General features: G+C 55.1%; 96 protein-coding genes and 4 tRNA genes (2 of these 100 cut by a window edge). 33 read left to right on the top strand and 67 right to left on the bottom strand.

Annotated features, from left to right (window positions below; genetic code table 11):
- Together AL01_RS01015 and AL01_RS01010 are read right to left on the bottom strand one after the other, a co-directional pair.
- Nucleotides 1-1,549 carry the 5' portion of a hypothetical protein gene (locus AL01_RS01015; RefSeq protein WP_077395413.1) on the bottom strand. Its footprint begins 341 nt before the window's first position, so the window shows 1,549 of its 1,890 coding nt (coding positions 1-1,549); it begins with the start codon at nucleotides 1,547-1,549; its stop codon lies off the left edge, out of view.
- Nucleotides 1,550-1,553: 4 nt separating this feature from the next.
- Complete coding sequence (locus AL01_RS01010) at nucleotides 1,554-2,504, bottom strand: mitochondrial fission ELM1 family protein (protein WP_077395412.1); 951 nt, start codon at nucleotides 2,502-2,504, stop codon at nucleotides 1,554-1,556.
- 68 nt (nucleotides 2,505-2,572) lie between these two features.
- Here AL01_RS01010 and AL01_RS01005 point away from each other — a divergent pair, with 68 nt between their 5' ends.
- Entirely contained in the window at nucleotides 2,573-3,730 is a 1,158-nt protein-coding gene (locus AL01_RS01005) for a DEAD/DEAH box helicase (RefSeq protein WP_077395411.1), read from the top strand.
- A gap of 59 nt (nucleotides 3,731-3,789) precedes the next feature.
- On the opposite strand, the gene glyA is transcribed toward AL01_RS01005, so the two are convergent.
- Nucleotides 3,790-5,085 (bottom strand): serine hydroxymethyltransferase, encoded by a 1,296-nt coding sequence (glyA, locus tag AL01_RS01000; protein ID WP_077395410.1) that lies wholly within the window; start codon nucleotides 5,083-5,085, stop codon nucleotides 3,790-3,792.
- 110 nt (nucleotides 5,086-5,195) lie between these two features.
- Between glyA and AL01_RS00995 the strand changes: the two genes are divergently transcribed.
- From AL01_RS00995 to AL01_RS00975, 5 genes are all read left to right on the top strand, one after another.
- Nucleotides 5,196-6,644, top strand: coding sequence for an APC family permease (locus AL01_RS00995; RefSeq protein ID WP_077395409.1), 1,449 nt, complete (start codon nucleotides 5,196-5,198; stop codon nucleotides 6,642-6,644).
- A gap of 131 nt (nucleotides 6,645-6,775) precedes the next feature.
- Entirely contained in the window at nucleotides 6,776-8,218 is a 1,443-nt protein-coding gene (locus AL01_RS00990) for an APC family permease (protein WP_077395408.1), read from the top strand.
- A 50-nt stretch (nucleotides 8,219-8,268) separates the two neighbouring features.
- A complete protein-coding gene (locus AL01_RS00985) occupies nucleotides 8,269-9,711 on the top strand; it encodes an amino acid permease (protein WP_077395407.1) in 1,443 nt (480 codons plus the stop codon).
- A gap of 92 nt (nucleotides 9,712-9,803) precedes the next feature.
- On the top strand, nucleotides 9,804-10,799 hold the full coding sequence (gene hemB / locus AL01_RS00980; RefSeq protein ID WP_077395406.1) for a porphobilinogen synthase: 996 nt from the start codon (nucleotides 9,804-9,806) through the stop codon (nucleotides 10,797-10,799).
- Nucleotides 10,789-11,190 (top strand): YraN family protein, encoded by a 402-nt coding sequence (locus AL01_RS00975; protein WP_241502641.1) that lies wholly within the window; start codon nucleotides 10,789-10,791, stop codon nucleotides 11,188-11,190. The genes hemB and AL01_RS00975 overlap by 11 nt, the downstream gene beginning before the upstream one ends.
- A 76-nt stretch (nucleotides 11,191-11,266) precedes the next feature.
- Here the strand turns inward: AL01_RS00975 and AL01_RS00970 are convergent, their stop codons facing one another.
- From AL01_RS00970 to purB, 9 genes are all read right to left on the bottom strand, one after another.
- Nucleotides 11,267-11,584 (bottom strand): hypothetical protein, encoded by a 318-nt coding sequence (locus tag AL01_RS00970; RefSeq protein WP_077395405.1) that lies wholly within the window; start codon nucleotides 11,582-11,584, stop codon nucleotides 11,267-11,269.
- A 154-nt stretch (nucleotides 11,585-11,738) separates the two neighbouring features.
- Entirely contained in the window at nucleotides 11,739-12,074 is a 336-nt protein-coding gene (grxD, locus tag AL01_RS00965; RefSeq protein ID WP_077395404.1) for a Grx4 family monothiol glutaredoxin, read from the bottom strand.
- An 18-nt stretch (nucleotides 12,075-12,092) separates the two neighbouring features.
- Nucleotides 12,093-12,320 carry a BolA/IbaG family iron-sulfur metabolism protein gene (locus AL01_RS00960; protein ID WP_077395850.1) on the bottom strand — a complete coding sequence of 76 codons (228 nt, stop codon included), beginning with the start codon at nucleotides 12,318-12,320 and terminating at the stop codon, nucleotides 12,093-12,095.
- A 30-nt stretch (nucleotides 12,321-12,350) separates the two neighbouring features.
- Nucleotides 12,351-14,594: a phosphoribosylformylglycinamidine synthase subunit PurL gene (gene purL, locus AL01_RS00955; protein WP_077395403.1), complete on the bottom strand. Its 2,244-nt coding sequence runs from the start codon at nucleotides 14,592-14,594 to the stop codon at nucleotides 12,351-12,353.
- Nucleotides 14,594-15,292, bottom strand: coding sequence for a phosphoribosylformylglycinamidine synthase subunit PurQ (gene purQ / locus AL01_RS00950; protein ID WP_077395402.1), 699 nt, complete (start codon nucleotides 15,290-15,292; stop codon nucleotides 14,594-14,596). The genes purL and purQ overlap by 1 nt, the downstream gene beginning before the upstream one ends.
- Complete coding sequence (locus tag AL01_RS09455) at nucleotides 15,293-16,063, bottom strand: Rap1a/Tai family immunity protein (protein ID WP_241502640.1); 771 nt, start codon at nucleotides 16,061-16,063, stop codon at nucleotides 15,293-15,295.
- The gene (gene purS, locus AL01_RS00940) at nucleotides 16,060-16,302 is read right to left on the bottom strand and encodes a phosphoribosylformylglycinamidine synthase subunit PurS (protein ID WP_077395401.1); all 243 of its coding nucleotides are present in this window, start codon (nucleotides 16,300-16,302) and stop codon (nucleotides 16,060-16,062) included. The genes AL01_RS09455 and purS overlap by 4 nt, the downstream gene beginning before the upstream one ends.
- Entirely contained in the window at nucleotides 16,302-17,063 is a 762-nt protein-coding gene (gene purC / locus AL01_RS00935) for a phosphoribosylaminoimidazolesuccinocarboxamide synthase (protein WP_077395400.1), read from the bottom strand. Before purC ends, purS begins: the two co-directional genes overlap by 1 nt.
- A 107-nt stretch (nucleotides 17,064-17,170) precedes the next feature.
- Complete coding sequence (gene purB, locus AL01_RS00930) at nucleotides 17,171-18,502, bottom strand: adenylosuccinate lyase (protein WP_077395399.1); 1,332 nt, start codon at nucleotides 18,500-18,502, stop codon at nucleotides 17,171-17,173.
- Nucleotides 18,503-18,726: 224 nt separating this feature from the next.
- Here purB and AL01_RS00925 point away from each other — a divergent pair, with 224 nt between their 5' ends.
- Together AL01_RS00925 and AL01_RS00920 are read left to right on the top strand one after the other, a co-directional pair.
- Nucleotides 18,727-19,365: a TerC family protein gene (locus AL01_RS00925; RefSeq protein ID WP_158075906.1), complete on the top strand. Its 639-nt coding sequence runs from the start codon at nucleotides 18,727-18,729 to the stop codon at nucleotides 19,363-19,365.
- Nucleotides 19,337-21,307: a lytic transglycosylase domain-containing protein gene (locus AL01_RS00920; protein ID WP_077395397.1), complete on the top strand. Its 1,971-nt coding sequence runs from the start codon at nucleotides 19,337-19,339 to the stop codon at nucleotides 21,305-21,307. The genes AL01_RS00925 and AL01_RS00920 overlap by 29 nt, the downstream gene beginning before the upstream one ends.
- A gap of 71 nt (nucleotides 21,308-21,378) precedes the next feature.
- On the opposite strand, the gene AL01_RS00915 is transcribed toward AL01_RS00920, so the two are convergent.
- The 12 genes from AL01_RS00915 to AL01_RS00860 form a co-directional block, all read right to left on the bottom strand.
- Entirely contained in the window at nucleotides 21,379-21,666 is a 288-nt protein-coding gene (locus AL01_RS00915; protein WP_143280628.1) for a hypothetical protein, read from the bottom strand.
- 156 nt (nucleotides 21,667-21,822) lie between these two features.
- Nucleotides 21,823-22,275 (bottom strand): type II toxin-antitoxin system RatA family toxin, encoded by a 453-nt coding sequence (locus tag AL01_RS00910; RefSeq protein WP_077395395.1) that lies wholly within the window; start codon nucleotides 22,273-22,275, stop codon nucleotides 21,823-21,825.
- Complete coding sequence (gene lipA / locus AL01_RS00905; RefSeq protein WP_077395394.1) at nucleotides 22,275-23,255, bottom strand: lipoyl synthase; 981 nt, start codon at nucleotides 23,253-23,255, stop codon at nucleotides 22,275-22,277. The genes AL01_RS00910 and lipA overlap by 1 nt, the downstream gene beginning before the upstream one ends.
- 3 nt (nucleotides 23,256-23,258) lie before the next feature.
- Nucleotides 23,259-24,665 (bottom strand): dihydrolipoyl dehydrogenase, encoded by a 1,407-nt coding sequence (lpdA, locus tag AL01_RS00900; RefSeq protein WP_077395393.1) that lies wholly within the window; start codon nucleotides 24,663-24,665, stop codon nucleotides 23,259-23,261.
- Between the two features lie 2 nt (nucleotides 24,666-24,667).
- Entirely contained in the window at nucleotides 24,668-25,918 is a 1,251-nt protein-coding gene (locus AL01_RS00895) for a pyruvate dehydrogenase complex dihydrolipoamide acetyltransferase (protein WP_077395392.1), read from the bottom strand.
- Between the two features lie 5 nt (nucleotides 25,919-25,923).
- The gene (locus AL01_RS00890; RefSeq protein ID WP_077395391.1) at nucleotides 25,924-27,297 is read right to left on the bottom strand and encodes a pyruvate dehydrogenase complex E1 component subunit beta; all 1,374 of its coding nucleotides are present in this window, start codon (nucleotides 27,295-27,297) and stop codon (nucleotides 25,924-25,926) included.
- 3 nt (nucleotides 27,298-27,300) lie between these two features.
- Nucleotides 27,301-28,305 (bottom strand): pyruvate dehydrogenase (acetyl-transferring) E1 component subunit alpha, encoded by a 1,005-nt coding sequence (pdhA, locus tag AL01_RS00885; RefSeq protein WP_077395390.1) that lies wholly within the window; start codon nucleotides 28,303-28,305, stop codon nucleotides 27,301-27,303.
- A gap of 116 nt (nucleotides 28,306-28,421) precedes the next feature.
- Nucleotides 28,422-29,369 carry an indole-3-glycerol phosphate synthase TrpC gene (gene trpC / locus AL01_RS00880; protein WP_143280627.1) on the bottom strand — a complete coding sequence of 316 codons (948 nt, stop codon included), beginning with the start codon at nucleotides 29,367-29,369 and terminating at the stop codon, nucleotides 28,422-28,424.
- 48 nt (nucleotides 29,370-29,417) lie between these two features.
- Entirely contained in the window at nucleotides 29,418-30,491 is a 1,074-nt protein-coding gene (gene trpD / locus AL01_RS00875) for an anthranilate phosphoribosyltransferase (RefSeq protein ID WP_077395388.1), read from the bottom strand.
- On the bottom strand, nucleotides 30,491-31,090 hold the full coding sequence (locus tag AL01_RS00870; protein ID WP_077395387.1) for an anthranilate synthase component II: 600 nt from the start codon (nucleotides 31,088-31,090) through the stop codon (nucleotides 30,491-30,493). Before AL01_RS00870 ends, trpD begins: the two co-directional genes overlap by 1 nt.
- Nucleotides 31,087-32,601 carry an anthranilate synthase component I gene (gene trpE / locus AL01_RS00865; protein ID WP_077395386.1) on the bottom strand — a complete coding sequence of 505 codons (1,515 nt, stop codon included), beginning with the start codon at nucleotides 32,599-32,601 and terminating at the stop codon, nucleotides 31,087-31,089. Before trpE ends, AL01_RS00870 begins: the two co-directional genes overlap by 4 nt.
- The gene (locus AL01_RS00860; RefSeq protein WP_077395385.1) at nucleotides 32,598-34,565 is read right to left on the bottom strand and encodes a peptidylprolyl isomerase; all 1,968 of its coding nucleotides are present in this window, start codon (nucleotides 34,563-34,565) and stop codon (nucleotides 32,598-32,600) included. The genes trpE and AL01_RS00860 overlap by 4 nt, the downstream gene beginning before the upstream one ends.
- 158 nt (nucleotides 34,566-34,723) lie before the next feature.
- Between AL01_RS00860 and tpiA the strand changes: the two genes are divergently transcribed.
- The 4 genes from tpiA (at nucleotide 34,724) to kdsA (ending at nucleotide 38,404) form a co-directional block, all read left to right on the top strand.
- On the top strand, nucleotides 34,724-35,518 hold the full coding sequence (gene tpiA / locus AL01_RS00855; protein ID WP_077395384.1) for a triose-phosphate isomerase: 795 nt from the start codon (nucleotides 34,724-34,726) through the stop codon (nucleotides 35,516-35,518).
- 18 nt (nucleotides 35,519-35,536) lie between these two features.
- The gene (gene secG / locus AL01_RS00850) at nucleotides 35,537-35,866 is read left to right on the top strand and encodes a preprotein translocase subunit SecG (RefSeq protein WP_077395383.1); all 330 of its coding nucleotides are present in this window, start codon (nucleotides 35,537-35,539) and stop codon (nucleotides 35,864-35,866) included.
- Nucleotides 35,867-35,939: 73 nt separating this feature from the next.
- Complete coding sequence (locus tag AL01_RS00845) at nucleotides 35,940-37,583, top strand: CTP synthase (protein ID WP_077395382.1); 1,644 nt, start codon at nucleotides 35,940-35,942, stop codon at nucleotides 37,581-37,583.
- Nucleotides 37,580-38,404: a 3-deoxy-8-phosphooctulonate synthase gene (kdsA, locus tag AL01_RS00840; protein WP_077395381.1), complete on the top strand. Its 825-nt coding sequence runs from the start codon at nucleotides 37,580-37,582 to the stop codon at nucleotides 38,402-38,404. The genes AL01_RS00845 and kdsA overlap by 4 nt, the downstream gene beginning before the upstream one ends.
- A gap of 19 nt (nucleotides 38,405-38,423) precedes the next feature.
- Here kdsA and AL01_RS00835 read toward each other — a convergent pair whose 3' ends face one another.
- A complete protein-coding gene (locus AL01_RS00835) occupies nucleotides 38,424-38,906 on the bottom strand; it encodes a DUF3429 domain-containing protein (RefSeq protein WP_077395380.1) in 483 nt (160 codons plus the stop codon).
- A gap of 113 nt (nucleotides 38,907-39,019) precedes the next feature.
- Between AL01_RS00835 and eno the strand changes: the two genes are divergently transcribed.
- Both eno and AL01_RS00825 read left to right on the top strand, forming a co-directional pair.
- A complete protein-coding gene (gene eno / locus AL01_RS00830) occupies nucleotides 39,020-40,303 on the top strand; it encodes a phosphopyruvate hydratase (RefSeq protein WP_077395379.1) in 1,284 nt (427 codons plus the stop codon).
- A gap of 203 nt (nucleotides 40,304-40,506) precedes the next feature.
- The gene (locus AL01_RS00825) at nucleotides 40,507-40,830 is read left to right on the top strand and encodes an FtsB family cell division protein (RefSeq protein ID WP_077395378.1); all 324 of its coding nucleotides are present in this window, start codon (nucleotides 40,507-40,509) and stop codon (nucleotides 40,828-40,830) included.
- A 104-nt stretch (nucleotides 40,831-40,934) separates the two neighbouring features.
- Here the strand turns inward: AL01_RS00825 and rpmG are convergent, their stop codons facing one another.
- The 5 genes from rpmG to AL01_RS00800 form a co-directional block, all read right to left on the bottom strand.
- Complete coding sequence (gene rpmG / locus AL01_RS00820) at nucleotides 40,935-41,102, bottom strand: 50S ribosomal protein L33 (protein ID WP_043561310.1); 168 nt, start codon at nucleotides 41,100-41,102, stop codon at nucleotides 40,935-40,937.
- A gap of 171 nt (nucleotides 41,103-41,273) precedes the next feature.
- Nucleotides 41,274-42,512 (bottom strand): hypothetical protein, encoded by a 1,239-nt coding sequence (locus tag AL01_RS00815; protein ID WP_077395377.1) that lies wholly within the window; start codon nucleotides 42,510-42,512, stop codon nucleotides 41,274-41,276.
- A gap of 137 nt (nucleotides 42,513-42,649) precedes the next feature.
- Nucleotides 42,650-43,213, bottom strand: coding sequence for a CDP-diacylglycerol--glycerol-3-phosphate 3-phosphatidyltransferase (gene pgsA, locus AL01_RS00810; protein WP_077395376.1), 564 nt, complete (start codon nucleotides 43,211-43,213; stop codon nucleotides 42,650-42,652).
- Nucleotides 43,214-43,257: 44 nt separating this feature from the next.
- A complete protein-coding gene (gene uvrC / locus AL01_RS00805) occupies nucleotides 43,258-45,135 on the bottom strand; it encodes an excinuclease ABC subunit UvrC (RefSeq protein WP_077395375.1) in 1,878 nt (625 codons plus the stop codon).
- Nucleotides 45,136-45,441: 306 nt separating this feature from the next.
- On the bottom strand, nucleotides 45,442-46,470 hold the full coding sequence (locus AL01_RS00800) for a dipeptidase (RefSeq protein WP_077395374.1): 1,029 nt from the start codon (nucleotides 46,468-46,470) through the stop codon (nucleotides 45,442-45,444).
- A gap of 100 nt (nucleotides 46,471-46,570) precedes the next feature.
- Between AL01_RS00800 and AL01_RS00795 the strand changes: the two genes are divergently transcribed.
- Nucleotides 46,571-47,365, top strand: a complete 795-nt coding sequence (locus AL01_RS00795) for an exodeoxyribonuclease III (protein WP_077395373.1) — start codon at nucleotides 46,571-46,573, stop codon at nucleotides 47,363-47,365.
- A gap of 77 nt (nucleotides 47,366-47,442) precedes the next feature.
- Here AL01_RS00795 and AL01_RS00790 read toward each other — a convergent pair whose 3' ends face one another.
- From AL01_RS00790 to AL01_RS00755, 8 genes are all read right to left on the bottom strand, one after another.
- Nucleotides 47,443-48,147, bottom strand: coding sequence for a response regulator transcription factor (locus AL01_RS00790; RefSeq protein ID WP_077395372.1), 705 nt, complete (start codon nucleotides 48,145-48,147; stop codon nucleotides 47,443-47,445).
- Nucleotides 48,148-48,264: 117 nt separating this feature from the next.
- Nucleotides 48,265-50,118, bottom strand: coding sequence for a cation:proton antiporter (locus tag AL01_RS00785; protein WP_077395371.1), 1,854 nt, complete (start codon nucleotides 50,116-50,118; stop codon nucleotides 48,265-48,267).
- A 153-nt stretch (nucleotides 50,119-50,271) separates the two neighbouring features.
- Nucleotides 50,272-51,585 carry an RsmB/NOP family class I SAM-dependent RNA methyltransferase gene (locus AL01_RS00780; RefSeq protein WP_077395370.1) on the bottom strand — a complete coding sequence of 438 codons (1,314 nt, stop codon included), beginning with the start codon at nucleotides 51,583-51,585 and terminating at the stop codon, nucleotides 50,272-50,274.
- Between the two features lie 60 nt (nucleotides 51,586-51,645).
- The gene (gene guaB, locus AL01_RS00775; protein ID WP_077395846.1) at nucleotides 51,646-53,130 is read right to left on the bottom strand and encodes an IMP dehydrogenase; all 1,485 of its coding nucleotides are present in this window, start codon (nucleotides 53,128-53,130) and stop codon (nucleotides 51,646-51,648) included.
- A 147-nt stretch (nucleotides 53,131-53,277) separates the two neighbouring features.
- Nucleotides 53,278-54,666: an oxygen-independent coproporphyrinogen III oxidase gene (gene hemN / locus AL01_RS00770; RefSeq protein WP_077395369.1), complete on the bottom strand. Its 1,389-nt coding sequence runs from the start codon at nucleotides 54,664-54,666 to the stop codon at nucleotides 53,278-53,280.
- Between the two features lie 119 nt (nucleotides 54,667-54,785).
- A tRNA-Gln gene (locus AL01_RS00765) sits at nucleotides 54,786-54,859 on the bottom strand.
- Nucleotides 54,860-54,899: 40 nt separating this feature from the next.
- Nucleotides 54,900-54,973: transfer RNA gene (locus AL01_RS00760), tRNA-Gln, on the bottom strand.
- Between the two features lie 70 nt (nucleotides 54,974-55,043).
- Nucleotides 55,044-56,066 (bottom strand): DUF475 domain-containing protein, encoded by a 1,023-nt coding sequence (locus AL01_RS00755; RefSeq protein ID WP_158075905.1) that lies wholly within the window; start codon nucleotides 56,064-56,066, stop codon nucleotides 55,044-55,046.
- A 126-nt stretch (nucleotides 56,067-56,192) separates the two neighbouring features.
- On the opposite strand from AL01_RS00755, the gene AL01_RS00750 reads away from it, so the two are divergent.
- On the top strand, nucleotides 56,193-56,984 hold the full coding sequence (locus AL01_RS00750; RefSeq protein WP_077395367.1) for an RlmE family RNA methyltransferase: 792 nt from the start codon (nucleotides 56,193-56,195) through the stop codon (nucleotides 56,982-56,984).
- Nucleotides 56,974-57,837, top strand: a complete 864-nt coding sequence (locus AL01_RS00745; RefSeq protein ID WP_158075904.1) for a glycosyltransferase family 32 protein — start codon at nucleotides 56,974-56,976, stop codon at nucleotides 57,835-57,837. The genes AL01_RS00750 and AL01_RS00745 overlap by 11 nt, the downstream gene beginning before the upstream one ends.
- 8 nt (nucleotides 57,838-57,845) lie before the next feature.
- On the opposite strand, the gene AL01_RS00740 is transcribed toward AL01_RS00745, so the two are convergent.
- A complete protein-coding gene (locus AL01_RS00740; RefSeq protein ID WP_077395365.1) occupies nucleotides 57,846-58,304 on the bottom strand; it encodes an RrF2 family transcriptional regulator in 459 nt (152 codons plus the stop codon).
- A 220-nt stretch (nucleotides 58,305-58,524) separates the two neighbouring features.
- Between AL01_RS00740 and hmpA the strand changes: the two genes are divergently transcribed.
- Nucleotides 58,525-59,739, top strand: a complete 1,215-nt coding sequence (hmpA, locus tag AL01_RS00735; protein ID WP_077395364.1) for an NO-inducible flavohemoprotein — start codon at nucleotides 58,525-58,527, stop codon at nucleotides 59,737-59,739.
- Between the two features lie 87 nt (nucleotides 59,740-59,826).
- Here hmpA and mfd read toward each other — a convergent pair whose 3' ends face one another.
- The gene (mfd, locus tag AL01_RS00730) at nucleotides 59,827-63,321 is read right to left on the bottom strand and encodes a transcription-repair coupling factor (protein WP_077395363.1); all 3,495 of its coding nucleotides are present in this window, start codon (nucleotides 63,319-63,321) and stop codon (nucleotides 59,827-59,829) included.
- Nucleotides 63,322-63,435: 114 nt separating this feature from the next.
- Here mfd and recG point away from each other — a divergent pair, with 114 nt between their 5' ends.
- A complete protein-coding gene (gene recG, locus AL01_RS00725) occupies nucleotides 63,436-65,538 on the top strand; it encodes an ATP-dependent DNA helicase RecG (protein ID WP_077395362.1) in 2,103 nt (700 codons plus the stop codon).
- Between the two features lie 280 nt (nucleotides 65,539-65,818).
- Entirely contained in the window at nucleotides 65,819-66,514 is a 696-nt protein-coding gene (locus AL01_RS09495; protein ID WP_077395361.1) for a cold-shock protein, read from the top strand.
- An 87-nt stretch (nucleotides 66,515-66,601) separates the two neighbouring features.
- On the opposite strand, the gene smpB is transcribed toward AL01_RS09495, so the two are convergent.
- The 4 genes from smpB to AL01_RS00700 form a co-directional block, all read right to left on the bottom strand.
- Nucleotides 66,602-67,105 carry an SsrA-binding protein SmpB gene (smpB, locus tag AL01_RS00715; RefSeq protein ID WP_077395360.1) on the bottom strand — a complete coding sequence of 168 codons (504 nt, stop codon included), beginning with the start codon at nucleotides 67,103-67,105 and terminating at the stop codon, nucleotides 66,602-66,604.
- 11 nt (nucleotides 67,106-67,116) lie between these two features.
- Nucleotides 67,117-68,016, bottom strand: coding sequence for a 4-hydroxy-tetrahydrodipicolinate synthase (gene dapA, locus AL01_RS00710; protein ID WP_077395359.1), 900 nt, complete (start codon nucleotides 68,014-68,016; stop codon nucleotides 67,117-67,119).
- A 100-nt stretch (nucleotides 68,017-68,116) separates the two neighbouring features.
- On the bottom strand, nucleotides 68,117-68,956 hold the full coding sequence (locus AL01_RS00705; protein WP_077395358.1) for a prephenate dehydratase: 840 nt from the start codon (nucleotides 68,954-68,956) through the stop codon (nucleotides 68,117-68,119).
- The gene (locus AL01_RS00700) at nucleotides 68,947-69,696 is read right to left on the bottom strand and encodes a 3-deoxy-manno-octulosonate cytidylyltransferase (RefSeq protein ID WP_077395357.1); all 750 of its coding nucleotides are present in this window, start codon (nucleotides 69,694-69,696) and stop codon (nucleotides 68,947-68,949) included. Before AL01_RS00700 ends, AL01_RS00705 begins: the two co-directional genes overlap by 10 nt.
- Before the next feature lie 66 nt (nucleotides 69,697-69,762).
- Between AL01_RS00700 and AL01_RS00695 the strand changes: the two genes are divergently transcribed.
- The 3 genes from AL01_RS00695 (at nucleotide 69,763) to AL01_RS00685 (ending at nucleotide 73,496) form a co-directional block, all read left to right on the top strand.
- A complete protein-coding gene (locus tag AL01_RS00695) occupies nucleotides 69,763-70,557 on the top strand; it encodes an inositol monophosphatase family protein (RefSeq protein WP_077395356.1) in 795 nt (264 codons plus the stop codon).
- Nucleotides 70,558-70,639: 82 nt separating this feature from the next.
- Nucleotides 70,640-71,905, top strand: a complete 1,266-nt coding sequence (gene serA / locus AL01_RS00690) for a phosphoglycerate dehydrogenase (RefSeq protein ID WP_077395355.1) — start codon at nucleotides 70,640-70,642, stop codon at nucleotides 71,903-71,905.
- Nucleotides 71,906-71,999: 94 nt separating this feature from the next.
- Nucleotides 72,000-73,496 (top strand): YifB family Mg chelatase-like AAA ATPase, encoded by a 1,497-nt coding sequence (locus AL01_RS00685; RefSeq protein WP_077395354.1) that lies wholly within the window; start codon nucleotides 72,000-72,002, stop codon nucleotides 73,494-73,496.
- A gap of 2 nt (nucleotides 73,497-73,498) precedes the next feature.
- Here the strand turns inward: AL01_RS00685 and metC are convergent, their stop codons facing one another.
- Nucleotides 73,499-74,740, bottom strand: a complete 1,242-nt coding sequence (gene metC, locus AL01_RS00680; protein ID WP_241502639.1) for a cystathionine beta-lyase — start codon at nucleotides 74,738-74,740, stop codon at nucleotides 73,499-73,501.
- Between the two features lie 507 nt (nucleotides 74,741-75,247).
- On the opposite strand from metC, the gene AL01_RS00675 reads away from it, so the two are divergent.
- Nucleotides 75,248-75,919, top strand: a complete 672-nt coding sequence (locus AL01_RS00675; protein ID WP_077395353.1) for an endonuclease/exonuclease/phosphatase family protein — start codon at nucleotides 75,248-75,250, stop codon at nucleotides 75,917-75,919.
- Here AL01_RS00675 and AL01_RS00670 read toward each other — a convergent pair.
- The 12 genes from AL01_RS00670 to hpnA all read right to left on the bottom strand — a co-directional run bounded on the left by AL01_RS00670 (nucleotide 75,916) and on the right by hpnA (nucleotide 90,579).
- Nucleotides 75,916-77,337, bottom strand: a complete 1,422-nt coding sequence (locus tag AL01_RS00670) for a phospholipase D-like domain-containing protein (RefSeq protein ID WP_077395352.1) — start codon at nucleotides 77,335-77,337, stop codon at nucleotides 75,916-75,918. The genes AL01_RS00675 and AL01_RS00670 overlap by 4 nt on opposite strands.
- A gap of 86 nt (nucleotides 77,338-77,423) precedes the next feature.
- The gene (gene parC / locus AL01_RS00665; protein WP_077395351.1) at nucleotides 77,424-79,634 is read right to left on the bottom strand and encodes a DNA topoisomerase IV subunit A; all 2,211 of its coding nucleotides are present in this window, start codon (nucleotides 79,632-79,634) and stop codon (nucleotides 77,424-77,426) included.
- A gap of 40 nt (nucleotides 79,635-79,674) precedes the next feature.
- Nucleotides 79,675-80,445 carry a DNA repair protein RecO gene (recO, locus tag AL01_RS00660; RefSeq protein WP_077395350.1) on the bottom strand — a complete coding sequence of 257 codons (771 nt, stop codon included), beginning with the start codon at nucleotides 80,443-80,445 and terminating at the stop codon, nucleotides 79,675-79,677.
- 78 nt (nucleotides 80,446-80,523) lie between these two features.
- The gene (tsf, locus tag AL01_RS00655; RefSeq protein WP_077395349.1) at nucleotides 80,524-81,435 is read right to left on the bottom strand and encodes a translation elongation factor Ts; all 912 of its coding nucleotides are present in this window, start codon (nucleotides 81,433-81,435) and stop codon (nucleotides 80,524-80,526) included.
- Nucleotides 81,436-81,585: 150 nt separating this feature from the next.
- Nucleotides 81,586-82,353, bottom strand: coding sequence for a 30S ribosomal protein S2 (gene rpsB, locus AL01_RS00650; protein WP_077395348.1), 768 nt, complete (start codon nucleotides 82,351-82,353; stop codon nucleotides 81,586-81,588).
- A gap of 175 nt (nucleotides 82,354-82,528) precedes the next feature.
- On the bottom strand, nucleotides 82,529-83,167 hold the full coding sequence (locus AL01_RS00645; RefSeq protein WP_077395347.1) for a phosphorylase family protein: 639 nt from the start codon (nucleotides 83,165-83,167) through the stop codon (nucleotides 82,529-82,531).
- Nucleotides 83,167-85,140 carry a squalene--hopene cyclase gene (gene shc / locus AL01_RS00640; protein ID WP_077395346.1) on the bottom strand — a complete coding sequence of 658 codons (1,974 nt, stop codon included), beginning with the start codon at nucleotides 85,138-85,140 and terminating at the stop codon, nucleotides 83,167-83,169. Before shc ends, AL01_RS00645 begins: the two co-directional genes overlap by 1 nt.
- A 56-nt stretch (nucleotides 85,141-85,196) precedes the next feature.
- A complete protein-coding gene (gene hpnE / locus AL01_RS00635; RefSeq protein WP_077395345.1) occupies nucleotides 85,197-86,501 on the bottom strand; it encodes a hydroxysqualene dehydroxylase HpnE in 1,305 nt (434 codons plus the stop codon).
- Nucleotides 86,498-87,382 (bottom strand): presqualene diphosphate synthase HpnD, encoded by an 885-nt coding sequence (hpnD, locus tag AL01_RS00630; protein ID WP_077395344.1) that lies wholly within the window; start codon nucleotides 87,380-87,382, stop codon nucleotides 86,498-86,500. The genes hpnE and hpnD overlap by 4 nt, the downstream gene beginning before the upstream one ends.
- 122 nt (nucleotides 87,383-87,504) lie before the next feature.
- Complete coding sequence (gene hpnC, locus AL01_RS00625) at nucleotides 87,505-88,368, bottom strand: squalene synthase HpnC (protein ID WP_077395843.1); 864 nt, start codon at nucleotides 88,366-88,368, stop codon at nucleotides 87,505-87,507.
- A gap of 23 nt (nucleotides 88,369-88,391) precedes the next feature.
- Nucleotides 88,392-89,546 carry a glycosyltransferase gene (locus tag AL01_RS00620; RefSeq protein WP_077395343.1) on the bottom strand — a complete coding sequence of 385 codons (1,155 nt, stop codon included), beginning with the start codon at nucleotides 89,544-89,546 and terminating at the stop codon, nucleotides 88,392-88,394.
- Between the two features lie 25 nt (nucleotides 89,547-89,571).
- Nucleotides 89,572-90,579: a hopanoid-associated sugar epimerase gene (gene hpnA / locus AL01_RS00615; RefSeq protein WP_077395342.1), complete on the bottom strand. Its 1,008-nt coding sequence runs from the start codon at nucleotides 90,577-90,579 to the stop codon at nucleotides 89,572-89,574.
- Between the two features lie 119 nt (nucleotides 90,580-90,698).
- Between hpnA and AL01_RS00610 the strand changes: the two genes are divergently transcribed.
- Both AL01_RS00610 and AL01_RS00605 read left to right on the top strand, forming a co-directional pair.
- Nucleotides 90,699-91,724 carry a lysylphosphatidylglycerol synthase domain-containing protein gene (locus tag AL01_RS00610; RefSeq protein WP_241502638.1) on the top strand — a complete coding sequence of 342 codons (1,026 nt, stop codon included), beginning with the start codon at nucleotides 90,699-90,701 and terminating at the stop codon, nucleotides 91,722-91,724.
- Between the two features lie 45 nt (nucleotides 91,725-91,769).
- Entirely contained in the window at nucleotides 91,770-92,660 is an 891-nt protein-coding gene (locus tag AL01_RS00605; protein ID WP_077395341.1) for a prephenate dehydrogenase/arogenate dehydrogenase family protein, read from the top strand.
- Between the two features lie 126 nt (nucleotides 92,661-92,786).
- Here AL01_RS00605 and pyk read toward each other — a convergent pair whose 3' ends face one another.
- From pyk to guaA, 7 genes are all read right to left on the bottom strand, one after another.
- Nucleotides 92,787-94,151: a pyruvate kinase gene (gene pyk, locus AL01_RS00600; protein ID WP_077395340.1), complete on the bottom strand. Its 1,365-nt coding sequence runs from the start codon at nucleotides 94,149-94,151 to the stop codon at nucleotides 92,787-92,789.
- Between the two features lie 24 nt (nucleotides 94,152-94,175).
- Entirely contained in the window at nucleotides 94,176-95,018 is an 843-nt protein-coding gene (locus AL01_RS00595; protein WP_077395339.1) for an SH3 domain-containing protein, read from the bottom strand.
- A gap of 453 nt (nucleotides 95,019-95,471) precedes the next feature.
- The gene (locus AL01_RS00590) at nucleotides 95,472-96,395 is read right to left on the bottom strand and encodes a restriction endonuclease (RefSeq protein WP_077395338.1); all 924 of its coding nucleotides are present in this window, start codon (nucleotides 96,393-96,395) and stop codon (nucleotides 95,472-95,474) included.
- Between the two features lie 5 nt (nucleotides 96,396-96,400).
- Nucleotides 96,401-97,708 (bottom strand): restriction endonuclease subunit S, encoded by a 1,308-nt coding sequence (locus tag AL01_RS00585; RefSeq protein ID WP_077395337.1) that lies wholly within the window; start codon nucleotides 97,706-97,708, stop codon nucleotides 96,401-96,403.
- Complete coding sequence (locus AL01_RS00580; RefSeq protein WP_077395336.1) at nucleotides 97,705-99,171, bottom strand: class I SAM-dependent DNA methyltransferase; 1,467 nt, start codon at nucleotides 99,169-99,171, stop codon at nucleotides 97,705-97,707. Before AL01_RS00580 ends, AL01_RS00585 begins: the two co-directional genes overlap by 4 nt.
- Nucleotides 99,172-102,552: a type I restriction-modification system endonuclease gene (gene hsdR / locus AL01_RS00575; RefSeq protein WP_077395335.1), complete on the bottom strand. Its 3,381-nt coding sequence runs from the start codon at nucleotides 102,550-102,552 to the stop codon at nucleotides 99,172-99,174.
- Between the two features lie 155 nt (nucleotides 102,553-102,707).
- Entirely contained in the window at nucleotides 102,708-104,303 is a 1,596-nt protein-coding gene (gene guaA / locus AL01_RS00570) for a glutamine-hydrolyzing GMP synthase (RefSeq protein ID WP_077395841.1), read from the bottom strand.
- A gap of 162 nt (nucleotides 104,304-104,465) precedes the next feature.
- Between guaA and AL01_RS00565 the strand changes: the two genes are divergently transcribed.
- The 5 genes from AL01_RS00565 (at nucleotide 104,466) to AL01_RS00545 (ending at nucleotide 109,284) form a co-directional block, all read left to right on the top strand.
- Entirely contained in the window at nucleotides 104,466-104,843 is a 378-nt protein-coding gene (locus AL01_RS00565; RefSeq protein ID WP_077395840.1) for a hypothetical protein, read from the top strand.
- 100 nt (nucleotides 104,844-104,943) lie between these two features.
- Nucleotides 104,944-105,020: transfer RNA gene (locus AL01_RS00560), tRNA-Arg, on the top strand.
- A gap of 31 nt (nucleotides 105,021-105,051) precedes the next feature.
- Nucleotides 105,052-105,128, top strand: a tRNA-Arg gene (locus tag AL01_RS00555).
- A gap of 152 nt (nucleotides 105,129-105,280) precedes the next feature.
- Complete coding sequence (gene lysA, locus AL01_RS00550; protein ID WP_077395334.1) at nucleotides 105,281-106,606, top strand: diaminopimelate decarboxylase; 1,326 nt, start codon at nucleotides 105,281-105,283, stop codon at nucleotides 106,604-106,606.
- A 5-nt stretch (nucleotides 106,607-106,611) separates the two neighbouring features.
- On the top strand, nucleotides 106,612-109,284 hold the full coding sequence (locus AL01_RS00545; RefSeq protein WP_158075903.1) for a DUF4175 family protein: 2,673 nt from the start codon (nucleotides 106,612-106,614) through the stop codon (nucleotides 109,282-109,284).
- 116 nt (nucleotides 109,285-109,400) lie between these two features.
- Here the strand turns inward: AL01_RS00545 and AL01_RS00540 are convergent, their stop codons facing one another.
- The 3 genes from AL01_RS00540 to AL01_RS00530 all read right to left on the bottom strand — a co-directional run bounded on the left by AL01_RS00540 (nucleotide 109,401) and on the right by AL01_RS00530 (nucleotide 113,988).
- Nucleotides 109,401-110,912, bottom strand: coding sequence for a Ppx/GppA family phosphatase (locus tag AL01_RS00540; RefSeq protein WP_241502637.1), 1,512 nt, complete (start codon nucleotides 110,910-110,912; stop codon nucleotides 109,401-109,403).
- Nucleotides 110,913-110,914: 2 nt separating this feature from the next.
- A complete protein-coding gene (locus tag AL01_RS00535) occupies nucleotides 110,915-113,047 on the bottom strand; it encodes an RNA degradosome polyphosphate kinase (RefSeq protein ID WP_077395837.1) in 2,133 nt (710 codons plus the stop codon).
- Between the two features lie 236 nt (nucleotides 113,048-113,283).
- Nucleotides 113,284-113,988, bottom strand: coding sequence for a DnaA/Hda family protein (locus AL01_RS00530; protein ID WP_408735430.1), 705 nt, complete (start codon nucleotides 113,986-113,988; stop codon nucleotides 113,284-113,286).
- A 166-nt stretch (nucleotides 113,989-114,154) separates the two neighbouring features.
- Here AL01_RS00530 and purM point away from each other — a divergent pair, with 166 nt between their 5' ends.
- A complete protein-coding gene (purM, locus tag AL01_RS00525) occupies nucleotides 114,155-115,213 on the top strand; it encodes a phosphoribosylformylglycinamidine cyclo-ligase (protein WP_077395835.1) in 1,059 nt (352 codons plus the stop codon).
- Between the two features lie 8 nt (nucleotides 115,214-115,221).
- A protein-coding gene (gene purN, locus AL01_RS00520) for a phosphoribosylglycinamide formyltransferase (protein ID WP_077395331.1) crosses the window boundary here: on the top strand, nucleotides 115,222-115,343 show its start. Its footprint extends 463 nt past the window's final position; the window shows 122 of its 585 coding nt (coding positions 1-122); the start codon lies at nucleotides 115,222-115,224; its stop codon lies beyond the right edge, outside the window.

Raw genomic sequence — 115,343 nt, 5'->3', positions numbered from 1 at the left:
TGGTCGTCAAACCGGGCGGTGGCCCAGCGTAAGATTGCGGCTCATTTCGCCATGTCATCATGGTGTTGAAGATATGCCCGCCAAAACTTGTCTCTGCGGCATGATCTGTCTGGATATGCCGGTACCGCATCAAGGCATGGGGCCAACCATCTCCATCTCCACCGTCTCGGAAATCATACACTAGTTCCGCATGCCCCGGTTGATCCAGAAGCTCATGCAATGCAATGGCTCCCCTATGATTACGCGGCAAATTCCCTAGAAAATGACTACCACACTCCCGTCCTGATTCATCAAACAGATCAAGCCTCATCGGCATACTCGTAAGTGCCTCGGACATAGGATTGGGTTGTACAAAACTAGTGTAGGATGCCGGATCAGGTACCGGGAAAGGCAATACAAAACCACGCCCTAGCAACGGCGACATGCTACGAATAGCCGGGTCAGGCAGTAGATTGGCACGTTCTACATTCATATGTGCAATGCGGGTCCGCCCCCTCTGCACAACTTCATAACGTGGCCGCACCAGATGCCGCCCTGAACGAAGCTCCAACTGCGCCGGCCACTGTAGGGTCGGAAATAACGCCCCAACATCAACTGCAACGGTCTCATACGGTCCGACAGCCTGTTCCACCGCCCGATGATGGTCTTCCCCCATTGGGTTCAGCGTGATTGCCCCATCAGGAATGGCCGTACCGTGGCTATTCTGCACCCAGAGAAGCACCGTCTCCCCCTTATCCGGTGCAGGCAATGTTGCAAAACGCATGGAAGGCCACGCATTAGCATCATGCGTCACAGAGAGACTGGGGTCTCCATTCCGGCCAAAACTATCCAGAGCATATTTTACAACATCATGCCCCTTCGCCCCGATCACATGGATGAAAAGCTGTCCCGTAAAGTGCGGTAGACCGAACTCCTCCTTCACCTTACGACTATCGATGATCACGCCCCCATTGGGGTCTTCCACCTCTTGGTACCATTCCGCCATGATGTGACCAGAGCCATCAAACAATCGAAGCCAATAGCGGATCTCTGTTGCGCCGTAACTCGACCAATAATTCGCCGTAACCAATCTTGTGCTGAAATGCTCCGTCTCCCGGAAGAACGCAAAATTAGTCGCAAAATTGCATTTATCCAGATAAGGCCGCTGATATGGCAAAAAGTCATCCGGTAGCTTTGCTTCGCCCAACGTGTAAAGAGGCTTCCCCCCTAGAACACCCTCAAGACGGGCCCTCATTCTGGCATCATCAAATGAAAGAGCCAGTACGGCATCCACCTTGATCTCAGCCAGATGCACGATGGCTCTTTTCTGACCGCCCAATCCATCAGGCTGCCCGACCTGCTCGCTATCATGGGTCAGCATAACAGCCGGCTGGATAGCCGGATATAATCCATGGACTGTCTGCAGATAATTATCCGGGTCATAGACAGCAAGCGTCTTGCCCGTAAGCCTCTGCTCAAGTGCCTTCATCGCATCAACAGCCAAAGGATGGGACAGGGCCTTGTAAAGGACATTACCCCCCTGCGGGCCAAATGTCTCTATATCCAGCATAAGGTTATCCTTCCTGACTGAATTGGATACGATGATGTATTTCATCAGCCGCCAATGTAGTATCGTCAAGTCTTTCGCAGGGCATAAATGATATGTTCCTTAAAGAAGACTGAACACGTCCCGCTTTTTCAAGTATGGTTACGAAGCGTTCTATCCGGGATGACCGCCCCTTTAGAGGGAGAATACATACGGGCTTTTCCGTCGCCACCGCCTCTGACATCATGGAAACACTATCCTGCGTAACTGCCAGCACATCAGAACAAGCCAATACCCCCATATAGGGGTTTTCTCCTCCGTCCCCTTCCATCACGACAGCACCCAGAGGCGCCAAACGCTCTTGAAAAACAGCTAAAGCCCGACGGGACGTACGCCGGGAAGGTGTCAACACACAACGGGCATTCGTCAATCTCATGAAAGCAGCCAGTTCATCCGATAAAGCAACAGCTTCAGCTTCTTCCAACCTATAACGCCCATTCGAACCGCCAATCAGCACACCAAGAACCTGCTGCGCCCCTGCACGGATGCACTCTTGCCATTGCCCGACAGCTTGATCCAAACGGGCCGGTGTGGCGTCATGCATGGCCGTACGGACTGACAGCACATTCGGCCCTACAAGGCGGTCATGCTGACTAGCCACAACAAGGGCAAAGGGAGAGAGTTTTGCCCGTGGATGCTGTATCTGCACTACAGGCAATCCATAGTGTTTACCCAAAGCTGCCCCGGCAACAGCACCTTTCCCCCCCACACTAATGATGAGACGGGTTGAAGGGGCAAGGTTGAATGGGGCAAATAGACCCAGAGCATGCGGCCAAAAACGGACGGGCAAACGTGAGACCAATTTTTCCTTGTTAATAACAACAGGATGAAACGCCCACGAAAACCCCGCCCGCTCTGCCAAACCTCGCCCCTGCGACCTCATCCCGGCAAAATCTTCGGCTATGATGGCTGCGTGCATTCCTAATCTCCTCCGGGTATGGTCCCGTCCATCACACCAACATCCTTCTTCTGGCAAGACTGATCTTCATGACACAAACAGATTTCACGGACCTTGGCCTTTCCGGCCTACTTATTCAGGCTGCTCATAAAGCAGGCATGACAAGGCCAACGCCTATCCAGCAGCAAGGTATCCCTCCCCTTCTGGCAGGCCGTGACGTTCTTCTGCCCGGACAGACCGGCACAGGAAAAACTGCCGCCTTTGTCCTCCCTGCTCTCCAGAAGCTGGCCAGCCTCAAACAAGAAGAAACAGCCGATTCTATTCCTCGAGTTCTGATACTAGAACCTACCCGGGACCTCGCCATGCAGACAGCTAGCGTCTGCCGTCAACTTGGCCGCCAGCTTCCCCTCCGCACACGAGTGATCTGCGGTGGCGTGCCTCGTGAGCAGCAGGCCCTTTCTCTGGCGCAGGGAGCCGACATCATCGTTGCCACGCATGGGCGGCTTCTAGATTTTGTGGAAAAAGGCGAGCTGTCGCTAGAACATATCGTCTATCTAGTACTGGATGAAGCAGACCGCCTTCTTGATGAAGAATTTTCGGCCAGCATGACAGCTCTTGTGCCCTATATTGCTGACCGCCCCCAGACTATCTTCTGTTCGGCCACCTTGCCGGAGCCTGTCATGGCGTTAGCGAAACGGGTTACGAAAGACCCCGTTCGTGTCGAACCCGGTGAAGAGGAAGTCACGCCACGGCGCATCCGCCAGCAAGCCCTATTCATCACAGAATCACAGAAAGAACCGCTCCTTCTGACAGTACTAGAGCGGTCAAAGATACAGACTGGCTCCAAAACGGGCCGGGTCATCATTTTCACGAAAACGAAGCAGAAAGCCGATTCTGTTGCAAAGCTGCTAAGAAAAGCCGGGTATAAAGCTATCGCTCTTCACGGTGGCCAAACACAGGGCGACCGGAAGAAAACGCTTGAGCGTTATCAGACGCAGGCTAATTCCATTCTCGTGACAACGGACATTGCCGCCCGGGGCTTGGATATTGATGATATCCAGCTGGTCGTGAACATGGACCTACCACAGACGCCAGAACTCTACATTCACCGCATCGGCCGAACAGCCCGTGCAGGAAAACAGGGCCGGGCCGTTACCTTCGCTACGCTAGATGAACGGACCCGCCTGCGAGATATCGAAAAGCACATCCAATACCGTATCCGCATCATTACAGCGGAAACACTATAGGAATAGCTTTTCCGGGGTGGCATGACTGTTACGTCATGCCACCTCTGCTTCAGCCTTAATCAGGCAGAGGCACGATCATAGATCGGGAAGCGAGCGCACAGCTCCTTCACATCCTTGCGGATACGCTCGAAAGTAGCGTCATCATTCTCATCAGCGCTCAACACGGCATCAATCATGCGAGCCACCTGACGGAACTCTGCCTCACCGAAGCCACGGGCCGTAGCAGCCGGGCTACCCAGACGCACGCCGGAGGTCACGAACGGCTTTTCAGGATCGAACGGCACAGCATTCTTGTTAGCGGTAATGCCAGCACGCTCCATAAGGGCTTCGGCCTTCTTGCCGGTCACCTTCTTGGGGCGCAGGTCCACCAGCACGAGATGAGTATCCGTACCACCCGTCACGATGTCGAACCCACATTTCAGAAGCTCATCAGCCAGCGCACGGGCATTGGCCTGCACACGCTGCTGATACTCCTTGAACTCACCCTGCAGGGCCTCACCAAAGGCTACAGCCTTACCAGCGATGACGTGCATCAATGGGCCACCCTGAAGACCAGGGAACACCGCGGAGTTGATCTTCTTAGCAATATCCGCATCGTTGGTCATGATGATACCACCACGGGGGCCACGCAGCGTCTTATGTGTCGTGGAAGTCGTGATATCAGCATAAGGAACCGGGCTCGGATAAATACCGGCAGCCACCAGCCCGGCGAAATGGGCCATGTCCACCATCAGGTAAGCACCGACCTCATCAGCAATCTTGCGGAAACGGGGGAAGTCGATCACGCGGGGATAGGCAGAGCTACCAGCCACGATGATGCGAGGCTTATGCTCACGGGCCAGACGTTCCATCTCCTCATAGTCGAGCAGACCGTCTTCACCACGCACGCCGTACTGCACAGCATTGAACCACTTACCGGAATAGTTCGGGGCTGCACCATGGGTCAGGTGACCACCAGCGGCAAGGCTCATGCCAAGGATGGTATCACCCGGCTTTGCCAGTGCCATAAAGGCTGCCTGATTGGCATTGGCACCAGAATGCGGCTGAACATTGACGAATTCAGCACCGAAAAGCTTCTTCAGACGATCAATGGCAAGGTTCTCGACCTTGTCCACATCAACGCAGCCACCATAATAGCGGCGGCCCGGCAGACCCTCGGCGTATTTGTTGGTCAGGACGGAACCCTGAGCTTCCATTACGGCGAAGGACGCCATGTTCTCAGAAGCGATCAGCTCGATGCCATCCTGCTGACGTTCAAGCTCGGCATTCAGAATTGCACTGACCTCATGATCACGCTCTTTAAGAGCGGCATGAAAAAAAGAGTGCAGACCGGCCTGGTTGGTGCTTTTGGACATTGTCATCCATACTCCCCGCAAAAAAACTCTTTTCTTTCTATAGGCGCGAGAGCCAAGCGCGTCTATCGTTGCACGTTAATTACGTTTAAAAAATGCGAGAGTGTCCTTCAATGACCTTGCCCTTCTGGCAAACCAAACAAGTTCCCCCTCCAGAGAGCCAAAATAACGGGCTGAAACGTGTGTTCGGCCCGTGGCGTCTCATCGCCATGGGCGTTGGTGTTACCGTCGGGACAGGTCTTTTCTCCCTCACGGGTGTTGCCGCTGGCCAAAATGCAGGGCCAGCAGTGGTTATCTCCTTCCTCATCGCAGCCATTGCGGCCAGTTTTGCTGGGCTTTGCTATGCCGAGCTAGCCGGGATGCTGCCTGCCGGTGGCTCGGCCTATGCCTACGCTTATGCCGGACTTGGTGAGATTGTAGCGTGGATCATCGGCTGGGACCTGATCCTTGAATATACGGTCGGGGCCGCTGCCGTGGCTTCCAGCGCTTCAGGTTATATCGCTTCCCTCCTCAAGGGATGGAACATCATTATTGATCCACGATTACTCAACCCACCGGGAACCACCGTCACTATGCCAGATGGCCATACAGTGCAGGCATGGTGCAATGCTCCGGGGATGCTCCTCCTCTTCATCATCACCCTCATGCTGATGCGGGGGACCAACTTCTCCGTTCGTCTTAACTCATTGGTTGTGTTGATCAAGATTCTTGTCATTGCCGGCTTGATCATCGTCTGCACGCCTTTTGTTGATACCAGCCACTTCCACCCCTTCATCCCTGCTAATACGGGAGAATTCGGGCAGTTTGGTATCAGCGGGATCATGCGTGCCGCCGGGATGGCCTTCTTTGCCTACGTCGGTATTGATATTGTCTCCACAGCGGCGCAAGACACAAAAAATCCCCAGCGTAACATGCCGATTGGCATTCTGGGCAGCCTGCTGACCTGTGCCGTTATCTATGTCGTCTTTTCCACCATTCTTGTTGGCGTGGTGGACTATCACACCCTCGCCCATGACCCCAGCCCCGTTGCCACAGCCATGGACAAGATCAATATGCCTTGGATGGCGGTTCTGGTGAAAATCGGCATTACGTTTGGCTTTATCTCCGTCCTGTTTGGTTTGCTCATCGGACAAAGCCGCATTGCTATGAACATGGCTGAAGACGGGTTGCTTCCCTCCTTCATTGCCCGCCTTCATGAGGGTACCCGCACCCCATGGACGGCACACATCGTCACCGCCGTGGCTGCTGCTTTGCTGGCCGGCTGCGTCCCCATCGCTACTCTGGGAGAAATGACCTCCATTGGAACGCTACTAGCCTTCGTCATCGTCTCGGCTGGCGTTACGGCTCTACGTCTCCGGGCCCCGGATGCACCACGTAGTTTCCGTGTACCGGGTGGGCCGTTTGTGGTTCCCCTGCTGGGCATTATCTCCTGCGGCATCGTTATGGGGTCCATGAGCGGTCTAACATGGGTCCGCCTACTGGTCTGGTTGGTTCTAGGGTTCTGTGTCTATTTCGCTTATGGCATCAGAAAAAGCCGGTTACGCAATAACTCTATCAATTAGGGTAGAAATTTATAATATTATTCCATAGAAGAGGGCTCACTATAGATGTGATGCCCTCTTAGGGTGCCGCCTCTGTCTGAAATAACAACCAGAACAGATCAGAACCGACCTGACATGGAATCTTCTTCACCATGATGTCATCCCTCTGGCGCAAGAAAGCCATCACCTCCTCAACTTCTACCCAAACGGGGCTGAAACGCATTTTCGGCACATGGCAGCTTATTGCCATCGGTGTAGGCGTGACCATTGGGGCCGGTCTCTTCTCCCTTACAGGTGTGGCCTCCGGCCTCTATGCCGGTCCAGCCATTCCTCTTGCTTTCCTCATTGCTGCCATAGCCGCCAGCTTTGCTGGTCTCTGCTATGCTGAACTGGCTGGGATGATCCCTTCTGGAGGGTCGGCCTATTCCTACGCCTACGCTGCCTTAGGTGAGTTTGTAGCGTGGGTCATCGGCTGGGATCTGATCCTTGAATATACTGTTAGCACGGCTGCCGTGGCTTCCAGTTGGTCCGGTTATATGACCTCTTTCCTCAAGGATTGGGGCATCGTCATAGACCCGAGGCTATTACACCCGCCCATGACACTGGTAGAACTGCCTGACGGTCATATGGCCCATGCATGGTTTAATGCGCCTTGTCTGTTTATTCTCTGGCTCGTCACCACCATGCTGACACGGGGCACAAAAGAATCTTCCCGGATGAACGGCCTTATTGTCGGTATCAAGGTCTGCGTGCTGGTCGGTCTGGTCGTGGCTTGTCTTCCGCACATTCAGATGGCCCATTTCCACCCCTTCATCCCCCCCAATGAAGGTCATTACGGGGAGTTCGGTTTTAGTGGCGTCATGCGGGCGGCGGGAATGGCCTTTCTGGCCTATATCGGCTTCGATATCGTCTCTACGGCAGCTCACGATACAAAAAACCCTCAGCGATCGATGCCTATTGCCATTCTGGGCAGTCAGATCATCTGTGCCATCGTCTATGTTGTCGTGTCTGCCGTGTTGGTTGGCGTGGTGGATTATCACCATTTTGCGCATGATCCGAGCCCGGTTGCTACCGTCATGGATGTCGTCAATCTGCCGTGGCTCAGCTTGCTCATCAAAGGGGGTATCTGTCTGGGGTATGTCTCGGTCGTTTACGGCCTACTGATGGGGCAGAGCCGTATTCTAATGAGCATGTCTCAAGATGGCCTGCTACCTGCCTTTTTCCGCCGGATGCACCCCAAGAGCCACACGCCAGTCCCGAGCCATATGCTCAGCTTCCTTGCAAGCGGTCTACTGGCCTGCTGCCTGCCTATTGATATTCTGGCCAATATGGCCTCCATCGGCACACTAACGGCCTTCGTAATCGTCTGCGCAGGCGTCATTGCCCTGCGCTTCACAGCGCCCGATGCTCCCCGTACTTTCCGCCTGCCAGGTGGCCCTCTGCTTATTCCATCTTTGGGCATTATTTCTTGCGGCAGCGTCATGCTCTCCATGAGCCTCATCACATGGGGACGCCTAATTCTCTGGTTAGCCATTGGTGCCATCATTTATTTCACTTATAGCATACGGCACAGTCATCTCAGGGCGGACGACTGAACGGCGGCCCCCTTTTCCAGACGACACTGCAACATCGTGGAGCAAAGTGCATGAGACGGCCTTTCTGGCGTACCAAACCGATACAGACAGCAGCCTCTAATATGGGGCTGCACCGTGTACTGGGCCCTTGGCAACTAGTTGCCCTTGGAGTTGGTGTTACCGTTGGGGCAGGCCTGTTCTCCATGACAGGCGTTGCTGCTGGTCAGTATGCTGGTCCAGCTGTGACGCTCTCCTTCATAATCGCTGCCATTGCCTGCGCCTTTGCCGGTCTCTGCTATGCTGAGCTGGCAGGCATGATTCCCGAAGCAGGCTCTGCCTATACCTATGCTTATACCTCCATGGGGGAAGGCATTGCGTGGATCATAGGCTGGGACCTTATTCTAGAATATACTGTCAATGCCTCCACGGTAGCCTCCAGCTGGTCCGGCTATTTTGGAACTCTGCTGCATCAGATCGGCATCCCGCTTGATCCCCGCCTACTGGCTCCCACCGGGGCCTCTATCATGATGCCTGACGGACAATTTGTCCGCGCCTGGTTCAATGCCCCTGCCGTCTTTATCATCTTCGCTGTGACTGGACTGCTAATGTATGGCACCAGAGGGTCCAGCAAGATCAATATGGCGATCGTTGCGCTTAAGTTGCTGATCATTGGCAGCGTGACAGTCATCTGCCTACCACACATTAAGTCCGCTAACCTTCATCCCTTCATCCCCACCAATACGGGACAGTTTGGGGCCTTTGGGCCAAGTGGTGTCATGCGGGCCGCTGGCCTTATCTTCTTTGCCTATATCGGTTTTGACATCGTCTCCACTGCAGCACAGGACAGTCATAATCCTCAACGGAATATCCCGCTGAGTATTCTGGGAAGTCTGGTCCTTGCCGCCCTCATTTACGCCATCTTCTCATTCGTGATTGTTGGTGTGGTCAATTATCGGACGATGCTGCATGACCCGAACCCTGTAGCAACCGTTCTGCACAGCCTTCATATCCCGTGGTTCTCTGCCCTAATCACATTCGGTATTGCTCTGGGCTATATTTCTGTCATCTACGGGCTGCTCATGGGCCAGAGCCGTATTTGCCTTTCCATGGCCAAGGACGGCCTGTTGCCATCACTCTTTGAAAAACTGAATGAGCGCAGCAAAACCCCTTGGAGTTCGCACATTCTCACCGCCGTGGTTGCCAGCATTCTAGCTGCGTGCTTGCCTATCGATATTCTCGGCAAGATGACATCCATCGGGACATTGCTTGCCTTCATCATCGTCTGCTTCGGCGTGATGTTCCTGCGGTTGCGTCAACCCAATGCTGTACGCCGCTTCCGGACGCCCGGTGGTCCGTTCCTAGTGCCAATCCTTGGTATCCTGTCCTGCGGCACTGTCATGCTCGCCATGGACCTCATGACATGGGTCAGACTGGCCCTATGGCTGCTCATTGGTCTAGGGGTCTATGCTTGCTATGGCCTGCATCATAGCCGCCTGAAGCATAAACAGCACTAAGAAGCAGTTCCTATCTCGGAAAAGCCATCCTCTTTGTGAGGGTGGCTTTTTTAGTCTGGTCAGACGAAAGTTCAGAAGGCATCATGCCGAGCATGATGATGCATTCTTTCCCTCATACCCGCCTACGCCGTAATCGCCATGATGAGGCCACACGCCGCCTCGTCAGCGAAACACACTTACATGTCGATAACCTCATCTGGCCGATTTTTGTCTGTGAAGGCGAAAAACAGCGCCAGAAGGTAAAAGCCATGCCGGGTGTCGAGCGTGTTAGCCTCGACTTATTGGCAGAACATGTTCGTCCAGCGGTGGAACTCGGAATCCCCGCTGTCGCTCTCTTCCCTGTCACCCCGATGGAGATACGGGACGAGGTGGGCACAGAAGCCCTAAATCCCGATAACCTCATGTGCCGCGCAGCCCGGACCTTGAAAGCAGCCTACCCCGAGCTTGCTCTAGTTGGGGATGTGGCTCTGGACCCCTACACCTCCCATGGCCACGATGGGCTGATCCGGGATGGCCAGATTCTCAATGATGAATCTGTAGAGGTTCTTCGCCAACAGGCACTCAACCAAGCACGGGCTGGCATTGATATTATCGCTCCTTCCGACATGATGGATGGGCGCATCAAAGCTATTCGTTCAACATTAGATGAGAACGGCTATCAGACAACTCGCATCATGGCCTATGCTGCCAAATATGCGTCTGCCTTTTATGGGCCGTTCCGCAATGCTCTCGGGTCCGACGCCCTTCTCGGTGGGGACAAAAAAAGTTACCAAATGGACCCAGCCAACAGCGATGAGGCCCTCCGTGAAGTCGCCATGGACCTCGCTGAAGGAGCTGACATGGTTATGGTCAAACCCGGTATGCCCTATCTGGATATCATCCGCCGGGTACGTGACAATTTTGCGGCACCAACATTCGCTTATCAGGTGTCCGGTGAATATTCGATGATCATGGCGGCTATTGAAAATGGCTGGCTAGACCGTGAAAAGACCATTCTGGAAAGCCTGATGGCCTTCCGGCGTGCAGGATGCCACGGTATTCTCACCTACTTCGCTGTCGAAGCAGCCCGCCTCCTGCGTGCCCGCTAAGCAGTATCCTGCTGCCCCGCCTCTCCATCGTAAGAAGCGGGGCAGCTTGGCCTATCAATCAGGCAAAGATGCTGAAGAGTTGGCCGCAAATTTTCTAGCCAGACAAGGCTATAGCCCTCTAGCACGCAGATTGAAAACACCCTGCGGAGAAATTGATCTTCTTGTCGCCAATGATGAATGGCTGTTGGCTATTGAGGTTAAACAGCGCACAACCTTAACAGAAGCTCGATACGCTCTCTCCCCTCGCCAAAGCCAGCGTTTACTACGGGCTTTTTCCTTCATCATCGACACACGGCCAGACTGGCAACGACCCAACACTCGGCTGGACGTTCTCGTTGTCAATAAAACGGGAACTATCGAACAGATAGAAGACGCTCTTCGCCTGTACTGAGACACAGGCACAAAAAAACCACGAGTCTAATGCAGACCCGTGGGATTTTCTATTTCATTCTCACAAGGAGACGAGCTCACCCGCGGCGATGATGTGTATTCCGCCGATGCTTGCTAACCACGTGCCCACGGAAGGCCACAGTACGAACGGCAACACCCCGGTGATAATGCGAAGCAGCAAAGCGCATCGCTGCACCAGAATGTGTATGGGAGGCTGAACGATGAGCCACCGTTACATGATGAAAAGCTGACGGCGGAGCAATAAGAGCACTGAAGGTCAGTTTACTTGCTTCATGTTCCGTCAGAATACGATCCGCATGGGCTGCGGGAGCGGATGCTAACCCTGCACACCCCAGAAGCCCAAAAAGAACCCCTCCCTTAAGGGATTTCACCATGTCTTCAACCCTCCACCTTTTCCCATTGCCTCGTCACAACGGGAACAGCCCTCATCTTACAAATAGTCGTCAAGTCTAACCATAGAAGGACGGAGAAAGCAACGCCCGAACTCTAGGCCAACTTTTATTTAATGAGGACTATTCCCCTCCGAAATTAGCCTTCGTTCTTCAACAGGCCCTTTTCGGACAGCAGGCTCTCAAGCTCGCCACTCTGATACATATCAGTGACGATATCGCACCCGCCAATGAACTCACCCTTCACATAAAGCTGCGGGATCGTCGGCCACTGGGAGAAATCCTTGATTCCCTGACGCATTTCCGGGCTCTCAAGCACGTTCTCTGTCTCAAAATCCACACCTACATGGGTAAGAATCTGCACGACACGAGCGGAGAACCCACATTGCGGGAACTGCTTGTCACCCTTCATGAAGAGCATTACAGGGTTTTTGTCCACCAAAGACTGGATGGTCTGAAAAACAGCCTCGTTCATTTGATCATGTCCTCTCGATCAACCAGGGATGCGTGTCTTCACGGCCAAAGCGTGTAGCTCCGTCCCGACACGATCCCCGAAAGCCTCATAAACCAGCTTATGCTGTTTTACCCGTGGCACACCACGAAACGTTTCGCTGACGACCTCACAGGCGAAATGATCGCCATCACCTGCGAGGTCTTCAACCACAATCTCTGCATCAGGAAAAGCCGTACGAAGGGTCTTTTCAATCTCTTCTGCCGTCATCATGGTCGAAACCTCCCTATCTGCGTTTCCTCAGGATATTTCATCCAGATGCACGACCGAAGCAGCGTCTTCTTCTTGCCCAATAAAACGGGGGAAGAAAGAACCATGCTGCTGACGAAGATGCTGAACTGACACAGTCATGACACCATCAAGCGCCAACGCATCCCCGCCGATACGCCCCAGACGAGACACCGGCACACCAGCCACTTTCGCAGCCTTCATCACCGCATCAGCCTGCTTTGTGGCCAGCACATACCGAGCCTGATCTTCAGCAAACCAGTAAACATGTTCTGGCAGCCCGGCTGGACCCTTCTCTAGAACACATCCTGTATTGCCAGCCATGGCCATCTCGGCCACTGCAACAATCAAGCCGCCATCTGCCACATCGTGACAAGCCTCAACAGCACCATGCTGAATCTGCTCGCGCACAAAATCACCGTTCCGGCGTTCTACGGCAAAATCAACTGAAGGCGGAGCACCCTCCTCACGACCGAGGATCTCCTTCAGCCACATGGACTGACCGAGTTCCCCCTTCGTCTCACCAACAAGGAGAAGCTCACCATCCTGCGGCATCGCCAGACCAACGGCTTTCTGCACATCATCCAGAACACCCACACCACCAATCACGGGGGCCGGCTGGATAGCCGTTACTGAGCCATCATCACCACGGGTCTCGTTATACAGAGAGACGTTACCACTGACGACCGGGAAATCCAGCGCGCGACCTGCATCGCCAATACCTTTTACGGCTTCAACGAACTGAGTCATGATGCGCGGATTTTCCGGGCTGGCAAAGTTGAGGTTATCTGTCATGGCCAGAGGCTTGGCACCTGTAGCTGTCAGATTACGCCATACTTCCAGCACGGCCTGTGCACCACCAATGTAAGGGTCAGCCTGACCATAACGTGGCGTGCAGTCCGTTGTCATAGCGAGGCCACGATTTGTTCCCTCGACCCGGACAATAGCTGAATCAGCACCACCGGGGCGTTGTACGGTCTGCCCGCCAACACCGCTATCGTACTGGTTCCATATCCATGCACGAGATGCCCCATTGGCACCCGCCAGAAGGCGGCTCAGCCCCTTCTCGATACCACACGGATCGACCGGAGGAACCAGAGCAGGCTGACGCTCATACGGCACAGTCGGACGGTCATAAATGGGGGCTTCATCAGCCAGCGGACCAAGCGGAATGTCCGCCTCGACCGTCCCGTTATGCCGTACTGTAATCCGCCCGCTATCTGTCAGTTTACCGACAATAGCGAAATCCAGTTCCCACTTCTCGAAGATCTTGCGAGCCTCTTCTGTCCGGTCTGGACGAAGCACCATGAGCATACGCTCCTGGCTCTCCGAGAGCATCATTTCATAGGCGTGCATGTTGGCTTCACGCTGCGGGACGTGGTCAAGGTCCAGATCAATCCCGACGCCACCCTTGCTAGCCATTTCTACGGCGGATGAGGTCAGCCCGGCGGCACCCATATCCTGAATAGAAATCACCGCATCGGTTGCCATCAGCTCAAGGCAGGCTTCCAGCAGCAGCTTTTCGGTGAAGGGGTCTCCCACCTGCACAGTGGGCCGCTTGGAGCTAGATTCGGAATCGAACTCAGCCGAAGACATTGTCGCCCCGTGAATACCATCACGGCCCGTCTTGGAACCGACATAGACAACAGGGTTACCCACACCGGCAGCAGCCGAGAGGAAAATACGGTCCTGACGGGCAATCCCGACCGTCATCGCATTAACCAGCGGATTACAGTTGTAAGAAGAGTGGAAGTTCACCTCTCCACCAACGGTTGGCACACCCATGCAGTTGCCATATCCGCCAATCCCACGGACGACTCCATCCACAACACGCTTTGTGTCTTTATGGGCAGGGTCACCAAAACGCAGAGCGTTTAGGTTGGCGATGGGCCGGGCACCCATCGTGAATACATCGCGCAGGATGCCGCCTACACCTGTGGCTGCCCCCTGATAAGGTTCGATGAATGATGGGTGATTGTGGCTCTCCATCTTAAAGACGGCTGCCAGACCTTCCCCAATATCAATCACGCCAGCATTTTCACCCGGACCATGAATGACCCACGGTGCCTTGGTCGGCAGTGTCTTCAAATGAAGGCGAGATGACTTATAAGAACAATGCTCCGACCACATAACGGAGAAAATACCAAGCTCTGTCAGGCTTGGTGTCCGCCCCATGATGTTCAGAACGGTCTCGTATTCATCATCTTTCAGACCGAAAGAGCGTGCAAGCTCAATATCAACAGGTGCTGTTGTCATCAGCCCAGTGCCTCCATGATCCCAGTAAAGAGCGGTAGACCGTCCGTACCGCCGAGGATCTCTTCCGTCAGATTTTCAGGATGCGGCATCAGACCACAGACACGGCGATTCTCGCTTAAAACACCGGCAATAGAACGGGCACTGCCGTTCATGTTCACATGCTCGTCACTGTCTTTTACATGCCCCTCTGCCGTGCAGTAACGGAACGCAACACGCCCCTCACCTTCCAGACGATCCAGCATGTCAGGAGCGGCCGTATAGTTGCCATCCCCATGAGCCATAGGCGCACGGAAAACATCACCGTGCTTCCAACCGGATGTGAAAATACTGTCACGCCCTTCGACTTTGAGATGACAATCCTGCGACAGAAAACGCATACCCGCATTACGCAGGAGGGCTCCCGGCAACATCTGAGCTTCCGTCAAAATCTGGAAGCCGTTGCACACGCCGAGGACATACCCCCCCTTTTCCGCAAACCGACGTACGGCCTGCATAATGGGTGAGTGAGCCGCCATGGCCCCACTCCGCAGATAGTCACCAAAGCTGAAGCCACCCGGAAGAACGATCAGATCAAGCCCATCGACATTGTCCTGTTGATGCCAAAGCATCCGCGGGGCCTTGCCGGATACCACCCGGAAGGCCTGAGCCATGTCACGCTCCCGATTAGTACCCGGAAAAACGACGATACCTGTTTTCATTTACTGTTTACCGTCCCCTGACTGACCCACTGGTGCCGATACGATAGGCCGTATCGTGGAAGAACACGGATAATTGTCATGCAGAGCCCGGTAAATACCACGCCCAGCTGGCTCGCTCATGGCATCGTCATGACCTGCATACCAGCCAACAACCAGAGCCCGAAGCTGTGCCCCCCGAATCTCCTTCGGCACGCAGAAAGCCACCGGTGCATGAACACCCTCAACCGTGGAATAATTGCGGGCCCAGACTTCACTGTCCATTGTGCCGGCCAGATAACCGTCACAGGCTAGCAGACCACTATCATGCGTACACATGGAGACGAGACCACGCCCCGGCAGAGACGAAATATTCTGAGCCTCGGCACGCTGCTCAACATACATGCCAGCCATCCCTGTAGGGCAGGTATAGTTGTCATGAAGAGCCTGATAGACAGCACGGCCAGCAGGCTGGCTAGCTGAACTATCATGTCCGGCCAGCCAACCGACCACGACAGACCGCACCTGAATTCCCTTGATCCCCGCTGGGAGGCAGAAAGCCGTTGCAGGACGGGAGCCAACCAGAGCTCCGAAGCTCTGAGACCAAGCAGCACCATCTACCACACCGGCCAGATAGGCACCACAAGCCGCACGCTTGGACTCTTTGTGGCAGAGGCTGCTCAGGTCTTCACCTGAAAGGGCGGAAATACGCTGCGCATGAGCCGCTGTCCCTAAAAACACGCAGGCCACGCTAAAAAGCAGGGCAAACCCTGTTTGTCGAATAGGCTTCTTCATCCGGCTACCTCTACGTGGAAATCCTCGATAACCTCGTTCGCCAGAAGGGCACGGGCCATTTCAGCCCCCTTCACCTTGGCTTCTTCGGCATTATCGGCCTTCACCTGCAGATCCACAACACGGCTGATCCGCACATCAGCAGCTCCCTCGAAACCGAGAGAATGCAGTGCGTGTTCTACCGCTTTGCCCTGTGGGTCCAGCACACCATCCTTCAGAGAAACAAAAACCCTGATCTTCATTACACGCCCTCCGCAGCTACGTTCTCACCTTGTCCATGTTCCGGAAGAATACCAAGGCGACGAGCTACTTCCTGATAAGCCTCGCCTACCCCCCCCATATCCCGACGGAACCGGTCTTTGTCCATTTTCTCCTGTGTTCGGCTATCCCACAGGCGGCAATTGTCTGGCGAAATCTCATCAGCCAACACGATGCGCATTTCATCACCCTGCCAGAGACGGCCGAACTCCAGCTTGAAATCAACCAGCGTGATGCCAACACCCGTAAATAGACCACACAGAAAATCATTCACCCGTAGTGCGAGGCTCTGAATCTCCTCAAGCTCCTGCGGATGCGCCCAACCGAAGGTGGCGATGTGTTCTTCAGAAATTAGCGGGTCATTCAGCTCGTCATTCTTGTAGTAATATTCCACAAGAGTGCGGGGCAGACGCTCGCCTTCCGGCAGACCAAACCGTTTGGAAAGAGAGCCCGCCACGACATTACGGACCACGACCTCTAGCGGAATAATCTCCACTTCCCGCACCAGCTGCTCACGCATGTTCAGGCTACGGATGAAGTGCGTGGGGATACCCATCTCCCCCAAACGCTGCATCAGATATTCACTGATCCGGTTATTGAGGACACCCTTACCGGTAATAACGCCGCTCTTGGCCCCATTACCAGCCGTTGCATCATCCTTGAAGTACTGAACAACCGTTCCCGGTTCTGGTCCTTCAAAAATGATCTTGGCTTTTCCCTCATAAATCTGACGACGGCGAGCCATGTCATTTAATCCTTACTCGATGCACCTACAGGCTGTCCGGGTACCTTAGCACAGCTAAATACCCTTAGACGAGCCTGTGATCAGGCCGGAGGACCCGGCCACATTATTCAGCCGAAAACGCGGGTAAATATCTGGTCCACGGCACGAAGATGCCGTGCTGGGTCCAGTGCATCATCAAGCACGGCCTTTTCAACCCGCTGAGCCACTTCCGGGTCTGCTTCCAGATTTTCACGGAAGGTCCGGCCTTCTGGTGTGCCGAGTTTCGTCCATGTTGCCATGGCAGCACGCTGGACAATACGGTAGGCATCCTCACGGGAAATACCTGCACGGGCCAATACCAGAAGAACCTCGCCGGAATGGACCACACCACCCAGGCTTTCCACATTGGCGATCATCTGATCCGGATAAACTACCAGTTTCTCCATCATCCCGGAGAGACGGGCCAAAGCGAAGTCCAACGTAATTGTGCCATCCGGGCAGATGTTCCGTTCCACAGAAGAATGGCTGATGTCACGCTCATGCCAAAGGGCCACATTCTCCAATGCCGGGGTGACATAAGAACGGATTAGACGGGCCAAACCAGTCAGATTTTCGGAAAGCACCGGATTCCGCTTATGCGGCATGGCCGAGCTACCCTTCTGCCCCGCATGGAAGAACTCTTCAGCCTCACGCACTTCAGACCGCTGAAGATGACGAACTTCTGTTGCCAGCCGTTCAATCCCGCTAGCAATGACACCCAAAGCACAGAAGAATGCTGCGTGACGGTCCCGAGGAATCACCTGCGTGGAAACGGATTCTGCCTTCAGCCCCAGACGCTCGGCCACATATTCCTCAACCTCTGGTGCAATGTGGGCATATGTCCCCACGGCACCGGAAATCGCACAAACGGCAATTTCTTCACGTGCCACCTCAAGACGGCGGCGATTACGGGCGAACTCGGCATAATGCCCAGCCAGCTTCTGGCCGAAGCTCATCGGCTCGGCGTGAATCCCGTGGCTACGGCCGATGGTAACAGTCTGCTTATGCTCATAGGCACGCTTTTTCAGCGCAGCGAGGAGGATGTCCATATCCTCCAGTAGCAGATCGGTCGCCTGTGTCAGCTGTACGGCAAGGCACGTATCCAGAACATCAGAAGACGTCATGCCCATATGGACAAAACGGCTTTCCGGCCCGACTTTCTCTGCCAGCCATGTCAGGAAGGCGATGACATCGTGGCGGGTCTCGGCCTCGATCTCGTCAATGCGTGCCACATCGGCATCAGAAAACGCCGCCATGGCCTCATCACCCTTTGTGCGGATAATTTTGGCGGCTTCCTCCGGTATCTCCCCTCTACGGGCAAGGGCCTCACAGGCCAGAGCCTCAATCTCGAACCAGATGCGGTAACGATTGACCGGGGACCAGATGGCCGTCATCCGAGGACGGGAATAGCGGGGAACCATGACGTAACTCCTGCAGGAAAAGCAATCCTGCCCTGATTACCCCAAATACCCCCTCTTTGCCCAGAGCTAACGGGGAAAAGAGGCAGCTTTTGCAGGAGTAAGACACAGGATAGCTTTCACGATCCTCTACAGAAATGATCATTTTTCCACATCAGGAACCATTTCTGTCTATAATGGCGGATCGAACGATACAGGCCGGACACTGCAACACGATAAGTGCGATCATGTCTTTTTCCTATTTCATCCTAATGGTCTGTCTGACCATTCTCCTGAATCTAGCCCTCAGCGGCTACAATGTGGTCATTCTCAAAAAGATCATAGATAGCATCAGGCCAACCGGCACTGATGAGACGCTCCATTCTCAAGAAACGCAAACAGAGATACAGCACTACCGGCGACAAGCCCTGCTGTTTGGCACGGCTCTGGCTGCATTCCTCAGGATCGGGCTAACACTGATCCTGAGCGATCTTCTCGTCTTTTCCTATACCAAGGTTGTAGCTGGCATCCTGCTGCTATGGACGAGCTGGACCCTATACCGTGCTCTCACCACCTCCGCCCCAGAGGAGGCGAGCAGCCACTTAACCAGCCTAGCCGAGGCCATACCCAAGATTATCATTGCTGATCTGGCCCTCGGGCTGGACAATATTCTTGCCGTTGCCTGCGTCTCGATTCATCACCACACCATCCTCATTATCGGGCTGGTCATCTCCATCCTATTCATCACCGTTGGTGTCATACACACACCGACTCTCCTGCTTCGTATGCGTTGGCTTGGATGGGTGGGGCTTGTGATCATGATCGGCCTAAGCGTGCATCTTCTCTATCAGGGCTACCATGATATCCGCTTCCCCATTGCCAACTAACCCATCTGAGAGGTCTCGCTGGATTGCCGCCACCTTCCTAATGGCGGCCGCCCTATTCTGCCCAACCACAAGCGCATGGGGAGATAGTGCTAGATCGCTGGAAGATGAGCTTGGGGTAAGCACTACCAGTCATCCATCATCATCTTTGTCTCGACTCACTGAATGGAAAGCTTTGACAGCCCCAAACGGGGGGGCCTATCCGGCACAGCGTTATGCAGATTTTCTCCGCCAACAACCCGCTTGGCCTTTACAAAAACGCATCGAAAGTCGGTATGAACACGCCCTGCTGGCCGATAATTCAGCACAAACCCGGCAGAATCTATGTTCTGCTTTTCCTATAACACGCAGCGACCTTCTTACCGCCTGCGCTTCCTACCTTTCAAACCTTCCCTCACAGGTTAGGCGGCTCTGGCGAGAAGCGGATATGACTTCCGGGGAAACGGCCCTTTTTCTCTCCCGCTTTTCATCCTATCTCACTCCCGCTGATGATCTGAAACGCTACGAACGGCTAGAGCGTACAGGGCCAGTCTCGCTAGCCCGACAGCAGCTACAACGGACCCCTCCTGCCTTACGGCCTATTCTAACGGCACGGCTGGCTAATCGCTTTGCTACAGCAGAGGCAGATACTACCTTCCAGAACATCGCATCTAACAATGATGCCATGTTGCTTTATTACAGAGTGAAATATCTCCGCCTCCATGACCGTCTGGATGAAGCTACTCGGCTCTGGCAGCAGCCACCTCCCAAAACATCCACAGGCTACCTCTCCGTCCCTACAACGGTGCAATGGCAGGATGAACGGACAAGTTTTGTCCGTACCCTACTTCGTACAGACAGAAGCGATGCAGCACAGACGGGATTTGCCCTACTGAACGCTCTTCCCGCCTCAGAACAAACGCCAGATAGCCACCTCATGGCCGGGTACATTGCCCTCACTCTGCTACATACCCCGAATCAGGCCATTCCACATTTCCAAGCTTTGGCAGCAGAAACAGACTTAAACCATCGTGCCACCGGCCTCTATTGGCTCGCTCGCAGCGTGGAAAATCAGCACCCCGATCAAGCTACATCTCTTTACAAAAAAGCAGCAGCACTCCCGACAACCTTTTATGGGCAAATGGCCCTTGCACGGCGGGCACACACGGCGTTGCTATCAACCACTAACCGGGACATGCGTTTCCTTACACCATTCAAACAACAATTAGCGGCCCTTCCCCCCATACCAACCGGCAACAAACGCCTGCCGCGCCCTGATCTAGTGGACGCAGCAACACAGCTCCAACAAGCCGGTGATCGCAAAAATGCCACCCTGTTCCTGAGCTATCTTCTGGGAAGAACACAAAACGATAAAACGGTGCAACCTACCATTGCCCGACTGGCCGTTACACTTAGCCTACCCAAACCTTCTATTCTGGCGGCCCGGCAACTCGCACGACAGGGTATCGCCTTTTATCCGGGCGGCTATCCCTCACCCAGTGTCATATTCCCCACATCTTTACCCCGGAGTCTCATACCTGCTCTGATCCGTCAGGAAAGCAGCATGGACGAACAAGCCATCAGCCCCCGCCACGCATTGGGGCTTACCCAGCTTCTCCTCCCTACAGCCATACAGACAGCAAAGCATCACTCCCTCTCGTACCGTCTAACATCATCTGCCGACCTGCTAGACCCGAACATCAATACGGTACTTGGCAGCCTCTTTATGGAGGACCTCCATAATCGTTTTGGGCAGGTTCTCCCTTATACACTCGCCGCCTATAATGCCGGGCCAGGCCGTTCCAAACAGTGGCAGGAGCAAATGAACAGCCCCACTTCTCCTACCCTTGCTGACGAAGACAAGCTGTTACGCTGGATTCTGCTCATCCCCTATAAAGAGACGAGGCTCTACATCGAGCATATTGTGACGGATATGTCCCTTTATACCGTTCTTTTGGATCACTGACCTCCAAAACAGCATATAAAAAAAGCGGCCCCATAAGGGACCGCTTCTTCACTGCCAGAAACAGGTCTGGATCAGTTAGCCGGAGCTGCTTCCGGTGCCGGAGCAGCAGGCTGAGCCGGAGCTGCCGGGGCCGGGGTAGCCGGCTGGGACTTCTGCAGGGAAGATGCGTTCAGATCATCAGCAGCCTGCGGAGCCTTGCCGTCTTCCTTCTTCTGGCCGTGCTTCATGTTGCACTTCTTACCATGATGATGGTGGCCGTGATGATGAGCTGCACCTGTGTGAGCATCAGCAGCGAAAGCCGGAGCAGCAGCAGCCGTCAGGCCGATCAGAGCAATAGCAGAAAGGGAAAGCTTCTTCATAAAATCCTCCTCAATCATCCTTCCATGTGATGACGTGGACAGTGTAGGACGAATAATTCTTCAAGACAATCACACATCCATAAAAGAAATATTACATAAAAAACAGCTTCGTACGTATCCATCCCATCATCAGGCGATAAGAACGTTTTATGAGAGCTACCTACCTATTTCTCCCTTGGGCGGACCATAAATTTTCCCGGCACGTGTAATGAAGGCCTTCACCATCAGCCGAACACCCTCATTAAAAACCATGCCGATAGCATTCCTCAACAGACGGGACCGAAACTCAAAATCCACGAAGAAATCGACACGGCATCCCTGCCCTTCCGGCGTGAAGGTCCAAACATTCTTAAGATGTTTAAAAGGTCCACGCTCATAGCCCACAATAATACGATGAGGACGCTCCAACCGAACACGGCTAGTATAGCTCTCCCGGAAGGGACCAAACCCGATGGTCAGGTCCGCCAGTAGCTCATCTTCTGTCCGAGAGCGAACAACAGACCGTACACACCACGGCAGAAACTCGGGATATTTACCCACATCCGCAACGAGATCGAACAGCTGTTCGGCAGAATAAGGAATGACTCGCTGTTCAGCATGTGTCGGCATCAGTTCTGACCTTTTTCCAGACGGTGCGCCCGTGCCTCACGCAGTTCGGCAAAGTCCCTATCTGCATGGTAGGATGATCGAGTCAGAGGGGAAGAACTGACCTGAAGGAAACCCTTTGCACGAGCCATCGCCCCATATTCGGCAAACTCATCCGGCGTGACAAAGGACTTCACAGCCGCATGTTTAACCGTTGGCTGTAAATACTGACCCAGTGTCAGAAAATCGACATCCGCAATCCGGAAATCATCCATCACCTGTGCAACCTCCATCTTTTCTTCTCCCAGCCCCAGCATCATGCCAGACTTTGTGAAAATGGAAGGATCAAGTTTTTTGGCGTCATCAAGAAGACGGACAGACTGATAATAACGGGCTCCCGGGCGGATACCCGGATATAACCGGGGTACAGTCTCGATATTATGGTTGAAGACATCCGGCCGGGCTTCCACCACTACCTCCAACGCCCCCGGCTTCCGTAGGAAGTCAGGCGTCAGGATTTCAATAGTCGTCCCGGGAGAAGCGGCACGAACCGCCGCAATCACATCAGCGAAATGCTGCGCTCCACCATCGGGCAGGTCATCACGATCTACTGACGTGATGACCACATGTTTTAGCCCCAGTTTGGCAACAGCCTCGGCTACATGGGCAGGTTCGTCCGGGTCCAGCTTATTAGGTAGACCGGTCGTAACATTACAGAAGGCACAGGCCCTCGTGCATATCTCGCCCATGATCATCATGGTCGCATGGCGCTGGGACCAGCACTCCCCGATATTCGGGCAGGCTGCTTCCTCGCAGACGGTCGCCAGACCATGCTTGCGCATCAGCTCTCTTGTTTCATCATAGGCAGGATTATTGCCCGGTGCCTTCACCCGTATCCATGAAGGTTTCTTCTGAATCGGGTTATCCGGCCGATGGGCTTTTTCTGGATGCCGTATGGCCGCCATACGTTCCCGCTGATGGTTGATAACAATACGCTGAACCATGAATCAGATGTGCAGAGCACCCTCATAAGCTGCAAGGACAGCCTCATGCATCGTCTCGGAGATGGTCGGATGCGGGAAGACTGTTTCCATCAGCTCGGCATCGGTCAGTTCACCCGTACGAGCGATGACATAACCCTGAATCATCTCCGTGACTTCGGAGCCGATCATATGAGCACCAAGCAACTCACCTGTTTCAGCATCGAAGACCGTCTTCGTCATGCCTTCAGGCTCACCCATGGCAACAGCCTTACCATTGGCTAGGAAGGGGAAACGCCCGACACGGACCTTATAGCCCTCTGCCTTGGCCTTCTCTTCGCTTAGCCCCACAGATGCCACCTGCGGCCGGGCATAGATGCAGCCCGGAATATTACGAGCATGGAGAGGCTCCGGAGAGCGGCCACTGATCTTCTCGACACAGATCACGCCCTCATGGCTTGCCTTATGCGCCAGCCACGGCGGAGCCGCCACATCACCAATGGCATAGATACCCGGCTCACCGGTCCGACAGAACTCGTCCGTCTTGATATGGGAGCGGTCAACCTGAACCTTTGTCCCTTCAAGACCGAGGTCTTCCACATTACCGACAATACCAACGGCGCAGATCACACGATCTACCGTCAGCTCAACCTTGCCCTTGGCTGTCTCGATGGTGGTGGAAACCTCGTTAGCACCTTTCTTCAGCGGGCCAACTTTCGCACCTGTGTGGATGGTCATGCCACGCTTCTCAAAGGCTTTATGAGCCTGCGCGCTGATCTCGGCATCTTCTGTCATGAGGATGCGATCGGCCACTTCGGCGATCGTGACCTCACAACCCAGATCACGGTAAAAAGATGCAAACTCGATACCGATCGCACCGGAACCAATCACCAGCAGACGCTTAGGCAGCGTATCCGGCGTCATGGCTTCACGGGCACCCCAGATGAGCTTGCCATCCGTCTCCAGACCGGGGAGCTGACGCCCCCGTGCACCTGTTGCCAGAATGACATGAGGCGCACGAATCTGCCCCGTTTCCTTGCCATCCTTCGTGATAGAGACCTTGTGGGCCTCACCAGCACGACCGGCCAGCTTGCCACGGCCATCAAAAGTCTTGACCTTGGCCTTTTTCAGAAGATGAGCAACACCCTTACCCATTCTCTCCGCCACGCCACGAGAGCGCTTCACGATGGCAGCGAGATCAAAGGAAGGCTGACTAGCAGACAAGCCATACTCCTGAAGGTGGCCCAGCGTATGATACACCTCTGCAGAACGCAGTAGGGCCTTTGTGGGGATACACCCCCAGTTAAGGCACACACCGCCCATATGGGTGCTCTCTACCAGAGCCACATTCATACCAAGCTGGCTGGCCCGCAGGGCAGCCACATAGCCCCCCGGACCGCCACCGATCACAATAAGATCAAAAAGGTCAGACATGATCACAGCACCAGAGAGTAAGGGTTCTGAATGAGGTCACGCAGCACATTGAGCCACTGCGCGCCGAGAGCACCATCCACGGCACGATGATCCACCGAGAGCGTGGCCGTCATGACGGTTGCCACAGCCAGCTCTCCATCCCGCACCACAGGGCGTTTCTCGCCCGAAGCAACTGCCAGAATAGCAGCCTGCGGCGGATTGATGATGGCGGCAAAGTCCTTCACGCCGAACATGCCCATGTTAGAGATGGAGAATGTCCCGCCCTGATAATCCTCTGGGGAGAGCTTACCGTCACGAGCACGGGTTGCAAGGCTGCGGGCCTCCTGACTGATCTCCTTGAGGCTCTTACGGTCGGCCTGACGGATAACCGGTGTCACCAGCCCATCCGGTACAGAGACAGCCATGGAAATGTCCACATCCTCAAAATGCAGCATTTCGCTCTCAGTGAACTGGACGTTCAGACCCGGCAGTTTCTTCAGGGCCAGAGCCACAGCTTTGATCATCATGTCATTGACAGAGATCTTGCAGCCTTCAGCCTCCAGAGCCTTGTTCAGCTTGCTACGTAGAGCCAGCAGAGCATCAAGCTCGATATCAACCGACACATAGAAATGCGGAACCTGCGTTTTAGACTCCGTCAGGCGGCGGGCGATGACCTTCCGCATACCGGAATGCTTCACATGCTCGACATGACCCGCTGCCGGTACTGCGGCAGGAGCGGTGGAAGCAGCAGCAGGCTTCTGATCCTTTGCCTTGTCCACATCACGGCGCAGAATGCGACCATTAGGGCCTGTCCCAGTCAGGCTGGCAATATCGACCCCATGCTCTTTAGCAATGCGGCGAGCCAGCGGAGAAATGAAGATACGCTCACCTTTGCCTGCGTCAGCCGCAACAGACTTTTTGTCAGGATCGAAAGAAGAAATTTCGATCGGGGCCGGTTTTTCATCCTTGGCCTCGACTTTCTTCTCCGGCTCCGGTTTCGCCTCAGCGGCCGGAGCGGATGGGACATCCTCGCCCTCTTCCACCAAAATGGCGATCGGGGTCTTCACGGCCACATGGTCCGTCCCTTCCGGGATGAGGATTTTCCCAAGGATTCCCTCGTCCGCAGCTTCCACTTCCATGGTTGCCTTGTCGGTTTCAATCTCAGCGATCACATCGCCAGACTGGACCATGTCACCCTCTTTTTTAAGCCAGCGGGCGACCGTGCCTTCTGTCATGGTCGGAGACAGAGCCGGCATTAAGATATTGATTGCCATTGGTTTCAGTCTCCAAACTGCTTACGCACAGCTTCAACAATCCACTCCGGCTTGGGCAGAGCCAGCTTTTCCAGATTTGCTGCATAAGGGAGAGGAATATCCAGCCCACAGACACGAGCTGGCGGAGCATCCAGCCAGTCAAACGCCTGCTCGACTGCCACAGTGCAGATTTCGGACCCGATACCTGCGACCGGCCAGCCTTCTTCCACAGAAACGATGCGGCTTGTCTTCTTCACGCTTTTAATAATCGTTTCCGTATCCAACGGCCGCAGAGTCCGCAAGTTTATCACCTCAGCCTCGATACCCTGCTCGGCCAGCAGCTCGGCGGCCTCCAGAGCCACGCCAACCATGATGGAGAAAGCGACCAGCGTCACATCCTTACCTTCACGTTCGATCTTGGCCTTGCCAATCGGCAGGATGAAATCCTCATCCACCGGGCATGGGAACTTCTTGCCGTACAGAATTTCGTTTTCCAACACCACAACCGGGTTCGGATCACGGATGGCTGCACGCAGCAAGCCCTTGGCATCTGCTGCAGACCACGGGGCCACAACCTTCAGCCCCGGAATATGGGCGTACCAGCTACCGAAGCACTGGGAATGCTGTGCGCCGACACGAGCCGCTGCCCCATTGGGACCACGGAAAACGATCGGACAGGACATCTGACCACCGGACATATAACGTGTCTTGGCAGCCGAATTAATGATGTGATCCACAGCCTGAAGGGAGAAGTTCATGGTCATGAACTCGACGATCGGCTTCACTCCAGAAAGAGCCGCACCAACGGCCATACCCGTAAAGCCATGCTCCGTGATCGGCATGTCCATGACACGCTTATCACCGAACTCATCCAACAGACCCTGACTGACCTTGTAGGCACCCTGATACTGGGCGACTTCCTCGCCGAGCAGGAACACGTCCTCATCACGGCGCATCTCAGCAGCCATCGCATCACGCAGAGCTTCACGCACCGTGACCTCTGCCGTTTCACCCCATTCAGGTTCCACGATGTCGGTGGTGGCGCTGCTGGTAGGAGCCTGCGGTGCAGAGGCCGGAGCCGGAATATTCTTTTCTACCTTGGCGGTCGGCTCAGTCTTAGGGCCGAGGTCCAACGCATCCGCAGCGGAAGCGTCTTCACCTTCCTCCAGCAGAACAGCGATGGGTGTGTTCACCGCAACATGGTCTGTACCTTCGGTGATCAGAATGCGCCCCAGAACGCCTTCCTCAACGGCTTCCATCTCCATGGTTGCCTTATCGGTCTCAATCTCGGCAATGACCTCGCCGGGCTTGACCACATCACCTTCTTTCTTGACCCAGCGGGCCAACGTGCCCTCCTCCATAGTCGGAGAAAGAGCGGGCATGAGAATAGGAGAGGCCATGAGTTATTCCCCCACCAGAACGTCTGTCCAGAGCTCGGATGCATCGGGCTCGGGGCTAGTTTCTGCAAATTCGGCAGCATCCTTCACAGTGGCCTTCACATCCTGCTCCACTGTTTTGAAAAAGGATTCATCAATGCCGTGCTTGATCATTTCTGCTTTCAGCGTTTCAATCGGGTCACGGGTCCGGCGCATCTCGTCTACCTCTGAACGCTGACGGTATTTTGCCGGGTCGGACATGGAGTGACCACGGTAACGGTAGGTTTCCATCTCCAACAGGAACGGTCCCTTGCCAGAGCGGCAATGCTCCATTGCTTCCTTAGCGGCCTGATAGACAGCGGCAACATCCATACCGTCAACCTTGCGGGACGGAATCCCCCACGGAGCAGCATTTTTGGACAGGTCCTTGGAGGCAGAAGACCGCTCAATGGAGGTTCCCATGCCGTACCGGTTATTCTCAATCACATAGAGGCAGGGCAGTTTGTGCAGAGCAGCGAGATTGAAGCTCTCATAAACCTGCCCCTGATTGGAAGCACCCTCACCAAAATAGACGATGGAAACAGCACCATCATTCTTATAGGCACTTGTCAGGGCCAGCCCTGTGCCGATGGCCACCTGTGCGCCAACGATACCATGCCCGCCATAGAATTCCTGTTCTTTAGAGAACATATGCATGGAACCGCCCTTACCGTGGGAATAACCACCAGAACGGCCTGTCAGCTCAGCCATAACACCACGAGCGGTCATGCCAGCAACGAGCATTTGCCCATGATCACGGTATGACGTGATGGAGCGATCACCCTTCTTCATAGCAAGACCGATACCGGCCACAACAGCTTCCTGACCAATATACAGGTGGCAGAAGCCACCAATCAGCCCCATACCGTACAATTGGCCAGCTTTTTCTTCAAAACGGCGCACCAGCAGCATTTCTCTGTAGGCGCGTTCCATTTCTTCCCGTGATAGCGCCGGGCCATTCTGCCGGTTCGGCGCATCCGTCATAGAACCCATGACACTCTCCCGCGGTTCACAACTTTGCATAGGGCGGCCTTGTAACAACAGTCTTTGTTGAAAGCTAGCTGTCTAAAGACCCGCCACCCATTTTTTATACTAAATTAGTACTCTTTTCAGAAACCGAGTAGACGCCGGGCTGCCAGACCGGGATCTTCTTCCCGCAGCAGAGATTCCCCGACCAGAACAGCACTGCATCCAGCTTCGCCAACCTTGGTCAGGTCTTCTGTCGTGGCGATACCACTTTCCGACACCACGAGACGATCCGGCGGAACCTGCGGGGCAAGATCTAGCGTTGTCTGAATGTCAGTCTTCAGTGTTTTCAGATTGCGGTTGTTAATGCCGATCAAGAAGCTGTCATAAGCGAGTGCTCGGGTTAGCTCCTCCTCGTTATGCACTTCAATCAGCACGTCCATATCCAGCCCACGGGCAAGAGCGATCAGTTCGGCTGCCTCATCATCCTTCAGGGCTGCCATAATGAGCAGGATACAGTCCGCTCCAATCAGGCGGCTCTCATGCACCTGCCACGGATCAAGAATGAAGTCTTTCCGCAGAATCGGAAGGCTACACGCAGCCCGCACGGCCTGAAGGTCTTCCACACTTCCATGGAAGCAGGACCCTTCTGTCAGAACGGAGATACAGCTTGCTCCAGCATTCTGATAAGAACGGGCAATCTGAGCCGGATCATAATCAGGACGCAGAATACCTGCAGAGGGAGAGGCCTTCTTCACCTCTGCGATAAGGCCCACACGCCTATCAGCCGTAATATGCTGCAACGCCTGACCAAATCCACGGGTCGGCATGGAGACTTCTTTTGCCTTGGCGGCAATCTCCTTCAGCGGCATGACCTGCATGCGCTGTTCGACATCAAGGCGGGTCCTCGTGCAGATGCGCTCCAGCACATCACTACCGCTCTCCCCCCCTCCTGCTGCGGCAGGCGGGGTAGCCTCCGGCTGGGCTGTCTGCTGGGCATCATTATTTGCAGAGACATCAGAAGCCGGAACCTGTCCACCATCCTCTGCAGGGGCAAAAGCAGCCATCGACCGCTGTGGCGAAAAAATCATGATCGTCCTGAATCTTTACCTTGGAACATTAAGGAACGGTTCTAGCGTTCAGTTCTGAGCACTTACACCCGTTTGAGCCCGGATTAAAGCCTTCTGGGCCAACCCCTCATCGAGGGACCGGGCCGCTTCGGCAATATTACGCCGCAAAGCCGGGACGGAAAGACAGCCATTCTCAAGCAGCTTTCCCCGCCCGGCAACATGCAGACCAACAGCAGTATTCAGCAGGACTGTATCACGATAACAGCCTGTTTCTCCTGCAAAAAGAGCCTCCATACGTCGCGCATTACTGACGGGGTCTGCCCCCCTAAGAGCAGCGATCTCGTAATGGGGCAGACCTGCCATGTCCGGCGTCAGGTCAAATGAAACAACCTGTCCATTTTCCCACACCTCATTGTGTGTAGGCCCAGAAAGGGTCAGTTCATCAATTCCCCCTTCATCGGTATGGCCATGCACAACCCATGCAGAAACCGCCCCAAGCTCCCCGAGCACCTGCGCTACAGGGCGGCACCATGCTTCGGCAAACACACCAACAAGCTGACGCCGGACCCGTGCCGGGTTACAGAGTGGCCCCAGAAGGTTAAACAATGTCCGAAAGCCAAGCTGTTTCCGAACCGGAGCGGCAATCCGCATGGCTGGATGATGAAAGGGCGCCGCTAAGAAAGCGAGATGATCCTGCCTCAGGCGTTCTTCCTGCCGGGCGTGGTCAGCTTCGGCAGGAATACCCAGCGCTTCCAGAACATCGGTCGCCCCGGCCCGAGAAGACCAGGCCCGCCCTCCGTGCTTGGCAACAGGAACCCCCAAGCCAGCCAACACAAAGGCCGTGGCTGTGGACACATTCAGCGTCCCCAAACCATCGCCGCCTGTCCCGCAGACATCCACTGTATCTTCTGGCACGTTACGGAGAGCCTGCATATTCTGACGAACAGCCCGTACAGCCCCTGAAAGCTCTTCTGCCGTCTCCCCTCTCATCTGAAGGGCGGTCAGAAAGGCAGAGAGTTCTATCTCCGAGACCTCCCCCTGCATGATGAGCATGAAGGCGGCCTCAGCTTCGGAAACGCTCAGCTCCCGCCCGGCAGCGACCTTCTTGAGAAACGGCAGAAACTGCGTCTTCTGCACGCCCATCAGCTAGCAGCACCCTCTTTCTGCGGAAACACATTGGCCAGTCGCAGGAAGTTGGCCAGAAGCTCACGCCCGGAGTTGGATGCAATGCTCTCCGGATGGAACTGCACACCATGAATCGGGTACTCTCGATGACGAACACCCATGATGACGCCATCTTCCGTTTTCGCATTAACGATAAGTGAATCCGGGATACTGGCTGGGTCCAGCGTCAAGCTATGGTAACGCACCATATCTACCGGGTCCGGCAAGCCAGCAAAGACGCCGCTCCCATCGTGATGAATAGCATTAATCTTGCCATGCATGGGCACGGAGGCACGGACAACACGAGCACCGAAGACCTGCCCGATGGATTGATGCCCCAGACAGACCCCCAGAACAGGTACTTTCCCCGCTGCCTTTTCAATCAGCTCACAGCAGATACCTGCTTCATCAGGGGAACACGGACCGGGAGACAGAACGATGGCAGAGGGGTTCATTTCCAATGCACGGTCAGCGGTCAGCGCATCGTTTCGCTTAACGGCACATTCCACACCCAACGCACCGAAGTGGTGCACTAGGTTGAAGGTGAAACTGTCATAATTATCAATCAGCAGAATCATCTGACGATCTCCTCACATTCAGAGGTCATTGCTGTTCTTTCAGATGATGCGCCGGACGAAGATTTACACCCCCTCCCCGTGGAAACCCTCTGCTGACCGTTATGGATGGCCTGCTTAATGGCCGCTTCTGCCGCTGTAAAAAGTGCACGGGCCTTAGCTCTCGTCTCCTGATATTCGGCTTCAGGATCAGATTCAGCCACGACACCACAGCCAGCCTGCACATACATTTGGCCGTCCTTCAGGAGGGCCATGCGCAATCCGATGCAAGTATCCATCTCGCCATTAGCCCCAAAATAACCGACACACCCGGCATAAGGGCCACGCCGGGTTGGCTCCAGCTCGTCAATGATCTCCATGGTGCGTATCTTGGGCGCTCCCGTCAGCGTGCCCGCCGGGAAGGCTGCAGACAGAGCATCAAGAGCGCTGCACTCGGGCTTTACTTTCCCCGTCACGGTGGATGAGATGTGCATGACGTGGCTATAGCGCTCCACTACGAAACGATCCGGTACTTCCACCGTTCCCAGCTGAGAGACACGCCCAACATCGTTCCGCCCAAGGTCGATCAGCATGAGATGTTCGGCAAGTTCCTTGCCATCGGCCAAGAGTTCTTTTTCCAACGCCAGATCATGCTCACGATCCCGCCCACGGGGCCGGGTGCCTGCTAGTGGGCGGACTGTTACGATACCATCCCGCACGCGCACCAGAATTTCCGGTGATGAGCCTACCAGCGTAAATTCACCAAGTTCCATTAAGAACAAAAACGGTGCTGGATTGATGCGCCGCAGACTACGATAGAGAGCGAGCGAAGATAGCGGGAACGCTGTCGTAAAACGCTGGCTCGGCACAATCTGGAAGGCATCACCTGCGGCAATATAATCCTGCGCCGTTTTCACCTTCTGGAGGAAATCTGCATGAGTGATGTTAGAAACAGGTGCTTCCAGCTGCGTGCCTTCTGGCACTGTTTCTGCTGGGTCCTCCACGGGCTGGCGCAGAGCCGCCACAGCCTTATCCAAAAGGGCCTCACCCTCCTCCTCAGACATACCATCACGTAATGGCGTAGCAAGAATCAGCTCATCCCGCACAATATCGAACACAGCAAAAAGCCGAGGACGAATCATTACCCCTTCGGGGAGGTCCAAATCATTCGGTGGTGGGTTGGGAAGGTCTTCCATCTGCCGGACCATGTCATAGCCCAGCACGCCAAAGACCCCACCAATCATCGGAGGCATGCCCTCTGGCAGCTCCATCCGACTCTCATCAAGGAGTGTTTTTAGCGAGGTCAGCGGAGCCGCATCTTCTTTGCGGCCATCACGAAAGGCCTGACCATCCTTACACCGCCACACCGTATCCGGCAGCAGAGCAATAATGGAATAACGCCCTCGGGCTTCTCCTCCCTCCACACTCTCGAAAAAGAGACGGTACGGATCATCAGCCAGACGAGACAAACGAAGAAAAACGGAAAGTGGTGTCAGCAGGTCTCCTGCTTCTACCCTGTGTAAAATACTACTCACTGCTGGCCTAGCCTTCCTGAAATCATGCTGAGCACCCTCTCATTGACATCATTGAACAGGGTAGCGTTGAAGTGGCGTGGCGGTGCCACACGGGTATAGGACATACCCAACGTCTCCTGAAGGTCATTGCGATAGGCCCCTGCCATACGCGCTGCCTGCTGCTGACGGATGGCCTGAATCAAAGTCGGTGACTCCTCGTAATTACCCGTCACATTGACCAACCAGTACCCATCTCCTTCTTGCAGCATGGCCGTCTGTCCCTGTTTCTGCTCCAGAGCAGCCCGAAGAATGAGAGCCGGCACATCATTGCGCAACTGAAGACGGGAGAAATGCTCATCCTTCTGAAGCATGGCTTCCTCTTTCTGGCCAGCCAGAGCCTGACGCAGCCCCCCCTTCTTCGCCTGCTGATACAAAGCCGTTGCCCGCTGTTCCGTAACATGCTTCCGAGCATCGGCCAGCCATGCATCCTTCACGGCCTGCTGCACAGTCTCGTACGCCTCCTGCTTACCCGGTGTGATGTCATCCACCAACACAGCGAAAGCACTGCCATCCGGCTCTGTCACAACATGCGGAGGCTCATCCTTCTTCTGGCTGAAAACTTGCCCTATCAGAGCCTGACGCAGTGTCCCATCCCCCGGCAGAGGGGCTGGCTCGCCACCCGGCAGATTGCCATGGGCATCTAGGCTACCTTCCAGAGGGACGGCTCCGATATCCGCAGGAATCTTATCCAGCGTCACGGACCCGGCTACAGCTTCCTCGAACGCTCTCTGCCGGTCCTTCAACAGTGCGGTCGCCCGCTCATTCGTCAGGTCTTCCCGAATGCTGTCTTTTAGACTTTCAAAGCTAGCGTGCTTTGCTGGTTTGACGGACAGAACATGCACAACGCTCCAGCCTGCTGCTGTGCGGACGGGAGCAGACACATGGCCTTCCTGCGTATCAAAAGCCGCTTTGCCCAGAGCAGGATCCGGTAGGTCCGTCATACGGGCATCACTCAATGTAGCCGGAATGGCTTTAGGATACTGCTTCTGCAACTCTGCCCAAGACTGCCCCTTCTGCCATGCTGTGGCAATCCGTCCGGCCGTTGCTTCATCCGTTACAGCCAGAACCTCAACAGAGCGCAGTTCCGGACTATTATACCGGGTTGCCTCGGTGGGGTCCTGCATCTTCATTTTGTACGATGCCTGCAGGTCTTCATCAGAAATCTGGAGTGTTTTTGCTACACTCCCTGCCGTCATCACCACAATACGGGCATGACGATATTCAGGCTGACGGAACTGCCAAAGGTGATTCTGATAATAGCGTTTCAACTGCTCATCAGTCGGCTGAGAAGAGACCTCCCCCAAAGAGAAGGGCAGGCGCACCATATCCACCACCTGACCGTGCCCGACATAATTCGCCAGCCAGTCCAGCTCCTGCACTGGAGGCTGCACAGACTTACCAAAAGCAAACATGGTCGCACTGCCATACAGCATACGCCGTGTCTCTTCTGTCAGAGTCTGATGGCTGAGATTGTTGCTCTTGAGCACCTCTTCCATCTTCTTAGGATCGAACCTGCCGCTAGGGTCCTGAAAATCAGGCATAGCGAAAACGATTTTACGAATCGTCTCATCGCCCGGGTTAAGACCATTGCGTTTCCCGGCCAATTCCCCCTCATGCACAAGAATGAGGTTGCGCAGGGCGGCATGACCGATTTCCTGACGTCCCTCCGGGGTCTTCAAAAATTCAGCCGCACCACCATTCTGCTGAATGGCATAGGCAACCTGCCTCTGAATGGCTTTCTGAAACTCAAGAGGCGTAATCTTGCGGGATCCGATCTGCACCACGGTATCACCGCCCAGACCGGACATCCCACCGCCCATGCCGAAAAAAGTGCCTCCCAGCACGACAAAGGAAAGAAAAACCACAAAGGCGATCACCCGGCCGAGCCAGGAGTCAACCAGAAAATGACGCAGGGCAGTAATCATCGAAGACGCATATCACTTTACTGATGGCAGAATAGCATTAGCCGAGAAAACCCGCTAAGCTGCCCCAGCATAGAGATGCCGACACAGATTGACCAGCACGGCGTGTCCCTTCTCTGCCCATGTGCAGTGGATACATCGTGCCGACCGGGGAGAGCAGAATGAGCACCGTACCCAAATTTGTCATTGGGAACTGGAAAATGCAGGCTCGCCACGAGCACGGCCTCCAGCTCGCACGGGACATCGCCCACGCCATGCGGGACACACCGCCGCCATCGCACCTTCATACTATTATCTGCCCCCCCTTCACGCAGCTTGATGGTGTCCATCAGGCGTTGCGGGAGGTCTGTCTGCCGCATGAGCAACTGGCCATGGGGGCGCAAGACTGTTACCCAGCATCCTCCGGGCCCTTCACTGGGGATATTTCTGCCCCTATGATCCGTGACCTCGGGGCACGTTATGTCATTCTCGGCCATTCGGAACGACGCCAGAACCATGGCGAAACCGATGCCATCATCCGCCAAAAAGTTAAAGCAGCTACAGCAGCCGGAATTACGCCGATTGTCTGTATCGGCGAGCATCTGGCAGAGCGAAATGAAGGACGGGCAGCCAGCGTGCTTTCTACCCAAATTGAAGGCTCACTGACACGGGGCTTCCGTGGAATTCTGGCTTATGAGCCTGTCTGGGCCATTGGTAGCGGCATCACTCCTTCACAGGAGGAGCTTCAGAGAAAGCTACAGCTGATCCGTGCCCTGCTACCAATGAGGCTTATGACGGATGACATTCGTGTTCCGGTCCTGTATGGCGGGTCTGTAACTTCCGTTCAGGCTCCCTCCATCATGTCCATCGAGGCAGTGGACGGGGTGCTTGTCGGCAGTGCCAGCCTTGAGGCACAAAGCTTCTTGGACATCATTGGCGCTGCGGCTGAAGCAACTGCGCCTCAGCCTTCCCCATAACCTGTTGGACCTGACTGCATGACCACATTTCTGCTTATCCTCACTGTTCTGGTTGCCCTGGCCCTTATCGGCGTTATCCTGATCCAGCGTAGCGAAGGCGGTGGTCTCGGCGTTGGCAGCAGTCAGGGGCTAGGTTCCTTCATGTCCGGCCGTGGCACAGCAACCCTGCTGACCCGCAGTACGGCTGTGCTGGCTGCCATCTTCATGATTCTCTGCCTATGCCTGGCTGTTCTGAACCGTGGAGCCTCTAGCGGGGGTTCAGGCCGTGATATTCTGGCCCATCCGCCTGTCAATCAGCCTGCTGATGTGGCCACTCCTGCCGCCCCGCAGACACCACAGCATCCCTGATCCATTTTTCATGGGAAGCGGAGCGCATAATCTGCTTCCCCTTCCCCCCCTCTTCACTATATAAGGGCCTCCCATGACGCGCTTTGTTTTTGTGACGGGTGGGGTTGTATCCTCCCTCGGTAAAGGTATTGCTTCGGCAGCTCTGGCTGCCCTCCTCCAGGCCCGTGGGCATAAGGTCCGCATCAGGAAACTGGACCCTTATCTGAATGTTGATCCGGGCACGATGAGCCCTTATCAGCACGGTGAGGTGTTCATCACTGATGACGGCGCCGAGACCGATCTCGATCTCGGCCACTATGAACGATTCACGGGCGTGCACGCCCGTCGTTCTGACAACACCACGACAGGCCGTATCTATTCCAATGTGATCGCCCGGGAACGCCGTGGCGACTATCTTGGGGCTACTGTTCAGGTCATTCCGCACATCACGGATGCCATCAAGGAAGCTGTAGTTACAGATACGGACGGCTATGATTTCGTGCTGGTCGAAATTGGCGGCACGGTTGGTGATATTGAGAGCCTCCCCTTTCTGGAAGCCATCCGCCAGCTCCGTAACGATCTGGGCCATGAGAACACAATGTGTGTTCATCTCACCCTCCTGCCCTATATTCCTTCCGCTGGTGAACTGAAGACGAAGCCGACCCAACATTCTGTCAAAGAGCTCCAGAATGTCGGCCTCCAGCCGCAGATCCTTCTCTGCCGGTCAGACCGTCCCATCCCGCAGACGGAACGGCAAAAGATCGCCAGTTTCTGTAATGTCCGGCCTGAAGCTGTAATTGCTGCGCTGGATGTCGATACCATCTATGCCTGCCCCATCGCTTATCACGAGCAGGGCATGGACCGTGAGGTTCTCCGTTATTTCGGTCTCCCTCACGAGACAGCTCCCGACCTCTCCCGCTGGGAGAAGATTGTCCGTGGCGTGCGGGAACCGAAGGGTGAAGTCCGCATCGGCATTGTTGGGAAATACACAGCACTGCTGGACAGCTACAAATCCCTCGCCGAAGCTCTCCTGCATGGTGGCATCTCACAGGATGTCCGTGTCCATATGAACTGGATTGATGCGGAAGAACTGGAAGACCCAGCCAATCTTGATGAGCTACTACGCGGCATGGATGGTATTCTGGTACCCGGCGGCTTTGGTGAGCGTGGCTCCGAAGGGAAGATCAACGCCGTGCGTTATGCACGTGAGAACAAGATTCCCTTCCTTGGCATCTGTTTCGGTATGCAGATGGCTGTCATTGAATGTGCCCGCTCACTCGCTGGCCTGAAGAAAGCCTCTTCTACGGAGTTCGGCCCCACGGATGAGCCTCTGGTCGGCCTTATGACTGAATGGGCCCGCGGCACAGAGCTGCTGCGCCGCCGTGAAGGCGGAGACCTTGGCGGCACCATGCGTGTCGGTGCCTATCCGGCCAAACTTGTCGAAGGGTCTCGCGTTGCAGAGGTCTACGGCAAAACAGATATCCGTGAACGTCACCGTCACCGCTGGGAAGTCAACGTCCATTATCGTGAGGTTCTGGAAAAGACGTCCCTGCGCTTCTCCGGTATGTCGCCTGATGGTGTGCTGCCAGAAGTCGTGGAATATCCTGACCACCCGTGGTTCATTGGTGTGCAGTATCATCCAGAACTGCTCTCTAAGCCCTTCGATCCGCATCCGCTGTTCGTAGGCTTTGTTGGTGCTGCTAAAAAAGAGCACCTCTCACGGGAAGAGAATGTATGAATATCCCTCTCGGAAACTTCATCATCGGGCAAGATCAGCCTTTCCGGCTGATCGCTGGCCCGTGTCAGATTGAATCCCGAGACCATGCCTTCTTCATGGCAGAGGCCCTACACCGCCTCTGCCATGAGCTGGATATCCGGCTCATCTACAAAAGCAGCTTTGATAAAGCCAACCGTAGCTCGGTCCATGCTGCCCGTGGTGTTGGAATGGAGGAAGGGCTGAAAATCCTTTCCGATATTCGTACCCAATTCGGGATTCCTGTCCTGACGGATGTTCACGCCCCAGAACAATGCGCCCCCGCTGCTGAAGCCGTGGACGTCCTTCAGATTCCGGCCTTCCTCTGTCGGCAGACGGACTTATTGCTAGCCGCTGGGCAAACGGGACGGGCCATCAATGTCAAAAAAGGGCAGTTTCTAGCCCCTCAGGACATGCAGAATATTGTCGATAAGCTGAAATCCACTGGAAACGAACGCATCCTACTTTGCGAACGTGGTACATGCTTCGGCTACAATACGCTCATCAATGATATGCGAGCCCTGCCCATCATGGCACGGACCGGATATCCTGTTGTCTTTGATGCCACCCACTCCGTACAGCAGCCGGGTGGGCTCGGTACAGCAACCGGTGGACAGCGGGAGTTTGTCGCACCGCTAGCCCGTGCTGCCCTAGCAACGGGCGTCAGTGCCCTCTTTATCGAAACTCATCAAGAGCCGGATACAGCACCCAGCGATGGCCCAACCATGATCCCCCTCGCTGAAATGCGGGACCTGCTTGCGCCACTCAAAAAGATTGATCAATTGGTCAAATCAGAAGTCCTCTGAGTCGCCTCATTTCCCGGCTCTAAAACTGACCCTGTGGTGATAGCAGAGCAAGTAGAAAACCAATCACACATAACCCGGTGCTGACCGCCCTCATCATAAAATAACCGGGCGGCAGATCACCACAGCGGTTGGCGATTCGTTCCAGAGCAAAGATGCCTGCAAAACCGATCACTTCTAGCCCAAAGCCGATCCTCAGATTCCCCAACAATCCGACACAAAGGGCCAACCATCCCCACAAAAAGGCGAATGCCCCCAGAAGAAGGGCGCGTCCATCCCGCTGCCCCTCGCCCTTTGGCAGGATGATTGTAGGCTTACTAGCTAGCAACCCCCATTGGACAGCCCCATAGAAAGACAGCAGACATCCCCCATAGGTAAGTAGAATAAGGCTGAGGTGGGGTAATGATGTCAGCACTCCAGCCAGAAACAGCCAGCCCCCCACCAGAAAGGGGAAAACGCCGCCAAGCACAATAAGCATGGCAGCTGTGACAGGAAATTGTCGCATCGTAATTGACCTCAGGCGCGTATTTTGAGACTGAAATAGAGCGAAAGCGGATCCAGGCTATTATCTGATAATAGGCCGTTCAGGGTCCGCCGCATAGAGTCAGGAGAAGTCCCTTGAGCGCTATTGTTGATATTATTGCCCGCGAAATTCTGGACAGCCGTGGTAACCCGACTGTTGAGGTAGATGTTGAACTGGCCTCCGGTGTTACCGGTCGTGCTGCCGTTCCTTCCGGTGCCTCCACCGGTGCCCACGAAGCTGTAGAACTGCGTGATGGCGACAAAAAACGCTTCCACGGTAAGGGCGTCCTGAAGGCTGTCAACGCCGTGAACACGGAAATTGCCGACAAGCTGCGTGGCATGGAATCTGAAGATCAGATCGCCATTGACCAGGCCATGATCGACCTCGATGGTACACCGAACAAGGCCCGCCTTGGTGCCAACGCTATCCTTGGTGTCTCTCTCGCCGTGGCCCGCGCCACAGCTGAAGAGCTGGACCTGCCGCTGTACCGCTATGTTGGTGGCACATTTGCCCATGTTCTGCCTGTTCCGATGATGAACATCATCAACGGTGGTGAGCATGCTGACAACGCCATCGACTTCCAGGAATTCATGATCCAGCCGGTTGGTGCTTCTTCCGTTGCTGAAGCCATCCGTATGGGTTCTGAAATCTTCGCTTGTCTGAAGAAAGAGCTGCACAAGAACGGTCTGAACACCAACGTTGGTGATGAAGGCGGTTTCGCTCCTAACCTCAGCTCCACCGAGGAAGGCCTGAAGTATATCGAGAAGGCTGTTGCAGACGCTGGCTACAAGTTCGGTACGGACATCACGCTCGCTCTCGATTGTGCTTCCACCGAGTTCTACAAGAACGGCCGCTACGAGATGAAGGGCGAAGGCAAGAGCTTCAGCTCCAGCGAAATGGTCTCCTATCTGGAGAAGCTGACCAAAGACTTCCCGATTGTATCCATTGAGGATGGTCTGGCTGAAGATGACTGGGAAGGCTGGAAAGAGCTGACCGAGCGTCTCGGTGACCGCGTCCAGCTGGTCGGTGATGACCTCTTCGTCACCAATCCGGTCCGTCTGAAGGAAGGTATCGAAAAGGGCGTTGCCAACTCCCTGCTCGTGAAGGTGAACCAGATCGGCTCCCTGACAGAGACACTCCGTGCGGTGGAAATGGCTCAGCGAGCTGGCTACACCACTGTCATGAGCCACCGTTCTGGTGAAACAGAAGACAGCACCATCGCTGATCTCGCTGTCGCCGTGAACACAGGGCAGATCAAGACAGGCTCCCTGTCCCGTTCCGACCGTATGGCCAAGTACAACCAGCTGATCCGCATTGAGCAGCAGCTGGGCAAGAGCGCCGAGTATGCTGGTCGCAGCATCCTGAAATCCCGCAAGTAATTACGGGTGTAGGACCAGCCAGATAATGGCTGATCTGCCAACGGAAGGGGCCCCCGTCTGTTTCCAGATGGGGGCTTTTTTCATGCTCTCTTTCTAGATTTTATTGCTAGCCGACCAAACACATAACTTGCCTCTCCGACTGAACCGCTTATAAATGATAGTCCAATTCAACTGAATACCCATCATAACCGAGGAGCCACAGCATGATCGCTCTGCTACGGCGTGGAGTGGGTGCCGTATTTGCCCCGCTCCTCTTCCTGCTGCTGACAATCTATTTTGGCTGGAATGCGCTACATGGCAATCTTGGTATTGAGGCCTACCAGCGGCAAAAGAAACTCCAGCTCGAAGCCCAATCTGCCTTGTCAGATGCTCATAAAGAGCAGGACATATGGCGTCGACGCGTCACAGCCTTAAATGAAAAAGCCTTGGACCCGGATATGCTGGATGAGCGAAGCCGTATGATGCTCAACAGCAGCCGAAAGGGTGATCTGGTTATTCCCTATGGCGAGAAAAACTCTCTCTACTGAGGGAAGGCAACCTCCCCTTACTCCATGCTAATTCTGCCTAACCACGCATAAAAAAAAAAGCGGCCCAGAGGGCCGCCTTTCTTGTTCATCAGATAACCCGATGATTACTTGATCTTTGCCTCACGGAAGACAACGTGCTTACGCACGACCGGGTCATACTTGCGTACTTCCATCTTCCCTGTTGCCGTACGGGCATTCTTCTTCGTGACATAGAAATAACCCGTATCTGCAGAAGAAACGAGACGGATCATGATTACGTTTGTTTTGGCCATATTACCCTCGGACTGCTGCCGCATGATGGGACGCTGCTTCATCAGTGTCGGAGCAGCACATCCCCTATACCTGAGCCGGACAATGATACCTTGAGCCTTTCAGGTCAAGTCCTTTCCGACTCAGGATACCTCATTGAGGCAGATTATGTTCGTTTTCTCGCAAGACTAATCTCATTTATCCCAGTCAAACTGGTACACACCATCACTCTTATGAGCCCGTGCGGAACGTGCAGAGGCTTCAAGACCCAGCGCATCCACAAACTCACCATTACGTTTCCGGTGCGTATGATGCCGCTCCTTCTTTGCATGCGCCTCCACAGGCCGCTCAGATGTCTTGTGATGCCGCCCAGACACCGCCACAGCCTCATGGTCCCGAGCCTGCTGCTTATGATGCGATTTATGAATGTGAGCTGGCTCTGCCACAGGCTGAGCAGCATCAACAGCCATCCTGTCATATCTGTGCCGGGGCGCAGCTTCAGGCATGGCGGGTTGCTGCGGAGGCGGCTCGGCCACGACCGGTGCTTTAGGCGCAGGCGGTGGGATTACGACATGGGCCTCAGAGTGCGGCGGTACTGCCCTAACGGGCGGAGCCTCATGCACAGGGCGTTGCTGCACTTCATGCCGGACCTCAGCCTTCGGCTGGGGAGGTGGTACCTCCCTAACAGGTGGAACCTCACGCACGAGGCGTTGCGATTCTGGCTCTGGTAGCCTCTCAACCTTCGGCTGTGGATGAGGAGCCTCTGTGACAACCTGTTCCCTTGGGGGAGGCGGCGGCGGTACCGTCACCGGTGTTTTTTCAGTTTCTGCCTGAGCCTCCTGCGTCTGTTCATCAGAAGAACGAACATGCCCGAAGGTTCTAGCATTCTGATACAAAGCTGCCTTGCCCGCACTGACGATCTTAACACTACCATCAGGGGCAATAAGCGTATCGGTTCCATCGCCATTAGGAATGGTAACGACACCCTTATTTGCAGGCTCGATATAAGGAGGTGCATTATCCTTCACATGGGAGGGAATGGGCTGACCGATAGGCATTACATCCCGACCAGAACCATACCGCTTGCCAACATCCTCCCCGACACTCATGCCCTGCCCGTCATTCAACTGCTGGCGCAAGTCGGCATCAAGCTGCGGGCGGGCCTTCTGCCATTTTGCAACAAAATGAGCATCAGACCGGCTAACATCCTGAAGGCTGGGCACAGGCTCCGGCTGCCCCGGCCAGACATCGCCTTCTTCAGGCAGGAGAGGCATCGTACTGGTTGCCTTCGCCCCCTGAATGCGCTGCGCTGTCTCACTCCGAGCATCAGGCGTATTCGGATTACCAAACGGGTTGATCGTATTGTGCAGATGCCTGTCCAGCCCCGTACAACTGACCGAGAAACTGGTGCATCCCACCGCAAAGAAGGACATGACAGCGCCTGCCCTCTTTATTTTGCCTTCTCTGCTTTTCATTCCTCACCCTTTACAATCATCACAACCCGCCACCGAGAAAGCGTAACACGCCTTCCGCCATCATCTTCCAGAGCCGCCAGATACCTCACAGCATCCTACCTCCGTATTTGCGCTACGGTCGCTCTGAGATACTCCGTCCCCGTCAGGAGGGTCGGAATAACGGACAGCCAGAGCAACGCAGCCCCTATCACACCGAAACACCATGTTACGTCATGAAAAGAGCTAGAATCCCCCTGCCCCAAAATAAGAAACCCTATTGCCACCATCTGCACGCCTGTTTTCCATTTAGCCAGACGAGTGGAAGGGATCATTTCATTCCGGGAAGCCATATATTCCCGCAATCCGCTAATCATAATCTCCCGCAACATGATGAGAATAGCCGCATACAGCGAACAGAAGCGTAACCCGCCCATTCCTGCAAGGGCTAGAAGAAGCCCACCTACAAGAAGTTTATCTGCAATTGGGTCCATCATCCGGCCGAGATCAGACGTCAGCCCCTGCCTACGGGCAAGAGCGCCATCAAGATAGTCAGTCACACAGGCGCCCACATACAGCAGAAACGCCAGATCCGCCCATAGGCCGCCACCCGCCAGACACGCAATCAGCACTGGGATCACAAGTATACGGCACAGCGTGAGAAGGTTGGGAAGATTGATCACCTGATATCCCTAATGTGGAAAGCCATCCCCAACACAGTGCTCAGTCAGGGATTTTCGAGGACGTCACTCTGCTCTCTTACCCATTCTGGATGGAAATATCCATAAATGACCTGCGCCATTTCACGATTAATTCCCGGTACACGTTCCAGCTCTTCCAGAGCCGCCTGCCCAACCTGCCGAATAGAGCCAAAACGGGTCAGCAACGCCTTCTTGCGGGCAGGCCCAACACCCGGAATTTCATCAAGCCCAGAACGGGTCAATGCCCTAGAGCGTCCTGCCCTGTGTGTCGTGATGACAAAACGATGCACCTCATCCCGCAATCTCTGGAGGTAATACAGAACAGCATCATTGACCGGTAGCTGAAATGGCTCTTTCCCCTCTACAAAAAACCATTCCCGCCCTGCGTTGCGATCCACCCCTTTGGCAATACCAACGACCGGAATGGAGGACAGCCCCCGCTCGGCTAGAATCTCCCGCACGACTCGCACTTGCCCCTTACCACCATCAATCAGCAGAAGGTCCGGCCAGTTTTCACTCCCTGCATCATCAGGCGTCAACTGGGCAAAACGGCGAGTCATGACTTCCTTCATCATGCCGAAATCATCTCCCGGAGCCACTGGCCCACGAATGGAAAACTTTCTATAAGCCCGCTTCACAAAACCTTCTGGCCCGCCAACCACCATGGCCCCATAAGGAGCCTGCCCCATAAGATGGGAGTTATCGTAAACTTCAATGCGTTTCGGTGGTGCCAGTAAGTCGAACAAATCAGCAACTTTTTCCAACAGGACCGCCTGCCCGGCAGTTTCAGCCAAACGCCGTTCCAGAGCTTCACGAGCATTAAGAATGGCATGGTCCAACACCGCCTTCTTTTCGCCCCGCTGTGGCTGAAGCAGCTGCACCTTCTGCCCCCGTTGCAGGCTCAAAGCCTCAGTAAGCAAAGGCTGTTCAGAAGGTTCGCTATTCGTCATTATCTGCAAAGGAGGCTGCTTATCCTCGTAGAACTGAAGCAGAAATGCAGCCAGAACATCCTCAACTGATGCATCAGCCTCATGCCGAGGATAGAACGCCCTGTTCCCGTTATTACGTCCCCCACGGATGAAAAAGACCTGTATGCAGCTCTGCCCCGCTTGCTGCCAGAGTGCCACCACATCCGCTTCCTGAATACTAATAGGGTTTATCGCCCCTGAAGCCCGAAGATTAGCAAACCCTCGGATACGGTCCCGAATGAGTGCTGCCCGCTCAAAAGCCAATTCTTCGGAAGCCTTTTCCATCTCTACGGTCAAACGCTGTTGTAACTCCCGCCCGCCACCACCTAGGAATTCCCTCGTCTGCTCTACTAGTGCCTGATATTCCGATGGGCTGATACGGTCCACACAGGGGGCAGAACAGCGTTTGATCTGATGCAGCAGACAAGGTCGTGTGCGGGATTCGAAAACGCTATCCGTACACGTCCGCAACATGAAGGCCCGCTGGATGACCTGAATCGTCTGATCCACAGCACGAGATGATGCAAATGGCCCCCAATATGTCGCCCCTTTAACCGGCTTCCCTCGTTGGCGCATTAAGCGAGGGAAAGCATGATCGCCGCTCAACAGGAGCCACGGATAGCTCTTATCGTCCCGCAGAAGGATATTGAAGCGGGGCTTCATCCGCTTGATGTAGTTGGCCTCCAACAGCAACGCTTCGGCTTCGGTCCGGGTAACAACGATCTCCATATTGACGGTCAAAGACACCATGAGCCGCAAACGCTCCGGCAAGCGGGCAAGCTGCGTATAAGAGGTAACGCGCTTCTTCAGGTTCAGGGCCTTGCCGACATAAAGCACCTCGTCCTTTGCGCTCAACATCCGGTACACGCCGGGGCTGTCGGGAATCGTCTTTAGAGCCTTCCGAATCGCAGCGACGCCATGAGGTGTATCAGCCATTTTTCTTGGTTTTCCGCCAGTTTCTCGTGATTATGACAGTCCTTTTACACTCATCCACCATTCCTGTGGACAAAGCTGTGAATACTCCAAGGGTAAAAGCACACAGCATAGGGTTTCTCTTCTTTTTTCATAGATTGCCTATTTTTTAAGCAAAGAATGTAACCATCTGAAAAATAACGATTTGTGAAAGATTTTATCCCCTCCTGCCTCCCTTCCTTACCCCTTACCAGCCGAGTTGGCTGTCAATCCCGTTTATGAAAAAATTACTACGCAAAAAATACGCTAAATCCTTCTAAAAATGGGAAATCATGTTTGACATTCTAATGTTTTTTCTTCTGCTTTTTCCAAAAGCCTCAACATATTTCCCCCGCAGAGTGCCCGAATTTCACTCGCATCCAGCCCTGTCTGCTCTAATGCCTTGAGTAAATGGTGGGTCTCACTCGCATCCTGCCAGCCTTCTATACCGCCCCCGCCATCAAAGTCGGACGAAATCCCCACATGTTCGATACCGATCCTACGGGCGACATACAGCACATGCCCCACAAAGTCCTTCAGTGTACCGCCACCACCTCGCCGCAGAAACGGCCCCATAGCCGTGATCTGGATCAGACCACCACTTACCTTCAAGGCATCAAGCTGTCCGTCATCCAGATTGCGGGGATGATCACACAAAGCCCGCACGCAAGAATGGCTAGCAAAGACCGGCACTGTGGACGTCTCCACCGCCTGCATCATGGTCTTACGGGACGCATGAGACACATCGACCAACACGCCATGACGGTTCATCTCACCGATGACCTCCCGCCCCAAGGCCGACAACCCTCCATGGGCTTCTTCCGGCCCTTGTCGGACAACCGCTGAATCCGCCAACAGATTATGGCCGTTGTGGGTCAGGGTCATGTAACGCACACCGTACCTACGAGCGAGATGACCAATTCGGGCCGGGTCATCCGCCAGCGGGTACCCATTCTCCATGACTGGAACTAACGCCACTTTCCCGGCCTCCGCCGCCTGACGTACATCTCGTGCTGTTCGACATAGGGCGGCTCGACCGGATACATGCAACGCCACCATCTCCTCCATGGCTTCCAGCATGGCCCCAGCCCGCCGCCAGGCTGCTTCATGCCCGGCATCATCAAGAGCAGCCTGTGGAGTGTAAGCGGCCAGACAGGCTGCCCCTAGTCCCCCAGCCTCTGCCTTAGGAATGGTAAAACGGCGTTCTGCTTCCCTTAGGGCAATGTCCGCCTGATCCCGCTTCTGCCAACAGGGAAGACCTTCCTCTGTCTTTTCTTCCCACGGGATATCAATATGACTGTCGATCATTAAAACGGACATATGCAGGGTCTTTCCTTATCTATTCCCTTCAGATTGGCGCAGAACCTGTCAATCGCAAGATCTTCCTTGAAATTTCCGGCTCAAGAGGGGATCAGAAGACATGCGCCTTATTACATGGAATATCAATTCGCTCCGCCTCCGGCTGCCCTTGCTTCAACGCCTGATCGAAGAGCAGTCCCCTGATGTCATCTGCCTTCAGGAGACTAAGGTACCGGACCCGCTCTACCCACAAGATGCCTTGGCAGAACTGGGATTCCCTCATCAAATTTATCGTGGGATGAAGAGTTACAACGGGGTCACCATTCTCTCCCGCACGCCGCTAGAACCTGTTACCGACACGCCAGACTGGTGCGGTAAAACGGATTGCCGCCATGTGGCTGCAAATGTTCAGACAGATTCCGGCCCGGTGACCCTTCATAACTTCTATGTTCCTGCCGGGGGGGACATCCCCGACCCGCAAGAAAATCAGAAATTCGCCCATAAGCTCGCCTTCCTCGAGGAAGCAACGGACTGGTTCACGGACAACCCGCCCAAGCGGAGCATCTTAGTCGGCGATCTCAACATCGCCCCATTAGAACATGATGTCTGGAGCCACCGCCAGCTGCTAAAAATCGTCAGTCATACCCCACCGGAAACAACACGGTTGACCCATTGGCTCAATACCGGATTCGAAGACGCCATGCGGAAAGCGATTCCGGAACCTGAAAAACTCTTCACATGGTGGTCATACCGCAATCGGGATTGGAAAAAATCCAATAGAGGCCGCCGCCTAGATCATATCTGGACAACACCGGATATTCTGCCCAGCCTAAAGAGCATCAATGTTCTCAGCCCCGTTCGGGACTGGACCTCTCCCTCCGATCATGTCCCTGTTCTAATGGACATATCCCTCTAACCCGCTAAACGGGTTCGCAACAGAAAAAGGCTGGCAGCCTCCTTGTCAGCCTTTTTTGCCTATTCTCTTCCCAAAAATTAGAGGTCAGGATTGAGGCAGTAACCGCCACCTTCCGTCAACAAAATCCCGGCCCGCCCGTGATCAGGTTCGATCTTCTGACGAAGGCGGTATATATGCGTCTCCAGCGTGTGCGTAGTCACTGAGGCATGATAGCCCCAAACCTCATGCAGCAACACATCCCGCTCTACCGGCTGCCCACCAGCACGATAGAGATATTTCAGAATGGCCGTTTCCTTTTCTGTCAGATGAATACGCTGACCCTTTTTCTGGTCTAGCAACTGCTTTCTGGCCGGATGGAACACATAGGGGCCGATATCAAAAACGACATCCTCACTATTCTCGAACAGGCGCAGCTGTGCACGCAGGCGGGCCTTCAGCTCACCCATGCGGAATGGCTTGGCGACATAATCATTCGCCCCAGCATCCAGCCCACGAATCACATCATCCTCATCATGAGAGCCAGTCATCATGACGATGGGGATATGAATCCCCTTCTCCCGTAGTTCTGCACAGAAATCCCGCCCATCACCATCAGGCAGGTTCACATCCAGTAGAAGAATATCCGTTCGTCCACCCGAAGGGCGGTTTATCACCCCCCGTGCTGCGGCAAGAGTGGCGGCCTGTTCAACCCGGTACGCTCCATCTTCCCCCAGCTGTTCTGCTAGCAAAAGACGCAAGGCATCATCATCGTCAACAATCAGTATTGAGTGATGAGCATTCATGTTTCGAAAATCCCGTTCGTAGTGCCCTAAAATTCCCCCATACGCCCATGCAGACCGGACAGACAGGGGGCTGTCTTTCTAAAACGGCACTACACTACTCCGAACAGCAGCCGAGCACTATGTCCCTGCACGCAGTTCTGCTTCCTCTTTTTTTTCACCCGTCTCAACCTCACGGTTCTCCGGTGCTTTCATCGATACGACAATATCCCCCATAACCGGCATGGTCCATGCCCGATCTTCTGCCGAGCGAATGAAGATACCCGTCCCCCGGCGGATGATCAGCAGATCCAGCCGGTTCTCCTCTTTCCCAAACAGGTCTACCGTAGCATCCGTCACGCTCTGGCTGACAAAACGCCACCCACGGCTAAACAGCGTATCAAAGAAAGTATAGTTCCACCCCGGTTCCCCCAGCACCTTGCCACGGGCATCACGGGAGAGACCACGGTACAAGTCCAACCGGGCCACACCGGGGCTGACCTGATAGACCCGTTCTCGCCCCATATGCGGGGCCATATGGCCGCAAACCATACCATTATAAATGGCATCCCCTGTCGTAGCGACTAGATAATCAGCGGGGCGTTCCTCCAACGCTTCCTGCCCAGCGGCTGAAAGCAGTTCCGCCTTAAGGACCGGGACCCCACGGCGGGCAGCAGGCATAAGTTCCTGCGCCGTAGTATCCACCAACAGCACGGGCACTTTTTCATCATTCAGGCAAGCAGCCAGATCGGTTGACCATGCATTGCCGCCCAGAATGACCAAAGCAGGTTCGTTGGATAATGTCAGATGCAAGCGGCGAGCAAGCGGCCCGAGCGAAAAACCATGACAGATCATCGTCACGGCGATCACGCAGAACACGGCTGGCATGACAAGATCCGCCGAGGCATAGCCCGCCTCCGAGAGTTTGATACCAGCAGCACCAGCCACGGCCGCAGCCACAATCCCCCGGGGAGCAATCCACCCAACGAAAATCCGTTCCTGCCAGCTTATACTCGTCCCCAGCGTAGCCAGAAAAATGCAGAGCGGGCGAACCACAAACAATACAACGAGCGTCAACAACAGAATGGGGATGGACAATCTAGCCAATACGGCCCGGTGCAAATCAGCCGTCAGCAAGATAAACAGGACGGACACCATCAGGACGACAAGAGATTCCTTGGTCCGTTTTAGTTCGTTCAGGCCGGGAATATGCAGATTGGTCAGCATCATGCCGAACACAGTCACGGCAATCAGCCCAGCTCCCTCCATCGCCAACGTGCAGGCTTCGAAAATAATCAGAGCCAATGTGACCATGATGGGAACCTTCAAAAGTTCCGGCATCAGATCCCTCGTAAAGAGGTAACGCATCAAATAAGCGGGCAAAATCCCTGCTGCTACGGAGATCGCCCCCGCTACCAGCATGTCCGGCAAGGTATGGACGAAAAACAGCTGTTTGTGCAGGTCTACATGCAGAAGCATGATCTGCATCACCACAGCAGCCAGAATAGCCCCTACCGGGTCATTAACGATGGCTTCCCACCGCAGGAAAGCGGCCACACGGGGATGGAGCTTAGCACTCCGCAACAGAGGCAGAATGACTGTCGGCCCCGTTACCACAATGATAGCCCCGAAAAGGAAAGACGTTCCCCATTCCAGATGGGCGACATAATGAGCGGCCAGTGCCCCCAATATCCAGTTGATAGGCAGGGCCACCATTGTCAGGCGGGCCACGCCCTGCCCGGCCTCCCGTAACTGCCGGATATCCAGCACCATCCCGCCTTCAAAAACGATCAGGGCCACCAACATATTCACCAAGGGACGGAACGCATGGCCTAATACTTCTGAAGGATGGAGCCACCCCAGCACGGGGCCAAAAAGCAGCCCCATGGCAAAAAGCAGCACAATAGCCGGCAAGCGCAAACGCCACGCAACCCACTGCGCCAGCATTCCGGCCCCGAATGTCAGCACCACCCAAAAAAGAACGTCATAGGCCATAGGGAGTATATTTCCTCCAGTCAGACAGAACCACTCGCCCCTACAAGGCGGGCAGGAAGGGCACCATCAGATAGTAGTCATTTTAATGCCAGAGGCACAAACCTGCGTTACTACCAGACTACAAACTGGATAATCCGGCCCTTCTATGTAAGGTCAAACCGCCGCTGCCTTCTCCATAGTCGCCACGAAGAAGCCATCTGTTCCAAAACCATGCGGTGTCAGAGAGAAAAGGGCCTCATTACTCAGAGCTTCCGGCAAGAGGGCAGACCGTTTCTCAGCAGGCAGAAGGCTGTACTTCTCTTGTCTTTTCAGGAAGGATGCGATCTGTTTCTGGTTCTCGACACCCAACAAAGAGCAGGTCGCATAAACCAGCTTCCCACCCGGGCGGACGAGACGAGCTGCAATATCAAGAATGGCAGCCTGTTTGACACAAAGCTCCTTGATGTCCTCTTCCGTCAAACGCAAGCGGGCATCAGGATTACGCCGCCATGTTCCTGTGCCGGAACATGGTGCATCCACCAGAACCGTATCAAACTGACCTTCCCGCCGCTTTGCCCATTTGTCGCCTTCGCTCAACAGATGACGGGTCACATTATGCACACCCGCCCGGCGTAGGCGTTTTGTGGCACCATCCAACCGCACACGGGAGACATCGCAGGCTACGATCTGCCCCTTGTTTTCCATCGTCATAGCAAGGGCCAACGTCTTCCCAGCAGCACCGGCACAATAATCGAGCAGCCTCTGTCCCGGTTTGGCACCTACGGCAGCGGCAATCAGCTGACTGCCTTCATCCTGAATCTCTACGATCCCTTCCCGGAATAAGGCCGCCGCTGTGACAGGCTGACGCCCTTCCAAACGGATACCCCACGGGGAGAGAGTCGTCGGCTCACCATGGAACCCCTCCCGCTTGAGACGGCGCAGAGCTTCCTCCCGTGTAGCCTTGAGAAGATTCACCCGAAGGTCCAGCGAGGGAGCTCCCATAAGGGCACGCATTTCCTCTTCCAGACGGTCCCCGAAATCTTCTTCTAGGTAGGGATGTAGCCAATCGGGATATTCCAACCGGACTGGAAGAGACTGCTTTTCGCTGCTGATCTCCTGCCCTTCCAGAGCCTCCAGCATGACCATCTCACGGTCACTCAATGGAGCGGGCGCATAACGCTCACCATTAAACAGGGCCTGAATAGAAGAAAGAGGCTGCCCGACAAAATGCAGCATGGCTGCACAAAGCAGCCTCGGGGAAATATCTTCATCCCGATAGCGTAGGTCCGCCCGTAGATGCCAATGCAACCGCCGCCATGCCCGCAGAACATCCCACGCAAGAGTGGAAATAGCTCTACGATCTCCACCACCAATATAGCGGCGTTCACGGAAGAAATTGTTAGCTACGGCATCAGCCGGGCGGTGCGGTGCGTTCTGGATCGCACAAAGCAGATCAATCGCACCAGAAAGACGAGCAGCGGGGGTCATGGCCCCCGCCTACTCTGTTTCCTTCCATCAGGAAAGAAAAAAATTACCTTTTAAAGCCAATTAAAGCCGATAGTTCGGTGCTTCACGCGTGATAGTCACGTCATGCACGTGGCTTTCCCGCAAGCCTGCATTAGTGATTTTGCGGAAGCGAGCCCGGGCCTGAAGGTCTGTAATCGTAGCAGAGCCCGTATAGCCCATGCCTGCCCGCAGACCACCAACCAGCTGATGCACCACAGCAGCCATTGGCCCCTTATATGGCACCTGCCCTTCAATCCCTTCCGGCACCAGCTTCAGCGTATCCCGCACTTCACCTTGGAAGTAGCGATCTGCTGAACCACGGGCCATAGCGCCCATGGAGCCCATGCCACGATAAGCTTTGTAGGTCCGCCCCTGATACAGGAAGCTCTCACCGGGGCTTTCCTCACACCCTGCCAGCATGGAGCCTACCATCACGACATCAGCACCGGCACCAATGGCCTTGACGATGTCACCCGATGTCCGGATGCCACCATCAGCAATGGCTGGGATGTCCAGCTCATGACACGCAGCAGCTGTTTCCAGAACGGCGGAGAACTGCGGCACGCCGACACCGGCCACAACACGGGTCGTACAAATGGAGCCCGGACCAATGCCGATCTTCACGCAATCTGCACCGGACTTGATCAAGGCTCTGGCGGCTTCCGGTGTGGCCACGTTACCGGCAATCAGCTGCACATCGGCATATTTATCACGCAGGCGAGCCACGGTCTCCAATACACCACGGGAATGACCATGCGCTGTATCGACTACCAACACATCCACGCCTGCTTCAACAAGCGCAGCCCCACGGCGAAGACCATCCTCACCAACACCAATGGCTGCGGCGCACAGCAGGCGGCCTTCTGTATCCTTCACGGCCAGCGGATGGGTCGTGGCCTTGTCCATATCCTTGACGGTAATCAGGCCGATGCAGCGTTCTGCATCATCCACGACCAACAACTTCTCAATCCGATGATCATGCAACAGCTGGCGGGCCTGCTCGGCAGAGGCACCATGCTTGACCGTGACCAGCCCTTTATGCGTCATCAGGTCCCGCACACGAGTGCTTTTATCTTCGGTAAAACGCATGTCACGGTTGGTCAGAATACCAACCAGCTTGCCATCTTTCTCTACGACAGGAAGGCCAGAGATGCCATGACGAGCCATGATCTCATGCACATCGCTCAATGTCTGGTCTGGGCCCACCGTGACGGGGTTCACCACCATACCAGCTTCAAAACGCTTCACACGGCGGACCTGCTCGGCCTGCCCTTCCAGCGTCAGATTTTTATGAATGACGCCCATGCCGCCCTGCTGCGCCATGGAAATAGCCATTTCTTCTTCCGTCACCGTGTCCATAGCGGAAGAAAGCAGCGGAATATTCAGTTCCAGCTTGCGGGTAAGACGTGTCTTCGTGCTGACCTGACCGGGAAGAACAGATGATTCGACCGGTTCGATCAATACATCATCAAACGCCAGAGCATCACGCACACGGCTGTAAAGTTTATCGTTAAAAGAATCTGTCATGATGCCCACGCCCCCGATCGTGCGTCCTGTTCGATACAACTAGGTCAGCTTATCACCACTAAAAGGGTCATTAAGCTGTTGGCAGGGTCTCATAACGCACTATCTAGCCATAGGCAAAGGAAAACGGCCTACCATTGGTCATCATCCTCACAGAGATGAGGAAAAACGGGGCGTCGGCTTGCCATCTGCCGCTGCGGCCAGCTCTTTGCGCCGCATATCAAACACAGCCGCCAAATGACGCAGGAATGGCTTGCCCTTTTCTGTCAGGCTCACCCGGTTCCCTTCCCAATGAATCAACCCATCTTCCTCAAAAGAGGACAGAGCCGCCAATTCCTCAACAAACGCCTCATGCAGGCTCTGACCCTCCGGGATATAGGGCGTCAGGTCCACGGCGGAGAGACACATGATGGTCTCAATCACTTTCCCCCGCCAGCGGTCTTCTTCCGTACGGAAAACACCACGGGCTATGGGCAAGCCATCATGTTCTTCCAACGCCCGGATATAGGCCGCCGTGGAAGGAATGTTCTGATAGAATCCATCAGGCGTCATGGAGATGGCGGATGCGCCCATTCCTAACAGAACAGGCGATGAATCGATCGTGTACCCCTGAAAATTTCGATGCAGCGTACCCGCCTCATAGGCATGGGTCATGGCGTCACCGGGGTGGGCGTAATGGTCCAACCCAATGGGCTTATAGCCTTCCTCAACCAAAACCCGATCGATCATATCCGCTTGCTGCAACCGTTCCTCAGAAGAAGGTAGGGAATCCTGCGGGATAAGCTGCTGGCGTTTCTGCTTCCACGGCACATGAGCATAGCCAAAAACAGCCAGACGGTCCGGCCTCATCCCGGCAACACGACGGGCTGTATCCTGTACGCTCTCAACTGTCTGATAGGGCAGACCATAGATCAGGTCGATATTTACCCCATTCACCCCCGCCGCACGGGCCTGCTGCACACAGGCCAAAGTCTGCTCGTAAGACTGCACGCGCCCGCACGTTTCCTGCACGGTACGGTCGAGGTCTTGCACACCGAAACTGATGCGATTGAAGCCAAGCTCACCCAACAAGGGCAGCATACCTTCCGGCACATGCCGGGGGTCCATCTCCATGGCAACCTCGGCATCGTCAGCAAGTTGGAACTCTTCCCGGACAGCCGCCATTACCTTCCGCAGAGCCGATTCTGGCAAGGTTGTTGGTGTCCCCCCACCAAAATGAAGATGACGCACCACACGCCCTCGCCCGATCAACGCAACGAGACGGTGCATCTCTTTGAGAAGCAGCTCGCCATAGGCTGCCCGCCCCTCCTCCTGCCGCATCACCGCCGTGTTGCAAGCACAGAAACGGCACAGCTCATCACAAAACGGAACATGAAAATAGAGAGAAACAGACTGCCCAGCCGGCAAGGCCTTCAGCCAACCTGCCACATCTTGCGGTCCAATCGCCTCGGAAAAACTGACCGCCGTTGGGTAGCTTGTATAGCGTGGTAGGTTGCCGCCATAGCGGGCGATCAGATCAGAAGAAATTGTTGCAGCCACAGTTCCACCATATTCCGGCTCTGGTCAGGGATGGTCCTGCTTACAGCGATGTGCCCCGTCACGCAAATCAACGGCTACCCGACATGTAACGAAAGGATTTATCTTGTGCGGAAAAGAAATGGCTGGGAGACCTGGATTCGAACCAGGGCTGACCGGGTCAGAGCCGGTAGTTCTACCGCTAAACTATCTCCCAAGCGGTGGGGCTGTCCCCTTCTGCAAACTCACCATAAAAATGGCTGGGAGACCTGGATTCGAACCAGGGCTGACCGGGTCAGAGCCGGTAGTTCTACCGCTAAACTATCTCCCAAGCGGCGTTTGCTGGAGGGGTTCTAGCCTTATTCTCCTTACAGTGCAAGGGGTTAAGGAAAGTTTTTCCTTTATTTTACGGGGCGTCTCACCGCACTCGCCAGAAAAGCACCACCAATCAGCAAGATACCCACAAGCCCTGTCACCCATTCCGGCACTTCGACCAGCACACTGACCAACATCAGCAAGGAAAGAATGAAAATGGTATAAAATGCCCCATGCTCCACATAAACATACTCAGCCAGAGCATTGGTCTTCAGCATGGAGAGTGTCATGGAGCGGACGAACATCGCCCCCACACCAAGCCCCAGTGCAATGACGACCGGGTCTGTCGTGATCGCAAAGGCTGAAATGACACCATCAAATGAGAAGCTGGCATCAATAAATTCCAGATACAGGAACGTGAGCAGCCCGCCACCTGCCGCCATGCGGGAAGCCCCCGGCTCGCCAATCAGCCAAACCAGCGTTTCCTTTCCTAGAATATAAGCGGCTACACCACCACAGCCCCAAAAGAGGAATGCCATTGGGTCGTGTCCCGGCCCCATCAAGCGGCTCACCAGCATGAGAACAGCCAGCGTCACCCCAACTGGCAGGGCCGATACCCCACCCAGACGAGCCGCCGGACGCTCCAGCCATGAGAGCCAGTGATGGGTTTTGTCATCATCCAGAAAATAATTCAGCGCAATCAGAAGAAGGAAGGCCCCACCGAAGGCAGAGATCATATCCTTTGCACCGAGCATGATAGAGGCGTAACGCTGCGGCTCCATCACAGCCAAGCGGGCCGCCTGCCACGGTGACAAACCTGCCACCAGAGCCACCAGAAGAACGGGGAACAGAAACCGCATCCCCAATACGGAAATTGGCATCCCCCAGCTGATGTAACGCTTCTGCCAACGGGGCGACATGGTCTTGAGGATGCCATAATCAACAATGGCATTATCCATCGATTCAGCCGTTTCCATCAGGGCAAGAATGGCCACACCCTCTACCCCCATGAGGGCCCCATACAGGCTGGGCGTATGTCCGTACCCTAGAACGGCACCAACACATAGGGCCAAGGCGGCCAGAACGAAAGCGGCGTAAAACTGTCTCAAAAGCTGTCCTGTTCTTCTAAAGAGTGGCCTTCTGGCCCATGCTTTCATCACCCCTTACAAGCAAAAAGGGGCGGACAGCAACGGACAGGCTTTGCAGGGAGCCGGTAAGAGCTTATCTTTCCCTTTATGAGCCCAAAACATACGCCCCCTTCCTCCCGCCGTTCCAAAAGCGGCACGACAGCCCCCCGTATTCCCGGCAAGCCCCTGCGTCACTCCCGCACACCCGGCACACGGGATACAGCGGATGACGCCGCTACGTCACAGACTTTGCGGACACAGACCGTCAAACTCCGCAAAGCACGGGGACGTACACCCGCCCAACAACGCTGGCTGAATCGCCAGCTGAATGACCCCTATGTGTCAGCAGCCCGGCAACAAGGCTGGCGATCTCGGGCGGCCTTCAAACTGTTGGAAATGGATGACCGCTTTCACTTCATCAAGCCGGGCAGCCGGGTTGTGGACCTCGGGGCCGCACCGGGTGGCTGGGCACAGATTGCCGTCAAACGTGGAGCTGCCAAGGTAATTGGCGTGGACCTTCTACCCGTGGACCCCGTACCCGGTGCGGAAATTATCGAAGGCGACTTCATGGAGGTCGATATGCCAGAGCGGCTTCAAACCATGCTCGGCGGGCGGGCTGATCTTGTCATGTCCGACATGGCCCCCAATACAACCGGCCATGCTGCAACAGACCATATACGCATTATGGACCTTGCCGAAAATGCCCTTGATTTCGCCCTAAAAATCCTTGCCGAAGGTGGTGCCTTCATCGCCAAGGTCTTTCAGGGTGGTTCTGAAAAAAGCATGCTAGACCTGATGAAGCGTAACTTTGCGGTCGTCAAACATGTCAAGCCGCCTGCCTCCCGCAAAGAATCAAGTGAGCTGTACGTCATTGCCACAGGATTCCGTGGTGAGTCGTAATTTTTCCGACTACCCGACTCTATATGCTGACTTATTTAATGGCGCCCTGAATGGTGATCAGGGCGCCTGCTTCAACCTGCTACCACTGGGTATAGAGGAACGTCTTTTCCCCACTATGCCTCGCTGTGTTCCGCAAGATTTCCCTCGCACCATTCCCAAACATATCGTGCAATTTTGGGACAAACCTGTCCCACCGGGGGATGTCCGCATGGCGATGGAGAGCATCCAGCGGGATAACCCGGACTTCACCTACAATCTGGAATGTGATGAGACAGCCCGCGCCTTCATTCAGGCCCATTATGGTGCGGAGATCACAGCACTTTATGACGCCTGCCCTCATCCCGCCATGCGGTCGGACTTCTGGCGGCTTTGCTATCTGCACATAAAAGGTGGGGTTTATATTGATGCTGACGTCATTAGCCGAGCCCCGCTGACGAAGATCACCAAAGGAACACCCTTCAAGGCACTACTGTCCTATTCCATCGGGCAGCCATGGTGTCTTGATAATGATGTCCTCATCTGTGAGGCGGGCAATCCTCTGATGCAACACATCATGGAAACCATGTTCCAACGGGTCCAGCACATTCTAGAAACGGGATATTTTGAAAATATCTGGGTCTCGACCGGCCCGGGGGCCATGGTTGTTGGCACAATGCGTTGGATCGCTGGGATGCTCAAAGAACAAAACATCCCCTTCAATATGATCAACACCGCTCTATTCAACGCGGGACTCGCCTTCATACATCATCATCAGATTGAGCAGGTGCTAGATACATGCTCACGGTTTGCCTATCAGAGCACATGGGCTAACTGGCGGTCCCTCTTACAATGGCCTAACCGCCCGGCAGGCTGAGACCGCTGCTACGGCTCGCTACTCAGCTCCTGCACCGCCTGCATCAGTACCTTACGCTCATGCGGGGCCGTGACATCAGCCAGCGTGACCTCGTCCAGCACGTTCATAAAGGCAAAGCGAGCTTTCAGGAGGGTCTGTTTCAGGCGGCACCCTCCCACAAGAATACAGCCTGAAGCCTCCTCATCCTTCCGCATACAGCCGACAAGAGCGAGATCATCTTCTGTACAGCGGACGATGTCGCCAAGATAAATATCCTCCGAATTTTTCCCCAAACGAAGCCCGCCATTGCGCCCACGCAGCGTCTTGATGAAGCCATGACGCCCCAGCCGATGCACCACCTTAACCAGATGATTCTCCGAAATCCCATAAACACGGGCTATTTCCCCAATGGAAACAAGGCGGTCCTTCTGCGTTTCCAGATAGATCAGGGATCTAAAGGCATAATCGGTATAGAGGGTCAGACGCATTCCGGGAGCTTCCTTCCGGTCGTAACTCAAATGATCCGGCGTCACTCCGAACCAGCCTGTAAGACAGGCGGTATAACGGTAGCGGCTCCTCCTCCAAAACTAACAGAAAGATGACCATTGCCAACCAATTTCCTCACATCTTCTCCTCTAGCTTGACAGCATCGCCTACTGACCTATCATAAACATGTATTTTTTATACATGTTTTAGGAATGTTACCCAATGCCTGCTCCCCTCTCCCCGCAAACGCGCTCCATTGTCAAAGCTTGCATCCCCGCACTGGAGGCCCACGGCCTCGCCATCACGCAAGAAATGTACCGGCGGCTTCTAAGTGACGAGGCCATTCGTGATCTCTTCAACATTTCTCACCAGAAAAGCGGCGACCAACCCAAGGCTTTGGCGTTTGCCGTCCTCGCCTATGCACGCCATATTGACGACCCCACGCCACTAAAGGACATGATCGAGCGCATTGCCGAGAAACATGTTGGGCTGAACATTCTGCCAGAACATTATCCCTTTGTTGGCACGGCTCTCTTGGGGGCTATTGCTCACGTTCTGGGGGATCAGGCCACACCCGATATCATGGAGGCATGGAAAGAAGCCTACGGTTTTCTCGCTGATGTTCTAATCAACCGGGAGCAGCAGATTTACCATGCCCATACTGAAGAAAAAGGCGGCTGGACGGGATGGCGTCCCTTCCGCATTGCTAGCCGGTCAATGGAGACGGCTGATACCGCCTCCTTCACCCTCACCCCTGTGGATGGCCAACCCGTCATGAAACATCGGCCGGGCCAATATCTCAGCTTCCGGCTAGACATACCCGATGTTGGGTCAGAGCGGCGCAATTACAGCATTTCCTCCGCCCCGGCTGATAATCATTACCGCATCACCATCAAAAAGCATGAAGACGGTCTGGTTTCTCGCTGGTTCCATGATCATGCACAAGAGGGAGATATACTGGAAGTCTCTGCCCCGGCAGGTGATTTCTTCCTAAACCCTTCCTCCGAGAGACCTCTGTGCTTCATCTCCGCCGGTGCAGGCATCACCCCCATCATGTCCATGATGGAGACACTGACTGCATATAATGATCGCCGTTCCATCCATTTCATTCACGGCACACAATCCACACAGACGACAATCTTTGCCGATAAGATTTGCACTCTGGCGGCTAATGGCACCATCAAGGCAGACCTGTTCTATAGCCAGATGGACAGCCTCCCCCCGCAGATGAAAGGGGTGGCCCTCCATACCGGACGTATCTCACCATCTTGGCTGAAAACTCATGAGGACAAACAAGCAGATTTCTACATCTGCGGTCCAACAGAGTTCATGCTCAGCATGATCCACACACTGAAGGAACAGAATATTCCTATGGAGCGAATCCATTATGAAATGTTCGGATCCGCTGCTGACCCCTATCTTGTTACACAAGCCTAAAGACGGCTCACCCAAGAGAGTATCACACACATGGGGCGGCTTCATTATTGCCGCCCCATTTCTACGTCAGGTTTTAAACCGTGACCGTCAACCTGCGTCTGCCGGACGGACCTTGTCCAGAAGTTTGGTCAGGGAGGCCAGAATCTTCCTCGCCATGCTGATCCGCACGGCATTGGTCATTTCCCGCACCATAGCCAGCTTATGGTCAGGCCGTATCTTAACCCCGGCCTTCTCATTACGGGCAGCCCAGCGGATCAGACCATCCGGATTACCGAACTTATTCTTACGGAACTGGAGGACCATGCCTTTCGGCCCGGCCTCCAACCGTTCCACACCCGTCTCACGGCAAAGCTTCTTGATCATCACAACATCCAGAAGATTCTCTACCTCCTGCGGCAAGGGGCCGAAACGGTCCACTAGCTCGACCCGCATGGCATCCACATCAGCCTCATCCTTCAGGGCGGCAATACGGCGGTACAGGCCGAGACGGACGGGCAAGTCCTTCACATACTCCTCTGGCAGCAGCACCGGCAGGCCGAGAATGATGTTCGGCGTCCAGCCCGTATCTTCCTCCTCGCCCTCATTCCGCATCCGGCGCAAGTCCGTCACAGCGTCCTGAAGCATCTGCTGGTACAGCTCGATCCCCACCTCCTTGATGTGACCAGATTGCTCATCCCCCAGCAGATTCCCCGCCCCTCGTAGGTCAAGGTCATGAGAGGCCAGCGTGAAGCCCGCCCCGAGGGAATCAAGCGTCTGCATAATCTCCAGTCGTTTAACGGATGAGGCGGACAAAACATGCGTCTGTGGCCATGTCAGATAGGCATAACCCCGCTGCTTGGCCCGCCCCACACGGCCCCGCAACTGGTAAAGCTGCCCCAGGCCGAACATATCAGCCCGGTGGATGATGATCGTATTAACCCGGGGCATGTCCAGCCCACTCTCCACGATGTTAGTAGAGAGCAGGATATCGTATTTCCCTTCCGAGAACTCCGTCATCACCGTTTCCAGCTCGGTAGGGGTGAGGCGGCCGTGTGCCTCCGTGATGCGGGCATCGGGCACGATCTCCCGCAGCCGGTCGGCCATGTGCCGCATATCCGTCAGACGGGGTACCACACAGAAGACCTGCCCACCCCGGAAGCGTTCCCGCTGGATGGCCTCATGAATCATCACCCTATCAAAAGGCGTGATGAAAGTGCGCACGGACAAACGATCCGTTGGCGGGGTAGCGATCAGGCTCATTTCCCGCACTCCAGAAAGGGAGAGCTGAAGAGTCCGTGGTAGAGGCGTGGCAGACAGCGTCAGCACATGCACGTCTTCCCGCAGTGCCTTCAGCTTCTCCTTATGAGACACGCCGAAATGTTGTTCCTCATCAATGATGAGCATTCCCAACCGCTCGAAGGACACAGCTTTCGAGAGCAGCGCATGAGTACCGATGACAATGTCCACCGTTCCATCGGCCAGCCCTTCCCGTACCTTCGTGGCTTCCTTGGCCGTGACCATGCGGGAGAGTTGCTCCACCTTCACGGGTAGGCCCTCGAACCGCTTTTTAAAACCGATATAATGCTGCCGGGCCAACAAGGTCGTGGGAACCACAACCGCCACCTGCATCCCGGACATGGCCGCCACAAAAGCAGCCCGCAAGGCAACCTCTGTCTTACCAAAACCCACATCACCACAGACAAGCCGATCCATCGGCTTTCCGCTGCTCAGGTCCTCCAAAACGTCCGCAATAGCCCGCGACTGGTCTTCTGTCTCCATAAAGGGGAAACGGGCGCAGAATTCATCCCACATCCCTTCTGCGGGGGCCATGATCGGAGCTTCCTTCATGGCACGGGCCGCCGCTGTACGGATCAATTCTCCGGCCATTTCCCGCAGGCGAGTCTTCATCTTCGCCTTACGGGCCTGCCACGAGCTGCCACCCAGACGGTCCAGCTGTACGGTTCCCTGCTCGGAGCCAAAACGACTCAGCAGGTCAATATTTTCCACAGGCAGAAGGAGACGCTGCTCACCATCATACAGGATGGAAAGATAATCATGGGCCACACGCCCTTCCCGTACCGTCTCCAGCCCGACATAACGGCCGATGCCATATTCCTCATGCACGACGAGATCGCCTTCTGAAATCTCACCGATCTGCGTGATAAAATCATTGCCCTTGCGCCGACGCCGGGGCGGACGGGCCAGACGCTCCCCTAGCAAGTCCTGCTCGGACACAAAGGCCAGACGCTCCCCGGTAAAGCCCCGCTCCAGCCCCATAACGACAAGCCCGACAGCACCACGGCCCATGCCCGCCGCCTGCGCCCAGTCATCAAAACTTTCGCAGGGAATGTCATGATCCCGCAGTAAAGTGCTGATGCGCTCCCTAGAGCCATTACTCCAGGCCGTCAGATAGGTGCGCCGCCCCTGCTGCGCCCAGTCCTGCACATGGAGAGAAAACTGCTGGAAAACCCCTTCCCGTCCGGCACCGCCCATACTCGCAAAAACCGGCCCCGGCCTGTACCCAGCATCTACGCCCTCCGCACCATCAGGCTGAGCAAAAGGTGATAGTAGAACTGTGGGATGCCCCTGCAACATCCCATCCCAGCCATGACGGTTCAAATAAAGCCGATGCGGTGGCAGGGGCCGGTAGGGCAACTCTCCCTCATGCCCCGCAGCGCAACGGGCCTGATAATGATCGGCGATCATATCCAGCCGTGCCGTCAGAATTTCCGGCGTATCCCGTTCAAAACTCAGGGCCGCATCTGGCAGGTAGTCCAGCAGAGTTTCCATACGCTGGCCATCGCCATCATGGAACAGTGGCAGATAATGTTCTGCTCCGCTGGCCCTTCGCCCTTCCAAAAGCTGGCGGTAGAGAACATCCTCCATCGCCCCAACACCAAACACATCCCGCCAACCCGTCTGAAACCGGCTCAAGCTGGACTGATCCAGCGCATATTCCGACACAGGCGTCAGACTAAAGCCTGTCCGCTTATCCGTGGAACGCTGGGTAGCCGCATCAAAACTGCGGATATTGTCCACCTCATCACCGAACAAGTCCAACCGGACAGGCTCGCCTGCATCCGCAGGATAAAGATCAAAGATGCTGCCCCGCATAGCGAATTCGCCACGCTCCATCACCGTATCCACACGGCTATACCCACTGGCAACGAGCCGTTCTACCAATTTCGCTACATCCAGCGTATCGCCGACCTTCACATGAATAGTCTGTCCCGCAAAAGCTGCACGAGGGGGCACACGCTGCAGCATAGCGTGAACGGTCGTCAAGACGATGCGCCCCGTTTCTGGTCGTGGCTCGAGAAGATGGCTCAGCGTGGAAACACGTTCAGCCACGATGGAAGGATTAGGCGAAATACGATCATAAGGCAGGCAGTCCCACGCCGGGAAACGCAGGACAGAAACCTCCGGCACCAACCAGCCCAGCATGTCCGCCAGAGACGCAAGGGCGGCATCATCATGCGCCACATGCACCAGCGTCCCCTTATGTTCAGACAAACGCTGACGGAGCAGAAACGCCACCGCACCATCAGGCACCCCCCAGACTGTCGGACCAAAGGACGCAGTGACGGAACGATCGGCAGGCATCAGCGCAAGCTCTCCACTCGTGAAAAGGACATTTTTATTATTAGCCGGTTTTGCTACCCTATAGCTCTCCCTAAGCCCCCTGTCAGCCCAGAAGCCGCCACACCTCCCGATACCATGCCCCTAGCTCCTCCCTCTGCCCGGATCGCTCCCCTTCTGGCTCCTATAAGCAGTTTGCCGGGAATAGGGCCACGCCATGCCACGATGCTCAATAAAATCAGTGGTGGGAAACGAATTATCGACCTGCTCTTTACCCTGCCAGAGAAGCTAATTGACCGGCGCAGGCTCATGACCCTCGCCGAGGGAAAAACATTACTGGCGGGCGATATCCTAACAAGCCATGTTCATGTTGTTGGTGTCCGCCGCCCCACCCGTGCCTCCCAGCCAACTGTCCTGACCACTCGAGACAATACCGGCACACTGGAAATCACCTTCTTCCAAAAAGGGCGTCTTTTCCTGCCACCAGAGGGGACGGAAATCCTCGTCTCTGGCCGGGTGGGCCATTATCACGACCGGCTAACCCTTTCCCGCCCGGATCACATCATGGCTTGGGAGAAAAAAGACAGCTTCCCTTGGCTGGAACCGGTATGGCCACTAACGGCAGGTCTATTCCCTTCCACTGTAAGGCGGGCCATGCAGGCAGCATTAGCCTTGGTCCCTACTGATCTACCAGAATGGCTGGACCCGCCTCTTATAAAAAAACGAGGCTGGCCTAATTTCGTCACAGCACTGGGATTAATGCATTTTCCCGAAACTCTCCCTGCGGACCAAGACCCCACTCCCATTCTTGAACGTGCCCGTGCCCGGCTGGCAGCTGATGAAGTTCTAGCCGACCAGCTCTGCCTAGGACTGGCCCGGATGCAAGCTAAAACACGGACAGGCCGCTCGCTGAGGGGCGATGGCTCCTTACGTCACGCCTTGCTGGAGCGTTTCGGCCATAAACCAACCCCAGCGCAACATCGTGTCATGGCTGAAATCGCGACAGACATGGAACGTCCCGCCCCCATGATGCGCCTGCTGCAGGGCGATGTCGGAGCTGGGAAAACCCTTGTTGCCATGATGGCCATGCTTCAAGCCGTCGAAGCTGGAACACAGGCCGCCTTCATGGCCCCAACAGAAATCCTTGCCCAGCAACATGCCAGTACATTCGAGGCCCTGTGCCCCGTACCGTTCGTGTTTCTCAGCGGGTCTGTCAAAGGGAAAGCAAGACGGGTTGCACTGGCGAAGCTTGCCGATGGCCATGCAAAAATCGCCATCGGCACCCATGCGCTTTTTCAGGATGGCGTCACCTTTGCCGACCTTGGACTCGCCGTGATTGATGAGCAACACCGCTTCGGGGTGGAGCAGCGCATGAAACTGGCCAGCAAAGGCCCCTCTACGGACCTGCTCGTTATGACCGCCACTCCCATTCCCCGCACGCTCCAGCTTACGGAATGGGGAGAAATGGGAGTCAGCCGACTGGATAGCAAACCAGCCGGTCGCCAACCCATTCACACGACCGTGCATAATATGAACAAGCTGGATGATATTTTCGCCGGGATAAAACGGGCACTGGATCAAGGAAAACAAATATTCTGGGTCTGTCCCCTTATAGAAGAAAGCGAAACCCAGAGTGCCGCGGCGGCAGAAGAACGCTGGGCAGAGCTGACAAAGCGTTTCGGCCCTATCATTGGGCTAGCGCATGGCAAACAGGACATCGACACACGGCAAAACGCCCTAACGGCGTTTCAAAAAGGGCAAACCCGCCTGCTAGTCGCCACGACAGTCATTGAGGTCGGCGTGGATATTCCTAATGCCACCATCATGGTCATAGAGCAGGCTGAACGCTTTGGTCTCGCCCAGTTGCATCAGCTACGTGGCCGTGTCGGCCGGGGAGCGCAGAAGTCCTTCTGCCTGCTGTTACACAGTGAGGGCACCGGCTTCACAGCCCAGCGGCGGCTCCACCTCCTGCGAGATACGGAAGATGGCTTCCTTATTGCCGATGAAGATTTCCGCATCCGTGGCGGGGGTGACCTGACGGGGAACCGTCAATCCGGCATGCCCGGATTCCGTTTGGCGGATCCGACCCGCCTCTCCCTACTTCTGACAGCCATGCGGCAGGACAGTCAGCGTGAGCTTACCCGTGACCCAGAACTAACCAGTCCCAGAGGGCTGGCCCTTCAGGACCTTCTCCATATATTCGACCGGGCCATGCCCAGCAGGCTGCTTGTATCGGGCTAAACAACCCAAAAAATACATACAAATCGTTAATTACTATTAGTACAGCTACAAACTTACATTATCACTATCTACACAACCGACTTCCGAACAAATATTCCTTAGAATACAGCCTACAATAACGACGAAAAAAAATTATCATAATTTCATCTTTTTCCTTATGGCGTAATTGGAAAAACATGCTACCGTCAGAAATGGAACATGCAGGCATGTTTCAACATAAGACCCCGAGGGGGCAGGCCAACTGCTCCCTCCCTGATGACCCCAGTACGGGACGAGACCCTTGAGAAATAATAGATCCGACCGCAGCTCCTTTTCCTCTCGCCGCGGCGGCTTTGACCGCGATTTCATGACCCAGCCTTCTTACTTTGACGATCGCGGCAGTTACGATGCACCGCGCGGTGGTGGTAATTTTGGCGGTGGTGCACCCCGCCGTGGCGGTGGCCGTGGTGGCCCGCAGATCACCCCGACAGGCCCGGAGATTACCGGCACTGTTAAATGGTTCAACACAGAGCGTGGCTTCGGCTTCGTAGGGTTGAGCGATGGCAGTGGTGATGTGTTCCTCCATGCCAACACCATCAGCGCCCTCGGCCATGCCGAGCCTGCGCCGGGTACGACAGTTGTCGTCCGCGTTGGTCAGGGCCCCAAAGGCCGTCAGGTAGCCGAAGTGCTTTCTGTCGATGCCAGCACAGCTACAGCAGAAGCACCCCGTCGCCAGTCTGCTCCTATGCGTCAGGAACGTTTCCACGCCGCTCCGGACCTCTCCCAGGCTGAAGAAATGCGCGGGATCGTCAAGTGGTACAACACCACAAAGGGTTTCGGTTTCATCACGCCGGAGACTGGCGGCAAGGATGTGTTCGTTCACGCCTCCGCTCTGGAGCGTTCCGGCCTTCACGGCCTCTCTGACGGCCAGCCGGTCGGCATGAAGGTTGTTCAGGGGCATAAAGGCCCTGAGGCTGTACAGATTACTGCCGAATAAGATAACGGCATAAGCTGTTCAAAGAAAAACCCCACGTTCCTATGGAGCGTGGGGTTTTTCCATATTAGCCACCTTATTAGCGGGAAATCAGTAATCCCCTCGCCCTTTATTTCTCAGCAAACGGGCTTTATCTCGCTGCCAGTCACGGTCGGCGATAGCGTGCCGCTTATCTTCTTTCTTACGCCCCTTACCAAGACCAAGCGTTACCTTAGCCACACCACGGGCATTGAAGTGAATATCCAGCGGCACCAAAGATGCCCCTGCTTTGGTGATCTCCCCGATATATTTCGCCAACTGCTTACGGTGCAGCAAGAGTTTGCGAGGGGCCCGTGTATCAAACCGAGACAAAACGCCCCCTTGATATTCGGGAATATACGAGTTGATAAGCCACAGCTCACCATCCCGCTCAATAGCGTAAGCCTCACTCAAGGTCGCACGCCCCATGCGTAGGCTCTTGACCTCTGGTCCTTTGAGGACGAGCCCCGCCTCCACCGTTTCCAAAATGCTATAATTGAAGCGGGCTTTACGATTCTGTGCGGCAATGCCGTGCGAAATCAGCCCGCCTTTTGTCTTTTTCTTGCTGGCCGCCATGACGTTACGTCTTAACCCAGAAGGCCGAGTGCATGCAGGGCTGCATCCACACGCTTCTTTGTGGCTTCAGTAGGCTCCACCATAGGCAGACGAAGCGTTGATTCGCACAACCCAAGACGAGACATCGCATATTTAGCCGGGGCCGGACTGGTCTCGGCAAACAGGGCGTCATGCAGTGGCATCAATCTGTCCTGAAGAGCGATAGCCTCCTGCACCTTCCCCTCCTGCCACAGACGATGCATCTGCGAGCAGAGGTCAGGTACCACATTAGACGTCACGCTAATGCAACCATGCCCACCGGCTGCCAGAAAAGACAGAATCGTCCCATCTTCACCAGAAAGCTGATTGAACTCCGCCCCGGCTTCACGCCGTACGGCGATCGGGCGTGTCAGATTGGCCGTGGCATCCTTCGTTCCCACGATATTCGGATGCTTAGCCAGACGGCCCAGCGTCTCCGGGGTCAGGTCCACAACGGAGCGACCCGGAATACAATACAGCCAAAGCGGCAGTGGTGTCGCATCGGCCACCGTCATGAAATGGCGGTACAGCCCTTCCTGTGTCGGCTTGTTATAATAAGGAACAACCACCAGCAGAGCATCCGCACCCACCTTATGGGCGTGGCGAGCCATACCTACAGCCTCATGCGTGCTGTTGGACCCAGCACCAGCCATCACCAGAGCACGGCCAGCGGATACCTCTACACAATGCTCAATAACCCGGCCATGTTCCTCATGAGAAAGGGTCGGGCTTTCCCCTGTCGTGCCAGAAGGAATAAGACCTGTCGTACCCCCCTGAATCTGACGCTCAATCAGCCGGGTGGCGGCCTGCTCATCAAGCGTGCCATCCTTCTTCATGGGAGTGATTAAGGCGGTCAGTGAACCGTGGTAACGCTCATTAATAGTCCGTGCCATTTCTTTACTCTCCGCCCTCATCCCTGCGCGTCAATCTCATAGGTTGGCCTAACCAACCAATATCTAGCCATTATAGTGAGACCTCCTCTTTGGAGAAAGGTCACATATCATTCCGAAACGAACTCCGGGGGTACGTCCCCAGAACGTGATAACCTTGACTGACTTCAGCCAGTGCCAAAAGAGCATCCTGCACCCGCTGGTCATTCAACGCTCCTTCAATATCCATCAGGAAACGCGATGCCTCGAAGGAGCCTCCCAGCATATAGCTCTCAATCCGTGTCATGTTGACCCCATAGCGGGCAAAGCAGGTCAACACATCACACAACGCCCCCGGAACATGACGGACATGGACGATCAAAGTCGTCATCATAAGATGTCCTGTTTCAGGTTCCACGACCGCTTCGGGCGGTGCAACACGGTAAAAACGGGTCGTGTTATGGGCGGCATCCTCCACATTGCGGCGAAGAATCTCAAGCCCATTCAACTCTCCAGCGAGAGAGGAAGCAACGGCAGCATCTTCCTTGCGTCCCCAGCCTGCCACCAGCTCAGCAGCCCCTGCTGTGTCGAACTCCGTCACAGGCTCCAGATCATATGTTTCCAAAAGGCCCCGCACCTGTGCCATAGCAACAGGATGGGTATGGACACGCTTTACATCCTCAATCCGTGCCCCTTTCACCCCTAGCAAACAATGTTCCACCCGCTGGAAATGCTCCCCCACGATCTTTAGACCTGCTTCTGGCAGGAGAGCATGAATCTCCGCTACACGACCGGCAAGTGAGTTCTCACACGGCAGCAGGGCTTCATCTGCTAACCCATCCCGCACGGCTTCAATCGTCTCGGCAAAACTGCGGCAAGGCAATGTCTCCCAGCCCGGACGTGTCGCCCGGCAGGCAAGGTCAGAATAAGCCCCCGGCCGCCCTTGAAATGCAATTACTGGCATAATGCCTGCTCCCTGACACTCGCTCTGACCCGTGCAAGGTCCTCTGGCGTATCCACACCCAACGGGGCGGTTTCAATTCGAGCACAGCCGATCGTCATGCCAGCTTCTAGCGCACGAAGCTGCTCCAGCTTTTCCCGTACCTCCAACCCGGATGGCGGCAATGTGACAAACCGAGCTAGTGCCTCGCAACGCCACGCATAAACACCCACATGGTGCCAATACGCCCCCTCTCCCCACGGAATCACGGACCGAGAAAAATAGAGTGCCCTCGCCACATCCTCATCATTCCGAAAGGTGCACGCAACCTTCACGACCGAATCGGCATCCCGCTCCGCCAGGCTCTGCACTGGGGCTACTAAGGTCCCAATATCAAACTGCCCTTCTTCTAACGGGCGCAAGGCCTGCCGGAGGGTGGTCGGCTCCACAAGAGGAAGATCACCCTGAAGATTGATAACACAATCATACTGCCCCTGTGGGTCATAGGCTTTCAAAGCCGCCTGCACTCGGTCCGACCCGCTTGGCAAGGCGGGGTCTGTCAGAAGGGCTTCCACACCCGCCATACCCGCTACGGCCTTCCGGATTTCCTCATCGCCTGCGGCAACAAGAACAGGTCCCAGACCAGCCGCCACAGCCCGGCGGGCGACATGAACGACCATGGCCTCCCCATCAATCTCGGCCAAAGCCTTGCGTGGAAGTCGTGTGGAGGCAATTCTGGAGGGAATAACAATAATCGGTCGCATAACCTCCTGATTGCCGTGTGGACCCGCCTGCGTCAATCAGCCTATCAGGAAAAAGGCGTAATCCTCATGAGTCGGTCTAATCTTTCCTCCTACCTAGCCCTTGCCCAGCACTGCGCCGATGCAGCCCGGCGAGTCATCCTTCCCTACTTCCGCCAGTCCCTGACCATCATCTCCAAAGAAGATGATAGCCCCGTCACACGGGCTGACCGAGAAGCCGAATCAGCCATGCGGGCTATTCTAGAAGAACACACCCCCCATCATGCCATTCTAGGTGAAGAGGCCGGAGCTTCTGGTGCGCTAGGGAAAGACTGGCTCTGGGTGCTGGACCCCATAGACGGCACACGCTCCTTTGTCACCGGGCGGCCGAGCTTTACAACGCTAGTATCCCTTTTTCATGAAGGCCGCCCCGTATTGGGGTTGATCGACCAGCCTGTTACCAACGAACGCTGGCTCGGGCTAGCAGGAGAACCCAGCCGCTACATCGCCCCTCATCTACCCGGTACTATCGGCACCCGGCAGGATGTCCCCCTCAGGGAAGCAGAACTCTCCTGCACGGCACCAGAAATCTTTCGCCCTGTACAATTCCAACAATTCCAGAGGCTTCAGAAAAAAGTCCGCCGGACATCATGGGGTGGTGATGCCTATGCTTATGGATTGCTGGCCCTTGGCCAGATCGACCTTATCGCTGAAGATACGCTCAAACCGTGGGACTGGGGGCCGCTCTCGCCCATCATCACCGGGGCCGGTGGTAGCCTGACAGATTGGTCCGGTGCCCCCCTGACACTAGAAAGTGAAGGGGCCATTCTGGCCTGTGCCAATGCAACCCTGCGTGATGAGGCCATACAGGCCCTTTCCTCTTAACGATCTGTCCGTTACAGATAAATAACGATTCTTCATGCGGTCACATCTGCTGGCCCGGTTACCACGATGAGGTTACCTGAACATGCCCCTCTCCCTCGCCAAGAACAGAATCAAGATTCTTCTGCTGGAAGGCATTCATGACAGTGCTGTCAATTATCTGGAGCAGCAGGGCTATGCCTCTGTCACCCGTCTAAAAGGTGCACTGGAGGGTGATGCCCTTAAAGAAGCCCTTGATGGTGTCCACATAGTCGGCATCCGCAGCCGGACACAGCTTACAGCCGATATCATCAACTCCGCCAACCGCCTCATGGCCATTGGCTGCTTCTGCATCGGCACTAACCAGGTGGACCTCAAGGCTGCCCGGATGGCTGGTATTCCTGTCTTTAATGCGCCTTTCAGCAACACCCGTTCCGTGGCTGAGCTGGTCATGGGCGAGATCGTGATGCTGCTACGCCGCATCCCGTCCCGCTCCGATGCCTGCCACAAAGGTGGTTGGGAAAAATCTGCCAATAATGCATGGGAAGTCCGTGGCAAGACGGTCGGTATTGTCGGCTATGGCTCCATCGGGTCGCAGCTTTCCGTTCTGGCCGAATCCTTTGGGCTGCGGGTTCTCTATTACGATATCGCCCCCCGTCTTCCGCATGGTAACGCCATTGCCGTCAACTCTCTGGAAGAGCTGCTAGGTCAGTCCGATATCGTGACACTGCATGTTCCCGAGACCCCGGAAACACAGAACATGATCGGCGAAGCCGAAATCCGGGCCATGAAGCCGAACTCCATTCTGCTCAACAATGCCCGTGGCACCGTTGTGGACCTTGAGGCTCTGGCCCGTGCTCTGAAGGACGGCCATCTGATGGGTGCCGCTATTGATGTCTTCCCCGTGGAACCAAAGAGCAGCCAAGAACGCTTCACCACCCCGCTTCAAGGGCTGGAGAACGTGCTGTTGACCCCGCATATTGGTGGGTCCACGATGGAGGCTCAGGAGCGCATCGGCGTAGAAGTCGCCCAGAAGTTGGTCGATTATTCTGATGTCGGCTCCACTGTTGGGGCGGTTAATTTCCCGCAGGTTCAGCTGGGTGAACGCCCCGGCGGGATGCGCTTTATGCATGTCCATTCCAACCAGCCGGGCATCCTTGGCCAGATCAACGACATTTTCGCTAAAGCTGCCTGCAATCTGACAGCCCAGTTCCTTCAGACAGATGGTGAGCTTGGCTACGTCGTTACAGAAGCTGAAGCACAGGAAGGCCAGAACATCCCCGAGCTTGAAAAAAGCCTGCTGGAACAGCTGCGCAGCCTGAAGGGTACCCTGCGTGCCCGCTCTATCCGTCCCCTGCCGACCGAAGACTAACCCTCTACGGCTCTATTCGGTTTGCCTCTGACAACCGCCCGGCAGTTCCGCTGTCGGGCGGTTTCGCATCCGGCCCATAAGGATTCCCGACAGCATGGCCGCTCTCCCGCCTACTCTTGCCCGCATCCAGAGCTTCACCTTCTCCGGGATAGACGCCCTGCCTGTCATGGTAGAGGTTCAGATTTCTAGCGGCCTGCCCTCCTTTATCATTGTCGGGATGCCAGCCCGAGCTATTGCCGAATCACGGGAACGCGTCAGAGCTGCCCTTTCTGCCATGGGGCTGGCCCTGCCGCCCAAACGGATTCTCGTTAACCTCACACCGGCTGACCTTCCTAAAGAAGGGGCACATTTCGATCTCCCCATCGCCCTTGGTGTTCTAATTGCCATGGGCGTCATCCCTGCCGAGACCGTAGCCAATCTGGCAGCTCTGGGTGAAATCGCCCTCGATGGGACGATCAACCCCGTCAATGGTATTCTCTGCGCTGCCCTGACGGCTTCCACACAAGGACAGGGGCTGATCTGCCCCGCTTCGCAAGGAGCAGAAGCACGCTGGGGCCATCCTGATCTAGAGATTGTTGCCACGCCATCTCTCAAGGCCCTAATCGGCCATCTCCGCAAGGAGCAACCCCTACCCGCCGAACCACCACCCGCTCCTCAGCCGCCCGATTACGGCTCGGACCTGCGGGATGTAAAAGGCATGATGCAGGCTCGCCGTGTCTTGGAGATCGCCGCTGCGGGGCGTCACTCCCTGCTCATGTCCGGTCCGCCGGGGTCTGGTAAGTCCATGCTCGCCAGCCGCCTACCCAGTATCTTGCCCGACCTCACCGCTGCAGAAATACTAGAAACCAGCCGCATCCACAGCATCGGCGGGCTGCTGCCCGCTGGACAGCTCGTCAATCGGCCGCCTTACCGTGCCCCACATCATAATACGACTCTTCCCGCCTTAGTTGGTGGTGGCCCCAAGGCCATGCCCGGCGAGGTCAGTCTTGCCCATAATGGCGTGCTATTTCTGGATGAATTTCCCGAGTTCCCCCGCAACTGCCTCGAGGGATTGCGCCAACCTGTTGAATCAGGCGAGGTCACGATCTCCCGTGCGGCACGCCATACGCACTATCCCGCTCGCTTCCAGCTTGTAGCAGCTATGAACCCCTGTCGCTGCGGCTATGTTCACGATACCGAGCGAGCCTGCAATCGGGCACCCCGCTGCGCTCAGGACTACACGGCCCGCATCTCCGGCCCGATGTTAGACCGTATGGATCTATGCGTGCACATCCATTCTTTATCCCCGCTGGCTATCAGCCGTGCTCCTACAGGAGAAAGCAGCGCAGAAGTCCGGGCCAGAGTACAAGCCGCCTATGACCGGCAAATACAACGGCAGGGAGCCAGCAATGCCGTAATGCCTCCTGAAGGTTTCCACTTCGACCCCGATGCTCTGGCCCTTGCCGAACAAGCTGCCTTACGCATGAAGCTCTCTCATCGAGGCATCACACGTATGTTCCGTGTCGCCCGCACGATTGCCGATCTGGACGGCACGGAAACAGTACAGAAGCACCATGCGGCAGAAGCTCTCTCCTACCGCACTCCTCTCTGATCTCAGCGTTTCAGCCCATCCAGCCCACGGGTTAGATCAGCTTTCAGGTCTGCTACATTCTCTAACCCGACCTGAATACGAAAGGCCGCCCCCTGGGGCAGACCATCCTTATGGGTGCGGATCAGACCACCAGATGTAGGCAGGACGAGACTTTCATACCCGCCCCAACTGGCCCCAATGCTGAACAGATGCAGCCCATCAAGCATAGCAATCATCGCTTCCTGCGTAATTCCTGCATCTAGCTCCACACCGAAAAGGCCACTGGCATCGGTGAAATCACGCTTCCATATTTCATGGCCCGGACAACCGGGCAGAGCTGGATGCCGCACATGGGCTACTTCTGGCCTGCTTTTCAACCACAAGGCCAGCTCATAGGCAGAACGGGCCTGCTGAGAGAGACGGACTGCCATTGTCTTCAACCCTCGCAGGGTTAACCAACAATCGTCTGGAGCACCGCACGCCCCTAGCTCAATTGCCGTACGCCGTAGGGACTGCCAGTGCTCCTGCCGCTGAACCGTAATCGACCCCAGAATAACATCTGCATGACCGCTGGGATATTTTGTCAAGGCCTGAATGGACACATCCACCCCAGACGTAAAAGGCTGAAAAGCCCCAATACCCCATGTATTATCTAACAACACTCGTGCCCCTGCTCCATGAGCCAGCCTTGCAATCATGGGAATATCCTGAACCTCAAATGTATGGCTTCCCGGACTCTCCGCAAAGATCACAGCCGTATTGGGCCGAAGATGGGCCCTCAACGTAGCTTCATCAGCACGAGGTGGGTAGAAGCTCGTCTCCACCCCAAAACGGGCCAGTGTACCAAGTACGAAACGCCGGGTTGGACCATAGACCGAATCAGGTAAAAGCAGATGGTCGCCCCCTTTAAGAAAAGCCAGAAGGGCAACTGTACAGGCCGCCAAACCGGAATTGACAACCTGCGTATGGCTTCCCCCTTCCAAGGCCGCAATCACTTGCTCCAGTCTATGCTGAACGGGATTACCCATAGCCCCATAGACGAGCTGATGCTCATAAGCGTGCCCGCCCTGTGCTTCCATATCATCAACGGTTGGGAAGACGACCGTTGAACCACGCTCAACCGGCATGTTGACAAAACTGCCCCGTCTATCCGGCTGCTGCCGACCTGCATGTGTCAAAAAAGTCGCAAATTTCTGCCATCCTGCACCAATAACAGGCCCCATTGCTGACTCTTTACCCTTATTATCTTTGCGCATATTTTTCATACCCATCACTCCTACTGCATTACATTAACCATACTGACTAAAAATAACGATATGTAGATATTTGCTTAGGATATCCAAAAGTATCCATCCAGCACATTAGGTGCCTATCGCTGGATAGGGAAAACTTGGAAGAAATTTCCAATCAAAAATTTTCTGATGAGAGCAGAACGACTACCCTTTCTCATTTAGTGAGCTTCTAACACTCTTTTCTTTAAATCAGAGGCCGTCATGGTCTTATTCTCCAGAGAACATCATTTTATTACATGATATAAATTAATTTATAATATAGATTATTTTAAAAAATCAAAATATGATATTTATAGTCTTCTTTATTAATTTCAAAACTGCCTCATATTTATATATATATGATAAAGACCTACACACCCTTAATTCCCATCTCACCTTCAACCACGGCGTGCTTTTGCATCAGGATTATATATAATAGAATCCTTCTCTCGACCCGTACTGACAGGTCCTATCTCTTTTTCTCATCAGGTTCTTCCAATAATGTCGGCCCCGCTTTCATCACCTCCTCTTCCTCATAGTCTCCGGCTTGTAAGCTGGAACCTCTTCCATGAGGATGGCGCTACGCTGGAAGATATCCGCCTCCTCATGCGGGTTACAAAACCTGATATTCTACTCATGCAAGAATGTCGCCTGTTTACCAACCGGCTTCCCGAACTTGTGGGAGGGCATTTCAGCCGACTAGCATCGGAAGGGCGTGTGCATGGCACCGCCTGTTGGAGCCGCCATCCGTTCCTATCACCACCACGACTGCAAATGCTCCCCCCGGGGTTAGCCGCACATCGTTCTGCTCAGATTCTGGAGTTTGATACAGGGTTCGGGCCGTTCAGTCTCGCCAACGTCCACCTATCCCATGGCCCTATCCTCAACCGCCGCCAGCTGCGTCTCATCCGGCAAACCCTATCGGATCGAGCTATCATCATTGGAGATTTCAATCAGGTTGGCCCTGCCATGCTACGGGGCTTCGAGGATGTCGGCCCACGAGAACAAACCCACCGCATGTTGGACAAAGTCCCCCTCCGGCTGGATCGCTGCCTTGTCCGTGGTTTCTCGCTACTGGACAGACGGGTCTACCCCCGTTTCGGCTCCGATCACCGCCCCATTGCCGTTACGTTGCAACCGGAACTATCAGACAACGCCTCCCTTCTCGTTTAAAGATAAGGCAGGAAAAGACAACAGGCCGCATTCCGCAGTCGAACCGGCATTGACCATGAATCAATTTCCTCCAGCGTCAACTGCTGGTTGCAATGGCTCAGGATGAATTTTTCCAAATGTCCTGTTGTCTCTGCATCATGCAAGGTCATGTTGCATTCAAAATTGAGACGCAAGGAACGCCTATCCAGGTTAGCACTACCTACAAAGCTCCAAACCTGATCCACCGTCATCAACTTGGAGTGGTTAAAGGGCGGCTCTCCCAGCCAGACACGGCATCCCGCCTGCACTAGTTCTTTCAGGCAAGCATTACGGGCGTAATCCGTCACCGGATGGTTGCTATGCTGCGGCACAACAATATCCACCCGCACCCCCCGCAACGCTGCCAATCCGAGTTCCGTTGCGAAGCGGTTATCTGGAATGAAATAAGGCGTCATAAAGCAAACATGACTACGAGCCAGAATGACCGCTTGAAGAATAGTATATTCAATCTTCTCTACGTCCATATCTGGCCCTGAGGTCACAACACGGGCTGGGATGGTTCCCCCCGCCACAGGGACCGGAAAATAACGCTCTCCTTCCAGCGTCTCCCCTGTCGTAAAAACCCAGTCCCGCGCAAAGACTTCAGAAAGCTGCTGGACCACCGGGCCTTCTAGCCGAAAATGCGTATCCGCCACTGGGATGCGCCGCCCTCTGGGTCGATTGAGCAGATTTTCTGCCCCGATATTTAACCCACCCATGAAGCCTATTCGACCATCAACAACCAATATCTTGCGATGGTCCCGAAGGTTGATGAACGGCATCCGCCACGGCCAGAGAGAATGCATGAAACGGGCACAGGGTATGCTCTCACGCTTCAGCCTCTGGATGATCGGACTATAGAGATAACCACTCCCGATACCATCCACCAACACACGGACTTCAACCCCACGCTGTCTAGCCTCTACCAGAGCTGCCACAAACTGCTTGCCGATCTCATCATGTCGAAAAATATAGGAGCACAGCAGAATGGACCGCTCCGCCTGAGCAATGGCTTCCAGCATCTTTGGGTAAGCACGGTCACCGTCATGCAGACAATCTACACTGTTCCCCTTGAGTAGGGGTAGACCCGTCAATTCATCCAACATCTTAACCAGAGGTGCCATGAAGCTATCAGAAGCATCATGAGACCATGTCGCCAAGAAGGCGGTCTCCTCCGGGCTGACATCCTCTCGCAACTTCTGTGCCCGACGATGGACACGATTGATCCCTAAACAGAGATAAAGCAGCGACCCAAAATAGGGCATAACCCAACAAAAACCGATCCACCCCGCAGCGGCGGCCGTATCCCGTTTCGTCAGCAGGATATGGGCGGTGACAAGAAGGGAAAGACTGACATGCAGCATTCCTAACAGGAACGTCTGCCAAACAAGTGCTTCCATCTCCCCTCCTTCTCATACGACCATGCCAAACAGCCCACCACACCCTACCCGCTGGAAAGGATGGCAGGCTGCCCATACGCATAGCCTTATTTACGCAACATCCACTGCGGAGCGACCCGCCCGACTGCACCACGCCGCCCTTCCAGCTGGGCCAGATCATCAGGAGAACGGGATCGCTGCCCCTCCCGCCAGATGAGGCCATCTTCCAAACGGAAGAGACGTATCTGACTGATCGTTACACCCTCTCCCAACTTCTGGAGACTAACGCCACCGCCCTTGGCAACCTCGGCAACCTGTTCCAGCGGGAAGATAAGGGCTCGCTTAGCCGTTGTCAGACAGAGGACATGCGTCCCCTCCGCAGGCAGGACAAGCTGCACCTGCGCTCCATTACGCAGATTAAAGACCTGTCGCCCTGTCCGCTTTTCAGCCGCAAGGTTCCCAGCGGCAACCTGCATCCCCCGACCATCTGTGCTGGCCAGAAAATACCGTGCGTTATCATCACCAAAGGCAAAGAAAGCCACGACCTGATCGTCCTGCGCCAGATCAGCCAATGTCCGCACGGGCTGACCAAAACCGCGCCCACGGGGGAGGTCCGCTGCCTTTAATGTGAAAGCCCGGCCCCCAGCGGCCATCAGGCAGAGACGGTCGGTACTCTGACATTCCACATGATAGGCCAGACCATCCCCTTCCTTGAAGCGGTGGTTCTCCACATCATGCCCATGCCCCTTAACGGCACGGACCCAGCCTTCCTGCGAGAGCAGGACTGTCACCGGTTCACGTTCTACCGCCAGAGCGGCAGACGTATCGATGCTGGCCGGAGCCTCGCCCATAATCGTACGCCGCTGCCCATACGGGCCACCTTCGAACAGAGCCTGCATCTTCTGAAGGTCTTTGCCAATCCGGGTCCAGCGTCTCTTTTCGGACCCCAAAAGAGCTTCGAGTGATGCCTGCTCCTTGCCCAGTCCGTCCCACTCCTTGCGGATTTCCATTTCTTCCAGCCGCCGCAAGGAGCGCAGACGCATGTTCAGCACATAATCCGCCTGAAGCTCACTCAAGGAGAATGCCTTCATCAGGGCAGGCTTCGGCTCATCCTCTTCTCGGATGATGCGGATAACCTCATCAAGATTCAGATAGACCTTCAGAAAGCCTTCCAGAATCTCCAATCTTTTCAGAACGGCATCCAAACGGTGCTGCGTACGGCGGACCAAAACGTCATGAACATGCTCCAACCATGCCTTCAGTGCATCCTTGAGAGACAACACGCCGGGGATTTTCCCCTGACTGAGCACATTCATGTTCAAGCTGAACCGGCTCTCCAGCATAGTATGCTTAAAGAGCGTCTCCATGAGCACTTCCGGCTCGCAGCTACGGGTTCTAGGTTCCAGAACCAACCGGATATCCGTTGTACTTTCATCACGCACATCAGCCAGAAGAGGAAGTTTCTTCTCCTCCATCTTTTTGGCGATGTCTTCGATCAGCTTGCCCTTCTGCACCTGATACGGAATTTCCGAAACGATGATAGTCCAACTGCCGTTGCGACCTTTCTCGACCGCCCAACGTGCCCGGATACGAAAACTACCCCGCCCCATCTCATAAGCCTGAACGAGCGTCTGCCGGTCTTCCACCAACAGTCCACCTGTGGGAAAATCAGGCCCCGGCACAACATCCAGAAGCTCTTCCGTACTGCATTCCGGCTTCTCAATCAGTAAACGGGCAGCCTGATAAAGTTCGGCGGCATTATGGGGCGGAATGCTGGTCGCCATACCTACAGCGATACCAGCGGCCCCATTGGCTAGAAGATTAGGGAACAATCCCGGCAAAACGACCGGTTCCTGATCCTCATTGTCATAGGTCGGGCGGAAATCAACCGCATCATCGCTGATGCCTTCCAGCATGATACGGGCCGTGTCCGTCATACGGCTTTCGGTATACCGCATGGCAGCCGCACCATCGCCATCGATCGACCCGAAGTTGCCCTGCCCTTCCACCAGCGGATAGCGCACGGCAAAATCCTGCGCTAACCGCACCAATGCATCATAAACGGACGCATCACCATGAGGATGGAACTTACCAATAACATCACCCACCACACGGGCACACTTCTTGAAACCGGAACTCGGGTCCAGCTTCAATTGTTGCATGGCATAGAGCAAACGACGATGTACTGGTTTAAGGCCATCCCGCACATCCGGCAGAGACCGTGACGTGATGGTGGACATAGCATAGGCCAAATAACGCTCGCTAAGCGCCTCAGCCAGCCGTGTATCTTCAATATGCCCGGCGAGATCGCCCGTCATAAGGTCTCCTGATTCATAATCGCCTGTTAGTGGAGACAGGTTAGACACGCTCTTCCGCCTCCTGTCCAGAGGCCCCCTCCCCAGCCAGTCGATACAGTGTCGTCATCAGGCGATCCCGGGCCGCAGGCAGAGGGCGATGACAAGCAGCAAAAACAGCCCGTTGCAGAAAATGACCACTCAGCCGTGCCCCAGCCAGCCAATCAGCCGGAGTGCCTTCTTCTTCATCATTCAAAAGGCACGAAGGCAGAGGCAGCAGGCGGTCTTTCCACTCTCCGGCCCCCTCCTCGCTAACAGCACGCCCCGTTCGGGGTGATACATAAACCAGCCCCTCCCGCACCCCTGTAACAGCACATTGATCCAGCGTGAGGCCATAACCCAACTGTTCCAAAAGGAGCAGTTCCCAGCGCAGATAGAGGGCGACCGGTGGCTGAGGTGCAGAAACACTCACCACCCCCATGAAGTGAGCCAAAGATGCAAATAACACCTCCTGCGGCTCTCGTTCTGCCAAGGCCTCACTGCAGAGGCTACAAGCACAGCCCAACAAGGATAAAGCCAAAGGATGGTCCAACAGAAAAGAAGCCGTAGGCCGTACCAGCTCCGCCGTCATATAGCCCAACTGCTCTGGCAGACGGGCTTTCCATCGGGCCATGATCAGGCTTCCCTCCTGCCAGAGGGCCGATTGTCGGCGGGACTGCCCGCCCCGCACCAGCGCATGATAAACACCTCGCTGCCTTGTCAGCACACGGACTAGCAGGCTGCTGTCTCCATGAGGAGAGAGACGCAGGATGATGGCCGGTTCTTCCCACTCCATGACGATACCCTCAGAACAGAAAAAGGGCCTCCGTCATCATGACGGAGACCCTTCCTCTAGCAATAAACCGTTAATGGCTTATTTCTTCTGGCCAGAAGCCGCAGCCACTTCAGCAGCGAAGTCCGTCTCTGCCTTCTCGATGCCTTCACCCAGCTTGTAGCGGACGAAGCCAACCAGCTTAGCACCGGCCTTCTTAACAACTTCCTTCACGCGGCTCTCACCGTCATGCACCCAGACCTGCTCCAGCAGAACCACTTCTTCGTAGAACTTACGAATACGACCTTCCACCATCTTCTCGATAATGGCTTCCGGCTTACCAGAGCTGCGAGCCTGGTCTTCCAGCACCTTGCGCTCGTGAGCGACAGAGGCAGCGTCCACGCTGTCCACATCCAGAGCTGTCGGGCTGGTAGCAGCAACATGCATACCAATCTGACGGCCCAGTGTCAGCAGAGCCTCGCTCTCGGACGGAGCCTCAATAGCGGCCAGAACACCGATGCGACCAACGCCCGGACGCAGAGCACCATGAACGTAGCTGGCCACAACACCAGACGGCACGCTCAGCACGTCAACACGACGCAGGCTCATGTTCTCACCGATGGTAGCGACCAGATGGGTCAGCTCATCAGCAACGGTACGGCCAGACGGCATCTTGGCAGCCTTAACAGCCTCCAGATCACCACCGACCTGCAGAGCCACCTTAGCGATGTCTTCCACAGCCTGCTGGAAAGCCTCGTTACGAGCCACGAAGTCGGTCTCGGCATTGACCTCCACCATGGCAGCTTTCTTGCCATCAACGGCAACGCCTACCAGACCTTCAGCAGCCACACGACCAGACTTCTTAGCAGCCTGAGACAGACCCTTCTTACGCAGCCAGTCGATAGCAGCCTGCATGTCGCCATTGGCTTCTGTCAGGGCCTTTTTACAATCCATCATGCCTGCGCTTGTTGCATCACGCAGCTCACGCACCATTGCAGCGGTAACTTCTGCCATTCTCTATCATCCCCGATAAAACACCCATGCAGCCGGGAAATAATCCACGGCTGCATGAGCTTCATGTCACATATCCATCATCCGGCTCGACTTCACGAAAAAGCAGGCCGGATTTTCTGGCATGGCCACAAGGGCCATAGCTGGAGAGACTTATTCAGCCTTCTCTGCCACGACGGTTTCTTCAACCGGCAGCTCAGCAGCAGCGCCGATGTCCTGACCGGAGGCTGCCAGTTCAGCAGAGATACCATCCAGCACAGCGCCAGACACCAGATCACAGTAAGTAGCGATGGCACGAATAGCATCATCATTACCCGGGATCGGGAATGTAACACCCTTCGGGTCGGAGTTGCTGTCCAGCACGGCAATCACGGGGATGCCCAGCTTGTTAGCTTCTTCAACAGCCAGCTTTTCCTTGTTTGTGTCGATAACAAACAGCAGGTCCGGCAGGCCGCCCATGTCCTTGATCCCGCCGAGGGAGCGTTCCAGCTTCTCACGGTCACGGGTGATGTCGAGGACTTCCTTCTTGGTCAGACCAGTTGTGTCGCCAGCCAGCATTTCATCAATGCCACGCAGACGCTTGATGGAGCCCGTGATGGTCTTCCAGTTGGTCAGCATACCACCGAGCCAACGATGGTTCACATAGTACTGGCCGCAACGCTGAGCAGCATCAGCAACCAGATCAGCAGCAGAGCGCTTCGTACCAACAAACAGCACGCGACCACCGGAGGCCACGGTATCACGCACCTGCTTCAGGGCGCGATCCAGCAGCGGAACAGTCTGCTGAAGGTCAATGATATGAACCTGGTTACGAACACCGAACAGGTACGGTGCCATTGCCGGATTCCAACGACGTGTGTGATGGCCGAAGTGAACACCAGCTTCCAGCAGCTGACGCATCGTGAACTGTGGCATTGCCATAGTCTAAAACTCTCTTTCTCTGGTTTATCCTCCGCATGGCAACGCCCCTTAAGATACGGGACACCAGGCAATCCGGGCCATGCGTGCGAAATATACTCTCCACCCCATGTAGGGCTGAAAAATACCGCCTCTATCTAGAATAAGCTGGAACGAAACGCAAGTATCTCCCTGCCCTTCATCCCTGTGCGACGGGGAGGCCACGCAGAAACTGCGCCATAGCCTTATGGGCACGGGCGGCATCACGCCCAAGCCCTATCAAGGCGCCGATCTGAAACGGATGACGCAGAATAGACCCAAGCAGAGCCGGAACATGCACCCGCCCTTCCTTAAGCCCTTCCACAGCGGCAGGAGGCAGGTCCCTCCCTGCCTCATCACAGATCACGCGCACCACGGCAAAGGGCAAGCCCGAACGAGCCACAAGGCCGCTTTCCATATCCACGGCATGACACCCGGTACGAGAAAAAAGAGCCGCTTTTTCTGTAGCCGTTCCAATCATAACCGGACTATGCAAGATACCCTCACGCACTGCAGCTTGTGCTGCGCCAAAACGGGCACTCAGTGCTGGATCAGCCCTATAGTTTTCGCCATCAACCTGCACATACTCGGCTACCTGCACACTTCCCGGTGGCAGGGCTGCATCCAAAGCCCCAGAGCAGCCAAAGGACAGAAGTTCCGTCACGCCTGCTTCACGAAGAGATAGCAAGGCACGCCGTGCACCAACCTCACAAGCATGGCTCAGCGCAATCTTTGCCTCGGGGAAAAATTGCCTTGCTAGCCGTGCTTCCTGTTTCAGCCCTACCAGAATACCTAACATCAGAAGCCGAACTCTACCTGCCCTGAGTTACTACTGGACAGATTACGATACCGGGACAGTGCCATGAGCGGGAAGAACTGCTTGTACCCGTGATAGCGCAGATAAAAGACTTTGGGGAAGCCAACAGCATTATACGGTGCCTCGTGCCATTCGCCCTGCTCATCCTGCGCCTGCATGAGGTAAGCCATACCACGACGGACCGCCTCACTATCGTGACGACCAACCGCCATCAGCCCCAGCGTGGCCCAGGCCGTCTGAGTTGGTAGGCTCTCCTTGTAGACGCCCTGCGGTGCCCCCTCGTAACTGGCGCAGTCCTCGCCCCAGCCACCGTCATCATTCTGCACACTTTCCAGCCAAGCAACAGCCCGCTTCACCATCGGATCATCATGGCTGACACCAGCGATATTCAGCGCACAAAGCACAGACCATGTACCGTAAATATAGTTCGTGCCCCAACGCCCGAACCAGCTACCCGACTTCTCCTGCTCAGCACGGATATAATCCAGCCCTTTGCGGATCACACCCATATCCTCCGGATGCCCCAACTGAGACAGGAAAGAAATGCAACGGGCGGAAACATCCACCGTTGGCGGGTCCAGCAAGGCACCGTGATCAGAGAATGGAATGTGGTTCAGCACCTCAAGATTGTTATCAATATCAAAGGCACCCCAACCGCCATTGCTACTCTGCATCCCGATAATCCATTCCCGGGCACGCTCAATAGCTGTACGATTTTTCTCTGGATCAATCCGGTGCAACAACATGCCGACAACAGCAGTATCATCAACATCCGGATAGTAATCATTCTCGTACTGGAAGGCCCATCCACCCGGACGCAGGTTAGGCGCATTAATGGCCCAGTCGCCCTTAACATCCAGAATCTGACGGTCCCGAAGCCATGCTGCTGCCTTCTCCAAAGCTGCCTTTGTCTCGGCTGGCATCACGCCCTTAGCTCCTGTCGAAGCCTCCAACATGGCAAGACCTGACAGACCCGTATCCCAGACAGGCGACACACAAGGCTGGCAGTAAGCCTCATGTTCCTTCACCACCAGTAGTCCTTGCATGGCCTCCCATGCCTGAACAACCCGTGGATCATCATCCGGCACGCCAAGCGTGCGATACATCATGATGACATTAGCCATAGAGGGGTAGATAGCCCCCAGACCACCACCGCTCAGCCGTTTCTCGATGAAATCAACCGTAACACGGATGGCTTTCTCATGAACGGAATGGGGAATGAGCGGAACGAGTGGCCGTATGACTTTATCCAAACCGGCAAAAACCCGCCCCCAAACCGAACGATACGGGCCACGGATCCAATCCTTGATGGTAGCTGGCGGCTCTCTAAACAGCTCCTGCACGCGCACTCCACGAGGGTTCAGGGCAAGAGGTTTATACGCAGCTAGAATGAGGAGCGGCGCAATGACAGTCCGGGACCAATAAGACATATTCCAGACTGAAAAGAAGGCTTTGCGTGGCAGCAGCATCAGCTCCACCGGCATAACAGGCACGGCAGACCACGGCACTTCCCCGAACAGAGCCAACTGAATACGGGTGAAGACATTACTTCTCTCCGCCCCGCCATGATGAAGAATGGCGGCCCGGGCCTTGCGCATATGCGGGGCTTCCGGATCGTCCCCTATCATCTTTAGGGCGAAATAGGCTTTCACACTGGCAGAAAGGTCGAACCGGCCATCCGTATAAAGTGGCCACCCACCATGCTCACCCTGCGTCCGGCGCAGATAGACACCAATCTTCTGCTCCAGCTCCACATCGCTACAATCAAGGAAATGACGTAGCAGGACATATTCCGATGGAATGGTTGCATCGGCCTCCAGCTCAAAGACCCAATGACCGTCACTCTTCTGACGCTTTCCCAGAGCGGTATGAGATGCTTTGACAGCCTGCTCCACCACGGTGGCATCGATGTTATGACGGAACAACGTCTCGTTCACTGAACTCTCCTCCAACATCCTCGCACAGCAGGTCTTATGCCTGTCCAGCATGTGCGGAGACCATAAACCAGTTTTCAGGCGTGCGCCGCTCCAGCAGAAGCCGTGCGAAAACCAAGCGCTCCCACCGCTACCACTCCGGACTGGATAGCACCTTCAATCGTGGAAGGCAGGCCAGTATCTGTCCAGTCTCCGGCGAGAGCAAGATTGGCATAGGCAGTCTTTGCCCCAGGACGCCTTTTATCCTGTTCCGGGGTGGCTGCAAAGGTTGCCCGCTTTTCCCGGATCAGCCGAGCAACGGGCATCGCCTCAGGTAACGGCACTTCGATAAGCGGGTCCAGCGTCTGGCGCAATTCTGCCCAGATATGCGTCAACATATCCTCCTGCCCCCAATCAGCATAACGGTTGGCTGCACTAACCGTGACAGACAGAACCTCATCATGCAGGAAAACCCACTCTGCCACTCCACCGACCAGCCCGATAAAACCGGCCTGCTTCAAGGCACCACGGGGTTGTAGGGGCTGAGCCAAACGATAGTGAGCATTGGCGATACTCTCAAACTCGTCCGGCCCCTCCAGCCCCGGGAGAAGCCCAGCAGCCACTGGCGAAGGAACAGCCAGAATTACTGAATCCTCCGCCCCCAGCATCACGGGGCCGTTGGATGTCTCCAGTGCCGTCACACGTCCTGTGCCTTCATCAATCTGAAGGGCCGACACACGCGTGCTGGTCAGGACCTCTGCATGGAAACGCTCTAGATAGCGAAGGGCCGGCGTGACAAAACTCTCCGAAAGCCCGCTAGCGGCCATCCACGGGCAACAGGCATTGCCACCTTTGGCCAGCGTCCGCCGTACGATATTCCCCAAAAGACGGGCACTGCCTCTTTTTACATCCGTATTCAACCCAGAGACGGCCAACGGCTCCAACAGGCGGCGAGCAAATTGTCCCGGCAGAAGACAATCCGCTACGGAGGCTTGCTCATCAGCCTTCATCAGACGGAATAAAGCCCTTACATCCCCAAGACGCATCCCCGGAACACGGCTACCCCGCTGCAAAAGCCAGAACGGGATACGCCCCGGAGACAAGCGTAGCGTCCATGCCACATCCTCTTGCAGATCATACCACGGAAAGACAGGTGCCCCCGGCCCTTTCAGCGTATCCCGTGCACCCAGACGGTCGAGATAACGGAATGTGGCAGGATTAGCGGAAAGAAGCAGGTGGTTGCCATTATCAATGACCGTGTCCAACGCTTTGTCATGAAAGGAACGAGCCCGCCCACCGCAGGCGGGTCCGGCCTCATACACAGTCACCTGCGCCTGTGAAGCAAGATCCACAGCGGCGGACAGGCCCGCAAGCCCACCGCCAATGATATGCACATGGCTCACAATGTCACCCCAGCCGCTGCCAGCGCCATCGTCACTGCCTTACGGATAGAACAGACACGCAGCGGAGCCTCCGGATTGCGCCAACCACGACGGCAAAGCGCAGCCAGCGTAACCTTGTAAGAGGCAGCCATAATCCGGGCGGGGCGTACTGTCGCAGCCGGACACCGCTTCATCAATGCCGCAGCCCGGCGGAAATGATCTTTTGCTCGCCCTGCGAGAATACGGCACAACCCATCCAACCCGACAGCGTAAAGAGCCTCCGCAGGATCAGCGGGCACGCTGTATCGGCGCAAAAGTTCGGCGGGCAGATACAGCCGCCCACGGGCTGCATCTTCAGCAATATCACGCAGAATATTTGTCAACTGAAGGGCACGCCCCAGATGGTAGGCGATCTTATCCCCGTACTCTTCTGGCGTTCCAAAAATACGTACGGACAGCCTCCCAACAGCCGAGGCGGCACGGTCGCAGTAGAGGTCCAATGTCGCCTCATCCGGGGCCACAATCGGCTCGCCGCAATCCATCTGCATGCCATCGATAATGGCGATGAAATCTTCCTGCTTCAGGTCGAACTGCTTGATGGCCTCCAGCAGAACACGTTCTAATGCCGTGTCTGCCTGCCCCTCATAGAGGGCTGCAATGCGGCCCTTCCACTCCTCCAAGGCCGCAGCGGGATCATCGTGAGGAATATCACCATCAGCAATATCATCCACGACACGACAGAAGGCATAGACGGCAAACATACCATCCCGGCGCATGGGAGGAAGAATCTTCATCCCCCGCCCGAATGACGTGCCGGAACGGGTAACGATCTCCTCCACCTCTCTCAGGTCAGACGGGGCGCATGACAGACCTTGAGGCGTGTTGTGACGAGCAGAGACCATAACCTTCCTCATATTCCTTCTATGGCCGCAGCCAAAACCGTAAGTACAAGCCGCCGTATCGACGGCTTGCCCTCTTCTAGCGACAAAGTCTGCTGCGGCAAAGAGGCCGCATAAAACCTGTCTCAGCGCATATAACGCATGGCATAGCCCAATGCCCGGAGACCATCCAATTTGGTCAGCGCAACCCGCTCAGCTATCGGGTCCTGTCGATGCAGACGCTCCGTCAGACGGCGACAGAGTGCGACAATCACGGCGGCCTCCGACCGCATACGCCGATCCTTCACCAGAGCCGGAAGGCGGGCAGCCTCCTCATTCAGGGCATCAACGTAAGTAAGCATACGATCGAACACACGCCGCACACCCGGCTTACTCCGAGCCAAAATGAGGTCCTTCAGCCGGACATTCTCAGCCGCTAGCCATGGCAGGGGTATGTAACAGCGGTTCAGCGTCTTCAGATCACTGCTGACATCCTGCATATGATTGACAATCTGAAGTGCCGTACACAAGGCATCTGATGGACCGAATGTCTCCTCCCCTTCGCCATGCAGCATCAACAGGAAACGCCCTACCGGATTAGCAGAATACTGGCAGTAATGCAGAAGCTCCGACCAGTGCTCATACCGTGTTTTCTCCGCATCTATGATGAAGGCCGTTAGCAGGTCTCCCCCTAATGTCAGCGGCAGCCCTCGTTCCTGAAGCACCGTCCGGAGGATAACGGCACTCCACGCATCAGCCCGTCCAGCGGGCGGCTTCCGCTCGCCATACAGCACCTCGCGCAACGCCTTTAGGCGGTCCACCTTCTGCGTGGGAGACAGGCGCATATTATCCACCATATCATCCGCCACACGGGCAAACCTGTAATAGGCATGAACGGCAGGACGATGTTTAGCGGAGATTAAAAAAGACCCAACCGGGAAATTTTCATCCTTCATACCCTTGCTTGAGGAAACATCCTGCTTCCCCCAGAGATGAGCATCATCCTGCATAGTTGACCCACCAGACTGTGACATCATGATTCTGCTCCTTCATATGACCGCCCACGCCAGCTGACGCCTTTGCCCCGATAATAATTCACTGCGGAACCAATAGTTGCCATCATATAAAAAGCAGCCACTAGAGGCAGTGAAAGGACACGCCACCACGACAACCTAAACCAACGCAGGGTCGGGACGAACGTAATGCAGCTAAGAGCATATGCACAGCCACCCACGACACGGTTTTTCCCCCGGCCGAACAGAAGAAGGCGAGCTGGCAAAAGCCATATCAGAACCATTCCAGCCAAGGCTTTCAGAAGGTTCCAAGGCGAAAAATTAAGCTGAACATAAGCGTTGCGAGCAATCATATGCCATATTTCGCTCACGCTCTGATAGGTGCGGATGGACCATGCTTGTTCACTGCATCCAAGATAAAGCCGCCCCCCGGCACGCTTGACATAGGCACCCAACGTGCAGTCATCAATCAAGGCACCCTTGAGAGACTGTATCCCCCCAATTTTCTCCAACATATTGCGGTGGATAAGCACCGTTCCACCAGCTGCTCCAGCGGTCGAAGAGCGAGGATCAGCAACCTTTCGGAAGGGGTACAGCATCGCAAAAAAATACACAAAGGCCGGGACCAAAGCCTTTTCCCAGAAGCTGGCACAATTCAGCATGACCATTTCGGAAACCATGTCGAGTTTTTCGTGCTGTGCTCGCTCTACCAGAGTGGAGACATGGTCTTCCTGATGGATAATATCAGCATCAGTCAGCAGGACATAGCCATCCCGAGGAAGCTGTAGCAAGGCCTCTTCCTGCCCTTGCTTGACAGCCCAAAGCTTACCGCTCCACCCTTCTGGGTGAGGCTTCCCCGCAAGGACGGTCAGCCGTCCTGCCGGGTCTGGCAAGCGTCGGGCAATATCCCCGGTTCCATCGGTGCTTTCATCATCCACAAGAATGACATGATAAGCTCCCTGATAATCCTGCTCTAACAAGGACGATAGACAGGCCGTAACAGAGGCCGCTTCATCCCGGGCAGGCACAATCACGGTAACGGCTGGTAGAGCATTCTTCCGGTTGTCTGTTGTCGCTCCCCGTTTCAGCCAGGGACCTCCAACCCAGAACAAACCATGAAAAAAAGTCAGCCCCAACCAAGCTAACAGAGAAAACAACGCCGTTACAAAAGTCATTACCGTGTCAGCCTGCCGCCCCTACTTATGATGAAAAATGACCCCGCCCATGTTGACGGAACCATGCCACAGAATCAGCAACAGCCTGACGGGCGGCACGTGGCCGATAACCTAGGTCCTGCTCTGCCTTGGCAGAAGAAAAAAACATCAACTTTTTGGACATGTCCAGCATCTCCTTTGTGACACGTGGCTGAATACCAAAGGCCTTTGCCAACATTTCGGAGATATAAGCCACCGGATAAAGCCATGACTGCTTTAGCTGGATGCGAGGCGGGCGGCGATGGGCAAGCTCTGCAACCATGCGGAACAGGTCGCCCAGCATGAGGTTTTCACCACCCAAAATATATTTTTCACCAATTGTTCCTCGCTCGAAGGCAAGAACATGGCCTTCTGCCACGTCATCGACATGGACAATATTCAGCCCAGTTTCCACATAAGCAGGCATACGGCCTGTCGCACAATCCAGAATCATTTGTCCGGTGGGGGTCGGTTTGATATCCCGAGGGCCTACAGGCGTAGACGGATTCACAATAACAGCCGGCAGCCCCTCTTCCCGGACAAGGCGCAGAACCTCCTGCTCTGCCCGGTATTTGGACCGCTTATACGCCCCTACAATCTGAGCCTCTGTGACTGGAGACGATTCCGTAGCGGGAATACCGTCATGAGCTGTGGCCAAAGCCGCAACGGACGAACAATACACAATCCGCTTTACACCTGCCTTCATGGCAGCAAGCATCAGGTTTCGTGTTCCTTCGACATTGGCCCGCATCATCACTTCCGGGTCCGGCACCCAGAGGCGATAATCCGCAGCGACATGGAAAAGATACGTCACACCTTCCAGCGCCTTCGCCATGCTCTGAGGGTCTGCCAGATCACCAACAACGAACTCCACAGGCAGGTCAGCCACATTACGGCGGTCTGACGTCTGGCGGACCAGAAGACGCAGACGATGGCCACGCTCCAAAAGTGTGCGGGCAACAGCCGAGCCTACAAAACCGGTTGCTCCGGTAACCAGAGTGACATCCTCTGACATCTTCGTCCCTCCCTCGCTTCAAATAGCCTTCCTCTGCCGGATATAGGCCCCGTTATCATAACGGGTAAAGCCCCGAGAGATTGGACGTCAGCCACGGAGTAGCCTAGAAGGGCAGAAACATGGATTTCACGTTAATGGCGGCCACCTTGAAAAAAATACTTCCTTTTATCCTTTCACTGACAGGTGTCGTCCTTTTCTGTTTTCTGACCCTCCGCACCGGCATACATCCGATTCTTGCCTCACTTGCCAAGATCGGCCTCAACGGGTTCATCCTGCTGGTCATCAGCCAACTGGCTGTCAATATTCTCCTTGGTGTCGCTTGGAAAAGCAGTATTCCCAGCATCAGTTTCCTTCGCCTGACATTTTCACGGTTCGTCCGGGATGCTGCTGCGGCTTGTCTGCCTTTTTCCCAACTTGGTGGCATGCTCATCGGCATACGGGCCACCACAGCGGGTCATCCCCGCCATACAACGGATGGCCAGCCCATTAGCTGGACGGAAGGCGTAGCGGCCAACATTATTGACATCACAACGGAAGTTCTGGGCCAGCTTGCCTTCATCATCATCGCTCTGCTCTGCCTTGTCGGCCAGGCCGATGCCGGGCGTTTCATCTGGCCACTGACAGTCGGCATCACCCTGCTGAGCATCGGCATGGCTGGCTTCATATGGACCCAGCAGCGCAGCGGCAACGCCCTTCAGGCTCTGGCCCGTTTTCTCTCCAAACATATCTCTGCCGACTGGCATGATGCGCTGACCGATAACAGCGAACACTTCCAGACCTATATCGAAAGCCTCTGGGATCAACCGGCCCGTATCGGACTAGGTGCTGCGTTACATCTGCTAGGCTGGATCGGCAGTGCCTTGCTGACATGGCTTTCCCTCATCCTGCTAGGGGCGCACTGTTCTTTCCTCAATGCACTGGCGATTGAGGGAGCCGTCTGTGGTATCATGTCTGCTGGTTTTCTAGTGCCCGGTGCATTAGGAGTGCAAGAAGCGGGCTATGTAGCACTGGGGCACCTGTTTGGCATCAGTGCCGATATTTCCCTCAGCATTTCCCTGCTGCGGCGTGGACGGGATATCATCATCGGCGTTCCTGTCCTGCTGCTCTGGCAGTTCTACGAGTTCCGCCAACTACGCCGGGCCTGAATACCACCTCCCCTACGAACCTTACAGGATGAGACGACCCTTACCATGGCTGAAGCCCCTCTCTTCGATACCCTGACCATCGTTGGACCGGGGCTGATCGGCTCCTCCATTCTCCGCCGTGCCCGCCAGACCGGTACGCTGGCCCGCCATCTCATCGCTGCTGACTGCTCGCCGGATGTTCTGAAACGGGTAGCAGAATTAGACATTGCCGATGAGGTGACCACCTCCCTGACAGAGGCAGCGGCGAAGTCTGATGCCGTCATCCTCTGTATTCCAACAGGGGCCATCCGGCCGGTCGCCACCGAGATACTTCCCTTCATGAAGCCGGGAAGCATCCTTAGTGATGTAGCCTCCGTCCGCAGCACATTAGGGCCGGATATTAGTGCCCTCCTGCCAAACGGGGTTAGCTACGTCCCGGCACATCCCATGGCCGGAACAGAATATTCCGGCCCAGACGCTGGCTTCGCCACACTATTTGAAGACCGCTGGACCCTACTTGTTCCCCCGGAGGGAACCGCCCCTGAGGCCGTAAGTCTAATGGAACAATTCTGGCAACAGTGCGGTGCCAGAACCCGACAGATTACCGACCAATATCATGATCAAGTCTGCGCTATGGTCAGTCATCTGCCTCATCTGCTGGCCTTCACCATCTGCGACACGGCAGACCGACTTTCGGCTGATCTTCGTGGAGACGTGCTGGAATATGCCGCTTCGGGATTCCGGGATTTCACCCGTATCGCCGCATCCGACCCGACCATGTGGCGGGACATCTTCCTGACGAACAAAGATGTTCTACTCACCACATTCGAACGTTTCGAAAAAGAAGCCCACCTCATGGTCGAGGCCATCCGTAACGGAGATTCCGAGGCCATCACGGAGCGCATCCAACGAGGCCGCCGTATCCGGCAGAGCCTACTAGACAACCGGCAGGCCTGACCCACACCCCTTCATCCCCCATACAAAAGAAGCCCGGCAGGTGATCAATCTGCCGGGCTTCTTCTTTTTTCTCCCCTTCCCGGATGACCGAAGCCATCAGGGAAGCAAGAGACGCATCAGCAAGGATCAGGCCTTGACGATACGCAGGTTCTTGGAGCTGTCGAGCAGAACAACGTGCTCACCGTCCTTAGCGAATTCGCCAACGGCCTTCACGTCATCCTTGCTGGACACAACCTTCGGGAACACACCCCACACCACACACAGGCGGCGAGAAATGGTTTCGTTCGTCAGGGCAACGATCGGCTCATGCGGACGCTCACGGGAGACCAGAACGGCACTGCGGCCATTCTCTGTATGCACGGCCAGAGCAGACGCACGAGCATTGCGAGCTACATCAAATGCAGACTTGGCCTGTGCACCCTGGATTGTGTGCTCGGAAACCGGACGCATACGATCCATACGGGCACGCCATTCCGGGTCCTGCTCCACACGGGCAGTCACGCGGGCCATGGTTGCCACAGCTTCCGGACCGAAGGAGCCAGCAGCACTCTCGGCGGAGAGCATGACAGCATCGGCACCATCATAAACGGCATTGGCAACGTCAGAGACTTCTGCACGGGTAGCAACCGGGCTGCTGATCATGCTTTCCATCATCTGCGTTGCCACGATGACCGGGCGGCCCTGACGGCGAGCTTCAGTGATGGCACGCTTCTGAATGACCGGCACATCCTCAGCCGGCAGCTCAACACCGAGGTCACCACGGGCAACCATCAGCGCATCGGAGAGACGGATGATCTCATCGAGGCACTCAACAGCCTGCGGCTTCTCCAGCTTTGTGACAATCCATGCACGACCCTTGACGATGTCACGGGCTTCCTGAATGTCAGCCGGACGCTGCACGAAGGAAAGGGCGATCAGGTCCACACCGATGGAGAGGGCGAACTGAAGGTCCTTATGATCCTTCTCTGTCAGAGCCGGGATCGGCAGGGCAACGTCAGGAACGTTCACACCCTTACGCTCGGAGAGCTTACCGCCCACGAGAACTTCTGTCTCCAGAGCTTCTTTGTGCTTCTTGACGACACGCAGAGCCAGCTTACCGTCATCCAGCAGCAGGCGGTGGCCAACATCAACAGCCCCGATAATTTCCGGGTGCGGCAGGTTGACACGGTGAGCATCACCGGGGGTCTTATCCAGGTCCAGAGTGAACTTCTGACCAACCTTCAGCTGGACAGGACCATCCTTAAAGACACCAACACGCAGCTTCGGGCCCTGGAAGTCGGCCAGAACGGCCAGCGGGCGACCCAGCTTTGCTTCAGCTTCACGCACGGCCTTGTGACGAGCGGCGTGTTCATCATGAGCACCGTGGGAGAAGTTCAGGCGGAAGACATTCACGCCAATCTTGGCAAGATTAAGAATCTGCTCGGCGGTTTCTGATGCCGGCCCGAGGGTCGCAACAATCCGAGTGCGGCGATGATGGATGTTGGCTGTCATAACATTCCTCGACTTTTCATTTGTTCAGTCAGGCTGAATGATTTCACCGGGTTGCACCCCCCATAACAGGCGGCGTTCAATCCACCCGTCATAGCCCCTGACTGTGACATGACACCATGATGAGCCCTGTGGACAGGCCTTGATCTTCCCGATCGCACCCGGCTCTAGCAGGGCAACGATCGTTCGGTCCGGCTTATCCGAACTCATCAGAGGGACGTCATGATTCTGGCCCCGTGCCACCTCCCCCGCTGGCATATACGCCACAATGCGGGAATCAGCGTGACCCGTGGTCGAAACTTTAGACGCATCCCCATCATAGGACACGGAACCGGGTATGATAAAGGAACGGCTGCCATGCAATGTTACCTGATGTACCCAGCCCTTCTGGCCCTCTGGGTCTTCCACAAGACGCCAGACGCCAAATTCCCGCTCAATCATCACGGGGTAGCCACGACGATGATAGACCCAGTCTATCGGGTAGCGTTCACCCGGGCCACGCCGCATATAGACACGATCCGCCCGCATGGACGCATAACGTGGCAGTGGCAGCTTCGTCTCCGTACCGATATTCTCCGGCACTGATGGCTGCGCTGACTGAGCTGCCTTCGCCGCCCCGGCCGCCGCTGCGGCAGCCGCCGCTTTGTGCGCCATAGCCCGTTTATGCTGGGCGGATGCCTCATGCGCATGCCCGACAGCATGGTGCTTTTCGTGCTGTTTACCGTGATGATGGGAATGATGGGGTTTATGAGATGTACCCTGTTCCCCCGCTTTCGCCTTATGAGCAGGCACAGATGCCAGCAGGGTTACCACCACTGGCAAAACCCCCTGCACATACTGCTTACGGGAAAAAGGAACAGGTACTTTCATCCCCTTATCCCTGCCAAGGGATAGCCTTTTGAGCAAGCCGTATTCCCCCTCTTATGTTCAAAAAATACGCCCACAGACAGCAACCCTGCCCTGCCAGAAAAGCGTGACACATCTGCCAGATGGCTCAGCCCGCCCTATAAAGCCCAAGACACATTTACACCACAAGCAGAGACAACAATAAGGCCGGAACGAATCTCTGCCGTCCTCAAACCAGTAAAACGCCCGACTACACGCAGCCTCAACCCTCTTCATCCGACAAACCGGACAAGGTACCTTCCTTCAAGCCCTACCCATGAATATCGATTACGACCAGCAAGCAATTGAGACAATCGAAGCCTAAGAGATAGACCTAATGTGATCATACCAACTGTGCTAGTAACGGCCCGCAGCACATGCACTAACCACAAGTGGGGTCATCACGCCCACGAACAAGAAAGCGGCGGGTCGACTCTCTCAAGCGTCCGTAAAAAAATCTTCATCCAACCGCTTGAACTCAATCCGGCGCCAGACGCGGACCCCGACACCATGCTCGATCATTAACTCTGCTAACTCTTTCCCATCAATCAAGATGACACGTTGAGTAACACGCTGCGCACACTCCCGCGCAGGGCTGCTGAACGTGGACGTGGTTACAAACACACCCTTACTAGCCCCACGCTCAACTAGACTACCGATAAAGCCCTGCACGGCAGGGCGGCCAATCGTTGTCTCGGTATAACGCTTGGCCTGAACATAAACCCGGTCTAACCCCAGCCTATCCTCATCAATGACGCCGTCCACACCGCCATCACCAGAACGGCCCAGCTGGGTCGCCGCATTCCTGTGCGATCCGCCATAACCCATGGCAATTAGAAGATCGACAATCAACCGTTCAAAAAAAGCCGGACTGTTCTGCATGATACGTTCCAGCAATTCCGCACGCAGAGCAGCCTGCTCATCTTGATAAACTGCCTCAATTTGCTCCTCTGGCGTACCAATTCCGTCCGGTACGGACATAACATTTTCCTCAGATACAGGAGCTTCACTAACCGCCTTTGGTCCACTGTAAAAATCACGGAATTCCTGGGATGTCATCAGGTCATTCACGCCGATACGCACAGGTGCAGAGGCCAGCAGTTTCCGTCCCTTATCAGTTGCGACAAACCGCCCACGCCGTGGAGATGCAACAAGCCCAGCCTTAATTAGATAAAATTTCGCCCAATGAATGCGATTATTCAGCACCCTTTGCTGCCCACTGGGTAGCAACTTTTCACGCTCAGCAGAGCTAAGGCAAAGATCATCAGCAACACGCTCGGCTGCATCTGGAACACATTGTTCACCAATGGCTGCGAGCTGCAAAACTGGCAGCATCAACGTCTGATAATCAGGAATAGCCATCAAGGTCAGGCTTTCTTTCTACGTCCACGTTTGGGTTGGGGGGCGGCCGCACGCTCTGCCCGGATACGCTCCAGCAGGATGCTAGCGGGCTCATCGTTGGGGTCTTGTGGTACAAGCTCTCCCCTAAACGCCTTCGACAGCACCGCCTGATCAAGCTGCTCAACCAGTTTACTGACACTGGTGGTAGTGACAACAATGTGGTCAATCCAAGCGAAAGCGGATTTTATGCGACGAACAATTTCCTTCTGCTCTTCTACCGAAGGAAGCTCAAAATAAAACTCTGCCAATTTCTTAGCATTTATGTTAGCTTGATTAACACTACCAGTTTTTACTCTCCAACTATAAGCACGACCGTATGGAGAATTTAGACAGTATGACAAAAATTCAGGAAACAATTCTTCCTTGCACTGAATCTTAATGATATACCCAGCGTAAATCGCTTCCCGCCCTCCATCAAAACATGCAGTTTTCCCAACTAAGACAGGACTATTAGTTCTATTAAAGAGCACATCTCCTTTTTTTAATCTATACTTTTTAATTTCTATAGGATCATCAGTAAAAACCAATTTTTCCCAATCAAGCTCACCATCTTGGATATTTCCCATACGAAGAACTGGTACTCGTCCTTCTGGAAGAGATTTTGCTGACGAACCATAAGAAAATCTCTCAACTACGTCGCCCAATCGAACACCGCACGATACTGGCAATCCCCGAATCTTGCGCCACTTATCCGTTAGATGACCACTAAAAGCGGCAGACAGTACTGCCTCCTTGTATTTCTTAACAAGAAAAGAAATCCGATCGAGATGGTTGCGGGCGCGTCTAGATTTATCAGTGAGACTATTGATTTTCACTACAATTCGTTGCTGCTCGGGTAAAGGAGGAAGGAATAAACAAAACTTTGCAATATCCTTGTAATTAACTCTCGGTCTATCCCCCTTATTATGCACACTTACAAAATTTAAAAATGATTTTGTCATAATGTTAATGCGTATAAAATCTGAATAAACGCCATATTTAGGCTCAAGCACAAGTATTTCAGAAGAAGCAACACCAGTAAAATTAGGGCAAATTACTTTATTCAAATAAGGACGTAAACGGCTATAAAGAATATCACCCACCTCGAAACAAACAACGGAACTTTTAACATCAGATGCTCGACCAATATATGAAAGTTTAGAAGTATGAGGCTCAATATCATTGAGGCCAATAAACGGTCTGTCTGGAACGCTTCTCGGATCAACCTTCTTACTTTTTAAACTTACCAAATCGCCCACAAGTGCCTCTACCCATCCCCTCGGCAAGCCGTTCATTCGCCTACCTCCGCAACAGTAGCATTCTCTTCGGCTACACCCTCTTCCAGCTCCTCCGACAATGCTTCAATATCTTCCAATGCTGCTCTTAGATGGCCGATAATCGCAGCAGCAATATCCTCAGGCTCAGTCAGAGCCTCCTCGGCCTCTGCCTCCGTGTTGCGCAGCCAGCTGATATCGAGACTGTCATTGCGCTCGGCAATGGCGGCCCGGTCGAACCTGCGCCAACGACCGTCCTCTCCCTGATCCTGCCGCACGGCCTTGCCGTTGGCATCAACACCGTAAGCCTTTTCGAAATCCGCAAAATCATCGACTTTCAACGGACGTGTTTTGCCAAAGGCCGGCATATCTGCCCGCATGTCATAAACCCAGACAGCCTTGGTGTTGCCCTTGTCACTTCTGCCCCGCTGAAAAAACAGCACATTGGTCTTGACGCCCTGCGCATAGAAAATACCGGTCGGCAGGCGCAGAATGGTGTGCAGATCGCACAGATCCATCAGCCACGTGCGCAGACGGCGGCCAACATTGTCCTCGAACAGTACATTATCAGGCACAACCACAGCCGCCCGCCCGCCAGGAAGCAATCCCCGGACAATATGTTCAACAAAGGCAAGCTGTTTGTTCGATGCATCTGCCGTAATTGAAAAATCGGAACGAACCGGGCGACCACCACCTTTCTTCGTTCCAAAAGGCGGATTGGTAAGGATCAGATTTGCCTTGGGCAGAACCTCTCCATCAGGAGAAAGTGTGTCAATATTCTCCATTCCGCCCTCGATGCCATGCAGAAGCAGATTCATCAGGCTCAAACGGTTGGTATCCTTTACCAGCTCCGCACCGCAAAAAGCATTATGACGCTGGAAGAAAGCTTCCTGTTCAGTCAGCGTATAAAGATCGTCCGTATGGTCCTTGATGTAGCGATCAGCTGCGACAAGGAAACCTGCCGTTCCTCCGGCTGGATCCTGAATTATCTCTCCCGGCTGCGGCTGCATCAGCCGCACAATGCAGTCAATCAATGGACGAGGCGTAAAATACTGCCCAGCACCAGACTTCTTGTCAGAAGCGTTTTTTTCCAGCAGACCCTCATAAAGATTGCCCAGCCCTTCTTCACGCGCCGAGAACCAGTCAAGCCCGTCAATGTGGGTAATCAATGTATTGAGATTGGCCGGTTTGCGCAAACGTGTCTGCGCATCAGTAAAAATGGCACTGACCAACGTATCCTTTACCTTGCCAAGAGCAAGCAGCATCTCCTTGTAATAATCAAGCTGCGCCATACCCTCGCTTTCGACCAGCGTTCTCCAGCGCCAGTCATCTGGCAGTCGCTCTTCCTTGCCGGTTTCTTCAAGCATCTTGAGGAACAGAAGATAGGTCAGCTCCGTTACATACTCGTTATACGTAGTGCCGTCATCGCGCAGGACATCACACAGCTTCCAAAGCTTGGCAACAATATCAGTAGTGGCACTCATTTACGCAGTCCTCTTCCACAATGCCCGATTGATCTCGGTAAGAATACTTTCCAAATTCCCATCAAACACCCGATCCAGACGTTTGAAGCCACCATCAGCAATAAACGGCTCTTTGTCGATGGCGGTTCGATCCACCACTATTTCCTTCTCAATCTGCTCACCAATCCGCTCAAGCCAGCGTTTTTGCGGGCCTGTCCATACACGCTGCGCCATGATGCTGCGTATGGCCGCCCGCACCCGGTCTCCATAAGGAAGAAGAGGATCACCCAAGGCAGCCTGGCGGACAAAACCTATGATGGAGGCAGCAATCTCCTCGTTCCGAGCTTCCGCCCAAGCGCTGCGCAAATTGGCATCGGAAAAACCCCGGGCATCAAGGGCAAGGCGCAGTTCCTTCAGGTCTGCACGCGTCAGGTCACTCGGACGCTGAACAACCAGTTTCAGTGCGGCAATGGTATTGATATTATCCCGCACGAAGGCAGAGAAACTGTTCAAAAAATCTTCCGGTTTTTCAGCATTACCATACCCCCGAGACATCCCCACAAGCTGATCCTCATGGCTGGAAATCGGAATATAACGGGGCGTCCCATCATCCTCCTGCCAATCAAGGATGGGACCAACTCCAGTGCGGTCCCGCAACCAGGCAGCAAGGTCCGATACATCCTCGGACATAACCCGCTGCAGCATGTCCTCTGGTGGCTCACCTGCTATAACTTCGAACTGCTCTTTAGCCGCCAAAGGCATTTTATTAATCCGGCGGCGCAGTTTTACCGCAAGCTGCTCACGGATGGTTTCCTGCTGCTCCTTGCTTTCCACTTCCGTCATTTCCCGGACAAGCTGGGTAAAGCTGATTGACGGATTGGTAACGACCGGCTTCATATTGGTCAGGCCCTGAAGATGCGGATAGAGGTCAACAGCATCAAAAATCCGGAAGACTTCTTTCCCTATTTCCGGGCATTGGCGTGTTGCACGGCCGATCATCTGCTCATAGAGGATGCGGCTGTTTACCCGACGCAGGAACACGAGATTCGTGATCTTGGGTACATCAATGCCGGTTGTCAGAAGATCAACCGTCACTGCAATTTTCGGATTGGCATCATTGCGGAACGAACGGATCACGTCCTTCACCTTGTCCACGCTACCCGTGATCTTTTTCACGGCGGCGTCATCAATGCTGCCATATTGCTCTTCAAAGGCTGTCTTGAGCGCATTGACCACCATATCGGCATGGGCATCCGTCGCAGCAAAAATCAGCGTCTTTCCATCCTGCTCCGGATCAATTTCCCGCACGAGTGCTTCTGCAACAACACGATTAAATTCTGGGGTGAGCACCTTCCTATTAAAGGCTTCAACCTCGAAACAGAGTTCATCTGGCGCATGGGCCAAGTCAACACTTCCCGTCCGAGTATTGAACAGTTCGAGCTCCTCATCCTTTTCAAACTTGATTCCATCACGCGCCAATGCCGTCTCGATACGGATAGGTGGCTCATGGTCGATCAGAAAACCATCAACCACAGCCTCACGATAGGAATACATAAACACCGGAGCACCGAAAATATCCGTGGTATGCAATGCAGGCGTAGCTGTCAGGCCAATTTTTACCGCATCAAAATGGTCCAATACACGCCGATATTTGGAGATATAATCATCCTGTCCCCGGAAACTCATCTCCACATCAGACATTTCCCGATCAAGCAGATAACCACGATGACATTCATCAATGACCATCAGATCATATTGATCAACGGGCGGTGCTCCCTCCCCATCATCAGTCAGCAAGACACGTCTCACCAAACCCTGAATCGTACAGATATGGATTTTCGTATCCATATCCGGCACCACATCTTCCAACCCCTTGAGACCGAAAATATCAGCAAAGGTTCTACCTGCCTCGATCTTGGTTGTGGAAAACTCACCCTTGGTCTGCTCGCCCAGGGCACTGCGGTCAACCACAAAACAGATCCGCCTGAAACGCTTAGCCGATAACAAGCGATACAGCATAGCAATAGCGAGCTTGGTCTTTCCCGTACCGGTTGCCATGGCAACGAGGATAGCACGTTGCTCCTCTGACAAGGCAGCTTCCACGGCACGAATGGCCTTTTCCTGATAAGGGCGAAGTGCAAAACCGAACTCGAAAGGCTGCTTCTTCAAGGCAGCATCGGCTGCGTCCTGATCAACTTCGAGCAACCGGCCAAGGCCTTCCGGTGTCATCCAGTCCACTAAGGCGCGGCGATGGTTTGCTGCACGGCGCACATCACGAAACCAAATACCACTCTCCGTCTGTAGCTGACGGAGATAGGGACGACCATTTGCACTGAATACGAAAGGTATCTTATACTCACCCCACGGGCCACCTGTATACGTAAAGTCAGCACTGTCCTTGATGGCGGCCGCATACCGCTCAGCCTGATCGATCGCAGCAGAGACATTCTTACGCTGCCGTTTCGCCTCGACAACCCCAATCAGGGTTGTGCCAACAAACAGAGCATAATCGGCTCTACCCTCGGCAACCGGCCACTCAGCAATGGCAAGATTACGGCCTTTGACTGGACGAGCCCCTTTGGAATACTTCAGCTTGAGGGTATCAGCTTCCCATCCATGGTCACGCAGTTGCTGGTCTATGAGGGCACGGGTCTCCGCCTCGTCAAGATCAAGCCTTGCCGCAGCCCTTGCGCCTCGTTCCACAAGTCTGCTTGCCTCAGCACTTGGGAGAGTCTCTGCCCTGTTCTGAAGCTCAACAAGTTTAGCCGCAACTGCCGCCCTTTCAGCATCAATCTCTTGAGCCAGAGCCTCCCATTCTGCACGGTCCTTCGCCTCACGTGCCAAACGCTCCGTCAGTGCCTCGCTAGCACGGGCCTGCTCTTCGGCCTCCAAACGGGCGCATGCTGCAAGCCCCTCGTTTTCCGATACCTTTTGTCTGAGCTCCATTATTTCCTTATGCAGAGCCTTTGTTGCATCGACAGGCTCGCGCGGCGGCACAAAAGCACCAGGCCGAAAATCCGGTATATGCCCATATGTCTGATGGAACCAAACACCAAGCGAGCGGGCAAGTTTCAGGGCTGTAAGAGCAACAGAATGACCGCCCGTTCCCTCATGAACAGCGTTATTACCCTCTTTCCGCAGGGTATGAAAAATATCCGCAGGTTCCTTCGGAATCAGCCGATCGTATGAAAGACGTCGCAGAGTTTCCTCAAATGTTTCGCGCTCGTCACGATAAACAGCGTGGCAGGCTGCAACCAGCTTGGCTAGCAGTTCAGCAAACTGACGCAACTTGATAAGTGCGGTGGAAGGATCAGTAGGGAAATACTTTTCTGCGAGACCACCGAGCTTTACCAATCGCTCGTCATGCTCCTTCAGGAAATTAAAGTTCAGCGACTCAGCCATATTTTCAAACCACCCTGCATCACCATGCTACCCTGCACAGCAAGATACCAAACCATAAAAAGAATATTCATCCAGCAGCCCGAAAGGCAATGCCCCCGACAATAACATAAAAAAAAAGCCCGCATCACTGCGGGCTTTTTTAATAATCTACGAGATCATTCCCACTCAATCGTACCCGGCGGCTTGGACGTGATGTCATAGGTGACGCGGTTGATGCCACGCACCTCGTTCACGATACGACCGGCGACACGATTGAGGAACTCGAAAGTGAAGGGGTAGACCTCAGCGGTCATACCGTCCGTGCTGGTGACGGCACGCAGAGCACAAGCCTGATCGTAGGTACGATCATCACCCATCACGCCCACCGTGCGAACAGGCAGGAGAACTGCAAAAGCCTGCCAGATTTCATCATACAGACCCGCCTTGCGGATTTCTTCCAGATAGATGCTGTCCACCTTCCGCAGAAGGTCCAGCTTCTCCCGTGTGATGTCACCGGGAATACGGATGGCCAGCCCCGGCCCCGGGAACGGATGCCGTCCGACAATATGCTCCGGCACGCCAATCTCACGACCCAGCGCACGGACCTCATCCTTAAAGAGCTCACGCAGCGGCTCGACCAGCTCCATGTTCATGCGTTCCGGCAAACCACCCACATTATGGTGGGACTTGATGGTCACGGACGGCCCGCCATTAAAGCTGACACTTTCGATCACATCCGGGTACAGCGTCCCCTGAGCCAGAAACTGTGCTCCACCCAGCTTAGCGGCTTCCTGCTCGAAGACTTCAATGAACAGGCGACCAATGGTCTTACGCTTCACCTCCGGGTCCGTCACGCCAGCCAGTTCACCAAGGAACAGGTCGGACGCATCACGATGGACCAGCTGAATATTGAAGCGGTCACGGAACGTCTTCACCACCTCATCGGCCTCACCGGCACGCAGGATGCCCGGATCAACGAAGATGCACGTTAGCTGATCGCCAATGGCATCGTGAATCAGCTTTGCAGCAACGGAACTATCCACACCGCCAGAGAGACCGCAGATCACCTTGCCATCACCCACCTGCTTGCGGATACGGGCAATTTCGAGATCACGGAAACCAGCCATCGTCCATGTGCCAGAGCAACCTGCCACGTCATGCGTGAAATTGCGGATCAGCTCTGCACCATGCGGCGTATGCACCACCTCGGGGTGGAACTGCACACCGTAAATGCGGCGTTCCTCATTAGCGATGATGGCGAATGGTGCCCCCTCGGAATAAGCAACAGCCTTAAAGCCCGGCGGCAGAGCCGTCACACGGTCGCCATGGCTCATCCAGACCTGCTCACGCCCGCCCTGTGCCCAAAGACCATGGAACAGTGCACATTCCTCGGCAACATCAATATAGGCACGACCAAATTCACGATGATCATGCGTTTCCACACGGCCGCCCAGCGTATGGCAAAGAACCTGCTGGCCATAGCAAATACCCAGAATGGGGCGGTTTAGCTCCAGCAACCCTTCTGGCAGGGTTGGTGCATTGTCATCATGCACACTGGCCGGACTACCAGAGAGAATGATGCCCCGTGGGTTAAACTCACGGATTTTCTCCAACGAAGACGTGAACGGCCAGATCTCGCAATAAACCCCGCTTTCCCGCACACGGCGGGCAATCAGCTGGGTTACCTGACTACCGAAATCCAGAATCAGGATGCGGTCTTCATGGAGAGATTCATCAAGCTGCTGAAGGGTATCTGCGTTTTTCTGCGTCAAGTTTCGGGCCTCGCCTACTGGATATGGCACAATGCTCAATTCGTGCTAGTCTCTATAGGACGATAGGCCGCCAACGTCATCCTTATTCTCCATCGGTTTTTACCTTTTGGAAAAGATTTCTCCGGCAGCTTAGACTCTCAAATGTACATTCAGGAACTGCGCATGCGTCCCGCCTTTCTTACCTGTCTGCTAAGCCTCTGCACTCTTGGGGCCTGCTCTTCCCTTCCTAACCCTGCCTCTGACCCCTATGGCCTATGGATGGGCAAACTTGTGACCGAACAGGGCCTCTGCCCGACTGATGAGATGTCCTCTCTCCGTATTCGTGGGCATGAGATCGTCTTCAATCCCGGCATGAGCTCATCCATCCTCCGGGGCACTTACGAGAAAGGCCAGCAGCATTATCTGGCAGAGTTAGTTGATAAAGGAATGAACGGCACCCCTTACCGGCAGACTTTTAACGGATATCCGGTTGGGACCGCTATTGGCGGAACATACACATCCCCACGCTGCCGTGCTCATGTTTCTTTGGTCCGCCGCTAAACCTCATCATCAGGCATCCCACTGGAAAATATTTAAAAAAAACTTCTTCAGTGGGGTTGCGCCACAGGTCGAGACCGGATAGAAGCCTCCTCAACACGGCGCACCCGTAGCTCAATTGGATAGAGCACCAGACTACGAATCTGGGGGTTAGAGGTTCGAGTCCTCTCGGGTGCACCATGTTATTATAGGCCCGGTAATGCGGGCTGCTGCACCCGTAGCTCAATTGGATAGAGCACCAGACTACGAATCTGGGGGTTAGAGGTTCGAGTCCTCTCGGGTGCACCACATTCTCTCTATATCTCCAAAATCGTCGTTTCGTCCCACTCCTCGCCTCTGGCAAAGAGTTCGGCGTCACTTTGCGGAAACTCCATCAAGGTCTCCGGTTTCCTGCGGGTTACACCTTCCCATTTCGGCTGCTGGTCTGTAATCATGCAGTCATGACTTCGACACGTCCCGACCCTACATTACAGACCCTCCTAAACAACCATTCCAATCTGTCCTACGAAGGCAGCAAAGGACTGGTGATGGATGGCACCTCCCTTACAGATATTGCGAAACAGCATGGTACACCTAGCTGGGTTATCAGTGCTGAAACGCTGCGCCGCCGTGCCCTTGCCTTGCAAGATGCCTTCAAAACGCAAAATCTGCCTGTTCATTGCCATTTTGCTGTCAAGGCACAAGACCATCAGGCCTGCTTAGCTGTACTGGCTCATTGTGGGTTTGGGGCTGATGTCGTCAGTGGTGGAGAACTGCAACGTGCTCTTGCCGCAGGCATGAAAGCCCGTGACATCGTCTTTTCCGGCATCGGCAAGACTGATGAAGAGCTGGAACTGGCCATTTCCCAACAGATTGGCCAGATCAACGTCGAGAGTGTGGAAGAGCTACACCGTCTCGATGCCATCGCACGGAAGATGCAACGCCGTGCCCGCATTGCCTTCCGGGTCAATCCCGATATTGATGCCCAAACCCACAGCAAGATCACGACTGGGCGGGCAGAAGATAAATTCGGCATCGCCCATGATGCCATCCCTGCCCTCTACCGCAAAACCCAAACAGAAATGACCGGCGTAGAGCTGGTCGGCCTTGCGGTCCATCTCGGCAGCCAGATGGTCACGGAAGCCCCTTTCCGCAAAGGGTATGAACGGATCGCTTCTCTGGTCCGCACTCTGCGGGCAGACGGCCTACATGTCAGCGATATTGACTGCGGTGGTGGCTTAGGGATTGCCTACCGGAACGAGCAGGCCCCACCACCTACCATGCTGGCGAGTGTCATTGCCGAAACGCTCGGCGACCTAGATGTGCGGTTGCATGTCGAACCGGGCCGCTGGCTGGCCGCCCCTGCGGGTGTTCTTCTGGCCCGTGTTATTGATGTAAAAGACGCCGCACGCCGCTTTGTCATTATTGATGCTGGCATGAATGAGCTAGTCCGCCCGGCGATGTATGATTCATGGCATGGCATCCTGCCCCTCCACACACCTGAGGACCTCACCGCAGAGGAAGTTGTAGATGTCGTTGGCCCCATTTGCGAGAGCAGCGACATCTTTGCCCGCCAGCGTCATCTCCCCCCTCTAAAGAAAGGCGATATGGTCGCCCTTCTAGATGCTGGGGCTTATGGAACGGTCATGAGTTCTACATATAACTCACGGCCTCTTGCCGCACAGATCATGATTGATGGTGACCAACAGGCTGTCATCCGCAAACGCCAGACACTTGATGAGCTTCTTGCACAGGAAGCCGTCCCCGACTGGCTGCCCCGCACCTGACGCCCGTGAAGGCCGCACTTCTCCCTCCTCGGTTTGCCCGCATCCAACGGAAGGCCTACCGCCGGCTCCGGCTGGAACAATGCTGGCACTATGCCCGCTGGCCCGTGCTACTGGCTGGCCTTTGGGGGTGTGCGGCTCTTCTCCATCTCCCTCAGTCACTCCCAGATAGTATCCATTTCCTACTAGAGGGCCTCACCTTCGGGAGCGTACTGATTTGGGCAGGGCGAAGAATCTATCACCTTCCTCCCCCTTCTGCAGAGCAAATTGATCAACGGATCGCCAATGATTCCGGGCTGAGCTTTCCACCTCTTGCCGCTCTAACTGACCGCCCTGCCTTGCCTGAAGGTCTCTCAGAAGACGAGATACACAGGGAGGGGCAGCTCTGGACCATCCACCGGCAAAGGCTCCTCGACTCTCTGGCGACACTCCGCCTCCGCCACCCACATCTCTTTCCTCATTGGACAGGATGGCTGACAGCATCCCTTATTGCCCTCTGCCTGTTCATACTTGGGGGTGTTGCCGGACCGCAGGCAGGGCTGCGCTTTAAGGCAGGGTTTATCCCCGGTATGGATGATGATGCTTCGGCTCTCCCCGCCATGCAGGCCTGGATCGACCGCCCTACCTATGCACCCGGCCCACCTCTCTTCTTAACGGCACATAGCCTTCCCCTCTCCCTACCGGAAGGTGCACAGCTGCATGTTGTCGTGGAATCCTCATCCGCCTCTCCTCACCTGCATGGAGCCATCCAGAACCGCAGAACTTATCTGAAAAATGGCAGCTGGCAGATTGAAGGCATCCTACGAAAGAGCGGAACCGTCAGCCTCTCTGTCCGCGGCCGTAGATTAGGCCGCTGGCATCTTCAAATCAGCACCGACACACCGCCGGATGTTCAGTGGACCGCCAAAGCCGGTGCCACATCGCAGGATTGGTATACCAATTTTCCATGGTCTGTTGCCCAACCTCACGGTGTCGCTACGCTGGAAGCCAGATTGCAGCCCATCATTCCTCCAGCACACAAACCAGACCCAGCTCACGCTGTGACCATTCCTCTACCATTAGAGAAGCGGCCCACCAAAGCAACAGGAACAACCCGGCTTGACCTCTCCGACAGCCCCTTTGCCGGGCTGGAAGTTGTCGGGCAACTCTGTGCCCGTAGTGGCTCAGGAAAACAGAACTGCTCCCCGTTCCAGACATTCCGCCTTGGTCATCGTCCTATGCACGATCCGCTAAGCCGTGCGCTGCTGGACCTACGTTTGCATCTTGCCGTTGGTCAGATAAATCAGAAACAGGCCGCTCATATTCTGGCCCTTCTGACGGAACTACCCCTCTCGCCGGACCTCTCCTCACCGCTGGTTTTGCTTCAGCGGCAGGCAAGCCTCGGCATGTCAGACCAATCGTTAATGGAACAGCTCTGGTTCACAGCTCTTTATGCTGAGGATAAAGCACAGTCGGGGCAAGCCATTGCAGCCTCCATGCTGCACGTGCGAGCTTTGCAGAATGCCATCCGGCTGCATCTTCTCGCTCTTGGGGAACATCCCTCTCCGCCCCCTTCGGATGAACAGCAGAAGCTGCATGACGAGCTAGGAGCCCTAAAAACCGCTCTTGATGAGCACATGGCGTTCATCTTCCAGAAAGCCAGCCAGAATGGTCTTGTAATGCCCCTACCCGGTGGCAAAGGCATGCCTTGGATCCGTCTCGCCGGACAGGTCCAGTCCGATGCCCTTGCTGGACGGACGGCGCAGGCCCTTGAACATCTACGCAACATGGTGGAACCCGCCGAACAGCTCCGGCAAGCCACCTTGCCCGATATGCAAGCACTAGCGGCCTCCATGCAGGCACAAGCCGAAGCTCGTACACAACGTCTGGCCTTGCGGGACCTCATCCGGCAAGAAACAGACCTGCTAAATCATGCTCAGAAACGCCTTTCTTCGGAGCAGCCCAGTTCAGACGACAGGGAAAACCAACATAAGGATGTCTCCCAGATGTCCACGGCCGAGCTACTCAGTCAGCTAGGCATGGCCCCCGCTGCGACTGACAAATCTTCTTCCACGTCCCCGTTAAATCAGGATATCGTTCTGCTTCATGCAGATGATCGGCAACAGGACCATGCCACACAATATGCTCTGCGCCTTCTGACACAGGCACTCAACCACCGTGGTGAAACGCTGACGAAGAAGAAAATGCCCAATCTGCTAAAAGCAGAAAAAGATATGGGGGCTGTCCTGAAAAGCCTTGCCACTCGTCAGGATGAGGAGAGCGTAAAGAACATTCAAACCGTTCTAAACGACCTTTCCCAATCCCGGCATGACATGAGCAAAAACCAATCTGAGGCCAGCCAAAATAGTAAGGGACGCTTGGGCTTTATTCCGCCGCCCTCATCATCCACCGCCCCGGATGAACAGAATGGCAGCCCCGCCGCCTCCCCGGAGGATGATCCGAACAGCGGGCAGGATGAAGATAGCCATGACGAAGAACAGAAACAGCCGGATAATCAGGACCCGTTAGGCCGCAAGCTGGATGACAGCCCCGATTCTGATGCCCATATCCCGGATCATGAACGCAATCGTACCCACGACATTGAGCGTGAGCTACAACGGCGTGCCTCCGATCGTACTCGTCCGCAAAGTGAGCTGGACTACCTAAACCGGCTACTGGCTCCCCTCCGCCAGCCACACTAAGCAGCCCGTAAAGAAACGTCAGCCGGCCTAACAGCCACATAAACAAAAACGGAACCAGCACCCATCAATGATGCTGGTTCCGTTCCGAAACCACTTATCGTTTTAAGCAGTATCCTTCAGCGCAATAACGGCTTCCTGCCGAGTGCTTCAGCCAACCGTTCTAGCTGGCGTGAAATGGCACTACCACCAGACCGCAGACGGCTTCCATGCAGGCTAAGCACCAATTTATCATCTTTCATAGCTAGATGTGTGCCCTCTAGCAGGCCTTCTGTCCCGGCACAGAGCGTATAGACCAAACGCAGAGCCAGCCCCAGCCGAACAGCCGCATCATAACGTTCCTTGCTCAACAAACGGCGTGAAGGCTCCAGTACGGGATCATCCCGATTAATTTCATACCGCACACCCAGCACGAGGGCGAGAAAAGCCCGGGCCTCATGAGAGAACCCAACGCCATGACAGTACAGAATCCGCCGGTATGTCTGTTCCGCCCGATATTGCGGATGATCGTAGGAACCAATGTCAGACACGATACAGGCTAACCGAAGCTGAGCAGCCAAAAAGGCATCCTCTACCCAATCTAGCCCGGTCAAGAAGACGGGAGAGACCCATGTAATAAGCGGTTCTGCCAGAGAAGCATTACGACCAAGCCGCCCCGCCATTTCCCGGGCCAGAGCCTCCATAGGGTCTTCCTCTGCCACGGAGGCCGCAACCTCACGCATGTACCACCCCTCACGCAGACCTTCCGCACTGAAAACAATTTCCCGTGCATCCGTCCGATCCAAAAGGGCCAGAAGAACTTGCGCTGCAAATGGTGCATCAACCATCCGCTTGCGTGGCACATTGCCAACCTTTTCTATCTGCTTGCGGCTGGCACCGATGACCCAATTCGCCATCTCCTCCGCCTCGGCACGATCAAGCCGAAAGAGGTGCACCATATTCAGCGGGTAATCCATGCGGGCAACATGCAAACGCGCCAAAGCACGGAAAGCACCACCCACTAGATAGAGCGGCTTGCCTGCCACTGTTTCCAACCACGACACATCCGCCAGTGTCTTCCGGGCGATTTTACCGGCCTCCTCCATATCCTCCTGCGAACGCTCCCGCAGGCGAATCACCCCAAGCGGGGTTGTCCCGGCCTCGAAATAGGCACCATCCCGGACACGGATAAGCTCCAGCGAGCCGCCACCAATATCAGCAACCACACCATCAGCGTCTGGCAGAGCGCAGAGAACTCCGGCGGCTGAATAATCAGCCTCTTCCTCGCCATTCAGCACCCGAAAGCGGGCCTCAGGCATCCGGATGCGGGCTTCTTTTACGAATGCATCCCCGTTACGGGCATCCCTTACAGCAGCCGTGGCCAGAACATCGAACGGTTCCACTTTCATGGCCTGACCAATGGCCTGATAACGAGCTAGCACCTCCAATGCACGGTCGATGCCTTCCTCGCTCAGCATACCCGTGGCCTCCAGCCCAGCACCGAGGCGTAGCGTGGCCTTTTCGTTAAAGATGGGAACGGGATTGCGAGCAACCCCCTCATACACCACCATCCGCACGGAGTTTGAACCAAGGTCCACGATTGCAGACCGGCGAGACGGCCTGTCCTCCCACTGCGCTGCCATATACACCATTCTTACGCCTCCTTCGCAGGCCCTTCCCCATCTTCGGAGTCCGGCCGGGGATTCGCCGGAGTATCTACCTCTCCATTTGACGCAGAGGCTTGTTCCATAAAATAGTCGTGAGCGGAAAGGGGAGATTCACCGGGTTCGACACGTTCCCACCGACCATCCGGCAACATGACCCAGCTATGCAATGTGTCATGCACATTCACAACCATGATCTCATCCAGAATACGAGCATGGGCTTTCATGTCCGTAATAGGCACCATAGCTTCAATACGACGGTCCATATTCCGTTTCATCCAGTCCGCCGATGCAATGAAGAGCTTGGCCTGAGGGGAAGGCAGTTCATAGCCATTCCCAAAGGCAAAGACACGCGCATGCTCCAGATACCGCCCAACAATGGAGCGTACCTCAATCCCTTCGGAAAGACCCGGCACACCCGGCCGCAAGCTGCACATACCTCGCACCACGATAGTGATCTTCACACCAGCCTGTGCAGCCTCGTAAAGCAGGTCAATCAGCTTCCTATCTACAAGACTGTTCATCTTGAGCCATATCTGCCCGGGACGCCCAGCGCTGACATGCTCCATCTCCTCCCGCACCAATTTTTCCAACGTTGGCCGGATGGTCAGCGGAGAGAAAGCTACAGCCTGAAGCTCTGGCACGGCAGCACCGGTAATGCAGTTGAATAACCGGGCACAGTCATCAACAAGTGCGGGATCACAGGTGAAATAAGAAATATCAGTATAAATCTTAGCCGTATTGGGATGATAATTGCCTGTCCCGTAATGGGCATAAGACTGGAGATGGTCACCTTCCCGCCGGACTACCAAAATCATCTTGGCATGAGTCTTATAGGCAGCCAGACCATATACGACCTGCACGCCTCTAGTCTCCAGCATACGAGCAAGACGGATATTGGCCTCTTCATCAAACCGGGCCCGTAATTCTACCTCGGCCGTAACGGCTTTACCGGCTTCAACTGCCTCAATCAGCGCATCCACAATCGGGCTATCGTGCGATGTCCGATAAATGGACTGCTTAATAGACAGGACGTCCGGGTCTCTAGCTGCCTGCCTGAGGAAATGCACGACCGTATCGAATGTTTCGTAAGGATGATGGACGACTAGGTCCTGCTCCCGAATCGTGGCGAAGTAATCACCATCATGCTTCAGGACACGCTGCGGAATACTACCATGATACGGCTTAAAGAGCAGGTCCGGCCTATCGGAAACAATAAGCTGTTTGACATCACCCACCCCTACCATTGTGGGGAGATGGACCACATCATCCTTAGCAACCCCCAGCTTGCGGATGAGATGCCCGGGCAAATGGCCATCTATCTCCAGATGAATGCAAGCCCCACGCCGCCGCTCCTTCACAGCCTTTTCAAAGCTGTTGAGCAGGTCTTCGGCGTCCTCTTCCAGCTCTACATCAAGGTCCCGGACCAGACGCAACATACTGGCACGGACCGCATCAAGCCCCGGATAGAGACGCTTGGCAAAATGGGAGATGACATCTTCCAGCAGAACGAAACGGATTGTCTCATCCTTATCCGGCAAACGGATGAAACGAGGCAGCTTCTCTGGCAGAACCACCATGCCATCCAGCATGTGGCGATCTGTCTTCGGGTTTTTGAGGCGAAGAACCAGAGCCTGCCCACCACTGAAAATGAATGGTAATGGATGGGTAGGATTCAAGGTAAGTGGCGTCAGGACAGGAAAAAGCTGCTTATCAAAATAGGTGGAAAGCCATTCCTGATCATGATGATGGAGCTTCTCAACATTCTTGATGAGAATGTTCTCACCCTGCAGCTCCTTCACCATGTCACCCCAGATGCGCTGCTGCTCCTTCTGAAGGTGCCATGCCTGGTGACGGACCGTTTCAAGCTGCTGGGCCGGGGTCAACCCATCCGGGCTTTTCTTACTGGAACCAGTCTTTAGCTGGTCCACCAGCCCCGCAACACGGACAGCGTAAAATTCATCCATATTGCCAGCACTGATGGAAAGAAAACGCAGCCGTTCTAGGAGAGGGACATCCGGGTTTTCAGATTCGTTTAAAACACGCTGGTTAAAATCCAACCAACCCAGCTCACGATTGATGAAACGGGCCGGATGTTTCTTATGCACGGCCTCGCTCGCCATATTCGTCTCTGTAAACGCCATATTCTCTATACCGGACATGACAATCTCCTCACCTGACTGGTCAGCGGGCATGATCCTGCCCATTTTTACCCCGATTAAGACCGTATTCCTGTCGGCATGACAATTATTAACATAGTATTTCAGCCTTGCAGGCCCCTTAGGAGATTAGGGCTGGACAGGCTTTCACCATCGCAGAAAACTACGAACTGCACCACTTGAATTACGCCCCCTCCCCGTCACTCTTCCTCACCGAGAAGGTCACTTAAAACATCTATGGCAAGGGCACGGCTTATCGCACTGCCCCGCCTCATGGCGGCATCATCCAACCGCTGCACGGCCTGCACCAAAGCATCGCCTGTCCTAGGCAGACGCCGCCAGAGCCAGTCTGTAACGGATTGAGGCACAATCAGCTGTCGCTCGGCCAGCAGGGAAAGCAGCAAGGTTGCCCGCAACTCATCCTCCGGCTCCTCCAGCCCTGCCGTCATGGTCGCCCGAAGCCGACTCGCAAGGTCCGGCAAATGGAAAAACCGGCGTGCTGGTGGATGCCGTGAGGCCATAAGAACCCGCCGTCCCGCCGCATGGGCACGGTTGAGCAAGTGCAGCAGGGCTACCTCCTGCGTCAGCCCTTCCAGATGGTCGATCACAAAAGGCGTCACATCTGGTTCCAACTTCTGCCCAGCTACCAGCAACGCACCGTCACCATCGCAGGATAAAGCCTCAGCATCGAACTGCACCGCCCGATGCTGATGCGCCCAAATATGTAGCAGATGGCTCTTGCCTGTTCCCGCAGGCCCCCAGAGCCACAGCCGCCCCTCCGGCCAGCGAGGGCGTGCTAGCCAAACCCGTGCAGACACATTGGAAGACCCAGCAATAAACCGTTCCGCTGAGAAAGGACGGTCCTGTTGAAGGTCCAACGCCAACTGTACCTGTGCACCTGTCATCGCTGCTTCATCCGTCCCCTCATTGCGGCCCATCCCTCCCCATCTTAGGATGAGGTTTCCCATTCTTTCACAGAACCGAAAGGATTTGACGGTCCTGCACATTCCGTCTTTATGCAGGATGCTCTATAAAGGGGCCAGCATCAACCAGCAGGAACACCATACCCCCATGACCAAGACATCCGCCTCCCCCAGTGCCAGTTATGCCGCCGCCGGTGTGGACATCGAAGCCGGAGACGCTCTGGTTGACGCCATTAAGCCGGCAGCCAAAGCCACGGCTCGCCCCGGTGTCATGGGCGGTCTGGGAGGCTTCGGCGCTCTCTTCGACCCCAAGGCCGCTGGCCTGAAGGACCCGGTCCTCGTCAGCTGCACGGACGGTGTCGGAACAAAACTTCTGCTCGCCATCGAAAGTGGCCTGCATGACGAAATCGGCATTGATCTCGTTGCCATGTGCGTCAATGACCTGATCGTACAGGGTGCTCAGCCGCTTTTCTTTCTAGACTATATGGCAACGGGCAGTCTTTCCGTTTCCGTGGCACAACGCATCATCAAGGGCATTGCCGCTGCCTGTAAGGAAAGCGGCTGCGCCCTTGTAGGTGGAGAAACAGCCGAAATGCCGGGCCTCTATGGCAAAGGACATTATGACCTTGCGGGCTTCAGCGTTGGTGCTGTGGAACGTGACGCCATGCTGCCCGCCACCATCCATGAAGGCGACAGCCTCATCGCCCTGCCGTCCTCTGGCGTTCATTCCAATGGCTTCTCTCTCGTCCGCCACATCGTGGATGCCGCTGGCCTGAGCTGGAAAGACCCCGCCCCCTTCTCTCCGAAGCAGACACTGGCCGAAGCCTTCCTGACACCCACACGCCTTTATGTCAGCACTGTTCTTGCCCTGCATGAGAAGAAGCTAATCAATGGCTGTGCCCATATCACCGGTGGCGGCCTGCCGGGGAACCTCCCCCGTGTTCTGCCCGAAGGTCTTGGCGTGGAAGTAGACGGCCAGAGCTGGCCAATCCCCGGCATCTTCTCATGGCTAGCCGAACAGGGGCCTGTCAGCGAGGAAGAAATGCTGAAGGTCTTCAACTGTGGCATCGGCATGGTGCTGGTCACAAGCGAGCCAGAGAAGGTCATGGCAGAGCTGGAGCAGCGTGATGAAGAAGCCATGCTGATCGGCCGTGTCGTTCGCAGCAGCACACCATTCCGCCTCATTTCCCCGCTGAATCTGGGCTGAGCCGGGCCATGGTGAAGAAGACACCCATCGCCGTTTTCATCAGCGGTCGTGGTAGTAATATGGTCGCCCTGATGGAGGCCTGCGCTCGCCCGGACTTCCCCGCCGAGATTGTTCTTGTCCTGAGTAACAA

The organism is Bombella intestini (genome assembly GCF_002003665.1).
In the GTDB taxonomy this organism is placed as follows: Bacteria; Pseudomonadota; Alphaproteobacteria; order Acetobacterales; family Acetobacteraceae; genus Bombella; species Bombella intestini.
The sequence above is the reverse complement of the archived record's forward strand: the minus strand, read 5'-3'. Positions and strand labels throughout refer to the sequence as shown.

Excerpts from the sequence above, each read along its gene's own strand:
- tpiA (WP_077395384.1), top strand. The coding sequence starts at position 34,724 with ATGAGCACCGTACCCAAATTTGTCATTGGGAACTGGAAAATGCAGGCT.
- AL01_RS00990 (WP_077395408.1), top strand. The coding sequence starts at position 6,776 with ATGATGTCATCCCTCTGGCGCAAGAAAGCCATCACCTCCTCAACTTCT.
- glyA (WP_077395410.1), bottom strand. The coding sequence starts at position 5,085 with ATGTCCAAAAGCACCAACCAGGCCGGTCTGCACTCTTTTTTTCATGCC.
- hemB (WP_077395406.1), top strand. The coding sequence starts at position 9,804 with ATGATGATGCATTCTTTCCCTCATACCCGCCTACGCCGTAATCGCCAT.
- AL01_RS00590 (WP_077395338.1), bottom strand. The coding sequence starts at position 96,395 with ATGGCTATTCCTGATTATCAGACGTTGATGCTGCCAGTTTTGCAGCTC.
- grxD (WP_077395404.1), bottom strand. The coding sequence starts at position 12,074 with ATGAACGAGGCTGTTTTTCAGACCATCCAGTCTTTGGTGGACAAAAAC.
- trpD (WP_077395388.1), bottom strand. The coding sequence starts at position 30,491 with ATGGGCGTGCAGAAGACGCAGTTTCTGCCGTTTCTCAAGAAGGTCGCT.
- trpC (WP_143280627.1), bottom strand. The coding sequence starts at position 29,369 with ATGATTTTTTCGCCACAGCGGTCGATGGCTGCTTTTGCCCCTGCAGAG.
- lysA (WP_077395334.1), top strand. The coding sequence starts at position 105,281 with ATGACTTCGACACGTCCCGACCCTACATTACAGACCCTCCTAAACAAC.
- pdhA (WP_077395390.1), bottom strand. The coding sequence starts at position 28,305 with ATGGGTTCTATGACGGATGCGCCGAACCGGCAGAATGGCCCGGCGCTA.
- AL01_RS01010 (WP_077395412.1), bottom strand. The coding sequence starts at position 2,504 with ATGCACGCAGCCATCATAGCCGAAGATTTTGCCGGGATGAGGTCGCAG.
- AL01_RS00695 (WP_077395356.1), top strand. The coding sequence starts at position 69,763 with ATGAGTCGGTCTAATCTTTCCTCCTACCTAGCCCTTGCCCAGCACTGC.
- recO (WP_077395350.1), bottom strand. The coding sequence starts at position 80,445 with ATGGAGTGGGAAGAACCGGCCATCATCCTGCGTCTCTCTCCTCATGGA.
- hpnA (WP_077395342.1), bottom strand. The coding sequence starts at position 90,579 with ATGTCAGAGGATGTCACTCTGGTTACCGGAGCAACCGGTTTTGTAGGC.
- serA (WP_077395355.1), top strand. The coding sequence starts at position 70,640 with ATGCCCCTCTCCCTCGCCAAGAACAGAATCAAGATTCTTCTGCTGGAA.
- hpnD (WP_077395344.1), bottom strand. The coding sequence starts at position 87,382 with ATGGTCTCTGCTCGTCACAACACGCCTCAAGGTCTGTCATGCGCCCCG.
- rpmG (WP_043561310.1), bottom strand. The coding sequence starts at position 41,102 with ATGGCCAAAACAAACGTAATCATGATCCGTCTCGTTTCTTCTGCAGAT.
- AL01_RS00970 (WP_077395405.1), bottom strand. The coding sequence starts at position 11,584 with ATGGTGAAATCCCTTAAGGGAGGGGTTCTTTTTGGGCTTCTGGGGTGT.
- AL01_RS00605 (WP_077395341.1), top strand. The coding sequence starts at position 91,770 with ATGGCTGAAGCCCCTCTCTTCGATACCCTGACCATCGTTGGACCGGGG.
- purB (WP_077395399.1), bottom strand. The coding sequence starts at position 18,502 with ATGGTTCCCCGCTATTCCCGTCCTCGGATGACGGCCATCTGGTCCCCG.
- AL01_RS00800 (WP_077395374.1), bottom strand. The coding sequence starts at position 46,470 with ATGTCCGTTTTAATGATCGACAGTCATATTGATATCCCGTGGGAAGAA.
- AL01_RS00580 (WP_077395336.1), bottom strand. The coding sequence starts at position 99,171 with ATGAGTGCCACTACTGATATTGTTGCCAAGCTTTGGAAGCTGTGTGAT.
- pyk (WP_077395340.1), bottom strand. The coding sequence starts at position 94,151 with ATGACAGCCAACATCCATCATCGCCGCACTCGGATTGTTGCGACCCTC.
- hsdR (WP_077395335.1), bottom strand. The coding sequence starts at position 102,552 with ATGGCTGAGTCGCTGAACTTTAATTTCCTGAAGGAGCATGACGAGCGA.
- AL01_RS00535 (WP_077395837.1), bottom strand. The coding sequence starts at position 113,047 with ATGGCGAGCGAGGCCGTGCATAAGAAACATCCGGCCCGTTTCATCAAT.
- AL01_RS00740 (WP_077395365.1), bottom strand. The coding sequence starts at position 58,304 with ATGCGTCTGACCCTCTATACCGATTATGCCTTTAGATCCCTGATCTAT.
- AL01_RS00595 (WP_077395339.1), bottom strand. The coding sequence starts at position 95,018 with ATGAAAGTACCTGTTCCTTTTTCCCGTAAGCAGTATGTGCAGGGGGTT.
- AL01_RS00670 (WP_077395352.1), bottom strand. The coding sequence starts at position 77,337 with ATGGAAGCACTTGTTTGGCAGACGTTCCTGTTAGGAATGCTGCATGTC.
- AL01_RS00675 (WP_077395353.1), top strand. The coding sequence starts at position 75,248 with ATGTCGGCCCCGCTTTCATCACCTCCTCTTCCTCATAGTCTCCGGCTT.
- lipA (WP_077395394.1), bottom strand. The coding sequence starts at position 23,255 with ATGGTTCAGCGTATTGTTATCAACCATCAGCGGGAACGTATGGCGGCC.
- purS (WP_077395401.1), bottom strand. The coding sequence starts at position 16,302 with ATGAAGATCAGGGTTTTTGTTTCTCTGAAGGATGGTGTGCTGGACCCA.
- shc (WP_077395346.1), bottom strand. The coding sequence starts at position 85,140 with ATGTTGGAGGAGAGTTCAGTGAACGAGACGTTGTTCCGTCATAACATC.
- AL01_RS00910 (WP_077395395.1), bottom strand. The coding sequence starts at position 22,275 with ATGCCGACACATGCTGAACAGCGAGTCATTCCTTATTCTGCCGAACAG.
- AL01_RS00925 (WP_158075906.1), top strand. The coding sequence starts at position 18,727 with ATGTCTTTTTCCTATTTCATCCTAATGGTCTGTCTGACCATTCTCCTG.
- AL01_RS00960 (WP_077395850.1), bottom strand. The coding sequence starts at position 12,320 with ATGACGGCAGAAGAGATTGAAAAGACCCTTCGTACGGCTTTTCCTGAT.
- AL01_RS09455 (WP_241502640.1), bottom strand. The coding sequence starts at position 16,063 with ATGAAGAAGCCTATTCGACAAACAGGGTTTGCCCTGCTTTTTAGCGTG.
- purQ (WP_077395402.1), bottom strand. The coding sequence starts at position 15,292 with ATGAAAACAGGTATCGTCGTTTTTCCGGGTACTAATCGGGAGCGTGAC.
- AL01_RS00845 (WP_077395382.1), top strand. The coding sequence starts at position 35,940 with ATGACGCGCTTTGTTTTTGTGACGGGTGGGGTTGTATCCTCCCTCGGT.
- AL01_RS01005 (WP_077395411.1), top strand. The coding sequence starts at position 2,573 with ATGACACAAACAGATTTCACGGACCTTGGCCTTTCCGGCCTACTTATT.
- AL01_RS00780 (WP_077395370.1), bottom strand. The coding sequence starts at position 51,585 with ATGACCCCCGCTGCTCGTCTTTCTGGTGCGATTGATCTGCTTTGTGCG.
- AL01_RS00685 (WP_077395354.1), top strand. The coding sequence starts at position 72,000 with ATGGCCGCTCTCCCGCCTACTCTTGCCCGCATCCAGAGCTTCACCTTC.
- AL01_RS00585 (WP_077395337.1), bottom strand. The coding sequence starts at position 97,708 with ATGAACGGCTTGCCGAGGGGATGGGTAGAGGCACTTGTGGGCGATTTG.
- parC (WP_077395351.1), bottom strand. The coding sequence starts at position 79,634 with ATGACGGGCGATCTCGCCGGGCATATTGAAGATACACGGCTGGCTGAG.
- AL01_RS00815 (WP_077395377.1), bottom strand. The coding sequence starts at position 42,512 with ATGTCCTTCTTTGCGGTGGGATGCACCAGTTTCTCGGTCAGTTGTACG.
- AL01_RS00565 (WP_077395840.1), top strand. The coding sequence starts at position 104,466 with ATGCGTCCCGCCTTTCTTACCTGTCTGCTAAGCCTCTGCACTCTTGGG.
- tsf (WP_077395349.1), bottom strand. The coding sequence starts at position 81,435 with ATGGCAGAAGTTACCGCTGCAATGGTGCGTGAGCTGCGTGATGCAACA.
- AL01_RS00985 (WP_077395407.1), top strand. The coding sequence starts at position 8,269 with ATGAGACGGCCTTTCTGGCGTACCAAACCGATACAGACAGCAGCCTCT.
- purC (WP_077395400.1), bottom strand. The coding sequence starts at position 17,063 with ATGGCTCGCCGTCGTCAGATTTATGAGGGAAAAGCCAAGATCATTTTT.
- kdsA (WP_077395381.1), top strand. The coding sequence starts at position 37,580 with ATGAATATCCCTCTCGGAAACTTCATCATCGGGCAAGATCAGCCTTTC.
- mfd (WP_077395363.1), bottom strand. The coding sequence starts at position 63,321 with ATGCCTGCCGATCGTTCCGTCACTGCGTCCTTTGGTCCGACAGTCTGG.
- AL01_RS00995 (WP_077395409.1), top strand. The coding sequence starts at position 5,196 with ATGACCTTGCCCTTCTGGCAAACCAAACAAGTTCCCCCTCCAGAGAGC.
- AL01_RS00750 (WP_077395367.1), top strand. The coding sequence starts at position 56,193 with ATGAGCCCAAAACATACGCCCCCTTCCTCCCGCCGTTCCAAAAGCGGC.
- AL01_RS00700 (WP_077395357.1), bottom strand. The coding sequence starts at position 69,696 with ATGCGACCGATTATTGTTATTCCCTCCAGAATTGCCTCCACACGACTT.
- AL01_RS00860 (WP_077395385.1), bottom strand. The coding sequence starts at position 34,565 with ATGATTACTGCCCTGCGTCATTTTCTGGTTGACTCCTGGCTCGGCCGG.
- metC (WP_241502639.1), bottom strand. The coding sequence starts at position 74,740 with ATGAAAAATATGCGCAAAGATAATAAGGGTAAAGAGTCAGCAATGGGG.
- secG (WP_077395383.1), top strand. The coding sequence starts at position 35,537 with ATGACCACATTTCTGCTTATCCTCACTGTTCTGGTTGCCCTGGCCCTT.
- smpB (WP_077395360.1), bottom strand. The coding sequence starts at position 67,105 with ATGGCGGCCAGCAAGAAAAAGACAAAAGGCGGGCTGATTTCGCACGGC.
- hpnC (WP_077395843.1), bottom strand. The coding sequence starts at position 88,368 with ATGCAGGATGATGCTCATCTCTGGGGGAAGCAGGATGTTTCCTCAAGC.
- purL (WP_077395403.1), bottom strand. The coding sequence starts at position 14,594 with ATGACAACAGCACCTGTTGATATTGAGCTTGCACGCTCTTTCGGTCTG.
- AL01_RS00540 (WP_241502637.1), bottom strand. The coding sequence starts at position 110,912 with ATGGTGTATATGGCAGCGCAGTGGGAGGACAGGCCGTCTCGCCGGTCT.
- AL01_RS00835 (WP_077395380.1), bottom strand. The coding sequence starts at position 38,906 with ATGCGACAATTTCCTGTCACAGCTGCCATGCTTATTGTGCTTGGCGGC.
- AL01_RS00530 (WP_408735430.1), bottom strand. The coding sequence starts at position 113,988 with ATGACAGGTGCACAGGTACAGTTGGCGTTGGACCTTCAACAGGACCGT.
- AL01_RS00620 (WP_077395343.1), bottom strand. The coding sequence starts at position 89,546 with ATGACTTTTGTAACGGCGTTGTTTTCTCTGTTAGCTTGGTTGGGGCTG.
- AL01_RS00890 (WP_077395391.1), bottom strand. The coding sequence starts at position 27,297 with ATGGCCTCTCCTATTCTCATGCCCGCTCTTTCTCCGACTATGGAGGAG.
- AL01_RS00795 (WP_077395373.1), top strand. The coding sequence starts at position 46,571 with ATGCGCCTTATTACATGGAATATCAATTCGCTCCGCCTCCGGCTGCCC.
- AL01_RS00790 (WP_077395372.1), bottom strand. The coding sequence starts at position 48,147 with ATGAATGCTCATCACTCAATACTGATTGTTGACGATGATGATGCCTTG.
- recG (WP_077395362.1), top strand. The coding sequence starts at position 63,436 with ATGCCCCTAGCTCCTCCCTCTGCCCGGATCGCTCCCCTTCTGGCTCCT.
- dapA (WP_077395359.1), bottom strand. The coding sequence starts at position 68,016 with ATGGCACGGACTATTAATGAGCGTTACCACGGTTCACTGACCGCCTTA.
- purM (WP_077395835.1), top strand. The coding sequence starts at position 114,155 with ATGACCAAGACATCCGCCTCCCCCAGTGCCAGTTATGCCGCCGCCGGT.
- lpdA (WP_077395393.1), bottom strand. The coding sequence starts at position 24,665 with ATGTCTGACCTTTTTGATCTTATTGTGATCGGTGGCGGTCCGGGGGGC.
- AL01_RS00895 (WP_077395392.1), bottom strand. The coding sequence starts at position 25,918 with ATGGCAATCAATATCTTAATGCCGGCTCTGTCTCCGACCATGACAGAA.
- AL01_RS00915 (WP_143280628.1), bottom strand. The coding sequence starts at position 21,666 with ATGAAGAAGCTTTCCCTTTCTGCTATTGCTCTGATCGGCCTGACGGCT.
- guaB (WP_077395846.1), bottom strand. The coding sequence starts at position 53,130 with ATGACAGATTCTTTTAACGATAAACTTTACAGCCGTGTGCGTGATGCT.
- hmpA (WP_077395364.1), top strand. The coding sequence starts at position 58,525 with ATGCCTGCTCCCCTCTCCCCGCAAACGCGCTCCATTGTCAAAGCTTGC.
- uvrC (WP_077395375.1), bottom strand. The coding sequence starts at position 45,135 with ATGGCTGATACACCTCATGGCGTCGCTGCGATTCGGAAGGCTCTAAAG.
- AL01_RS00610 (WP_241502638.1), top strand. The coding sequence starts at position 90,699 with ATGGATTTCACGTTAATGGCGGCCACCTTGAAAAAAATACTTCCTTTT.
- AL01_RS00920 (WP_077395397.1), top strand. The coding sequence starts at position 19,337 with ATGATATCCGCTTCCCCATTGCCAACTAACCCATCTGAGAGGTCTCGC.
- AL01_RS00645 (WP_077395347.1), bottom strand. The coding sequence starts at position 83,167 with ATGTTAGGTATTCTGGTAGGGCTGAAACAGGAAGCACGGCTAGCAAGG.
- rpsB (WP_077395348.1), bottom strand. The coding sequence starts at position 82,353 with ATGGCAATGCCACAGTTCACGATGCGTCAGCTGCTGGAAGCTGGTGTT.
- AL01_RS00705 (WP_077395358.1), bottom strand. The coding sequence starts at position 68,956 with ATGCCAGTAATTGCATTTCAAGGGCGGCCGGGGGCTTATTCTGACCTT.
- AL01_RS00870 (WP_077395387.1), bottom strand. The coding sequence starts at position 31,090 with ATGATTCTGCTGATTGATAATTATGACAGTTTCACCTTCAACCTAGTG.
- AL01_RS00825 (WP_077395378.1), top strand. The coding sequence starts at position 40,507 with ATGATCGCTCTGCTACGGCGTGGAGTGGGTGCCGTATTTGCCCCGCTC.
- AL01_RS00785 (WP_077395371.1), bottom strand. The coding sequence starts at position 50,118 with ATGGCCTATGACGTTCTTTTTTGGGTGGTGCTGACATTCGGGGCCGGA.